The 110,480-nt window shown below is 70.6% G+C and carries 109 protein-coding genes, 2 pseudogenes and 1 riboswitch (1 of these 112 running past the window's edge); of the genes and pseudogenes, 52 read left to right on the top strand and 59 right to left on the bottom strand.

Annotation, left to right across the window (positions count from 1 at the left end; all coding sequences use genetic code 11):
* Window positions 1-282 carry the end of a helix-turn-helix domain-containing protein gene (locus ABIA35_RS31225; RefSeq protein WP_370360251.1) on the top strand. The gene continues 336 nt to the left of window position 1, outside the view, so 282 of the gene's 618 nt are visible here — the last part of the coding sequence; the start codon falls outside the window, past its left edge; its stop codon occupies window positions 280-282.
* Between the two features lie 4 nt (window positions 283-286).
* Here the strand turns inward: ABIA35_RS31225 and ABIA35_RS31220 are convergent, their stop codons facing one another.
* On the bottom strand, window positions 287-1,258 hold the full coding sequence (locus tag ABIA35_RS31220) for a DUF2690 domain-containing protein (RefSeq protein ID WP_370360250.1): 972 nt from the start codon (window positions 1,256-1,258) through the stop codon (window positions 287-289).
* Window positions 1,255-1,983, bottom strand: a complete 729-nt coding sequence (locus ABIA35_RS31215) for a peptidoglycan-binding protein (protein ID WP_370360249.1) — start codon at window positions 1,981-1,983, stop codon at window positions 1,255-1,257. The genes ABIA35_RS31220 and ABIA35_RS31215 overlap by 4 nt, the downstream gene beginning before the upstream one ends.
* A 186-nt stretch (window positions 1,984-2,169) precedes the next feature.
* Here ABIA35_RS31215 and ABIA35_RS31210 point away from each other — a divergent pair, with 186 nt between their 5' ends.
* The gene (locus ABIA35_RS31210) at window positions 2,170-2,751 is read left to right on the top strand and encodes a hypothetical protein (RefSeq protein WP_370360248.1); all 582 of its coding nucleotides are present in this window, start codon (window positions 2,170-2,172) and stop codon (window positions 2,749-2,751) included.
* A gap of 71 nt (window positions 2,752-2,822) precedes the next feature.
* On the opposite strand, the gene ABIA35_RS31205 is transcribed toward ABIA35_RS31210, so the two are convergent.
* Window positions 2,823-4,124, bottom strand: a complete 1,302-nt coding sequence (locus ABIA35_RS31205) for a cation:proton antiporter (protein WP_370360247.1) — start codon at window positions 4,122-4,124, stop codon at window positions 2,823-2,825.
* Between the two features lie 183 nt (window positions 4,125-4,307).
* On the opposite strand from ABIA35_RS31205, the gene ABIA35_RS31200 reads away from it, so the two are divergent.
* The gene (locus ABIA35_RS31200) at window positions 4,308-4,808 is read left to right on the top strand and encodes a hypothetical protein (RefSeq protein WP_370360246.1); all 501 of its coding nucleotides are present in this window, start codon (window positions 4,308-4,310) and stop codon (window positions 4,806-4,808) included.
* A gap of 40 nt (window positions 4,809-4,848) precedes the next feature.
* On the opposite strand, the gene ABIA35_RS31195 is transcribed toward ABIA35_RS31200, so the two are convergent.
* Window positions 4,849-5,433, bottom strand: coding sequence for a M23 family metallopeptidase (locus ABIA35_RS31195; protein WP_370360245.1), 585 nt, complete (start codon window positions 5,431-5,433; stop codon window positions 4,849-4,851).
* 4 nt (window positions 5,434-5,437) lie between these two features.
* A riboswitch (cyclic di-AMP (ydaO/yuaA leader) is annotated at window positions 5,438-5,623 on the bottom strand.
* Window positions 5,624-5,977: 354 nt separating this feature from the next.
* Here ABIA35_RS31195 and ABIA35_RS31190 point away from each other — a divergent pair.
* Entirely contained in the window at window positions 5,978-6,676 is a 699-nt protein-coding gene (locus tag ABIA35_RS31190) for a FadR/GntR family transcriptional regulator (RefSeq protein ID WP_370360244.1), read from the top strand.
* Window positions 6,673-7,350 carry a sterol desaturase family protein gene (locus ABIA35_RS31185; RefSeq protein WP_370360243.1) on the top strand — a complete coding sequence of 226 codons (678 nt, stop codon included), beginning with the start codon at window positions 6,673-6,675 and terminating at the stop codon, window positions 7,348-7,350. Before ABIA35_RS31190 ends, ABIA35_RS31185 begins: the two co-directional genes overlap by 4 nt.
* 26 nt (window positions 7,351-7,376) lie before the next feature.
* Here the strand turns inward: ABIA35_RS31185 and ABIA35_RS31180 are convergent, their stop codons facing one another.
* Window positions 7,377-9,332, bottom strand: coding sequence for a hypothetical protein (locus ABIA35_RS31180; RefSeq protein ID WP_370360242.1), 1,956 nt, complete (start codon window positions 9,330-9,332; stop codon window positions 7,377-7,379).
* A 195-nt stretch (window positions 9,333-9,527) separates the two neighbouring features.
* Between ABIA35_RS31180 and ABIA35_RS31175 the strand changes: the two genes are divergently transcribed.
* The gene (locus ABIA35_RS31175; protein ID WP_370346628.1) at window positions 9,528-9,809 is read left to right on the top strand and encodes a hypothetical protein; all 282 of its coding nucleotides are present in this window, start codon (window positions 9,528-9,530) and stop codon (window positions 9,807-9,809) included.
* 61 nt (window positions 9,810-9,870) lie between these two features.
* On the opposite strand, the gene ABIA35_RS31170 is transcribed toward ABIA35_RS31175, so the two are convergent.
* The 5 genes from ABIA35_RS31170 to ABIA35_RS31150 all read right to left on the bottom strand — a co-directional run bounded on the left by ABIA35_RS31170 (window position 9,871) and on the right by ABIA35_RS31150 (window position 17,681).
* Window positions 9,871-10,266: a nuclear transport factor 2 family protein gene (locus tag ABIA35_RS31170; protein ID WP_370360241.1), complete on the bottom strand. Its 396-nt coding sequence runs from the start codon at window positions 10,264-10,266 to the stop codon at window positions 9,871-9,873.
* 134 nt (window positions 10,267-10,400) lie between these two features.
* A complete protein-coding gene (locus ABIA35_RS31165) occupies window positions 10,401-13,547 on the bottom strand; it encodes an efflux RND transporter permease subunit (protein WP_370360239.1) in 3,147 nt (1,048 codons plus the stop codon).
* A 5-nt stretch (window positions 13,548-13,552) separates the two neighbouring features.
* Entirely contained in the window at window positions 13,553-14,014 is a 462-nt protein-coding gene (locus tag ABIA35_RS31160) for a hypothetical protein (protein ID WP_370346622.1), read from the bottom strand.
* Window positions 14,011-17,139 carry an efflux RND transporter permease subunit gene (locus ABIA35_RS31155; RefSeq protein WP_370360238.1) on the bottom strand — a complete coding sequence of 1,043 codons (3,129 nt, stop codon included), beginning with the start codon at window positions 17,137-17,139 and terminating at the stop codon, window positions 14,011-14,013. Before ABIA35_RS31155 ends, ABIA35_RS31160 begins: the two co-directional genes overlap by 4 nt.
* Window positions 17,140-17,210: 71 nt before the next feature.
* A complete protein-coding gene (locus ABIA35_RS31150) occupies window positions 17,211-17,681 on the bottom strand; it encodes a L,D-transpeptidase (RefSeq protein ID WP_370360236.1) in 471 nt (156 codons plus the stop codon).
* 275 nt (window positions 17,682-17,956) lie between these two features.
* Between ABIA35_RS31150 and ABIA35_RS31145 the strand changes: the two genes are divergently transcribed.
* Together ABIA35_RS31145 and ABIA35_RS31140 are read left to right on the top strand one after the other, a co-directional pair.
* Window positions 17,957-18,862 carry a D-alanyl-D-alanine carboxypeptidase family protein gene (locus tag ABIA35_RS31145; protein WP_370360235.1) on the top strand — a complete coding sequence of 302 codons (906 nt, stop codon included), beginning with the start codon at window positions 17,957-17,959 and terminating at the stop codon, window positions 18,860-18,862.
* Between the two features lie 354 nt (window positions 18,863-19,216).
* Window positions 19,217-19,633 carry a hypothetical protein gene (locus ABIA35_RS31140; protein ID WP_370346614.1) on the top strand — a complete coding sequence of 139 codons (417 nt, stop codon included), beginning with the start codon at window positions 19,217-19,219 and terminating at the stop codon, window positions 19,631-19,633.
* A 150-nt stretch (window positions 19,634-19,783) separates the two neighbouring features.
* On the opposite strand, the gene ABIA35_RS31135 is transcribed toward ABIA35_RS31140, so the two are convergent.
* Complete coding sequence (locus tag ABIA35_RS31135; RefSeq protein ID WP_370346612.1) at window positions 19,784-20,740, bottom strand: D-alanyl-D-alanine carboxypeptidase family protein; 957 nt, start codon at window positions 20,738-20,740, stop codon at window positions 19,784-19,786.
* Between the two features lie 268 nt (window positions 20,741-21,008).
* On the opposite strand from ABIA35_RS31135, the gene ABIA35_RS31130 reads away from it, so the two are divergent.
* Complete coding sequence (locus tag ABIA35_RS31130; protein WP_370346610.1) at window positions 21,009-21,470, top strand: Ig-like domain-containing protein; 462 nt, start codon at window positions 21,009-21,011, stop codon at window positions 21,468-21,470.
* A 62-nt stretch (window positions 21,471-21,532) separates the two neighbouring features.
* Here ABIA35_RS31130 and ABIA35_RS31125 read toward each other — a convergent pair whose 3' ends face one another.
* Window positions 21,533-22,276: an IPT/TIG domain-containing protein gene (locus tag ABIA35_RS31125; RefSeq protein ID WP_370360233.1), complete on the bottom strand. Its 744-nt coding sequence runs from the start codon at window positions 22,274-22,276 to the stop codon at window positions 21,533-21,535.
* A 339-nt stretch (window positions 22,277-22,615) separates the two neighbouring features.
* Between ABIA35_RS31125 and ABIA35_RS31120 the strand changes: the two genes are divergently transcribed.
* Together ABIA35_RS31120 and ABIA35_RS31115 are read left to right on the top strand one after the other, a co-directional pair.
* Entirely contained in the window at window positions 22,616-23,869 is a 1,254-nt protein-coding gene (locus tag ABIA35_RS31120; RefSeq protein ID WP_370360232.1) for an IPT/TIG domain-containing protein, read from the top strand.
* A gap of 78 nt (window positions 23,870-23,947) precedes the next feature.
* Entirely contained in the window at window positions 23,948-24,547 is a 600-nt protein-coding gene (locus ABIA35_RS31115; protein WP_370360230.1) for a hypothetical protein, read from the top strand.
* 77 nt (window positions 24,548-24,624) lie between these two features.
* On the opposite strand, the gene ABIA35_RS31110 is transcribed toward ABIA35_RS31115, so the two are convergent.
* The 7 genes from ABIA35_RS31110 to ABIA35_RS31080 are packed head-to-tail and all read right to left on the bottom strand — an operon-like array spanning window position 24,625 to window position 31,909.
* Entirely contained in the window at window positions 24,625-25,524 is a 900-nt protein-coding gene (locus ABIA35_RS31110; RefSeq protein WP_370360229.1) for a 3-hydroxybutyryl-CoA dehydrogenase, read from the bottom strand.
* A 32-nt stretch (window positions 25,525-25,556) separates the two neighbouring features.
* Window positions 25,557-26,723: an acyl-CoA dehydrogenase family protein gene (locus tag ABIA35_RS31105; RefSeq protein WP_370360228.1), complete on the bottom strand. Its 1,167-nt coding sequence runs from the start codon at window positions 26,721-26,723 to the stop codon at window positions 25,557-25,559.
* Between the two features lies 1 nt (window position 26,724).
* On the bottom strand, window positions 26,725-27,957 hold the full coding sequence (locus ABIA35_RS31100) for an acyl-CoA dehydrogenase family protein (RefSeq protein ID WP_370360226.1): 1,233 nt from the start codon (window positions 27,955-27,957) through the stop codon (window positions 26,725-26,727).
* 11 nt (window positions 27,958-27,968) lie between these two features.
* Window positions 27,969-30,113, bottom strand: coding sequence for an acetate--CoA ligase family protein (locus tag ABIA35_RS31095; protein ID WP_370360224.1), 2,145 nt, complete (start codon window positions 30,111-30,113; stop codon window positions 27,969-27,971).
* Window positions 30,110-30,307 carry a ferredoxin gene (locus ABIA35_RS31090; RefSeq protein WP_370346312.1) on the bottom strand — a complete coding sequence of 66 codons (198 nt, stop codon included), beginning with the start codon at window positions 30,305-30,307 and terminating at the stop codon, window positions 30,110-30,112. Before ABIA35_RS31090 ends, ABIA35_RS31095 begins: the two co-directional genes overlap by 4 nt.
* A gap of 7 nt (window positions 30,308-30,314) precedes the next feature.
* Complete coding sequence (locus ABIA35_RS31085) at window positions 30,315-31,583, bottom strand: NADH-ubiquinone oxidoreductase-F iron-sulfur binding region domain-containing protein (RefSeq protein ID WP_370360223.1); 1,269 nt, start codon at window positions 31,581-31,583, stop codon at window positions 30,315-30,317.
* A complete protein-coding gene (locus tag ABIA35_RS31080; RefSeq protein ID WP_370360221.1) occupies window positions 31,580-31,909 on the bottom strand; it encodes a hypothetical protein in 330 nt (109 codons plus the stop codon). Before ABIA35_RS31080 ends, ABIA35_RS31085 begins: the two co-directional genes overlap by 4 nt.
* 262 nt (window positions 31,910-32,171) lie before the next feature.
* On the opposite strand from ABIA35_RS31080, the gene ABIA35_RS31075 reads away from it, so the two are divergent.
* The 8 genes from ABIA35_RS31075 (at window position 32,172) to ABIA35_RS31040 (ending at window position 41,258) form a co-directional block, all read left to right on the top strand.
* Window positions 32,172-33,443 (top strand): aromatic ring-hydroxylating dioxygenase subunit alpha, encoded by a 1,272-nt coding sequence (locus tag ABIA35_RS31075; protein WP_370360220.1) that lies wholly within the window; start codon window positions 32,172-32,174, stop codon window positions 33,441-33,443.
* Window positions 33,440-34,078: a TetR/AcrR family transcriptional regulator gene (locus tag ABIA35_RS31070; protein ID WP_370346320.1), complete on the top strand. Its 639-nt coding sequence runs from the start codon at window positions 33,440-33,442 to the stop codon at window positions 34,076-34,078. Before ABIA35_RS31075 ends, ABIA35_RS31070 begins: the two co-directional genes overlap by 4 nt.
* 247 nt (window positions 34,079-34,325) lie before the next feature.
* Window positions 34,326-35,507, top strand: coding sequence for a spermidine/putrescine ABC transporter substrate-binding protein (locus ABIA35_RS31065; RefSeq protein ID WP_370360219.1), 1,182 nt, complete (start codon window positions 34,326-34,328; stop codon window positions 35,505-35,507).
* A 3-nt stretch (window positions 35,508-35,510) separates the two neighbouring features.
* On the top strand, window positions 35,511-36,470 hold the full coding sequence (locus tag ABIA35_RS31060; RefSeq protein WP_370346324.1) for an ABC transporter permease: 960 nt from the start codon (window positions 35,511-35,513) through the stop codon (window positions 36,468-36,470).
* On the top strand, window positions 36,467-37,306 hold the full coding sequence (locus tag ABIA35_RS31055; RefSeq protein WP_370346326.1) for an ABC transporter permease: 840 nt from the start codon (window positions 36,467-36,469) through the stop codon (window positions 37,304-37,306). The genes ABIA35_RS31060 and ABIA35_RS31055 overlap by 4 nt, the downstream gene beginning before the upstream one ends.
* Before the next feature lie 5 nt (window positions 37,307-37,311).
* Window positions 37,312-38,448: an ABC transporter ATP-binding protein gene (locus tag ABIA35_RS31050; protein WP_370360218.1), complete on the top strand. Its 1,137-nt coding sequence runs from the start codon at window positions 37,312-37,314 to the stop codon at window positions 38,446-38,448.
* Window positions 38,449-38,470: 22 nt separating this feature from the next.
* Window positions 38,471-39,835: a flavin monoamine oxidase family protein gene (locus tag ABIA35_RS31045; protein WP_370360217.1), complete on the top strand. Its 1,365-nt coding sequence runs from the start codon at window positions 38,471-38,473 to the stop codon at window positions 39,833-39,835.
* Complete coding sequence (locus ABIA35_RS31040) at window positions 39,828-41,258, top strand: aldehyde dehydrogenase family protein (RefSeq protein ID WP_370360216.1); 1,431 nt, start codon at window positions 39,828-39,830, stop codon at window positions 41,256-41,258. The genes ABIA35_RS31045 and ABIA35_RS31040 overlap by 8 nt, the downstream gene beginning before the upstream one ends.
* A 14-nt stretch (window positions 41,259-41,272) precedes the next feature.
* Here ABIA35_RS31040 and ABIA35_RS31035 read toward each other — a convergent pair whose 3' ends face one another.
* The 6 genes from ABIA35_RS31035 to ABIA35_RS31010 form a co-directional block, all read right to left on the bottom strand.
* A complete protein-coding gene (locus ABIA35_RS31035; protein WP_370360215.1) occupies window positions 41,273-41,995 on the bottom strand; it encodes an HAD family hydrolase in 723 nt (240 codons plus the stop codon).
* A gap of 9 nt (window positions 41,996-42,004) precedes the next feature.
* Complete coding sequence (locus tag ABIA35_RS31030) at window positions 42,005-42,538, bottom strand: SRPBCC family protein (protein ID WP_370360213.1); 534 nt, start codon at window positions 42,536-42,538, stop codon at window positions 42,005-42,007.
* 6 nt (window positions 42,539-42,544) lie between these two features.
* A complete protein-coding gene (locus ABIA35_RS31025; RefSeq protein WP_370346339.1) occupies window positions 42,545-42,895 on the bottom strand; it encodes a VOC family protein in 351 nt (116 codons plus the stop codon).
* Window positions 42,892-43,239, bottom strand: coding sequence for an ArsR/SmtB family transcription factor (locus tag ABIA35_RS31020; protein ID WP_370360211.1), 348 nt, complete (start codon window positions 43,237-43,239; stop codon window positions 42,892-42,894). The genes ABIA35_RS31025 and ABIA35_RS31020 overlap by 4 nt, the downstream gene beginning before the upstream one ends.
* Window positions 43,240-43,290: 51 nt before the next feature.
* Window positions 43,291-43,983, bottom strand: coding sequence for an aspartate/glutamate racemase family protein (locus ABIA35_RS31015; RefSeq protein ID WP_370360209.1), 693 nt, complete (start codon window positions 43,981-43,983; stop codon window positions 43,291-43,293).
* Between the two features lie 1,227 nt (window positions 43,984-45,210).
* Window positions 45,211-45,726, bottom strand: a complete 516-nt coding sequence (locus ABIA35_RS31010) for a MarR family winged helix-turn-helix transcriptional regulator (protein WP_370360208.1) — start codon at window positions 45,724-45,726, stop codon at window positions 45,211-45,213.
* Between the two features lie 20 nt (window positions 45,727-45,746).
* On the opposite strand from ABIA35_RS31010, the gene ABIA35_RS31005 reads away from it, so the two are divergent.
* The gene (locus tag ABIA35_RS31005) at window positions 45,747-47,336 is read left to right on the top strand and encodes a DHA2 family efflux MFS transporter permease subunit (protein WP_370360207.1); all 1,590 of its coding nucleotides are present in this window, start codon (window positions 45,747-45,749) and stop codon (window positions 47,334-47,336) included.
* Here ABIA35_RS31005 and ABIA35_RS31000 read toward each other — a convergent pair.
* From ABIA35_RS31000 to ABIA35_RS30970, 7 genes are all read right to left on the bottom strand, one after another.
* Window positions 47,246-48,952 (bottom strand): right-handed parallel beta-helix repeat-containing protein, encoded by a 1,707-nt coding sequence (locus tag ABIA35_RS31000; RefSeq protein WP_370360205.1) that lies wholly within the window; start codon window positions 48,950-48,952, stop codon window positions 47,246-47,248. The two genes, ABIA35_RS31005 and ABIA35_RS31000, sit on opposite strands and share 91 nt — an antisense overlap.
* Window positions 48,953-48,957: 5 nt before the next feature.
* On the bottom strand, window positions 48,958-49,938 hold the full coding sequence (locus ABIA35_RS30995; RefSeq protein ID WP_370360204.1) for a UDP-glucuronic acid decarboxylase family protein: 981 nt from the start codon (window positions 49,936-49,938) through the stop codon (window positions 48,958-48,960).
* Window positions 49,923-51,329: a UDP-glucose/GDP-mannose dehydrogenase family protein gene (locus ABIA35_RS30990; RefSeq protein WP_370360202.1), complete on the bottom strand. Its 1,407-nt coding sequence runs from the start codon at window positions 51,327-51,329 to the stop codon at window positions 49,923-49,925. Before ABIA35_RS30990 ends, ABIA35_RS30995 begins: the two co-directional genes overlap by 16 nt.
* Complete coding sequence (gene galE / locus ABIA35_RS30985; protein ID WP_370360200.1) at window positions 51,326-52,408, bottom strand: UDP-glucose 4-epimerase GalE; 1,083 nt, start codon at window positions 52,406-52,408, stop codon at window positions 51,326-51,328. Before galE ends, ABIA35_RS30990 begins: the two co-directional genes overlap by 4 nt.
* Before the next feature lie 5 nt (window positions 52,409-52,413).
* A complete protein-coding gene (locus tag ABIA35_RS30980) occupies window positions 52,414-54,291 on the bottom strand; it encodes a glycosyltransferase family 2 protein (RefSeq protein ID WP_370360199.1) in 1,878 nt (625 codons plus the stop codon).
* 300 nt (window positions 54,292-54,591) lie between these two features.
* Window positions 54,592-55,125, bottom strand: coding sequence for an ArsR/SmtB family transcription factor (locus ABIA35_RS30975; RefSeq protein WP_370360198.1), 534 nt, complete (start codon window positions 55,123-55,125; stop codon window positions 54,592-54,594).
* Window positions 55,126-55,200: 75 nt separating this feature from the next.
* Entirely contained in the window at window positions 55,201-56,211 is a 1,011-nt protein-coding gene (locus ABIA35_RS30970) for an ABC transporter permease (protein WP_370346347.1), read from the bottom strand.
* Between the two features lie 208 nt (window positions 56,212-56,419).
* Here ABIA35_RS30970 and ABIA35_RS30965 point away from each other — a divergent pair, with 208 nt between their 5' ends.
* Window positions 56,420-57,550, top strand: coding sequence for a PP2C family protein-serine/threonine phosphatase (locus tag ABIA35_RS30965; protein ID WP_370346349.1), 1,131 nt, complete (start codon window positions 56,420-56,422; stop codon window positions 57,548-57,550).
* A gap of 30 nt (window positions 57,551-57,580) precedes the next feature.
* Here the strand turns inward: ABIA35_RS30965 and ABIA35_RS30960 are convergent, their stop codons facing one another.
* Complete coding sequence (locus tag ABIA35_RS30960; RefSeq protein WP_370360197.1) at window positions 57,581-59,827, bottom strand: ATP-dependent RecD-like DNA helicase; 2,247 nt, start codon at window positions 59,825-59,827, stop codon at window positions 57,581-57,583.
* Between ABIA35_RS30960 and ABIA35_RS30955 the strand changes: the two genes are divergently transcribed.
* Window positions 59,736-60,737, top strand: a complete 1,002-nt coding sequence (locus tag ABIA35_RS30955) for a DUF4184 family protein (RefSeq protein WP_370360196.1) — start codon at window positions 59,736-59,738, stop codon at window positions 60,735-60,737. The genes ABIA35_RS30960 and ABIA35_RS30955 overlap by 92 nt on opposite strands.
* Before the next feature lie 103 nt (window positions 60,738-60,840).
* On the opposite strand, the gene ABIA35_RS30950 is transcribed toward ABIA35_RS30955, so the two are convergent.
* Entirely contained in the window at window positions 60,841-61,230 is a 390-nt protein-coding gene (locus tag ABIA35_RS30950) for a hypothetical protein (RefSeq protein ID WP_370346355.1), read from the bottom strand.
* Window positions 61,231-61,246: 16 nt separating this feature from the next.
* Window positions 61,247-61,981, bottom strand: coding sequence for a hypothetical protein (locus tag ABIA35_RS30945; protein WP_370346357.1), 735 nt, complete (start codon window positions 61,979-61,981; stop codon window positions 61,247-61,249).
* A 757-nt stretch (window positions 61,982-62,738) separates the two neighbouring features.
* On the opposite strand from ABIA35_RS30945, the gene ABIA35_RS30940 reads away from it, so the two are divergent.
* From ABIA35_RS30940 to ABIA35_RS30900, 9 genes are all read left to right on the top strand, one after another.
* Complete coding sequence (locus ABIA35_RS30940) at window positions 62,739-63,563, top strand: alpha/beta fold hydrolase (RefSeq protein ID WP_370360195.1); 825 nt, start codon at window positions 62,739-62,741, stop codon at window positions 63,561-63,563.
* A gap of 104 nt (window positions 63,564-63,667) precedes the next feature.
* Complete coding sequence (locus ABIA35_RS30935) at window positions 63,668-65,359, top strand: cation:proton antiporter (protein WP_370346363.1); 1,692 nt, start codon at window positions 63,668-63,670, stop codon at window positions 65,357-65,359.
* Between the two features lie 99 nt (window positions 65,360-65,458).
* A complete protein-coding gene (locus ABIA35_RS30930; RefSeq protein ID WP_370360194.1) occupies window positions 65,459-67,177 on the top strand; it encodes a protein kinase in 1,719 nt (572 codons plus the stop codon).
* A 101-nt stretch (window positions 67,178-67,278) separates the two neighbouring features.
* Window positions 67,279-67,818, top strand: coding sequence for an EF-hand domain-containing protein (locus ABIA35_RS30925; RefSeq protein ID WP_370346367.1), 540 nt, complete (start codon window positions 67,279-67,281; stop codon window positions 67,816-67,818).
* Between the two features lie 23 nt (window positions 67,819-67,841).
* Window positions 67,842-68,630, top strand: coding sequence for a (5-formylfuran-3-yl)methyl phosphate synthase (locus tag ABIA35_RS30920; protein ID WP_370360193.1), 789 nt, complete (start codon window positions 67,842-67,844; stop codon window positions 68,628-68,630).
* A gap of 9 nt (window positions 68,631-68,639) precedes the next feature.
* Window positions 68,640-70,055 carry an aldehyde dehydrogenase family protein gene (locus tag ABIA35_RS30915; RefSeq protein ID WP_370360192.1) on the top strand — a complete coding sequence of 472 codons (1,416 nt, stop codon included), beginning with the start codon at window positions 68,640-68,642 and terminating at the stop codon, window positions 70,053-70,055.
* A 7-nt stretch (window positions 70,056-70,062) separates the two neighbouring features.
* On the top strand, window positions 70,063-71,154 hold the full coding sequence (locus ABIA35_RS30910; protein ID WP_370360297.1) for an NAD(P)-dependent alcohol dehydrogenase: 1,092 nt from the start codon (window positions 70,063-70,065) through the stop codon (window positions 71,152-71,154).
* A gap of 41 nt (window positions 71,155-71,195) precedes the next feature.
* Window positions 71,196-72,104: a class I SAM-dependent methyltransferase gene (locus ABIA35_RS30905; protein WP_370360191.1), complete on the top strand. Its 909-nt coding sequence runs from the start codon at window positions 71,196-71,198 to the stop codon at window positions 72,102-72,104.
* A gap of 162 nt (window positions 72,105-72,266) precedes the next feature.
* Window positions 72,267-73,289: an alpha/beta hydrolase gene (locus ABIA35_RS30900; RefSeq protein ID WP_370360296.1), complete on the top strand. Its 1,023-nt coding sequence runs from the start codon at window positions 72,267-72,269 to the stop codon at window positions 73,287-73,289.
* 73 nt (window positions 73,290-73,362) lie between these two features.
* Here ABIA35_RS30900 and ABIA35_RS30895 read toward each other — a convergent pair whose 3' ends face one another.
* From ABIA35_RS30895 to ABIA35_RS30885, 3 genes are all read right to left on the bottom strand, one after another.
* Entirely contained in the window at window positions 73,363-73,809 is a 447-nt protein-coding gene (locus ABIA35_RS30895; protein WP_370346375.1) for a pyridoxamine 5'-phosphate oxidase family protein, read from the bottom strand.
* 26 nt (window positions 73,810-73,835) lie between these two features.
* Window positions 73,836-75,011: a PP2C family protein-serine/threonine phosphatase gene (locus tag ABIA35_RS30890; protein ID WP_370360190.1), complete on the bottom strand. Its 1,176-nt coding sequence runs from the start codon at window positions 75,009-75,011 to the stop codon at window positions 73,836-73,838.
* A 103-nt stretch (window positions 75,012-75,114) separates the two neighbouring features.
* On the bottom strand, window positions 75,115-75,567 hold the full coding sequence (locus ABIA35_RS30885) for a MarR family winged helix-turn-helix transcriptional regulator (RefSeq protein WP_370346379.1): 453 nt from the start codon (window positions 75,565-75,567) through the stop codon (window positions 75,115-75,117).
* A 117-nt stretch (window positions 75,568-75,684) separates the two neighbouring features.
* Between ABIA35_RS30885 and ABIA35_RS30880 the strand changes: the two genes are divergently transcribed.
* Both ABIA35_RS30880 and ABIA35_RS30875 read left to right on the top strand, forming a co-directional pair.
* Window positions 75,685-76,077: a nuclear transport factor 2 family protein gene (locus ABIA35_RS30880; protein ID WP_370346381.1), complete on the top strand. Its 393-nt coding sequence runs from the start codon at window positions 75,685-75,687 to the stop codon at window positions 76,075-76,077.
* A gap of 137 nt (window positions 76,078-76,214) precedes the next feature.
* Window positions 76,215-76,685, top strand: a complete 471-nt coding sequence (locus tag ABIA35_RS30875; RefSeq protein WP_370346383.1) for a DUF5324 family protein — start codon at window positions 76,215-76,217, stop codon at window positions 76,683-76,685.
* Between the two features lie 126 nt (window positions 76,686-76,811).
* Here the strand turns inward: ABIA35_RS30875 and ABIA35_RS30870 are convergent, their stop codons facing one another.
* Window positions 76,812-77,786: a LysR family transcriptional regulator gene (locus ABIA35_RS30870; protein WP_370346385.1), complete on the bottom strand. Its 975-nt coding sequence runs from the start codon at window positions 77,784-77,786 to the stop codon at window positions 76,812-76,814.
* Between the two features lie 103 nt (window positions 77,787-77,889).
* Here ABIA35_RS30870 and ABIA35_RS30865 point away from each other — a divergent pair, with 103 nt between their 5' ends.
* The 3 genes from ABIA35_RS30865 to ABIA35_RS30855 all read left to right on the top strand — a co-directional run bounded on the left by ABIA35_RS30865 (window position 77,890) and on the right by ABIA35_RS30855 (window position 79,497).
* Window positions 77,890-78,360 (top strand): cupin domain-containing protein, encoded by a 471-nt coding sequence (locus ABIA35_RS30865; protein ID WP_370360189.1) that lies wholly within the window; start codon window positions 77,890-77,892, stop codon window positions 78,358-78,360.
* A gap of 267 nt (window positions 78,361-78,627) precedes the next feature.
* Window positions 78,628-78,900: a hypothetical protein gene (locus ABIA35_RS30860; protein ID WP_370360188.1), complete on the top strand. Its 273-nt coding sequence runs from the start codon at window positions 78,628-78,630 to the stop codon at window positions 78,898-78,900.
* A 93-nt stretch (window positions 78,901-78,993) separates the two neighbouring features.
* Entirely contained in the window at window positions 78,994-79,497 is a 504-nt protein-coding gene (locus ABIA35_RS30855; RefSeq protein WP_370360187.1) for a hypothetical protein, read from the top strand.
* Window positions 79,498-79,532: 35 nt separating this feature from the next.
* Here the strand turns inward: ABIA35_RS30855 and ABIA35_RS30850 are convergent, their stop codons facing one another.
* Window positions 79,533-80,348 carry a ferritin-like domain-containing protein gene (locus tag ABIA35_RS30850; protein WP_370346393.1) on the bottom strand — a complete coding sequence of 272 codons (816 nt, stop codon included), beginning with the start codon at window positions 80,346-80,348 and terminating at the stop codon, window positions 79,533-79,535.
* Between the two features lie 144 nt (window positions 80,349-80,492).
* Here ABIA35_RS30850 and ABIA35_RS30845 point away from each other — a divergent pair, with 144 nt between their 5' ends.
* Entirely contained in the window at window positions 80,493-80,999 is a 507-nt protein-coding gene (locus ABIA35_RS30845; RefSeq protein WP_370346395.1) for a cupin domain-containing protein, read from the top strand.
* Window positions 81,000-81,065: 66 nt separating this feature from the next.
* On the opposite strand, the gene ABIA35_RS30840 is transcribed toward ABIA35_RS30845, so the two are convergent.
* Both ABIA35_RS30840 and ABIA35_RS30835 read right to left on the bottom strand, forming a co-directional pair.
* Window positions 81,066-81,575, bottom strand: a complete 510-nt coding sequence (locus ABIA35_RS30840; RefSeq protein ID WP_370360186.1) for a hypothetical protein — start codon at window positions 81,573-81,575, stop codon at window positions 81,066-81,068.
* Between the two features lie 9 nt (window positions 81,576-81,584).
* Window positions 81,585-82,436 (bottom strand): LysR family transcriptional regulator, encoded by an 852-nt coding sequence (locus tag ABIA35_RS30835; protein ID WP_370360185.1) that lies wholly within the window; start codon window positions 82,434-82,436, stop codon window positions 81,585-81,587.
* Window positions 82,437-82,542: 106 nt separating this feature from the next.
* On the opposite strand from ABIA35_RS30835, the gene ABIA35_RS30830 reads away from it, so the two are divergent.
* On the top strand, window positions 82,543-83,268 hold the full coding sequence (locus ABIA35_RS30830) for an SDR family NAD(P)-dependent oxidoreductase (protein WP_370360184.1): 726 nt from the start codon (window positions 82,543-82,545) through the stop codon (window positions 83,266-83,268).
* A 134-nt stretch (window positions 83,269-83,402) separates the two neighbouring features.
* Here the strand turns inward: ABIA35_RS30830 and ABIA35_RS30825 are convergent, their stop codons facing one another.
* Window positions 83,403-84,137, bottom strand: a complete 735-nt coding sequence (locus ABIA35_RS30825; protein ID WP_370360295.1) for a DUF6008 family protein — start codon at window positions 84,135-84,137, stop codon at window positions 83,403-83,405.
* A 120-nt stretch (window positions 84,138-84,257) separates the two neighbouring features.
* Window positions 84,258-85,160, bottom strand: a complete 903-nt coding sequence (locus tag ABIA35_RS30820) for a sigma-70 family RNA polymerase sigma factor (RefSeq protein ID WP_370360183.1) — start codon at window positions 85,158-85,160, stop codon at window positions 84,258-84,260.
* A 92-nt stretch (window positions 85,161-85,252) separates the two neighbouring features.
* On the opposite strand from ABIA35_RS30820, the gene ABIA35_RS30815 reads away from it, so the two are divergent.
* Complete coding sequence (locus ABIA35_RS30815) at window positions 85,253-85,963, top strand: flavodoxin family protein (protein ID WP_370360181.1); 711 nt, start codon at window positions 85,253-85,255, stop codon at window positions 85,961-85,963.
* A 110-nt stretch (window positions 85,964-86,073) separates the two neighbouring features.
* Window positions 86,074-86,784 (top strand): hypothetical protein, encoded by a 711-nt coding sequence (locus tag ABIA35_RS30810; RefSeq protein ID WP_370360180.1) that lies wholly within the window; start codon window positions 86,074-86,076, stop codon window positions 86,782-86,784.
* Between the two features lie 7 nt (window positions 86,785-86,791).
* Here ABIA35_RS30810 and ABIA35_RS30805 read toward each other — a convergent pair whose 3' ends face one another.
* Complete coding sequence (locus ABIA35_RS30805) at window positions 86,792-87,034, bottom strand: hypothetical protein (RefSeq protein ID WP_370360179.1); 243 nt, start codon at window positions 87,032-87,034, stop codon at window positions 86,792-86,794.
* Between the two features lie 167 nt (window positions 87,035-87,201).
* Here ABIA35_RS30805 and ABIA35_RS30800 point away from each other — a divergent pair, with 167 nt between their 5' ends.
* Entirely contained in the window at window positions 87,202-87,819 is a 618-nt protein-coding gene (locus ABIA35_RS30800; protein WP_370360178.1) for a hypothetical protein, read from the top strand.
* Between the two features lie 24 nt (window positions 87,820-87,843).
* Here the strand turns inward: ABIA35_RS30800 and ABIA35_RS30795 are convergent, their stop codons facing one another.
* On the bottom strand, window positions 87,844-88,461 hold the full coding sequence (locus ABIA35_RS30795) for a GyrI-like domain-containing protein (RefSeq protein ID WP_370360176.1): 618 nt from the start codon (window positions 88,459-88,461) through the stop codon (window positions 87,844-87,846).
* 58 nt (window positions 88,462-88,519) lie between these two features.
* Between ABIA35_RS30795 and ABIA35_RS30790 the strand changes: the two genes are divergently transcribed.
* Complete coding sequence (locus ABIA35_RS30790; protein WP_370360175.1) at window positions 88,520-89,233, top strand: hypothetical protein; 714 nt, start codon at window positions 88,520-88,522, stop codon at window positions 89,231-89,233.
* A 105-nt stretch (window positions 89,234-89,338) separates the two neighbouring features.
* Here the strand turns inward: ABIA35_RS30790 and ABIA35_RS30785 are convergent, their stop codons facing one another.
* The 7 genes and pseudogenes from ABIA35_RS30785 to ABIA35_RS30755 form a co-directional block, all read right to left on the bottom strand.
* The gene (locus tag ABIA35_RS30785) at window positions 89,339-90,598 is read right to left on the bottom strand and encodes a hypothetical protein (RefSeq protein ID WP_370360173.1); all 1,260 of its coding nucleotides are present in this window, start codon (window positions 90,596-90,598) and stop codon (window positions 89,339-89,341) included.
* Window positions 90,598-91,128 (bottom strand): SigE family RNA polymerase sigma factor, encoded by a 531-nt coding sequence (locus ABIA35_RS30780; RefSeq protein WP_370346418.1) that lies wholly within the window; start codon window positions 91,126-91,128, stop codon window positions 90,598-90,600. The genes ABIA35_RS30785 and ABIA35_RS30780 overlap by 1 nt, the downstream gene beginning before the upstream one ends.
* A 213-nt stretch (window positions 91,129-91,341) precedes the next feature.
* Window positions 91,342-91,614, bottom strand: a pseudogene (locus tag ABIA35_RS30775) (PEP/pyruvate-binding domain-containing protein); the annotation flags it as partial.
* Window positions 91,615-91,635: 21 nt separating this feature from the next.
* The gene (locus tag ABIA35_RS30770; RefSeq protein WP_370360172.1) at window positions 91,636-93,318 is read right to left on the bottom strand and encodes a putative PEP-binding protein; all 1,683 of its coding nucleotides are present in this window, start codon (window positions 93,316-93,318) and stop codon (window positions 91,636-91,638) included.
* Entirely contained in the window at window positions 93,315-93,923 is a 609-nt protein-coding gene (gene dhaL, locus ABIA35_RS30765) for a dihydroxyacetone kinase subunit DhaL (protein ID WP_370360170.1), read from the bottom strand. The genes ABIA35_RS30770 and dhaL overlap by 4 nt, the downstream gene beginning before the upstream one ends.
* Window positions 93,924-93,941: 18 nt before the next feature.
* Window positions 93,942-94,931, bottom strand: coding sequence for a dihydroxyacetone kinase subunit DhaK (gene dhaK, locus ABIA35_RS30760; protein ID WP_370360169.1), 990 nt, complete (start codon window positions 94,929-94,931; stop codon window positions 93,942-93,944).
* Entirely contained in the window at window positions 94,928-95,692 is a 765-nt protein-coding gene (locus tag ABIA35_RS30755) for an MIP/aquaporin family protein (protein WP_370360168.1), read from the bottom strand. Before ABIA35_RS30755 ends, dhaK begins: the two co-directional genes overlap by 4 nt.
* Before the next feature lie 233 nt (window positions 95,693-95,925).
* Between ABIA35_RS30755 and ABIA35_RS30750 the strand changes: the two genes are divergently transcribed.
* The 3 genes from ABIA35_RS30750 (at window position 95,926) to ABIA35_RS30740 (ending at window position 97,166) form a co-directional block, all read left to right on the top strand.
* Window positions 95,926-96,138 carry a hypothetical protein gene (locus ABIA35_RS30750; protein WP_370360167.1) on the top strand — a complete coding sequence of 71 codons (213 nt, stop codon included), beginning with the start codon at window positions 95,926-95,928 and terminating at the stop codon, window positions 96,136-96,138.
* Window positions 96,135-96,824, top strand: coding sequence for a dihydroxyacetone kinase phosphoryl donor subunit DhaM (gene dhaM, locus ABIA35_RS30745; protein WP_370360165.1), 690 nt, complete (start codon window positions 96,135-96,137; stop codon window positions 96,822-96,824). The genes ABIA35_RS30750 and dhaM overlap by 4 nt, the downstream gene beginning before the upstream one ends.
* Window positions 96,825-96,905: 81 nt before the next feature.
* A complete protein-coding gene (locus tag ABIA35_RS30740) occupies window positions 96,906-97,166 on the top strand; it encodes a DUF5999 family protein (protein WP_370360164.1) in 261 nt (86 codons plus the stop codon).
* 11 nt (window positions 97,167-97,177) lie between these two features.
* Here the strand turns inward: ABIA35_RS30740 and ABIA35_RS30735 are convergent, their stop codons facing one another.
* Window positions 97,178-98,083: a helix-turn-helix domain-containing protein gene (locus tag ABIA35_RS30735; RefSeq protein WP_370360163.1), complete on the bottom strand. Its 906-nt coding sequence runs from the start codon at window positions 98,081-98,083 to the stop codon at window positions 97,178-97,180.
* A 274-nt stretch (window positions 98,084-98,357) separates the two neighbouring features.
* Between ABIA35_RS30735 and ABIA35_RS30730 the strand changes: the two genes are divergently transcribed.
* Window positions 98,358-99,179: an SAM-dependent methyltransferase gene (locus tag ABIA35_RS30730; protein ID WP_370360162.1), complete on the top strand. Its 822-nt coding sequence runs from the start codon at window positions 98,358-98,360 to the stop codon at window positions 99,177-99,179.
* On the opposite strand, the gene ABIA35_RS30725 is transcribed toward ABIA35_RS30730, so the two are convergent.
* The gene (locus ABIA35_RS30725) at window positions 99,098-101,146 is read right to left on the bottom strand and encodes a hypothetical protein (RefSeq protein WP_370360294.1); all 2,049 of its coding nucleotides are present in this window, start codon (window positions 101,144-101,146) and stop codon (window positions 99,098-99,100) included. The genes ABIA35_RS30730 and ABIA35_RS30725 overlap by 82 nt on opposite strands.
* A 228-nt stretch (window positions 101,147-101,374) precedes the next feature.
* Between ABIA35_RS30725 and ABIA35_RS30720 the strand changes: the two genes are divergently transcribed.
* Together ABIA35_RS30720 and ABIA35_RS30715 are read left to right on the top strand one after the other, a co-directional pair.
* Window positions 101,375-102,937 carry a DUF1254 domain-containing protein gene (locus ABIA35_RS30720; protein WP_370360161.1) on the top strand — a complete coding sequence of 521 codons (1,563 nt, stop codon included), beginning with the start codon at window positions 101,375-101,377 and terminating at the stop codon, window positions 102,935-102,937.
* Window positions 102,938-103,008: 71 nt separating this feature from the next.
* Window positions 103,009-103,380: pseudogene (locus ABIA35_RS30715) on the top strand (methylmalonyl Co-A mutase-associated GTPase MeaB); the annotation flags it as partial.
* Here the strand turns inward: ABIA35_RS30715 and ABIA35_RS30710 are convergent.
* Window positions 103,367-103,939 carry a hypothetical protein gene (locus ABIA35_RS30710; protein WP_370360160.1) on the bottom strand — a complete coding sequence of 191 codons (573 nt, stop codon included), beginning with the start codon at window positions 103,937-103,939 and terminating at the stop codon, window positions 103,367-103,369. The pseudogene ABIA35_RS30715 and the gene ABIA35_RS30710 sit on opposite strands and share 14 nt — an antisense overlap.
* A 204-nt stretch (window positions 103,940-104,143) precedes the next feature.
* On the opposite strand from ABIA35_RS30710, the gene ABIA35_RS30705 reads away from it, so the two are divergent.
* Both ABIA35_RS30705 and ABIA35_RS30700 read left to right on the top strand, forming a co-directional pair.
* Window positions 104,144-104,737 carry a TetR/AcrR family transcriptional regulator gene (locus ABIA35_RS30705; protein WP_370346437.1) on the top strand — a complete coding sequence of 198 codons (594 nt, stop codon included), beginning with the start codon at window positions 104,144-104,146 and terminating at the stop codon, window positions 104,735-104,737.
* A gap of 31 nt (window positions 104,738-104,768) precedes the next feature.
* Complete coding sequence (locus tag ABIA35_RS30700) at window positions 104,769-105,635, top strand: D-hexose-6-phosphate mutarotase (RefSeq protein WP_370360159.1); 867 nt, start codon at window positions 104,769-104,771, stop codon at window positions 105,633-105,635.
* 55 nt (window positions 105,636-105,690) lie between these two features.
* On the opposite strand, the gene ABIA35_RS30695 is transcribed toward ABIA35_RS30700, so the two are convergent.
* The 3 genes from ABIA35_RS30695 to ABIA35_RS30685 all read right to left on the bottom strand — a co-directional run bounded on the left by ABIA35_RS30695 (window position 105,691) and on the right by ABIA35_RS30685 (window position 108,434).
* Window positions 105,691-106,785: a glycoside hydrolase family 172 protein gene (locus ABIA35_RS30695; protein ID WP_370360158.1), complete on the bottom strand. Its 1,095-nt coding sequence runs from the start codon at window positions 106,783-106,785 to the stop codon at window positions 105,691-105,693.
* 75 nt (window positions 106,786-106,860) lie between these two features.
* Window positions 106,861-107,325 carry a DUF4265 domain-containing protein gene (locus ABIA35_RS30690; protein ID WP_370360157.1) on the bottom strand — a complete coding sequence of 155 codons (465 nt, stop codon included), beginning with the start codon at window positions 107,323-107,325 and terminating at the stop codon, window positions 106,861-106,863.
* Window positions 107,325-108,434 carry an ROK family protein gene (locus tag ABIA35_RS30685; protein WP_370360156.1) on the bottom strand — a complete coding sequence of 370 codons (1,110 nt, stop codon included), beginning with the start codon at window positions 108,432-108,434 and terminating at the stop codon, window positions 107,325-107,327. Before ABIA35_RS30685 ends, ABIA35_RS30690 begins: the two co-directional genes overlap by 1 nt.
* Before the next feature lie 45 nt (window positions 108,435-108,479).
* On the opposite strand from ABIA35_RS30685, the gene ABIA35_RS30680 reads away from it, so the two are divergent.
* Together ABIA35_RS30680 and ABIA35_RS30675 are read left to right on the top strand one after the other, a co-directional pair.
* Complete coding sequence (locus tag ABIA35_RS30680; RefSeq protein WP_370360155.1) at window positions 108,480-109,742, top strand: MFS transporter; 1,263 nt, start codon at window positions 108,480-108,482, stop codon at window positions 109,740-109,742.
* An 83-nt stretch (window positions 109,743-109,825) separates the two neighbouring features.
* Window positions 109,826-110,278: a hypothetical protein gene (locus ABIA35_RS30675; RefSeq protein WP_370346449.1), complete on the top strand. Its 453-nt coding sequence runs from the start codon at window positions 109,826-109,828 to the stop codon at window positions 110,276-110,278.
* Window positions 110,279-110,480 lie beyond the last annotated feature (202 nt).

The raw sequence follows: 110,480 nt of genomic DNA, 5'->3' as shown, positions 1-110,480 counted from the left end.
GACCTGACGCCGTCCGCGATCGCCGGGCACTGCCACATCTCTCTGGGCCATCTGCACCGGTTGTTCCACAGCAGGGAGCTGGCGATCGCGGCGTGGATCCGGCATCGGCGGTTGGAATGCTGTCGCGCCGACTTGGCGGATCCGAGCCTTCGCCTGTGGCCGGTCCACGCGATCGGCGCGCGCTGGGGATTCACCGGCGCTGCCGAGTTCAGCCGGGCCTTCCGCGCTGCCTATGGTTCAGCACCAGGCCGATACCGGCGCCAGGCGCTGAATGAGGATTGATCTATCAGGACACTGTGTCGGTGTAGCAGACAGGCGCTCCTCCGGCAGGGGTGATGCACGCTCGCAACGTGACGCCGGGGCCGGCCACGAAGAGCATCGGTGTGTAGGAGAAGTCGTCGGCTTCCTTCGGATCGGCGATGCGGACAGACTGCGCGGGTCCGCCGGATGCTGTGATGGTCAGGGAATCGCCCACGTGGGTGTTCCAGAAGCGGGCCCAAGCGGTCTGACACACAGGGTTGTAGCGGATGTCCAGGCCGATGCCGGTCGGGGTCTCCTGTTGTTGCAGGGGTTGCGCTTGGATTCCGCACAGGGTCAGCCCCGGGTCCCGGCCGACGCAGGCAGCGCCGTGGCAGGTGGGCGTGCATGATCCGCTCGTGCAGGTCACGGTGAAGGCACCGGCGACGGTGCGGCTCGGCGTGCTGCCGGTGCCGGTGCTGCGCAGCACGGAGACGCCCGCGGCGGCGATGGCGACTGCCGCGATCAGCGCCACGGCCAGGCCGACACGGACGCGGCGTCTGCGCCACGGCGGGGCGACCGGCTCGCGATCGGGCTCGGGCTCGGCCTTGGGCTGGAGCTTGGCCTGGGACTTGGGCTCGGCCTTGGGCTGGAGCTTGGCCTGGGACTTGGGCTCGGCCTTGGGCTGGAACTGGGGCCCGGGCCTGGAGTCGGAGTCGGACTCGGACTCGGCCTTCGGCGGCTCGGCCATGACCGCGCCGCGTCCCCGGTCGGCCGATTCCGCGAGTTCCCACAGGGCTCGCAGCCTCGGCTCCGGTTCCCCGGCCAGACGGCACAGATCGCGCACCGCCGACCACGGCGGCAGGACCTTCGCCGTCAGGTAGCGCTGCCATGCCGATCTGCTGTACGGCGTCTGCTCGCCGAGCGCCGCGAAGCTCAGGCCGGCCCGTTCGCGCAGGCGGCGCAGTTCGGCGGCCAGTGTCGTGACCTCGGCGCGGGTGTCGGTCCGGGGAGCACTCATCCGCGCAGGGCCGCCCAGGTCTGCGGTCCGACCTGGCCGTCGACGTCCAGATGGTGTGCCTTCTGCGCGTCGATCACGGCGGTCTCGGTCAGCGGGCCGAAGTTGCCGTCGGCGGCTCCCGGCGAGAATCCGGCGTGCTGCAACAGGCACTGGAGCTCGGCGACCTCCGGGCCCCACATGTCGACCTCGAGGATGTCGCTGGTCGTCGTGCTGTTGCCGGCGTACCACCGGCCGTCGCGTTGGGTGTACGTGCAGGTGTAGACGGTTCGCGGCTTGACCACCAAGGCTTGCGGCTTGGCGTTGGCGGGCTCCGGGCTCAGCACCAGCAGCGTGATCGCCGCGCCGACGACGGCACCCGCGCCGGCGGTCAGGGCCGTCCGGCCGAGACGCCGGGTCCGGGACGAAGCGGCAGGGCGAGGCTCCGCCGGTTCATCGGCGGCCTGCTCATCAGGCTGCTGATCCACCGGCGCCCGGGACGCGGCTTCGCGGAGCACCTCGATGCGCACCGGATCGGCGCCGACGAGCGCGGCCAGGGCTTCGACCGCCGCCGCGGGAGGCAGCGTCTTGCCCACGAAGTACCGTTCCCAGGACGAGGCGCTGTAGCCGGTTTTGGCGGCCAGGCGCGGCAGACTCAGCCCGCTGTCGTCCTTGAGCTTGCGCAACTGCACGACGAACCTGACCACCGCCGGATCCAGGCCCGCGGGGAGCGGCCTCCATCGCGCCATAGCGTCCCTTTCATCGCCGCAGCACAGATGAGGCCTGTGCGAAGCCATTATGAACGACGTCGCCATGGGGCAAAGGGGTGGTCCGGCAGCGGGTGTCGTGACCGAACTGTTATCAGGGCCGTGACAACCGGTCGCCGTGTGACCCGTCATGTCGGTGTAAGCATGTTCCACCAGAAAGGGAATGTCATGGCACGAGTGCGTTTCGCCGAGATCGTCGTGGTCGCCGCAATGGCCGGCAGCCTTGCCGCATGTGGCAGCAGCAGCACCAAGTCGGCGACGGCACCTGTCACGGTGACATCGACAGTGCAGGCCGCGCCGACTTCGCCGGCCACGACGGCGGCGGGCGGCGGTTCCACCACGACGGCTGCGAGCTCCACGACCGCCTCTTCCGCCCCGTCGAGCTCTCGGCCGGCCGGCGGGAGCAGCTCGACCGGCTCCGCCGGAGGAGGCGTCGCCAACGCCGGGAACCTTGTCGCGATCGTCGGCACGCTGCAGTACCTCGCCCCCGGAAAATTCATCGTGCATCCCGACGACGGCAGCACGGACCAGGCGTTCTATGTCGCGGACGACACCAAGATCCTTGGCGCGGCCGCGATCTGCGGGGGCCCCGACGGCAGCGTGACCATCGGCGGGGACGGCTACGGCAGCACGAAGTGCACCGAGGCCCAACTGGAGACCGCCTCGAAGACCGACGCCGTGAAGATCCGGGTCACCATGGATCGCAAGACCGGCAACGTGCAGACGGTCGAGGAGAAGTACCACCCGTAACCCCACAACCCCGCGCATACACGCCGGATCGCCAGCTCGCCGGATCGCCGGCTCCCGGTCCGCGAGGCGTGTCAGCCGGCTTCGCCCGCGCCCAGTCTGCCGCGTCGCGGTGTGACGGGCGTGGTGGCGCTCTCGCGCAGGTTCGGCGTGGCCGCGGATGTCCGCCGGTACCAGCGCCCGTAGCGGGCGGCGAGCGCCGCGGCGGATGCCCCGTGGAGCAGCACACTGAGTCCGACGGTGATGGCGACGACGTGGCCGATGAGGTCGGCGCCGTGGAGGTTCTCCTCGGCGACCAGGAGCCCGAACACGACAGAGGCCAGTCCGCGCGGGCCGAACCAGCCGATGTAGGCCACGGTGGGTGCCTTCAGTCTGCTCGCGGCCAGAGCGAGCGCGACGGGGAGCATGCGGATCACGGTCAGGCTCAGGACGGCGTATCCGGCGATGCGCCAGCTGAGGTGCTCCAGGGCGGGACCGAGCAGGACCGCGCCGAACAGCAGCAGGCTGAGCATGGCCAGCAGCCCGCCGAGGTCTTCGGCCAGTTCGGTGGTGCGGGCCACCTCGGCTTCCGGCCGCTTGCCGCGGCGCAGGGGGCGGGCGAAGGCGAACCCGGCCACCCACGCGCCGATGAAGCCGCTTCCGTGGGTGAGCGTGGCCAGGGTGTAGGCGCCGGCGGCCGCGGCGAGCACGCAGACGGGCCGCCAGTCCGATGCCACCCAGCCGTGGTCGAGCGAGACGTGCAGGAGTCGGCCGGTGATCCCGCCGACGGCCAGGCCGATCGCCGGGCTGAGCAGCAGGGCGCGCCAGAAGGTGTCGGCGACGCCCTGATGCGCGTAGGAGGTGCCGGGGATGGCGGCGAGGAAGAGCACGAAGAAGGGCAGTACCAGGCCGTCGTTCAGTCCGCTCTCCACGTTGAGCGTCTGACGGATCAGGCTCGGTACCCGCGGGTCGGAGATGGCGCTCTTGCCCAGTGCCGCGTCGGTGGGGGCCAGGATCGCGGCGACCAGGGCCAGCTCCCAAACGGTCAGGCCCGGTAGCAGCGGCCAGGCCAGCAGCCATCCGGCGCCGATGGTGAGCACCAGGCCGACCGAAAGCAGCCGCCCGGAGAGGGCACCGCCGCTGCGCAGATCCGCCGGGCGCACGGTCGTGGCGTCGGTGAACAGCACCAGGGTCAGGGCCGCTTCCACCAGGGTGCGCAGGGGCTCGGTGTCGGTCTGCACGCTGACCAGGTTCAGGCCGACGGGACCGATCGCGATGCCGGAGCCGACGAAGACCATGGCCGCGGACACCGGTGTCGTGGACAGCCGCCGGGAGGTGAGGGCGTAGGCGGCGGCGATCCCGGACACGGCGGCGGCTGTCCAGGTGCCGCTACTCACTGCCGTCCGCCGGGCGGTGACCTTCGGCCGGGGCTGCCGATCGAGATGGGTTGATCAAGTTCACGGGCGCCGTTTCCCAGGTTGCACTGCGTTGATCCGGTCCGCTCACTGTGCAGTACGTCGGGAAGCTTTGGCGGGAGCGACACGTGCGCAGTACAGATGGTGAGTGGGATCATTCGCGGTATGGCTCTATGGCGGATTCGCGCGGCACTGGAGGACGAGCCAGGCCGCCTGGCCGCGATCACCGCGGCGATCGCGGCCTGTGGCTGCAACGTGTTCGGCTTCAGCGTCCAGACGCATGAGGGCGGGCCGGTCGACGAGTTCTTCGTCAGCACCCCCGAGGAGATCGGCCGCTTCCGGCTGATCGAGACGGTCAGCAGGGCCGGCGGCACGCAGGTCACCGCCGTCCCGGCCGATCCGCACGACCTGGTCGACGCCCCGACCAAGGCGCTTCAGCTGGCCGCTGCCCTACTGGCCGCCCCGGACACCCTCCCCGAAATCATGGCCGACCTCCTCGGCGCCGATGACGCCTGGTGGGACGAGGGCACCGAAGGCGTCGCGGACTCGACGGTGCTCATCGTCCCGGTCCCCGACGGCCGCCGGGTCGCGGTGGTCCGGCAGGGCCTGCCGTTCACCATGACCGAGGCCGCGCGCGCCGGCGCCCTGGCGGCGCTCGGCCGCTGACGGGAGGAGACGCGCGCCGCGAGCGGCCGAGCCGGTGCGATCAGAGGGTGACGCCGTGCTCCCGCAGGTAGGTGACCGGGTTGATGTCAGAGCCGTAATACGGCGTCGTCCGCACCTCGAAGTGCAGGTGCGGGCCGGTGACGTGACCGGTCGCCCCGGACAGCCCGATCTGCTGGCCGGCCCGCACACCGGCGCCCGCGAAGACAGAGGCCTGTGACAGGTGGCCGTAGAGTGCGTACTTGCCGTCGTCGAGCTTGACCAGGACGTCGATGCCGTACGCCCCGTCCCAGCCGCTGCGCACGACGGTGCCGGCGCCGACCGAGCGGACGCCCGTGCCGACGGCCGCGGCCAGATCGACGCCGGTGTGGTGTCCGGCGGCCCAGGGGCCGGGGACTCCGTACGGCTCGGTGATCCGCAGAACGGCCAGCGGGGCGACGTCGCCGGAGGAGACCGGTGCCATGGTCGTGGCGGCGGCCGCCATGGCGGGCGTGGCGGCCGCGTACGCCGCGGCGTGTGCGCCGCTCGCCCCGACCACCGGCACAGCGATGGCGGCGACCCCGGCGACCAGACCGAACGTGGCACGGCGAGAAAGGCGTCGCCGCGGGGTGTGTCCGAGGGCAGACATGGGTTGTTCCTCTCTGACGCCTGCGAGGTGAGCTGTCGGGTTCGGGCGAGAGAGCCCGGCCGCCCGCGGCGGCTTCACCCCGAGCCGTTCCGGCGGAGCGGAACGGCGCCTTACCTGGGTCCCCCGCTCCTGCCGTTCCGTGAACTCGAAGGTGACCTCGGAGCCCGGCAGGATTCGGCGTTGGCGTCCGAGACGGCCGCCGGGCGATGGGCCGAGCGGTTGCTGAAGCAAAGCCCGGAATTGCCTGGCTGGCAAGCGTGACCGGAGCCGAACCCGCGGTATCGCCTCGGCGCACCACCATGTCGAACACCGTGCGCAATCAGAGGAACACGCAACACAACCGGTTCGACAACAGGGCACGCACGGCCACTCACCGGGCGGCGACCTTCTCGCGGGTCGTGCGGGCGCCGTGACAATGAGCGACCAAACGTGTCGAAGTCGGTGACATCCATCACAGAGGGGTCTGATCCGGTCAGGCAGTCCCGCGAAACTCAACTGGTCTGACCACTTGACCACTACACCAGAAGTCTGCGACGCTCGCGGAGTGAGCTCCTTCGCCCCGGTGGATCGCCGGTCCTTCTCCTCCGCCGTCTTCGAGCAGATCATCGGCCAGATCTTGGACGGCACGCTGGACCCGGGCTCGCCCCTGCCGTCCGAGCGCGTACTGACCTCGCAGCTCGGCGTCACCCGCCAAGTGGTCCGTGAGGCCCTGCAGCGGCTGGACCAGCTCGGGCTGGTGGAGATCCGGCACGGCGGCAGCACCCGGGTCCGGGACTACCGGTCCCACTCGGGCCTGGACCTGCTGCCCCGGCTGTTCCAGCGTCCCGACGGCGCGCTGGACCCGGAGGTCGTCCGCTCGGTGATGGAGATGCGGCAAGCCGTGGGCGCCGACGCCGCGGCCCTGTGCGCGACGCGGCTGGACGACACGTCCGAGCTGCGTCAGGCCGTCGCCGAGCTCGGCGACACCGACGGGGGCCGGGCTCTGGACACCCGGTTCTGGGACCTGGTCGTCGACGGGTCGGGCAACATCTGCTACCGGCTCTCTCTCAACGCCCTGCGTCAGGCCTACCAACCCGCCGCGGCGGTGGTGGCCCGCCTCCTGGCCGACGAACTGGCCGCGGTCCCCCGCTACCTGGCGGTGATCGCCGCGATCGACGACCGCGACCCGGAGCGCGCCCGCGCGGCCGCCTCGGAGCTGCTGGCGGTCGGAACCACCGCGATATCCCTGTTCCTGGAGGCATGATGTTCGACGCGACGACGCCCACCCGGACCGAGTTCACCGGCGCCGGCCTGACCCTGCGCCAGGCCGCCGGCCAGTTCGCCCGGCACCGCAACGCGCGCGTGCTGGGCGCCGGGACCGCCGCGGCCCTGGCCTCACGGCTGGCGCTGGGCCGCTGGACCCGGCGCGACGCCACCGCGGCGGCGGTGATCATCGGCGTCGAACCGTTCGTCGAGTGGATGGTCCACGTCCATGTCCTGCACCAGCGCCCGCGAGAGGTCGCCGGACGCACCGTCGACAGCCTTCTGGCACGCTCCCACCGCGAGCACCACCGCGACCCCCGCGACCCGGAGCTGGTGTTCATCCCCCGGCAGACGCTGATCCCGGCGATCGCCGCACTGGCCGCCGCCAACCTCGCCGGGGCGCGTGCCGTCCGGCCCGCGCTCACCGGGTTCGCGACCGCCGTGGCCTCGCTCGGCGCCTACGAGTGGACCCACTTCCTGATCCACTCCGCGTACCGCCCGAAGACCGCGCTGTACCGGACGATCCGCAGGACTCACCAGCTGCACCACTTCCGGAACGAGAAGTACTGGTTCGGGATCATCACCCCGGTCTCGGACAAGGTGCTGAACACCTATCCGGACAAGGACGAGGTGCCCGCGTCGAAGACGGCCAAGACGTTGGGTGTGAGCGCTTAGCGGCGGGGACCGCACACCACGCGCGCTCAGCGGACCAGCTCGCTCAGCAGGCCTGTCAGGATCCTGATTCCGTGCTCGAGCCGCCGGAAGTACGTCGCCCGGCTGAGGTGCACTTGGCGCGCGATCGCGTCGTGGCCGTTGTTCCGGCGCAGGTAGTACGCGGCCAGGACGCGGCCGGCCTCGGCGTCGGGCGTCGACTCGGCGGCGGCCAGCTGCTCGATCGTGGTGCGCAGGAAGGCGGACAGCGCCTGCGGGGTGTCCAGGCCGGGCAGGGCAAGCAGCGCGCTGCCGGCCAGTGCGGCCGGTGAGCGGACCGAGGCCAGGGCGCGCCGGACCGCTGTGGTGAACGGGTCGTCGGTGCGGGCGGCGGCGCCGCGCTGCATGGTGCGCAGCCAGCGGTCCAGGCGCGCGCCGGTGAGATCGAGGTCGAACACGGCGTTGCGGCGGCCGCAGCCGAGCAGGTCGTCGCGGGTCTCGCCGAGGCGCGGAAGCCCGAGGGTGGCGCTGAGGTGCTGGTAGGGAGGCCAGGCGGTGGAGACGATGATGCGGCGGCGGGCCACTCCGGCGGCCAGGATGTGGCGGAACATCGCCGCCTCGGCGGCCGGGCGCGGATCGACCGTCACGAGCATGCCGACGAGCAGGCCCGGGGCCTTGCCCGCCGAGGAACCCGCTGCCGGGACGGCTACCGGATCGGCGTACTGCTGAAGCAGCCGGTCGGTCAGCGGGGCGGCCTCCGGGGTGATGGGGGCGAGGTTGGCCAGGCTCAGCGGACGCTCGTCGGCGTCGAGGAGAAGGTGGAACGAGCCGGCCGAGGCCGTCATCCAGAGCTCGAGAACCCGCTGCGCGCGCCGGCGGTCGAGCCCTTCGACCCGGGCCCATTCGGCGACGAGGCGGACGATGACGTCCTCGTCGTCGGGCATCGCCGGACGCACCCGGAACGCCGCGGCACCGGGCGGGTGGAGGATGTCGCGGACGTGGGGATTGGCCGACAGGCGCAGGGTCTCGGTGGCGAGCAGGCCGCGCAGCGCGGGGTCCTCGGTGGCGGCGATCTGGCGGCGGCGGTAGGCGGTGCCGAGGGCGACGGTGCGCGCCGCAGTGCGGGGGGCGCGCCAGCGGTGCGCGACGTCGAGGAGGGTGCGGTAGGGCTCGAGGACGGTGAGGCCGAGGAGGCCCGGTTCGACGATGCTCAGGGTGCTGAGGAAGTTGAAGATGTGGGCGGCTGGGGCGGTGGAGGTTGCGGGTGCGGGCGCAAATGCAGATGTGGGCGCGGGCGCACCGTGCCGGTCACAGGTGCAGGCGGCGGCAGTGAGGTCGGCGAGCAGGTCTGCGTCGGCGCTGCCGAGCGTGGCCACGTCTCGCAGGGCGGGGTCGGCATCTCGCAGGGCGGGGTCGGCGTTGTCGAGCGCAGTGCGTTCCTGCGGCCCAGTCGGCGGTGCGTCGCCAATTTCGGATCGCAGGCGTCTGACAACCTGCTGCGCCGCCTCGTCCGCAACACCGCCCCAGCCCTCGCGCCCTATGCCTGAGCGGCGGCGTCGGGACAACAGGTCGGCGACCAGGGGTAGGCCGCCGGCGAAAGCCGTGGCATCGGCATCTGCGTCGGCGCCGGCATCCAGGACCAGGGTCCGCAGATCCGCGTCCAGCCACAGGCCGAGCCGGATCTCGACCAGCTCGACAGCCGGCCAGCTCGGCCAGCTCGGCCAGGACGCCAACGGTCGGCGGCCGACCACGAGGACCACAGTGTCCGGCAGCAGAGCACCGAGCGTCTGAGCAACCGAACGCGCGGCGGCATCGCTGTCGACGCCGTCCACGATCCGGATCGCGAGGTCGGCGGCGTCGCGACAGACGGCTCGCGCCAGCCGGGTCTTGCCGACACCGAGCGGCCCGTACAGGTTCACCACCCGCGCCGAACGGCCGGTCGTGGACGCGGCGGCCCGGAGCGCGTCGGCGAGGCTCCGCCGCACGTCATCGTAGGTGGCCGACACAATCCGGACCGTAGCAGAGGAAGGTGCGGCCGGATAGCGGGACAAGTCAGGGCTATGAATCACCGGCTTTTGAGACTCCTGACTTTGGAGACTCCCGGCTTTTGAGACTCCTGTGAGACTTCGCAGCCGCCCTCCGGTGCCGTAATGGAGGCAGGCCCCCGCGACCGCGCGGCGGGCCCGGAATGGAGGATCCCCATGCGCATCAAGAAGGCACTGGTCGGCGCGGCCGTGCTCGCGGCCGTGGCCGTCACCCCGGTGCTGGCGGCGTCGACGGCGGACGCGGCGGCGCCCGCCTACACGCACGGCTGGGCCTGCTACGGCTACGGCACCGGCGCCACGCACAACGACGCCTACATCGCGGCGCGCGAGGACATGGTCGGCAACGTGACCGTGGGCCAGTGGGTCTACACCTACGGCCAGTTCCCCGACGGCTCGTGGTGGGAGCAGATCGCCGCCGACTGCGTGGAAGTCCGGTGATCGCCGGCCGGCGTCCGGGTCCCGCCCCTGGACGCCGGCCGCTTGGCGACCGGTGCGGCGCTCAGCTCCAGAACCGGTCGGACTCCTCGAGGTCCACGTCACACTGCAGCAGGTCGACGGCCTTGTCGCCGGTGATCTGGAAGAGCAGCGCGCCCCGCTGGTCGAGCGACTTGTCGCCGCGGGTGGCGGTGAGGTGGTGGACGACGATGACGTGTCCGTTTCCGTCCGTGGAGTACAGCTCCGGCTCGGCGCGGAAGGTGCCGCCGGTGAGTTCGGCCAGCTGCCCGTAGTAGGCGAGCATGGCGTCGATGCCCTTGAACTCGCCGGAGACCTGGCTGTCCCCGCCGACGTGCTGGACGCAATCATTGGCGATGATCTGTCTCAGGGTGTCCACGTCGCCCTTGTTGAAGGCCTCGTAGCCGCGGCGGACGAGAGCGATGTGCGGGTGTTCGGTCATGGCCTGCTCCATCTCTACGCATAGATGTTCGATCATCACTTGACATAGAAGAATTTAGGCCTTTTCGGAGGCCACAGACACAGGTGGGCCCACGATGTCCGCCATTCAGGTGCCTTCTCTGTCAAGCCGGCGCCTCACGACCGCTCACGCCGCCGGTGCCCGTGCCCGTGCCCGTGCCCGAACCGCAGATACAGCGAGGGCACGACGAACAACGTCAGCAGCGTCGAGGTGGCCAGACCGCCCAGGATCACCACCGCCAACGGGTACTCGATCTCGTGGCCCGGCAGGTTGCCGCGGACCACCAGCGGGACCAGGGCCAGGCCGGTGGCCAGCGAGGTCATCAAGATGGGTGAGAGCCGCTCGCGCGCGCCGCGGACCACCAGCTCCGGGCCGAAGTCCATGCCCTCGCGGTGTTCGAGGTGCTGGCAGTGGTTGATCAGCAGGATGCCGTTGCGGGCGGCGATGCCGAACACCGTGAAGAAGCCGACCAGGGCGCCGATGGTGATGACGGCGCCGCCCATGGCGATCGCGATGATGCCGCCCACCAGGGCCATCGGGAGGGTCACGAACAGCAGCGCGGCCAGGCGCCAGGAGTTGAAAGAGAGCTGGAGCAGCAGCAGGATCGCGATGCCGGCCGCGATCGCCGCGGTGAGCAGTGTGCGTTGGGCGCTCTGCCGCTCCTTGTACTCGCCGAGGAGTGCGTAGTGCATTCCGGCCGGCATCGCCACGGTGCCCAGCCGTTTGCGGATGTCGTTGGCGACGGCTCCGAGGTCGCGTCCCTTCACGTCTGTGCTCACGTCCAGATAGCGGGAGTTCCCGTCGCGCGTCACGCGGTAGGGGTCGCTGCGCATGCTGACCGCGGCGATGTCGCCGAGCCGGACCTGGTTGCCGGCGGGGGTGCTCAGGGGCATGTCCGCGATCGCGCTCGTGCTGCCGCGGGCCGCCGGGACGCTCCAGACGTAGACGCCGTAGACCTCGCTGTTCATGAAGATGTTGCCCATCTCCTGGCCGGCCACCACCGCCGCGGCCTGCCGCCGCACGTCGCCCGGTTTCAGTCCCACCGCGGCGGCCTTGGCCAGGTCCACCTCGATCTGGATCTGCGGGGTGTCCACGGAGATGTCCATGTGCGGGTCCTGCACGCCGCGCACCTGCGTCACCTGGTTCAGGACGTCGGTCGCCGTGGTGCGCATCCGGTCGAGATCCTGTCCGTAGACACGGACGGTCACCGCCTGCCGGGACCCGGACAAGACCTCCTCGATGCGTTCGTTGAGATACGTCTCCACGTCCCGGTACATCCCGGGATAGGTGTTCACGACGTCGCGCACCTGCCCGACCACCTTGTCGTAGTCCGCCTTGGGATCGGTGCTGATCCAGGCCTCTGCGGCATCGATGCCGACCACCTCCTCGCCGCCGCGGGCCCGGCCGATGTGCGCGCCGAAACTGCGCACGCCGGGGATGGCCTGGAGCCGCTGGGACAGCATCGTGGTGGCGCGGACCATCTCGGTGTCCGAGGTGCCGGGAATGGCGTCGAAGTGGATGAGCAGGTCCCGCTGTTTGAAGGTGGGGAACAGCGACTGGCCCAGCTGCGGGACGATCAGGGCGCCGGCGACGACGGCGAGGGCGAACATCGAGTAGGCGGCGGCCGGGCGGTGCACGATGCGGGCCAGCAGGCCCGTGTAGCCGCGCTGGAGCCACCGGACCAGCGGCGAGGGTCCGCGCCGCAGCGGGGCGCGGCGCAGCATGATCAGGGTCAGGGCCGGGGTCAGGGTCAGCGCGACGCACAGCGACGCCACGATCGCCAGGGTGTAGGCCAGCGCCAGCGGCCGGAAGAACGCCGCGGTCAGTCCGTGCAGCAGGAACACCGGAACGGCGGCCGCCACGATGATCAGCGTCGCGTAGACGATCGGCGAGCGGACCTCCAGCGAGGCCTCCAGGATGATCCGGGCGGCCGGCGTCGGGCTGCCGGCCGCCCGGGCCTCGCGCAGTCGGCGCAGGATGTTCTCGACGTCGATGATCGCGTCGTCGACGACCGCGCCGAGGGCGATGATCAGCCCGGCCAGGATCATGGTGTTGATGGTGGCGCCGGCGAGGTGCAGCACCACCAGGGCCGCCACCAGCGACATCGGGATCGTCAGCAGGCTGATCAGGGCCACCCGCCACTCGAACAGGAACAGCACCAGGATCACGGTGACCAGCGCGAAGCCGATCAGCAGCGAGGTGCGCAGGCCGTCGATCGAGGAGTCGATGAACGTCGCCGGCCGGAAGATGGTGCTGTCGAAGCCGATGCCCGGCAGGCCCGGCCGCAACTGGTCCAGCGCCGCCTGCACGCCCGAGGTGATCTTCAGGGTGTCGCCCCACGGCAGCTTCTCGACCACCAGCAGCAGCCCCGGTTTGCCGTTGATGACGGCGTCGCCGATCGGCGGCAGGCTGTCGCGCACGACCGGACCGACCGTGCTCAGCGGCACCAGGGAGCCGGCTGCGGCATGGTCTTCCAGCGGGACCTTGGCCAGTTCGGCCGGACTGGACACCGACAGCTGGTGGCCGATCTGCAACCGCTGGGCCCCGGCGTCCAGGAAGCCGCCGGCGCCGACGACGCTGCCGTTGGAGAACGTGAGGGCCCCGGAGTCCAGCGCGTCGGAGGTGGTGCGTTCGACCTCGTCCAGACTCGCGTGCGCGGCGGCCAGCTTGGCCGGGTCCACCTGGACCTGGAAGGTCGGCTGCTGTTCGTTCCAGATCGACACGTCGGCCACGCCGGCCACGGCCATCAGCCGCGTCTTGACCCGCCACAGCGCCAGCCGGGACAGGTCCTGGATGGAGTATCCGGGCCCGACCATGCCGATCTGCACGACCCGCGCGGTCGCCGACACCGGCGGCAGCATGACCGGCGGCGAGGCCCACTTGGGCAGCGTCGGGCGCACCGTGGCCAGCCGCTCCTGCACCAGCTGCCGGGCGTGCAGCAGGTCGGTCGAGGGCTTGAAGACCATGACGATGGACGACAGCGTCGGCACCGAGGTCGAGCGCAGCTGGTCCAGCCCGGGCATGCCGTTCATCGCCAGCTCCAGCGGGACCGTCACCAGCGACTCGACGTCGGAGGTGGACAGGCCCAGGCTCTCGGTCTGGATCTCCACCTGCGGGGGTGCGAACTCCGGGAAGACATCGACGGCGCTGGAGCGGATCGCGCTCGCCCCGAAGGCCATCAGCGCGACCGCCGCCGCCACGACCAGGAACCGGTAGGTCAGGCTCCATGAGACGATCGCGCGCATGACCGTGGGACGGGTCAAGGTCCTCACTCCTCTCCCACGCCGTACTCGGTGCCGAGCAGTTCGGGCGCGCCGATGGCCACCACCGGCGTGCCCACCGCCGGGCCGGAGCTGAGGAAGGCCTCGGTCCCGGTGATGTGGTCGATGACGATGGCGCGCCGCACATAGGACCGCGGTGTGAGGCGCACGTAGGTCCAGGCCGCGCCGTCCGGGCTGTAGATGACGGCCGTCGTCGGGATCACCATGCCGGCCGAGGCGGCATCGACGGTCACGGTCTGGACCCGCACAGCCTGGAAAGCCGCCTCGCTCAGCTTCACAACGGGCCGCGCGGATCCGGGCACCGGGACCAGGATCGCCGCGGGCGCGGGCGTGGCGGCCTCGCTCTGGCGCGAGCATCCGGCGCCGGCCACGACGGTCGCGAGGAGTGCGCCCAGGCGCGCCGCCGACGCCGCGACGGCGGACCGGCGCCCGGTGCCGGCGGTGGTCACGGCACCGCCGGCCCGCCGGCCGGCCGGGCTGCGTCATCCACGACGTCGCCGGCGAACCACCGGAGGTACGCCGCCGGCAGCAGAACCAGGGTCACCAGCAGGGTGGTCACCATGCCGCCCAGCACGACCAGGGCCAGCGGCCGCACCACCTCCATCCCGGCGATGTCGCCGACGACCACGAACGGCAGGGACACCAGCGCCCACCCCGCGGCGCTCACCACGGTCGGGAAGACAGACTTCCGCGCAGCACCCGTTGCCTGCATCTCACGCATCACCACCAGGCCCGCCCGGACCGCGAAACCGAACACCGCCAGGAAGCCGACCAGCGACCCGACGGTCAGCGGGCCGCCCGCGATCGGCGCGGTCACCGCACCGCCGGAAAGGGCGAGCGGGAGCGCGCAGAACAGCAGCAGGGCCCGCCGCCAGCCGCGCAGCGCCGCTTGGAGCAGAAGGAAGACGCCGACGGCGACGAAGGCCACGTAAATCAAGGTTCTGCGATCATTGTTCTGGTTCAGCACCACGTCGCTGGACACCTCGACGTGGTATCCGACCGGCAGGGCGAGGTTCTTGACGGCGCCCCGGACCCGGTCCACGGTCCCCCGCACGTCCCCGCCGGGCACGTCCGCCGTGACGTCGATGAAGCGGGAGGCCTGGTCGTGGTCGATCTCGGCGGGGGCGGGCTGCATCGACACGGTCGCGACGTCCTTCAGCGGGACCTGGCCGCCGCCGGGCGTGTCCAGCGGCAGGTTCCCGATCGCCGACAGATCGCCGCGCATCCCCGGCTCGCTCCACACGGCGACGTCGAAGATCTGCTGCTGCTGGTAGTAGCTGCCGACGGGGATGCCGGCGATCAGGACGGCCGTGGCGCGCCGGACGTCGCCGGGTTTGAGCCCCTGTGCCGCGGCGGCGTCGACGTTCGTCGCGATCTGGATCGAGGGTTCCGTCGCCGGTGTCCGGACCGCCGCGTCCGCCGCCCCGCGTACGCCGGACACCGTCTGCCGCAGCGTCTCGGCCGTCGTGGCCAGGGCTGCCGGATCGGTGCCGTACAGCCGGACCCGCACCGGCGGGCCGTTCCGGGTGCGGTTGTCCGCCAGCGCGGCCTCGGTGAAGGTGAGCAGCGTGTGCCCGACACCGGGATAGCCGTCGAGGACCCGGGCGACCGCCGACTTGGCCGCGCCGTAATCAGCCTTCGAAGACACCGTGATCCAGGTCTGTGCGGAGTCCACATCGACGGGGCGGTCGCCGAGCAGGGCCTGGCCGATGTCGCTGGCCACGTCGGTCACGCCCGGCACGGCGAGCAGCGATCGGCCGGCCGAGGCCGCGGTCTGCTGCATCGCGGTCAGCGAGGTCCCGGCCGGCGCCTGCCAGCGCACCAGCAGGCTGCGCTCCTGCATCGCCGGGATCAGCGGCCGGCTCCCGAACTGCGGGATGACCAGGACACAGCCCACGAGCAGAACCGCGGCCGTGCCGAACAGCGCGGCGGCGTTCTTCGTGAACACGGCCAGGACCGAGTCATAGGCATGCCGCAGCCGAGGCACCCGGCGACGCGGAACCGCGCGCCGGAGAACCAAATGCGCCAGCGCCGGGATCAGCGTGATCGCGACCAGCGCCGCGGCCACCACCGCGGACAGGTAGGCGCCGATCATCGGCCGGGCCAGCCCGCCGGCCTGGTCGGTCAACGCCAGGATCGGGATCGTCGCCAGGACGATCGCGACGAGCGCGAAGCCCAGCGGGCGGCGCACGGCGACGACGGCATCGATCGCGTCGGCGGCGTTGGCTGCACCGGCCGCGCTGGCGGCACCAGCAGCGTTGGTTGCACCGGCCGCGTCGCCCGCGTCATCCGCCTCCTCGCGGCCGGCGCTCCGCAAGGCCTCGGTGGTGCGGACCGCGTCGTCCACCACCACGCCGAGCGCCGCCGCCAAGCCGGCGAGCGTCATCACCGTGAACGTGGCGCCCAGGAGGTAGAGCACGTACACCGCGGCGGCCAGTGGCAGAACGGTCCCGGCCAGCGCGACGAGCAGCACCCGCCAGGAACGCCAGCAGAGACCGAACCACAGCGCCAGCAGCACCGCGGCGGCCAGCGCGGTCCAGCCGAGGTGCACCAGCGCGCTGTGCAGATAGGTGGCGGGTTCGAAGACGCCGGTGTCCGCGGTGATCCCCGGGAGCCCGGGCGCGAGCTCGGCCAGGGCGGCCTTGATGCCGTTGGCGACCTTGACCGGATCGGCGCCCGGCAGCTTCTCCACGACGAGCAGGAAACCGGGGCCGTCCTTCAGGACCGCGTCCCCGCGCAGCGGCGGGTGGTCCGCGATCACCGTGGCCACGTCCCGCAGCATGACCGGCTGCCCCTTGGTGTCCTCGATCGGGACCGCGGCCAGGTCGGCGGGGGTCTTGATGGGCAGCAGATGCTGGATCGTGAGCCGCTGGTTGGGAGCGTCGATGAAACCGTCCGCTCCCGGCGAGGCCGCCTCGACGAAGGTCAGCGGCGAGGTCCACATGGCGTCGCCGGCGGTGTTGATCACCTGGTTCAGGGTCACGCCCCGGCCGTTCATCCGCGCCGGATCGACCAGCACCTGCAACTGCTGGTCCCGCTGGCCCCAGAGCACGACGTTGGCCACCCCGGGCACGGCCAGCAGCCGCGGCCGGATCCGCCAGCGCGCCACCGTCGACAGATCGGTGGGCGCCATCGTGGCCGAGGACAGCGACACCGCCGTGGCCCGGGCCTGCACCGACAGCGGCTGGATCATCACCGGCGGGGTTCCGACCGCGACCAGCGCGGGGCCCTGGGACACGCGCTCGGTGAGCAGCTGGCGCGCGCGGTAGACGTCGGTCCCGGGTTTGAAGGAGAGGTCGATGACGCTCAGCCCGGGCAGCGAGGCCGACTGGATGCGGTCCAGGAAGGCCAGGCCGTTGAACTCGTCCTCCAACGGCACCGTGATCAGCTGCTCGACCTCGCCGACCGACAGGCCCAGCGCCTCGGTCTGCACCTGGACCCGCGGCGGCGTGAACTCCGGCAGCACGTCGACCGGCGCGTGGCGCAGCCCGACGACGGCGACCACGAGCAGGACGGCCGCGGCGGCCGCCAGGACCGCCGCGAGCCGGACGCTTGAGGCGATGATCCAGCGCATCGGTGCCTCGTATCAGTAGCTGGTCATGGGTGCCGGTCTCCTTCTGCTGCTTCCTTCTGCCGCTCGGCCCCTCACCGGGGCTTGTGGCCCCAGACGTAGACCGCGTCGCCGAGGCCCAGCATCGAGAAGATCTTCTTGGAGTCGGCGACCGTCAGGTTCACGCAGCCGTTGGACCCGCCCTTGCGCACGTCCGCGTAGGTCCCGTGCAGAGCGAAGTCGCGGTGGAAGAAGAGGCTGAAGGGCATGGGCTCGTGGAACAGGTACGAGTACTGGTGCTGGTTGCGCAGCCAGATGTGGAACAGCCCGTCCGGGGTCCGGCGGCCGGGCATGCCGGTCCGGATCCGCACCGCCGGGAAGATGATCTTCTTGCCCTGCTGCACCCACAGCTGCTGGTGGTCCTGGTCGACGCACACGACCTTGCGGGCCAGCTGCGGGCAGTGGGGAGAGACCCTCGTCCCGGCAGCCGCAGCGGCCTCGGCGGCCTGGGCGGGGGCCGGTGCCGCGACGGCGACCAGAGCCGTGCACACGGCCAGACACGCCATGAGGCGGCGCGCCCCGGCCGGGCGCCGGAGCCGCTGTGACCGACAGAGCCGTTGTAGCCCTCGCGCCGGAACCGAAGTGGCGGAACCTGAAGTTTCGAGCATGTGTGGTTGATGGACTGCCCGAACCCTGATCTATCTGCGGCGCCCGGGGCACCACCCGTTTGCCACCGAGTATCACCTGTTTGTCGCACTGTGATGTTTCAGGTACTGCGACACTATTCCGCGCGCAGCTCAGGATCGCACCCATTTATTGCGAATCGGGATAACTTCCGAGGATGCACACCTCGACTCTCCGGCGCCGCGCCGCACGCTGGGGCACCGCCGCGCTGCTGGCCGCCGTTCCCGCCGTCCTCGCCGTGCCGGTCCACGCCACCGCCGGCAGGGCCGGCAGCAACGGCAACGGCAACGGCATCCCCTTTCCGCCGAACGGCCAGGCCGCGCTGGCCGTCGACGGCCACCGCGCGGCGAGCGGCCCGGTGGGCACGCCGCAGCCCATCGCCAGCGTCACCAAGATCATGACCGCCTACCAGGTCCTGCTGGACCATCCGCTGCGCCCCGGCGATCAAGGCCCGACGATCACGGTCTCGGCCTCGGAGGCCGCCGCCTACCGGGCGGCGCGGCGCGGCGGCGAGTCCGTGATCCCGGTGGCCGCCGGCGAGCGGATCACCGAGCACAAGGCGCTGGAGGCGATGCTGCTGCCCTCGGCGAACGACATCGCCCGGCTGCTGGCCCGCTGGGACGCGGGCAGCGTCGGCGGCTTCGCGGCCCGGATGAACGCCACCGCGGCGGGCCTGGGCATGAGCCGGACGCACTACGCCGATCCGGCCGGCGTCGACACCGGGACCGTCTCCACGGCCCCCGACCAGCTGCTGCTGGACCAGGCCGCGATGGCGAACCCGGTGCTGGCGGGCGTCGTCGGCGAGAGGTCGGCCACGGTGCCGGCGGCCGGCACGGTCCACACCTCGAACCCCCTGGTCGGCACCGGCGGCTTCATCGGCACCAAGACCGGCTGGACCACCCCGGCCGGCCAGTGCCTGATGTTCACCGCCCGCGAGACGGACCGGCGCGGCGACGTGCACATGGTCTACGGAGTGCTGCTCGGCCAGCCCGGCGGGCCGAAATCCGGGGCGGTCTTCACCACCGCCGCCCGGATGGTGAGAGCGGCCCGCGCGAGGTTGTAGTCAGGCAAACGGGTGATCGTGCTACGGCGAGCGAGTGACTTCGCCGTGACGGACGCGAGAGCGGCCCCGCGACGGAGCATGGATGGACCGAGCACGGACGGACCGAGCTTGGTGGACCGAGCGTGGATGGGACCGAGCGGACATGAGCGTCGCGGAAGCACGGCGGCTGTGGGGACACACGCCCTGTACGTGAGATTCCGCGTCCTGTCATGCCGCAAGGTCTCAACCGGCGAATTCGCTGATCCAAACGGGCGCTAAGTATGAAGAGCGGGTGTCGCACGGACACCGACGGCGGAATGGGGCGGTATGTGCGCAGAGACCGGCTCTGCCACCCCACCGTCAGGAGGAACCCGCATGCGCGTACAGCGCATCGCCGCCGTCACCATCATGGGAGCGGCAGCCCTCGGAGTGTCCGCGACGTCGGCTTATGCCGGCGAGGGCAGGACCGGCCGGATCGAGGCCTCGCCGCACGCGGTGACGCCCGGGCACGTCGTGCGTCTGAGCACGGAGTCCTGCCACAGCTGCGGACCGGTGAAGGTGCACGTCAACATCGACGGCGCCCGCCACTGGGTCAAGCTCGCCAAGTGGACCCGCGAGGGGAAGACCGGCTGGTTCAAGGTCCCGCGGGACACCGACCCGGGCCGGTACGAGGTCGAAGGCCACTGCAAGAACGGTCGCGCGATCGAGGGCGCCTTCTGGGTCAAGAAGGAGCACCACAAGAAGCACCACAGCGTGCACCACCACGCGATGCACCACCATCACCACTGCTAGATCCAAAGTCAGATCCAAAGTCAGAGCCAGAGCCAGAGCCAGAGCCCGAAGCCGGGTGCCCGAAGCCGGGTGCCGGCGCCGGGCGTTGAATCGCCGCGATGATCCGTCCGGATCGCCGCGGCGATTCAACGCCCCCGTGAGACCTCGGCCCTACAAGTTGGCACGCGCCCCGGCGATCAGCCGGACCGCCGCGTCGAAGGCCCGGCCGGCCGGCGGCGGACCGGACTGGCCCAGCACCACCCCGTACACCATGTGATACGTGTGCGACCTGGCGCCCTGCACCCTGGCGGCGAACATCAGGCACCCGCCGGCGGCACCGGTCCAACCGGTCTTCACACCGAGCATGCCGTCCCGCCCGAGCAGGCGGTTGTGGTTGTGCACGACTCCGGCGACCGGCACCCGCGCCGAGGTCTCGCCGACGACCTGCGCGAAGGTGGGCACCGCCATCGCGGCCTCGTCCAGCCGGATCAGGTCCGGGGCGGTGGAGACGGTCCGGGAGTCCACGCCGGCCGGGTCGGTGAAATGCGTCCGCCGCATCCCCAGCCGGGCCGCGGTCGCGTTCTCCCGCGCCAGGAACCGGCTGATGCTGCCGGCATCCCAGCGGGCCAGGATCCTTGCCATGTTGTTCCCGGACGGCAGGAGCATCGCCTCCAGAGCCTTGCGCTCGCTGATCCGTTCGCCGCTCGCGACCGCGACAAGCGTCTGCCCGCTGTGGATCGCCGCACGGTAGGCGGCGGCCTCGTAGGGCAGAACGGTGATCGTCGGGCCGGCGTCGCGCACGCCGATCGGGTGGTCGAGCAGGACCTGGTAGGCGTCCATCACCTTGGCCACGCTGGCGGTCGGGTGCGGCCGGGTCACCGCGCCGGAGATGCCGAGCAGGCCGTGGCCGTCGACGGCGACCGCGGACTGCCCGGAACCGGGCCACTGGATGCGCACGGCGGAAGCGGGGGCGGAGGCGGAGGCCGGAGCCCTGGTGCCGACCACGGAAGCCGAGGCGAAGGCCGTGGCGCTGACGCCGACGGCGGCCGCGAGGAGCAGCGGAGCGACACCCCACCGGGCGACGCGGCGCGCGGTGGGGTGTCGGTCCTCGGGGAAAGCGAATCTCATGGTTGAAGTTATGGGCAGAGTGCGGCCCGACTTATCCAAAGCTAGGGCTAACGGGTGAAGCCGCGCGGGAGCCCCTAAGGCCGTTCGAGTGAATTCTGTGACCCGGCCGCGTTGCGCATCAACGGCTTTCCGGGATCGGCGCCGCGTCGTCGTACATTGAAGCGCGCTGATCGCGCCGAAGAATCCCGCAAACCAAGGAGCTCGTGTGTTGCGAAGCCGGCAAAGACGGGGTGTCGGGACAACCCTCGCCCTCACCGTATCGGCATGGGTGGCCTTCGCCGCACCGGCCGTCGCCCAGGTGCTCTCCTCGACGTCGGTCCAGGCGGTGCCCTCGTCGGCGGCCAGCGGGCAGGCCGTGGCTCTGGACGCGACGGTGACCTGCGCCGGGGACCCGAGCGGCGGCCTGGGCATGACGTTCTTCGACGGCGCGAACCTGCTGGCCACGGTGCCCGTGGCGGCGGACGGGACGGCGACGTACCCGACCAGCTTCACCACGACCGGGACGCACACGATCACGGCCGCGTACAACGGGAACGGCAACTGCGACGCGTCGAACAGCACGACCACGGTCGATGTGACGGCGGCGCCGTCGTCCGGGGTGCCCGGGCTGTGCCTGTTGGCGTGCGGCGGTCTGGTGAACGTGAACGTCGAAGACCACTACATCTACAATATCCACAACACGTACAACGTCTACAACATCTACAATTCCGGCCCGCATCACGGGTCGTAGAACGATCCCGCCGGGGCGGGGATTTCCCCCGCCCCGGCAAGACCGGCCAGATTCCGGACAGATCAGATTCCGGGGCCTGCCACGTAGGTGTAGCCGCCCACCAAGGTGGCGGTGCCGCCGGAGGTGGTGACCACCACGTCTGCGGCCCCGGCGGAGCCGGGCGGGGTGACGATGGAGACTTCGGAACTGTTGACGACCGTGAACGGCGCCGTGCTTCCGCCGACGGTGACCGACTGGGTGGTGGCGAGGTCGGTGCCGGTGACCGTCACCGCCGTGCCCCCGGAGGTCGGACCCTCGGTCGGGCTGATGCTGGAGACCGTGGGGGCGTCCACATACGTGTACGACAGCCCGTTGCTGCTCCCGCCGGCGGTGGTGACCGTGATGCCGACCGACCCCGCCGAGGTGCCCGCGGGCACAACCACGTCGATCTGGCTGTCGGAGACGATGGTCGGCGTCGCACTGTTGGCGCCGAAGGCGACATCGGAGGCGGTCGCGAGCCCGATTCCGGTGATGGCGACGGTGTTCCCGCCGGCCGTCGGCCCGGAGGTCTCACTCACAGCGGCCTTGAACGGCGCTCCCACGTAGAAGAACGGGAGCGGGTTGCTGGTGCCGCCCGCCGTGGTCACGGTCACCGAGACTTCTCCGGCGCCGGACGGCGAGACGACGGTGACCGCGGTGGGCGTGTTCGCGGTGATGGTGGCCGGCTTGGTGCCGAACTTCACGGCGGTGGCACCGGCGAGATTGACGCCGGTGATGGTGACAATGGTCCCGCCACCGGTGGATCCCTGGTTCGGAGAGATCGGCATGGATGTTGCTCCCTCGCAGTTGGCTGATGCGCGGCTCGGATCGACGGCGGACTGGCTGCCGCCGACGGCCGCTGTGTCGCAGGGCGACTGGGAAACTGATCAGTTACTTTCAGTAGTCCTCGCAGGTCAGCAGGCCGCAAGAGTCCGGACCCGAAATCACCCCCACGAGCGACCGTCGGGCTTGTCAGGGCTGGCATCCGACCCACGAAAGGGTGATTTCGGGCGGACCCTCTTGCTGCCCGGTGACCTGCGAGGACTACTGAAAGTAGCTAGATCCACAAGCCGTCCTCCCCCGCCCCGCGGCACGCCTGACGTCGGCTCTCACGAAGGAATCGCACCATGGCGCCAGTCATCAGCAGCATCAGCCCCGTCCAAGGCCCGACCGCCGGAGGCACGGCCGTCACCCTCACCGGGACCGGCTTCACCGGCGCGACGGCGGTGAAGTTCGGTTCGGCCTCGGCGTCCTTCGTCGTCGCCGGCTCGACGACGATCAACGCCACGGCACCCGCCGGCTCCGGAGCGGTGTCGGTGACCGTCACGGCGCCGAGCGGGACCAGCAACGGAGTGGCCTACACCTACGTCCCGGCACCGGTCATCAGCGGCATCAGCCCCACGAACGGACCGGCCGCGGGCGGGAACACCGTCACCATCACAGGGACCGGATTCACCGGCGCCACCACCGTTTCGTTCGGTTCGGCATCGGCGTCGTTCACGGTGAACAGCGCCACCCAGATCACCGCCACGGCCCCCGCGGGCACCGGCGCGGTAGCGGTGACGGTGACGACGCCGGGCGGGACGAGCAGCGGCGCCTCCTACACCTACGTGTCGGCACCGGTGATCAGCAGTCTCAGCCCGACGCAGGGTCCGAGCATCGGAGGGAACACGGTCACGCTCACGGGGACCGGGTTCACAGGGGCGACCAGCGTGTTCTTCGGTACGGTGGCAGCGTCCTTCACAGTGGTCAGCTCGACCCAGATCACCGCCACCGCACCGCCGGCTCCCGTGGCGCCGGTCGCCGTCACGGTGGTCACCACCGGAGGCACCAGCAACGGGGCGTTCTACTTCTACGTCCCGCCGCCGACCGTCGCCGGCCTTTCCCCCACTAAGGGACCGGTCGCCGGCGGCAACACCGTCACCATCACCGGCACCAACCTGACGCTCACCACGGCCGTCCACTTCGGCACCGCCGCCGCCACCGCGCTCGCGGTCGTCTCGGACAACCAGATCACGGTCAAGGCCCCCAGCGGCTCCGGGACCGTGGCCGTCACGGTGACCGCACCGGGCGGCACCAGCCTGCCGGGCGTGGGCAGCCCGTACTACACGTACGTCGCGGCCCCGGTCATCAGTGCCCTGATCCCCACGCAAGGTCCGGCGAGCGGCGGGAACGCGATCACCATCAGCGGGAGCAACCTCGGCTTGGCCGACTCCGTCCTGATCGGCGGCATCGAAGTACCCTTCGTCGCCCTGTCGGACACAGAGCTCGTCGCCACCAGCCCCGGCGGCACCCCCGGCTCCGTCGCGGTGACGGTGACCACGCCGGGCGGCGTCAGCAGCCCCGCCACGTACCAACTGATCGCCGGTCCCAGCGTGTAACCGACTGCTTCTCCGCTCAGTGTCCCGCGGCAGCCGGGAATTCACCGAGCGCTTGCCCCGCCTCATCAGGGTTGGGTTATGGCGCGACTGTTCCGCCCGGCGCGGATCGAGTACGACATCCTCACCGCGCATCCCCATAGCGCGGAGGCCACAGACGCCTCGCCTTACTGGACCACGGCGGCGGTCGATGCTGTGGCACCGAATCCGCTGTCCGGGCTGGACTTACTCAGGGAATACGCACTCGGCGTGGTACCGAGGCTTCAGGACTTCGCCGAGCACTTCTCCCCGGTCGGCCAGAGCCGGTCGCCGGCCTTGCTCTACGACGCCTACCTCCGAGTCCGTTCGATGATCCGCGACAAGGACGGCAACGCCCTGGCCAAAGTCCACGCGACCGGCTGGGTCCTGCTCCCCGGTGAATTCGAACCCGAAGTCAGCAGGGGCATCATCGGGCTGGTCAACTTCGGACTGCCCATGATTCTGCGCTCGGTAGACCGGGGCGAATATGAGACGGCCCTGGCCTCGCTGATGAAGGCGCGCAGCATTATCAATACAGCGCTTCAGGAAGTCCTGAACATAGCGGTCTCCGCGCCGGAGCCGCCGTCCCGCGACAAGCTCGCGGCAGCCCTGCACGTAGCACCGGCGGATCTCGACGACTGGTACAACGGCCGTCACTCCTAGGCCAGGTCTGAGAACCAGGGCGCCGGTGCTCGCTCGCCTCAGGCCGCGGCGTGCCGACCTGAGGCGAGCAAGACCTCTCAGCCGTAGCTGTGGAAACCGCGCCCCGTCTTGCGACCGAGGTGCCCGGCTTCGACCATGCGGGCCAGGAGCGGAGGCGGCGAGTGCTGCGGGTCCCTGAACTCCGCGTACATCGATTCCGCGATGGCTTTCACGGTGTCGAGTCCGATGAGGTCGGCCAGGGCCAGCGGGCCGAGCGGGTACGCGCAGCCCAGGACCATGCCGCGGTCGATGTCCTGGACCGTGGCCAGGCCGGATTCCAGCATTCTGGTCGCGCTCAGGAGGTAGGGGATCAGCAGGGCGTTGACGATGAAACCGGCCCGGTCTCTGGCCCGGATCACCTCCTTGCCCAGGGCCCCGGTCGCGAAGCGGGTGGCGCGGGCCTCCGTCTCCGGGTCTGTAGCCAGCGAGGGCACAAGTTCGACCAGGCTCAGGACCGGGACCGGGTTGAAGAAGTGCAGGCCGATCACGTGGTCCGGACGGGAGGTCGCTGTCGCCAGGCGGATCACCGGGATGCTGGAGGTGTTCGTCGCCAGGATCGCGTCGCGGCGGCGGACCGTCGCATCCAGGCGCGTGAAGACCGCCAGCTTGTGCGCCTCGTCCTCGGCCACCGCCTCGATCACCAGATCGCGGTCGGCCAGGCGGTCGAAGTCGGCGGTGACCGTGATCAGGCTCAGGGCCTTGTCGCGCTCCTGATCGGTGATCTTGCCCCGGTCCCGGGCGCGGCCCAGCGAGGCCTGGATGCGGGCCCGGCCGGCCTCGGCGGCCGCGGGGCCGGTCTCGGTGACGACCACCTCGAAGCCGGCGCGGGCGCAGACCTCTGCGATGCCCGAGCCCATCTGGCCGCAGCCGACGACGCCGATCAGGTGCACGTCGTCGGGCCCGGCGTCAGTCACGGCGTCAGTCACGGTGTCAGTCATGGCGTCAATCACAGCCGCAGCCACGCCCCCGCTCACGACGGCAGCCGCAGGACGCCGGTCCCGCGCTTGATCAGCTCGCCGGCGATGACCAGGCGCTGGATCTCCGAGGTGCCCTCCCAGATCCGGTCCACACGCAGCTCCCGGTATAGACGCTCGACCGCGTAGGACCTGTCGTAGCCCCGGCCCCCGAAGATCTGGACGCAGCGGTCGATCACGCGGTTGGACGCCTCGCTCGCCGCCAGCTTCGCGATCGCGGCCTTGGCGTGCAAGGTCTTGCGGTCCGCGTCAGGCTGCGTGAGCTCCCAGGCGACCTGGAGGAAGTACGCACGGTTGACCGCGATGTCGACCGCGCAGTCGGCGAGCATGCCCTGGATCAGCTGGAAGTTCGCGATCGGCTGCCCGAACTGCTCGCGGGTCACGGCCCAGTCGCGCGCCAGCTCCAGCGCCCGCTCGGCGGCCCCGATCGTGCGCGCGGCGATCATCAGGCGCTCCTCGGTGAACCAGGCGCGCGTGATGTCGTAGCCCTCGCCGATCCCCCCGAGCACCTGGTCCTCGGCCACGAAGACGTCGGTGAGGGTGAACTCCGGGTGCTCGTAGACGAAGGTGTGCATGAAACGCGGCGTGCGCTGTACCGCCACACCCTCGGTGGCCTTGTCCACCAGGAACAGCGTCGGCGCGGCGGCCTCGCCGGCGGCGGCCAGCACGATGAGGAAGTCCGCGTGGTCGCCGACCGTCACGAACCACTTCTCGCCGTTGAGCAGCCAGCCGCCGTCGGTCTTCGTCGCGGTCGTCGTCAGGTTCTGCGGGTCGGATCCGGCGTTCGGCTCGGTGACGGCGTAGCAGTCGCGGCGCTCGCCGCGGATCACCGGCTCCAGGAAGCGCTCCCGCTGCTCGGGCGTGCAGAAGCGCAGCGCGTTGGCCGGGCGCCACACCATGTCCCACAGCGCGCCGGTCAGGCGGCCCAGCTGCTCCTGCACCACGGCCTGCTCGAAGATGGTCAGGCCGGCGCCGCCCCATTCGGCCGGCATGTTGATCGCCTGCAGGCCGGCGGCCAGCACCGCGTCGCGGACCTCGGCGTGCGCCGCCGGGGGCAAGCCGTTGTCCTCCTCGCAGGCCTGCTCGTACTTGGTCATGAAGTCGGCCAGTCCACGAGCCGCGGTCTGGAGGTCGAGCTGGCGCTGGGTGAGACGGAAGTCCATATCAGTTCTCTTTCGTGGAGTTCGTGGAGTTCGTGGCGGCGGGCCGGGGCAGGGCGAGCGAACGCGTACCGCGCTTGATCAGCTCGTTGGCGATGATCACGCGCTGGATCTCGGAGGTCCCCTCCCAGATCCGGTCCACGCGCAGCTCGCGGAAGATGCGCTCGACGGCGTAGGCGCTGTCGTAGCCGCGCCCGCCGAAGATCTGCACGCACCGGTCGGCGACCCGGCCGGCCGCCTCGCTGGCGGCGAGCTTGGCGGTCGAGGCCTTGGCGTGCAGGGTCTTGCGGTCGGTGTCCGGCTGATCGGCCTCCCACGCGACCTGGTGGGTGTAGGCGCGGTTCACCGCGATGTCCACGGCGCAGTCGGCGAGCATGCCCTGGATCAGCTGGAACTCGCCGATCGGCCTGCCGAACGCCTGGCGCTCGGCGGCCCAGTCGCGCGCCTCGGTCAACGCGCGCTCCGCGGCGCCGACGGTGCGCGCCGCGATCATCAGGCGCTCGTCGGTGAACCACTCCTTGGTCAGCTCGTAGCCCTGGCCGACCTCGCCGAGCACGTCCTCGTCGGCGACGAAGACGTCGGTGAGCGTGAACTCGGGGTGCCCGTTGACCGCGTGGTGCATGAAGTGCGGGACGCGCGTCATCTCCAGGCCCGGCGCGCTCTTGTCGACGAAGAACAGCGTCGCGAGCTTCACCGGGCCGGAGCCGTCCGCGGCCTCCACCAGCGCGTCGGCCTGCACCAGCAGGAAGTCCGCGATGTCGCCGCAGGTGACGAACCACTTCTCGCCGTTGAGCAGCCAGCCGCCCTCGGTCCGGGTGGCGACCGTGACGCCGCTGCTCGGGTCCGATCCGGCCTCCGGTTCGGTGACCGCGAAGGCGTCGAACTTCTCGCCCCGGATGATCGGCAGCAGGTACTTCTCCCGCTGCTCGGCCGTGCCGTAGGCCAGGACGTTCGACGGCCGCCAGGGGATGTCCCACAGGCAGTTCGTCGCCTTGCCGAACTCCTCCTCGACGATCACCTGCTCCAGCAGCGACAGTCCCGGGCCGCCCCACTGGACCGGCATGTTGATCGCGTAGACGCCGGCGTCCATCGCGGCGCGGGTCAGCTCCCTGACGGTCTCCTTCGGGAGCGCGCCACGGGCCTGCTCGGCCTGGTCCTCGTACTGCATGAGGAGCTTGACGTAGTCGGCGGCGCGCTGTTTGAGGTCCTGCTGCGCGGGCGTGTATCGGAAGTCCATGTCGGGGCTCCTCAGTAGTCGGAATGGGAGGGGGGAACCAGCGGGACAGCTCGGGCGTCCAGGGCGAGCGCCCCGGACGGCAGGGCCAGCAGCGGGTTGACTTCGCATTCGGCGAGGTCGTGCTGGGCGGCGGCGACCCGGGTGATCTGCTCGATCGCCTTCGCGGCGGCGGCCACGTCGACGGCCGGCCGGCCGCGCACCCCGTTCAGGAGGGCGGCGCAGCGCAGTCCGCGCAGCATCGCCTCGGCGCGGGCGGCGGAGACCGGGGCGAGGGCGAACGCGACGTCACCGAGGACTTCGGTGAACACCCCGCCCAAACCGACCATCGCGATGGGACCGAAGCGCGGGTCGCGGTTCACGCCGACGATCAGCTCCACGCCCGCTGCCAGATCCGCCATCTGCTCCACGGAGTACGACGGGGCGGACAGCCGCGCATGCATCTCCCGGTGCGCCGCGACCAGCGCTTCCTCGTCGGCGAGGTTCAGGACGACGCCCCCGGCATCGGACTTGTGCAGCAGATGCAGAGCCTTGAGAACGAAGGGGCCTGATGCACCGCGCGCGAACTCCCGCACCTCGGCCTCGCTGCTGATCTCGGCCGAGGCCGGGAACCGCACGCCCGCCTCGGCCAGCAGGACACGCGTGGCGTAGTAGCCGGTGTCGGTCATCGGCGGGGCGGCGTCGGGCAGCGATTCCATCGCCGCCGCGCCGCCGCCATCGCCGCCCTCCGAATTCTCCGGAACCACGACGGCCGCCAGCGCGCGCGCCGCGTCCTCGATCGCCGCGAACACCGGGATGCCGGCCGCCTGCAAGTTCTGGCAGCTCGGCGCGTCCGGATACATCGACTGCGCCACGACCGGCTTCGCGGACGCCCGCACCGCCCGGGCTATGGAGTCGGCGGCCTCGAGTTCGGTCGCGCCGAGTGTCCCCGCCGCACCGCCGAGACCTCCCGAGTCGGCGGAGTACCCGCCGAAGTAGCCGGTCATCAGGACGGCGTCGACCTCGTCGGAGTCCAGCAGCGTGCGCACCACGGCCGCGTACGACATCGGGTCCTGCTCCCCCATGCCCGCCAGATCGACCGGGTTGCCGAGCGCCGAGGGACCCCACAACTGTCCGGCCAGCTTCTCCTGGACTCCCGGACCGAGCTCGGGGACCGCGAATCCGGCGGCCTCGGCGGCGTCAGCGGCGATGACGCCGTGTCCGCCGCCGTCGGTGAACACCGCGACCCGGCGGCCGTGCGCCCGGCGGCCGCCGGCGAGCGCCGCGAGGACGGCGGTCATCTCGCGCGGCGTGCGCACCAGTTCCACGCCGGCGTCCCGGCACGCGGCCGCGACGATGTCGGAGGACGTCGTCAGCGCCCCGGTGTGCGACGCCGCGCTGCGGGCCGCCGCCGCTCCGCGTCCGGCGCTGAGCAGCACCACCGGCTTGCCGGCCGTGGCCGCCGCCTGCGCGAAGGCCCGGCCGTCGCCGAAGTCCTCGGCGTACACCGCGATCGCCTTGGTGGCGTCGTGGCGCGCGCAGTCCCGGACCAGGTCCACGAGCGTGACGTCGGACTGGTTGCCGAGCGAGACGAACCGCGAGAAGCCCAGGCCGTGCGGGGCGAACGCGAGCTGGAGTTCCAGCGCGAGGTTGCCGCTCTGGCTCAGCAGCGCGACGCCGCCCAGGTCGAAGGCGTCAGAGGCCAGATACAGCTCGGTGGTGTTGTCGGCGATGCCCAGGCAGTTGGGTCCGACCAGGACCGCGCCGGCGGCCCGCACCTTCTCGGCGACGGCCCGCTGCCGCGCGAGCCCCTCGGCGCCGGTCTCGGCGAAGCCCGCGGTGACCGCCACGATCGCTTTGGCACCGCAGGCCAGGGCTTCGTCGACGGTCTGCTCGTACACCGGCGCCGGGACCGAGACCACGACCAGCCCGACCGGCTCGCCGAGCGCGCTCAGGCTGGGTGCCGCGCTCTGGCCGAGCACGGTGCCCGCGCGCCGGTTCACCAGGTGGATCGGCCGGCGGTGCGGCGCGCGCAGGGCCTGCGCGGCGATGGCGTGCCCGTACTTCGCCGGGTCGTCGCTCGCGCCGACCACGGCCACCGACACCGGATCGAACAGCGGCGCCAGGTCGCGGCTCAGCGGCACCAGTTCGCGGCTCAGCGGGGCCAGACCGCGGCTCATCGCTGCGACTCCAGGCGCAGCGCGCGGTTGGGGCAGGCCGCGACGGCAGCCTGGGCGGCCGTCTCACCGTCGGCGGGGACCTCGGCCGCCCGGATCGCGGCGTAGCCGAAGTCGTCGAGTTCGATCTGGGCGGGGGCCTGTTCCTGGCACACGCCGTAGCCCTCGCACAAGGTGGCGTCCAACAGCAGTTTCATGGTTCCTCTATCGCGGTGCTGATACGGGGTGAGTGGTGGTTCGGACGGTCGGGGGCTCGGCCAGGAACCGGTCGGGGTCCGGCGCACGGTCGGCGGAGCAGTCGGTGCAGCGGGCTCCGAGGTGGGCTCCGAGGTGGGCTTCGGTGAGCGGGCCGAAGGAGCGCAGAAGCGAGGAGGCGAGGTTCGCCGCCGCGTCGAGCAGCCCGCACGCGCCGCGCCGCAGCAGGCTCTGCGACCACCGGGTGAGGCTGGCCAGGTCCTCCTGCCCGGCGGTGCCGTGGACGACGGACGCCATCGTGCGCGCCAGCGCGGCGGTGCCGGACACGCAGACCCCGCACTGGCGGCTGCTCTCGGCGGCGAGGCGGGCCAGACCGTCGGCGGCGAGCCCGACCGGGCACTCGCCGGCCGTCAGGAAGTGCACGGCCCCGCAGCCGAGCGCCGACCCCGCCGCGGCCAGTGCCGACGGTTCGAGCGTGGTCTTCAGACAGCCGGGGCCGAGAATTCCCCCGAACATCCCGCCCATGAGGACGCCGGGCGTGTCGAGGCGGTCCACGCGGTAGGCCAGAGCCTGCAGCGACGTGCCGACGGGCGCTTCGACCAATTCCGGTTTCAACCCCCGGCCGGAGACCGTCAGCAACAGCGAGTCGGGGGTTCCCGGCCGGGCCGCCAGCAGTGCGATCCGGGCCAGGGTCTCGACGTTCGCGACGAGCGTGGGGACGCCGTCGACGCCGGCTTCGAAGGGCCGCGGGGGTTTCGCGGCCGGCAGCGCGGGCCCGCCGTTGATCCGGCGGATCGCGGACGTCTCCTCGCCGGCGACGTAGGTGTGCTCAGGCCGCACGATCCACGTGGGAACGACAGGTTCGCGTTCGGCCAGCGCGCGGCGCATGCTGTCGGCGGCTTCGTCGTCGGCCACGTAGACGTAGCAGCGCGCGGCGCGGGTCATGTCGGCGGCCCGCAGCATGCCGTCCAGGACGAGGTGCGGCCGTGCCCGCATCAGCCAGCGGTCCTTGACCGATCCCGGTTCTCCTTCGGCGCCGTTGGCGACGACCACCGGAACCGAGCCGGAGGCCCGCACGGCCTGCACCTTCGTGGCCGCCGGGAAACCGGCACCGCCGCGCCCGCGCAGCCCGGCGGCTTTGATCCGGTTGAACAACAGGTCGGGCGACAGATCGCGGTATCCGCCGGCCTGCCAGTAGGCGTCCCGGGTCTCCCGCCTGTAGGGATTCTCGCCGAGCAGCGGTGCGAGTCCGCGCATCAGGGAATGGATCTGGGTCATCTTCTGTCTCGTCCGTTCGGGAGTCGCTGCAGGACTCGCACTGCTTCGGCCAGAGCCGCACGCTGGGCCGCGGCCCGGCGGTAGGCGGGGCCGGGCAGGCCGATGAGCATCGTGTGATGGTCGAGGAGGACCTCGGCGGCGAGCAGCGCCCGGTCGGCGTCGACTGACGCGCCGGACAAGGCTGACGCTGCCGACGCGTCGGCCGCGGCCGCGCGCACCAGATCGGCGACCTCGTCCAGGTACCGCGACCACGACCGCTGAGTGCCGCGGACCAGGAGCTCGCCGATGCGGCGGCGCTCGCGTTCCAGCAGTCTCATCGGATCCATGGGTTCTTCATCGGGTCGCGAGCGCATCCGCAGCGCGGCGACCGCCTCCGGCAGTTCGCGCTCGGGCTCCGCGGTGAGGCCGAGCCAGACCGGTCGGCGACGTGGGAAACGTTCTGACACCCTCCACCTCCGGGGAGTGTTGCGGTGGCCGGGAGCGTAACTGACTAATTGATTAGTCAGCAACCCTTGACAGCAAGGAAACATGGGTGGAACCTGACTGACCAATCGGTCAGCTACCCCAGCGACCGCTGAAGGAGGACCGGTGTCGATCACCGAACCGCTCGCGACGAGCGCCGCGCCCGGCCCGCACCCGGCCGAACCGCCCCCGCCGCCGGCCCTGGCCGCGCGCTACTACACCGATCCGGCCTTGGCCGAGGCCGAGCAGAACGCGGTCTTCGCCAAGAGCTGGCAGCTGGTCTGCCACGAATCCGACCTGCCGAACCCCGGCTCCCGGCTCACCGCCTGGGCCGCCGGCCGCGAGGTGCTCGTGGTCCGCGACGGCGAGGGCGGCCTGGCCGCGTTCCTCAACGTCTGCCGGCACCGCGGGACCCGCCTGGTCGACGCCCCGGAGCCCGATCCCAAGACCGCCGGGGCGATCCGCTGCCCCTATCACGGCTGGACCTACAAGCTCGACGGCTCGCTGGTCGGGGCGCCTGAGGGCCGCCAGATCCCCTGCCTGGACAAGCCGAAGCTCGGGCTGTTCACCGTCGCCGTGGAGTCCTTTCTGGGCTTCGTGTTCGTCAACGTCGACGGCACGGCCGCGCCACTGGCCCAGACCTGCGCGGGCCTGGCCGACCACGTGGGCCACTACGCCGGGGGCGAACTGGTGCCGGTGGGCAAGGACCGGATCCACGATCTGGCCGGGGCCGAGGTCCAGGGCGCCAACTGGAAGGTCGCCGTCGACAACTACCTGGAGGGCTACCACGTGCCGGTCGCCCACCCCGGGCTGATGCGGCTGCTGGACTACCAGAACTACCGGGTCACCGAGGTGGCCGAGGACTACGTCCTGTTCCAGACGCCGCTGCGCGACAAGCCGTCGTCCAACTGGCGCGAACGCCTCTACCAGCGGCTGGCCTCGACGATGCCGGGTCTGCGGGAGGAAGACCACCGGATGTGGCGCTACGCCGTCATCTATCCGAACACGCTGCTCGACTTCTACCCCGACCACGTACTCGCCTGGACCGCCATCCCCGCGGGCCAGGACCGCGTCGCCGTCCCCGGCGGCTTCTACACCCGCCGGGGCTCCAGCCAGCGGACCCGCCTGGCGCGCCGGCTCAACATCGCCATCGGCTGGATCACCAGCGACGAGGACGCCGAACTGCTGCGCCGGGTCCAGGCCGGCATCCGCACGCCCGGCTTCGAACCCGGGCCGCTGTCGCGTCGCGAAGCCGGAGTCGGCTGGTTCGCCGATAGGATCCGAGCCGATCTGGGTTCGCAGGGTTCGCAGGGCTCGCAGGGCTCGCAGGGCTCGCAAGGATCACAGGGTTCGCGAGGATCACAGAGATCATCCGAAGGGAGCGACGGGCGGCGATGAGCGCTGAGACCAGGACCGAGCAGACGCGCGCGGTGATCCTGCGGGCGGCGTGCGAGGTGATCGCCGAGTCCGGGTTCGAGAAGGTCAGGATGCGGATGGTGGCCGAGCGGGCCGGCGTGTCCACGGCCGCGCTGCACTATCACTTCGACACCCGCGAGAAGCTCTTCCTGGAAGCGCTGCGCTACTCCTACGACACCACGGGCTCTGAGAACACCGCGAGCGCGCCGCCGTCGGAGACCCCGCACTCCTGGCTCCTGGCCCGGGCCATCGACGACTGCCTGCCCGGCGACACCGAACTGCGGCGCGACTTCCTGCTGTGGCAGGAACTGCATCTGCGCGCCGTCCGGGATCCCGACTCGCGGTCCGTCGCCCGCGACCTGTACGCGAACCTGCGGGACTGGATCGCCGGCATCGTCCGCGACGGCCAGGGCGCCGGCGAGTTCGGGGCCTGCGACGTCGGGCGGCTGGCCGACCTGATCATCGCCCTCACCGACGGCTACGGCGCGCGGATCCTGCTCGGCGCCTCGGCGATGACGCTGGACGACGCGCGCGACCAGATCTGGGCCGTCGTCGCCCCGCAGCTCGGGGTGCACACGCCGATTCCGGCCACCGGTCCGCGGATCGCCGCCGGGTAGGACCCGGCGAAGCCGGAGCCGACGACCCACATCTCCATAACCGTGCCGCGCCACCGCGGCAGTGCAGTGTGCAGAGCCCGCGTCGCAGCCACCGGCGCGCGGTGAAAAACAGGTCCCGCGTACCGCTTCGGGCCGGTGACTCCCCCTCATAACGCTCGACCCCGCCACCGGCGGTCCTGGGTACCGCCTTGCCGCGAACCGGACGCCCGGTGCCGGGCCCCTCCCACCCACGACGAAAGGACAAGCCGTGTCCCGCCAGTCTTCCGAGGAGTCCTTCGAGCCATCCCGCGAGCCATCCCGCCGATCGCTGCTGCGCGCCGGGGCGGCCGGGGCTGTGGCCCTGACCGCGGCCGGGTGCGGCTTCACCGGGTCGAACTCGGCCGCCGGAGCCGCAGGGTCCCCGGGCTCGGCGGCCGCCGCGTCGACCGAGCCGCCCATCGACGTCAAGGTGGACGGCGACCTGGTGTACTTCAACTGGGCCGACTACGTCGACCCGTCGGTCTTCGACGGGTTCCAGAAGGAGTACGGCGTCAAGGTCGTCCAGTCCAACTTCGACTCGATGGAGTCGATGGGCGCCAAGCTGGCCGCCGGGAACAAGTACGACATCGTCTTCCCCTCGGCCAAGTGGACCCAGCGCCTGGCCGCCGGCGGGAAGCTGCACCGCATCGACCACACGGCGCTGAAGAACGCCCCGGCGATCTTCGACCACTACGACTACTTCCAGGACCCCTGGTACGACGACGCCTCCTCGCACAGCGTCCCGTTCACCATGTACAAGACCGGGATCGGCTGGCGTAAGGACAAGCTCGGGGACCTGACCGGTTCCTGGCAGGACCTGTGGTCCCCGGCCGCCAACGGCGACGTCTTCCTGCTGGACGACGAGGACGAGGTGCTGGGCATGGCCGCGCTGAAGCTCGGCCTGGCGATCAACACCGCCGACGCCGGCGACCTGGCGAAGATCGACGCGGAGCTGAAGAATCTGCGCCCGCGGCTGCGCGGCTTCTCCAGCGACGACTACAACAACCTACTCAACGGCAACGCCCTGATGACCCAGGCCTGGAGCGGCGACATGGTCTCCGTGCTCAACCAGGCCAAGGACGCCTCGGTCTACGGGTTCCAGACGGCCAGGGAGGGCTCGCCGGTCAACACCGACTGCTACGTGATCCCGGCCAACGCCGAACACCCCGGCACGGCGATGCTCTTCATCGACTACATGCTGCGGCCGGAGAACGTCACCAAGAACATCGAATACATCGGCTACCCGATGCCCGTGAACGGCACCGAGGACGCCTACGCGAAGCTCGTCGCGCAGTTCCCCCAATGCGTCATCAAGACCGAGGACCTGGTGACGAACCGCATGTTCCAGAACGGCACGGCTGCCCAGGGGCACGCCCGCGACGCCGTGTGGACCGACGTGAAAGCCGGCTGAGGCGTGCTCGACATCGTCCCCGAACCCACGACCGGCCCGAGCGGCCGGACCGATCCCGGCGGCCGGACCCGCCCGCGGCGCCCGCGCCGGACCCCGCGAAAGCGGCCGGCCGCGGCCGACACCCGGGTCTGGAACCGCCTGGCGCTGCCCGGCACGCTGTGGATGTCAGTGTTCTTCATCTCCTCGCTGCTGCTCGTCGCGGCGCTGTCCTTCGGGACCACCGACGATCTGGGCAACCCGCGCTTCGGCACCACGCTGGACAACATCCGGCGACTCGGGGCTCCGGCCTACCGGACCGTGATGTTCCGCTCGCTGGAGTACGCGGCCCTGACGTCCCTGCTGTGCCTGCTGATCGCCTATCCGGTCGCCTACGCGATCGCGCTGCACGCCGGCAGGTTCAAGAACGCGCTGATCGCCGCGATCGTCGTGCCGTTCTTCGCCAACTACCTGGTCCGGATGTACGGCTGGTCGGTGGTGCTGTCCGACGACGGCCCCGTCCTGCGCTTCCTGCGCGCGATCGGCCTCGCCGACTCGCACACGAAGATCCTCAACACCGGGCCCGGCGTCATCGCCGGCCTGGTCTACGGATTCGTGGTGTTCATGATCATCCCGTTGTACGCGGCGCTGGAGCGCCTGGACACGTCGCTGATCGAGGCCGGGCGCGACCTGTACGGCGGCCCGCTGCGCACGTTCCTGTTCGTCACGGTCCCCGCGACACGCCAGGGCGCGGCGGCCGGAATGGTGTTGGTGTTCCTGCCGGCCATGGGCGACTTCGTGTCCGCGCAGTTCCTCGGCGGCCCGAACCAGATCATGATCGGCAACCTGATCCAGGACAAGTTCTTCGAGGGCCAGGACTGGCCGCTGGGCTCGGCGCTGACGATGCTGCTGATGGCCGTGCTCCTGGTCGGCATGTTCGGCTACCTGCGGCGGGCCCGCAAGGACGAGGCGGAGGCGACCCGATGAGCGCTGCGATCTTCCGGAACCGGCGCCGCGTGGAGGCCAAGCCCCGCTTCGCCTTCGTGGTCACCGTGCTCTTCTTCATCCTGCTCTACCTGCCGATCGGCATGGTGGTGCTGTTCTCCTTCAACTCCCAGAAGTCGCTGACCGTCTTCAAGCACTTCAGCACCCGGTGGTACTCGGCCTTCTTCCACGACCACGTCCTGCTGTCCTCGCTCGGCATGAGCCTGAAGATCTCGCTGGTGGCGATGATCGGCTCGGTGGCCCTGGGCGTGGCGCTGGCCCTGGGCCTGGTGCGGGCACGCGGCCGGCTGGGCTCCTACTCCGCCCTGATCATGCTGGTCCCGCTCATCACCCCGGAGATCGTCACCGGCGTGGCGTCGCTGATGCTCTACAAGGGTCTGAACATCACGCTGTCCACCGGCACGGTGATGATCTCCGAGATCACCTTCTCCATCTCCTACGTGACGGTGATCCTGCGCTCGCGGGTCGCCGCGCTCAACCCGGAGGTCGAGGAGGCCGCCATGGACCTGGGCGCGACGCGGTGGCAGGCGCTGCGCCTGGTGACGCTGCCCGCGCTGCTGCCGGCCATCCTGGCCAGCGCGGTCCTGATCTTCGCCCTGGTCTTCGACGACTTCGTCCTGGCCTACTTCACCACCGGGGTGGACCCGCAGCCGCTGGCCGTCCGCATCTACTCCGCCATCCGCTTCGGCGTCGAGCCGACCATCAACGCCGTCGGCACGCTGATGCTGGCCGGCTCCATCACCCTCATCGCCGCCGCTCTGTCCATCCCGCGCCTGTTCGGCCGCTCCGGCGGCCTCGACCTCCTGTCCGGGGACTGATACCCATGAGCACCACCACTTCGGCCGCCTCTCCCGCCTCTCCCGCGGATCCCGCGGCGCCCGCCACCCCCGCCGTCCGGCTGGACCGGATCACCAAGAAGTTCGGCGGCGACGCCCTGGCCGCCGCCGTCGACGACCTGAGCCTGGACATCGCGCCCGGCGAGTTCTTCTCCCTGCTCGGGCCCTCCGGCTGCGGCAAGACCACGACCCTGCGGATGATCGGCGGCTTCGCCGATCCGACGGACGGGACGATCCTGCTCGCCGGGCAGGACGTGACCCGCCTGCCGCCGAACAAGCGCAACGTGAACACCGTGTTCCAGAGCTACGCGCTGTTCGACCACCTGTCGGTGGCCGACAACGTCGCCTTCGGCCTCAAGCGGGCCGGCGTCGCCCGGCCGGAGATCCGCCGCCGGGTCGGGGAGATGCTGGAGTTGGTACAGCTCGGCACGTTCGCCGACCGCAAGCCCCGCACCCTGTCCGGCGGCCAGCGCCAGCGCGTCGCGCTGGCCCGCGCCCTGGTCAACCAGCCGGCCGTGCTGCTGCTGGACGAGCCGCTGGCCGCCCTGGACCTGAAGCTGCGGCGGCAGATGCAGATCGAGCTCAAGCAGATCCAGCGCGAGGTCGGCATCACCTTCGTGTTCGTCACCCACGACCAGGACGAGGCGCTGACCATGTCCGACCGGGTGGCCGTGATGAACGCCGGGCACGTGGAGCACTGCGGCACGCCCGAGGACGTCTACGAGCGCCCCGAGACGAAGTTCGTCGCGTCCTTCATGGGGACCTCGAACCTCATGACCGGCGTCTACCGGTCCGGTGCCGGTGAGGTCCAGATCAGCGGCGGCCCGGCGATCGCCGTGGGGACCTGCCCGGAGATCGCCGACGGCACGGAGGTCAGCGTCTCGATCCGGCCGGAGAAGATCTGGCTGTCGGACTTCGAGGCGGACATGCCGCGAGCCCGCGGCGTCATCAAGGACACCGTGTACTCGGGCCCGACCACGACCTACCTGATCGAGCTGGCACCCGGCGTGACCGTCGCGGCGCTGGAACAGAACACCGCGCGGTCCCGGAACGAGGACCGCTGGGAAGGCGGCGAATCGGTCGAGATCGCGTGGAAGACAGAACACTGTCTGGTCCTGGCCTGACCCCGTCTTGGAAGGAGCGTTCATGCACAACTACGACGTGATCGTCCTCGGCGCGGGCCTGGCCGGACTGTCCGCCGCGCGGGATCTGGCCGCCGGCGGCGCGGACGTCCTGGTCCTGGAAGCCCGGGACCGGGTCGGCGGCCGGGTCGAGCAGGCGGTGCTCGACGACGGCCGGATCGTGCAGCTCGGCGGCGAGGTGGTCGGACGCGCGCACACCGCGTATCTGGGCCTGGTCGCCGAACTGGGCCTGACGCTGGTCCCCAGCTACGTCGCCGAGCCCGGCATCATCGCCCGCGCGACGCCCGAGGGCGTCTCGGCCGGGGATCCGCCGCACTGGTTCGGTCCGCACGACGAGGACTGCCAGCATCGGGTGACGCAGGAGTTCGTGGACCTCGCCCGGACCGTCGACCCGGACGACCCGTGGTCGCATCCCGACGCCGCGGCGCTCGACGCGCTGTCGGTGGGACAGTGGCTGCGGTCCGTCGGCGCGACGCCCGAGGTCGTACGGCTGTGGGAGATCGGGCAGCTCAGCCTGGCCAGCGGCTCGGTCGAGCGGACGTCGCTGCTCGGCGCGCTGCGCAAGAACGCGGCGGTGCCGAGCGCGGGGCACTACGACTACGAGGACTGGGAAGGGCTGCGCGTCGCCGAGGGTTCGGCGACGGTGGCGCTGACCATGACCGTCGAGCTGGGGCACCGGGTGCGGACCGGTGCCGCGGTGGCGGCTGTGGATGTGCGGGCTGGGTCGTCTGGGTCAGCCGGGTCCGCCGGGTCCGCCGCGTCCGGGCCGGGGCGCTGCACGGTCCGCCTTGTCGGCGGCGAGACGCTGACCGCCGACGCGGTGGTCAGCGCGCTGCCGGTGGGGCCGCTGCGGTCGGTCGCCGTGACCGGGGTGTCGGAGGCGCGGCTCGCCTCGCTGCACGCGCAGCGCCAGGCGTGCGCGGCGAAGTTGGCGGTGGCGTACGAGCGGCCGTTCTGGCGCGAGCAGGGGATGAACGGCCTGTCCGAGTGCGAGGACGTGCTCGGCAGCACCTGGCCGCAGGGGGTCGGGCTGCTCTCGGCGCTGATCCCGCCCGAGCGGTACGGCGTGATGCTGGGGATGCCTCCGCAGGCACGTATGCGGGAGCTGATATCGGACATCGCGCGGCTCTACGGTCCCGAGGCCGAGCAGCCCACCGCCGCCTACTTGCGGATGTGGGGAACCGATCCGTGGACGCAGGGATACGTGACGCAGTGGGCTCCGGGAGACGTGATGCGGGTCGGGCCGCTGCACGGCACGCATGAGCCGCCGTTCTACGTGTGCGGCTCGGATCAGTGGGTCGCCGGATACATGGAGGGCGCGGTCCGGACTGGCCGCGCGACGGCCACGGAGGTGCTGCGGCATGGCTGAGATCCCCGCTGAGATCCCCACCGTCCTCAACGTCATCGGCGGACGGGAGTCCGCGGCGGCCTCCGGCGCGCTCCTGGATCTCGTCGATCCCTCGACCGGCCGGGTCGCAGGCCGCTCGGCCTTGTCCGACGCCGCCGACGTCCACACGGCCTGCGCCGCGGCATCCTCCGCCTCCGACACCTGGTCGGTGACCACTCCCGCCGAACGCCAGCGGGCCTTGCTGCGCATCGCCGACGACGTCGAGGCGCGGGCCGGGGCGCTCGCCGACGCGGAGGTCCGGGAGACGGGCAAGCCCCGGGCCCTGTTCCTGCGGGACGAGTTCCCGGCGATCGTCGACGTGCTGCGGTTCTTCGCCGGGGCGGCCCGGAACCTGCCGGGCGCGGCGGCGGCCGAGTACATCGAGGGCCGGACGTCGATGCTGCGGCACGAGCCGGTCGGGGTGTGCGCGCAGATCACGCCGTGGAACTACCCGCTGATGATGGCGGTGTGGAAGCTCGCGCCGGCGGTGGCCGCGGGCAACACCACGGTGCTGAAACCCGCCGACAGCACACCCTCCACGACGGCGCTGCTCGGCCGCATCGCCGCGGAGCACCTGCCCCCGGGCGTCGTCAACGTCGTGTGCGGCGACCGCGAGACCGGGCGCGCGCTGGTGGCGCATCCGGCGGTCGCGCTCGTCGCGGTGACCGGGAGCGTGCGCGCCGGCCGCCAGATCGCGGCCGCGTGCGCCGCCGACCTCAAGCGCGTCCATCTGGAGCTCGGCGGCAACGCCCCGGTCGTCGTGCACGGCGACGTGGACGTGGAGGCGACGGCCGCCGCGCTGGCCGGCGTCGCGTTCTACAACGCGGGGCAGGACTGCACGGCGGCGACGCGGCTGCTGGTCGACCGATCGATCCACGACGCGTTCGTGGCGGCGTTCACCGACCAGGTCAAGGCACTGCGCACCGGCCCCTCCCCCGACGCCGACTTCGGCCCCCTCAACAACGCCGCACAGCTGGCCGCGGTACGCGGCGTCCTGGAACGCCTGCCGCCGCACGCGGAAGTGACGATCGGCGGCCGCGCCCTCGACGTCCCCGGCTGGTACCACGAACCGACGGTGGTCGTGCACGCCGCCCAGGAGGACGAGATCGTCCAGGAGGAGACCTTCGGCCCGGTCGTGACCGTGCAGTCGTTCGCCACCGAGGCCGAGGCCATGACGCTGGCCAACGGCGTCCGCCACGGACTGGCCGCGAGCGTGTGGACCCGCGACCACGACCGCGCGATGCGAGCCGTCCGCGGCTTCCGCTCCGGAATCGCCTGGGTGAACACGCACGGCACCACGGTGTCGGAGATGCCGCACGGCGGCATCGGGCACTCCGGCTACGGCAGCGATCTGTCGATGGCCGGGTTGCTGGACTACACGCAGGTCAAGCACGTCATGGTGTGAGGGGGTTCGCGGCCTCACCCCGCCGCCGAAAGGCTTGCGGGGATGGACATGAGGTCCGAGCAGATCTCGACTCCCTCAAGGCGAACCCGAACGTCCTCCGGGAGGGTGGAGCGCCTGTCGGTGCGGTCCAGCCATATCGACCGCAGGCCGGCCTCACGAGCCGCGGCCGCGTCGGTGATCGGCTCGTCACCGACGTAGAGCGCCTCGTGGGGCTCGACGCCTATCACCGAGCAGGCGGTGAGGAACGCGTCGGGGTGCGGCTTGGCGGCCGGGAGCTCCTCCAGGCCCAGGAAGCACGCGAAGCGGCCCGGGTCGATGCGGCACCGCTGGAGCTTCTCCAGTTGGAACGTGGAGAACATGTTGGTGACGATGCCCAGCGTCATCCCCGCCCCGGCGAGCGCGTCGAGCGTCGGTTCGACGTCGGCGAAGGCCGTCAGGGCAGCGGTCATGAGGGAGTAGAACCCGTTGAACCAGAGGTCCGCCTCGGCGTCGGAGAAGTCCGCCCTGCGGCTCATCGCCCGGGCCCGGCCACGGCGCTGCTCCTGGAAGCCGAGCTCGCCCGCCATGAACCGGCCGATGTAGACGTCCTCGTATTCCTTCCAGCGAAGGTATTCGTCTTCACCGGCGGGAAGGCCGAGCGCACCAAGGTGGGCCTGGATGCCATGCCGCGTGGCACCTTCCAGGTCCACCAGGGTGCGGTCGAGGTCGAACAGGACGGCACGGATCGGCGTGTGCATGATCCGAGCCTAACCAGCGGCGGGCGTCCCAAGCGCCGCGCGATCCTCGCCGAAGTGCTTGGCGAGTGCTCGCAGAGTCCGCTCCAGGGTGGCGCCGTGGCCGATGATGTGGCGGGACACGAAGCGGAACAGCGGGCTGTGGATCTCGCCGCACTCGACGACGGTGACACGGCAGCCCTGCGCCGTGGGTTCGATCGTCCACGTCCACGTCCCGCCGAAGGGCAACCCGGTGTCGGCGATGCGTGTGACGTACCGCCTCGGCACGTCGGCCTCCACCACCTCGTAGGTGATCTTCCCGTGGCGGTCGTGTTCGCACCACCGGGTCCGGCCGTCCACCTCCGGCAGCGCTTCGGCCCGTTTCAGGCCGGGGCGCCACGCGCTCAGGCCGTCGATGTCGGTGACGGCCCGCCACACCTCCTGCGGCTGCCTGCCCAAGCCCAGGCTCCGGGCGGCTTCATGCTCGACCGGCAGCCCGCGACCGATCAGCAGGACGGCCGCGGCCGCGGCGACCAGCACTCCGACGGCGATCAGCAGCACCCACATCGCTTGTCACGCCTGAATCAGGGTGAGCACGTTCCCGGAAGGGTCGGTGACCTGGGCCTTGACCACCCAGCCGTTGTCCGTCGGGGGCATCACGACCGCGCCGCCGAGCTCCGTGGCACGCCGCACAGCCTGCTCGAGGTCCGGAACCGCCACACCGAGCGTGACAGCGGGCCGCTCCGCCTCGACGATCCCGCCGCGCAGCCCGCCGGGGGTCTGCACCAGCGCGTAGCCCGGGCCCTTGGACACGATCTCCCAGTCCAGCAGGTCCCCGTAGAAGTGGCGCAGACGCTCGTCGTCCGGGCCGCTGATGTCGAAGTGCACCACCGCGTTCGCGGCGTGCACGGTCTGGTCACTCATCCGCCTACCTCCTGTGAATGTCCGCCTTCGCCGGCCGGCTCGATACCCGGGAACACCCGGGTGAGCAGCTCGACCAGGTGGCCGAGCCGCTCCGGCACCGCCCGATAGAGCCGGAAGGTGCCGTCCACCCTCATGGCCACCAGGCCGTGCTTGCGCAGCACCCTGAGATGCTCGGACACACTGGCCGGGGCCAGCTCGAGCAGCTCGGCCAGGTCCCCGGCACTGCGTTCCCGATCCCACACCCGGACCAGGATGTGCCGACGGTGCCCGCTGGCCACGGCCCGCAGGAGGTCGTCGAGGTCATCGAGGTCATCAAGGTCGTCGAGATCTTCCGGCTCAACCATGACGGCAATGCTACTTCGGATCAAAACGAAATAGCAAGGTCAAGCAGATGATCACGGCGCGAGCGCAGCATCGAGGGCCGCCTGGCAATGCAACGCGGTGGTCGGAAAGACCGGAACCGCGAGGTCGCCGATCCGGACACTGAGCTCGAGCTCGGTACACCCGAGGACGATCCCACGCGCTCCCCGGTCCACCAGCCGCTGCCCGATCGCGATGAGCAGCTCACGCGATTCCTCGGTCACGACCCCGACGCAGAGCTCGTCGTAGATGATCCGCTGCACCTGCTCCCGATCCGCCTCGTCCGGGATCAGCGACTCCACTCCCCCGTCCGCGAGGCGCTGCCGATAGAAGTCCTGCTCCATGGTGTAGCGGGTGGCCAGCAGACCGATGCGCTCCAGCCCGGCGGCACGCACCGCGCGCGCCGTGACGTCGCCCAGGTGCAGCACCGGACAGTCGACCGCCGCCGCAACCTGGTCGTAGACCTTGTGCATCGTGTTGGTGCCGATCATGATCAGCTCGGCCCCCGCAGCCCGCAACGCCCGAGCCTCGCCAGCCAGCACCTCACCCGAAGCCTCCCAGTCACCGCTCTGCTGCATCCGCTCGATCGGCGCGAAGTCCACCGACGCCACGAGCACCCAGGCCGAATGCAGGCCGCCCAGACGATCCCGGACCCCCTGATTCAGCAGCCGATAGTATTCGGCAGTTGATTCCCAGCTCATCCCGCCGATCAAGCCGATTCTTCGCATGCCCCAACGGTGGCCCGCCCCGGGATCTGGCCGCAAATCGATGTGGGCCGGCAGGTGCGGCGGTGCCGACGGTCTTGCTCGCGCGGCCTCGGGTGCCGGTGCTGGTGCTGGGAATTGGGCGCCTCTGACTTATGGTGGGTGAGTTTCTCGTGCGGGTGCAGCTGGGGTGGGGGCTTGCAGGCGTTTCTTGACGGCTTCGCGCATGGTTTACGGGATCCGCTGGTGGCGCGGGTCGGGGGCGGCGCTGGTTTCGCGGGGCGGCGGTGGTGTGGGTAGGTGGTTGGCTCTACTGCGAAAACCAAGGGCAACTGCGACAGCCCAAGGGCAAGGTCAAAGACTTACAAGCGCCTCCGGCGGCGCCTGCGCGGCGAGCGGCCTCGCTCCGGGGAGTGGGGGTTGCGCTGCCCGGCGGCGGACGTTGCTTGTGGTCGCCTTCGTCCCGGATTCCCCGTCGCATCGTCGCCTTACGGAAGCAGACCGGGCCGGTGGTATCAAGCCGGATCGCAGAGCTGTGGGTCCAGTATCAGCGGCTTGACACCACCGGCCCGGCCTGCTTGGCTACGCCCGCCGAAGCGACGGGGAATCCGGGACAAACCCGCCTGTGGTGTGGACGGGGTCCACTCGGCGAGGTACAGCGGCGGCCGGGTGGTGTGTGCGTAAGGTGCGGGAACCGTTCCCACAGGCGGGGGTTGTCCCGGATTCCCCGTCGCTTCGGCGGTGCTTGCACAACCATCCCGGACTGGGCGGTGTCCAGCCGAACCAAACCGGTGGCCAGCAACAGCGATCCGGCTTGACACCGCCCAGGCCGGGATGGTTCCCTCCGGGCGACGAAGCGACGGGGAAGCCGGGACAGAGGCGACCACAAGCAGCGACCGGCAGCCAGCAGCGCGACCCCCACTCCCCGGAGCGAGGCCGCTCGCCGCGCAGGCGCCGCCGGAGGCGCCTTTAGCCCTTGACCTTGACTTTCGCAGTTCGCCTTCGCCTTGGCCTTCGCAGTTGACCTTGACTGTCGCAGTAGACCCGACCACCTGCCCACACCACCACCGCCCCCCGAAACCAGCGCCACCCCCAACCCGCGCCACCAACGATCCCGCCAACCATGCGCGAAGCCGTCAAGAAACGCCTGCGCCTGTCAACCCACAAACAAACCGCAACCAGCCACACCCACGCACCCACAAATTCAGAGGCTCCGAAAATCGCCACCGCTACCGCTACCGCTACCGCCACCTATTCCTGGTGCACTTCCTGGTGCACTTCCTGGTGCACTTCCTGGTGCACCGCCTCCCGAACCTTGCCCAGCAGCACACGCAGCTGCTCCCGCTCTTCAGCGCTGAGCGTGCCCGTGGCGTCGGCGAGCGCCTGGGTGTCCACGGCCTCCGCCTGGTCATAGTGGGCGCGGCCGGCGGTGGTCAGGGAGATCAGGAAGGCCCGGCGGTCGTCGGAGTGCCGGACGCGCTCGACCAGGCCGTCGTGCTCCAGGCTGTCCACGATCGTCGTGGTGGTGCGGGCCGCGACGCCCAGTAGCTCGCTGAGGTCGCGCATGCGCAGCGGGACGCCCTCGCGGGCGAGCATGCGCAGTGCGCGGAGGCGGGCCACCGAGGAGCTCAGGGGACGCAGTCTGCTCTCCACGAAGGAGCGCAACACCACCGTGGTGTCGAAGAGCTCGTCCACCAGGACGTCGCTGCTCCCGTGATGTTGCCGCGCCATGTCCGCACCGCTCCCGTCTATCCTGAGTACGCTCATAGTGAGTATGCTCAGTAATCATGCCCGTCCGCGACACCCTGTCCCGCCGCACGCCTGCGCCCCTGCGCAACCAGCGCGTCATCGTACCGGTCATGTCGGTCTTCACCGTCTTCATCGTGATCGTCGACGGTTCGATCACCACGGTGGCGCTTCCCTCGCTCGCGCGTCAGTTCCACCTGTCCCCCGCCGGCCTGGACGGCGTCGTCGTGGTCTATCCCGTGTGCCTGGGCATGGTCATCCCCGCCTCCGCCTGGCTGCTCGAACGCTACGACGCGCGCCGCGTGCTCCTGACCGGCCTGGCCCTGTTCACCCTGGCCTCCGGGCTGTGCGGCGCCGCCGCGAATCTTCCCGAGCTGGTCGCCTTCCGCGCCCTGCAGGGCCTGTCCGCCGGGGCCTTGATGCCGGTCTCGCAGGGGCTGGTGTTCAGGACCTTCACGCACCACGAACAGATACGGCTGTCCCGGATCACGATCATCCCCCAGCAGCTGGCTCCGGCGATCGCGCCGTTGCTCGGCGGCTCGCTGGTGGTGTCGTTCGGATGGCGCTGGGTCTTCTACGTGAACGTGCCGGTCGGTCTGGCGGCCGTCGTGTTCGGGCTGCTCTTCCTCGGAGAGCACCGCGACCACCGCGCCGCCCGGCTGGACCTGGCCGGTCTGCTGCTCAGCGCGGCCGCGATGGGTGCCCTGATGTACGGGGTCTGCGCCGGGCCGGATCACGGGTGGGCCACACCTGGCGTCCTGCTCCCGTTGGTGGCCGGCGCGGCCCTGCTCGGCATAGCCGTGCGCCACCAGTTGCGCACCGACCAGCCCGCGCTGCGGCTGCGCTTGTTCACCGACCGGTTCTTCCGCAAGGCCTGCCTGGTCAGCCTCGTCGGACTCATTCCGACGATGGGCACGATGTTCCTGGTCCCGCTGTTCCTTCAGCAGGCGCAGGGACGCGACGCCTTCGCCTCCGGCAGCGCCACGTTCACCGAGGCCTTCGGCGTGTTGCTGACCATGCAGCTGGTCGGCGTCCTCTATCAGCGCGTCGGCCCCGGCCCGATCATCGGCGGCGGCCTGCTCGGCGTGGCCGGCGTCGAGCTGCTGTTCGCGACCTGCGACCTGCACACCGGGCTGGGGACGCTGCGGCTCTACATGTTCCTGCTCGGCGTGATGATGGGCGCCTTCTTCATCCCGGTCACCCTGGCCTCGCTCACCACCGTCGACCGGGCCGACTCGGCCCAGGCCGCGACCCTGGGCACGGTCGTCCGGCAGTTCGGGATGGCACTGGCGCCGACGGTCGTCACCGCCGCTCTCGTCCTCGGTTCCGGCCACGGGCACGACCACGGCCACCCGGCCGCCGCCGGTCCATCGCCGTCGGTGGCGGGGTACCACAGGGCGTTTCTCGTCCTCGCCGGGACCGCGCTGCTCGCCGGGCTTTACGCCTTCAGCCTGGGTCGCCGCCGTCGGAGCGGAAGTACGGCCGAGCCCGGCGCACCCCGGCTTGGTCCGCACCGCCGGGTACCACGACAACGGTCCGGTCAGGGAGCGCTCCCGCCAGGCTTCGAACCCGGGACCACCGGAACAGCGGCTCCGACCGGTGGCGGCGTGCTCAGGGCGCGCCCGAAGTAGTCAGTCGTTCCCGTGTTCGTCTGGAACAGCTTCTGCAGGTCGAGACCCTTGCCAGCGAGGTTCGTGCAGGCGGGGACGATCGCTTGCGCCTCGGCGGTGGTCCGGATCTCGGGAAGCCGGCCGCCGCTGAAGCAGGGGTCGACGGTCAGCCCCGTGGGCTGGCCGGAGAGCTTCTCCGCGCCAGTCGCCGCGCGCCAGTCGGCCAGGGTGGTGTACGTCTTGGTGGACCAGATGACGTACCACAGCCCGGACGGCGCGTAGTAGTCGTTGCCTTGCAGGACGACGTGCGAGGCGGTGACTCCGAGCACGGTGGCCAGCGGCGATCCGTCGGTGGCCAGGACGTTGTTGCGGATGGTGATGCCGTTCTGGCTCCCGCTCACGAGCAGTGCCGGCGCCTGTCCCCCGGTCCCGGCCATGACCACCGTGTTCTGGTAGACGTCCAGGCCGCTGATATACGTCCCGTAGACGGTCAGGCCGCCGTTCTGCGGCATCTTGCGGCCGTCGTCGTTGCTGATGTTGTAGCGGATCGTGTCGCCGGTGTAGAGGCTGCTGGGCTCGTCGGTGTAGACGTAGATGCCGGGTCCGTCATTGTGGAAGGCCAGGTTGTACTGGATCGTCGAGTTCGAGACGTTGTCGTCCATGCCGAACCCGGCGCCGTCGGCGAGGGAGGCGGTGTGGTTGGCGTAGGCGGTGTTGTGCTCGATGACCACGCCGGTGGAGTTGTACGTCCAGATCCCCACAGGTCCGTCATGGGCCAGGGCCGCCGATGCGAAGCCGTTGTTGTACGCGGTGGATCCGCTCACCTTGGCGCCGCTGACGCTGCCCAGGCTGATGCCGTTTCCGGTGCTGTGGGCGAGCACTGCGGGGTCGCCGGCATTGTCGTATGCCTGCACTGCTTCGATGTCGATGTTCTGGTTCGCGTACGCGGGGTGGGCCACCTCGAAGTCCGGACCGTAGGTCTTCAGCCCGGAATCCTCGTTGCCGTGCAACCGCGCCTGATGGACCGCCACCTCCGCGAAGCCGGTGTAGGAGGCGGAGCCGATCCCGATACCCGTCTGGAAACCGGAGACGTCGACACCGGAGATGGTGACGTGGTTGGGCTTCGCACCGCTGTGCAGGTCGCTGTAGAGGTTGATGCCGGTACCGTGCGCGTAGGGCGCGCCGACCCCGGTGATGGTGAGATCCCGGATGGCCACACCGCCGGTGTTGTGCACGTCGATGCCGTCGCCGGACGACGCCAGGACGGCGTTTCCGCTGCCGTACGAGCCGATCACCACTGGTTGTCCGGCGTTGCCCGCGTCGCCGGCGGCCACCGTGAGGGTGCCGGAGTATCGGGCTCCGCCCTGGAGCAGGATCTGGTCTCCGGGCCGCAGCTGCTGCTGTTGGACGCGTGCCAGGGACTGCCACGCCGCGCCGGCCGAGGTGCCGGAGTCGCCGTCGTGGCCGCTCGGGCTGACGTAGTACGTGTGCGCCGACGGCCCGTAGTGGGGAAGATCGGCGCACCCGCTTGCGGCGACCGCCAGGCCCACGGCGGCCACGGTGGCCACAGCCCACGGCACGACGCGGGCAACCCTGGCGAACCGGGCGAGCCCGGTGGCGGCCGTCGACGGGAGCATGGCGATCAGGCTCCCGCGAGGACGGGACGGACGCGATGTCCGGCCCGGTCCGGTTGCCGGCGCTGGTCTTCGAACCACGCGATGGTGCGCTCCAGGCCCTCCTCGATGGAGATCACCGGAGACCAGCCGAGTTGTTCGCGGGCCCGGGCTATCACCGGCTGCCGGTGGGTCGGGTCGTCGGTGGGCAGCGGACGGTACTCGATCCGCGAGCGTGAACCGGTGGCTCGCAGCACCAGATCCGCCAGTTCCCGGACGGTGTACTCGCTGGGGTTGCCGAGGTTGACCGGGCCGGCGCAGCCGCTGTCGGCCATCGCCGTGATGCCCCGGATGAGGTCGTCGACGTAGCAGAAGCTGCGCGTCTGGGTGCCGTCGCCGTGGATCGTCAGGGGGCTGCCTTCCAGCGCCTGCCGGATGAAGGTGGACACCACTCGTCCGTCGTAGGGCCGCATCCGCGGGCCGTAGGTGTTGAAGATCCGGACGATGCCGACGTTCAGGCCGCGGCTGCGCCGGTAGGCCGACGCCAGCGCCTCGGCGTAGCGCTTGGCCTCGTCGTAGACGCTGCGCGGGCCGATCGGATTGACGTTGCCCCAGTACTCCTCGGGCTGGGGGTGGATCGCGGGATCTCCGTAGACCTCGCTGGTCGAGGCGAGCAGGAAGCGCGCGCCGTGTCGCAGCGCCAGGCGGAGGGCGTTCTCGGTCCCCCGGCTGCCGACGGCCAGCGTCTCCAGCGGCAGCCGGTCGTAGTCGGGAGGTGAGGCGGGACTGGCGAGATGGGCCACGACGTGCACCGGCGCCGGGACGTCGAAGGGCGCTGTGACGTCGGTGCGTACGGGCCGGAAGCCGGGATGGCCGCGAAGGCGGGCGATGTTCTCCGGGCTGCTCGTGGAGAAGTTGTCCAGGCACCAGACCGTGTCTCCTCTGCGCAGCAGGGCTTCGCAGAGGTGGGTGCCCAGGAATCCACCTCCTCCGGTCACGACGACATGCATTGGTCTCCTCCTCGATCGGGTGACGCCGACGTGGTCGACGGCACCGATGTAAATGCCGATGTGGTTGCCGGCGCCGACGCGGACAGCAACGGCCGTCCCGGCACGCACACGCTCCAGCCGGCCGACCACCAGGGCTCGGGGTCCAGGCTGTTGCGGGCGTCCAGGAGCACGGGCACACGCACCACCTCGGCGAGCGCCGCGGGATCGAGCTCGCGGTACTCCTGCCAGGGGGTCAGGTGCAGCACCAGGTCGGCGTCTTCACAGACCTTGGGGACGTCCGGGGCGTAGCTCAGTTCGGGGGAGACGGCCCGCGCGTTGTCCAGCGCCTGCGGGTCGTGGACCCGGACTTCGGCTCCCAGCCGGTGGACGATGTCGGCGACGGCCAGGGCGGGCGAGTCGCGCACGTCGTCGCTGTCGGGCTTGAAGGCCGCTCCGAGGACCGCGACGCGGCGGCCGGCGAACCTCCCGCCGAGCAGCTCCCGTGCGCGCTCGACGGTGCGCTGCCGCTGCCTGAGGTTGATCCGGTCGACCTCGTGCAGGATCTCCACCGACTCGGCGGCTCCGATCTCCGCGGCGCGGGCCGCGAAGGCCCGGATGTCCTTCGGGAAGCAGCTGCCGCCGAATCCCAGTCCGCTCTGCAGGAAGCGGGGGCCGATCCGCGGGTCGGCGCCGAGCGCCGCGGACAGGACCGACACGTCCGCGCCGGCCGCGTCGCAGACCTCTGCCATGGCGTTGATGAAGGAGATCTTGGTCGCCAGGAAGGCGTTCGCCGCCACCTTCACCAGCTCGGCGGTGGCCGGGTCGGTGCAGAAGAACGGGACCTCCGCCCGCAGCATGGGCGCGTAGACGGCCCGCAGGACCGCCTCGGCGTGCGCGGAGGCCACGCCCACGACGAGCCGGGCCGGCCGCAGGGTGTCGTCGACGGCTGAGCCCTCGCGCAGGAACTCGGGGTTCCAGGCGACCTCGGTGCCCGGGGACGCCGCGGCCAGCCGCGCGTTGAGCCGGGCCGCGGTGCCGACCGGCACGGTGGACTTGCCCACCACCAGGCTGCCGGGACGCAGGTGCGGGGCCAGGCCGTCCACGACGGCGTCGACGTACCGCAGGTCGGCGGCCTTGCCGTCGGGGCGTTGCGGGGTGCCGACGCAGATGAAGTGCGTGCTGGCGGCTCTGGCGGCCTCGGTCAGGGAGGTCGACAGGCGCAACCTGCCCGATGCCAGGGTCCGGGCGAGGATCTCGTTGAGGCCCGGCTCGTGGACCGGCGCCCGGCCCGAGGCCAGGGCGGCGATCCGTTCGGCGTCGATGTCGACGGCGAGGACCTCGTGCCCGATGTCGGCCATGCACGCGGCGTGGACGGCGCCGACGTATCCGGTCCCGATTACTGTGATCTTCATGTCACTGCTCCTATCCGGCTGTCGTTGGCCTTCGCGTTCGCGTTCGCCTTAACCGGCTGTCGCCGGGCATAGCCGTCGGGGTTGAGCCGCTGGAACCGCCAGGCGTCCTGGCACATGTCGGCGAGGTCGCGCGTTGGATGCCAGCCCCAGGCGCGCGCCGCGGCGGTCGCGTCGGCGACCAGTTCGGGGACGTCGCCCGGGCGGCGCGAGACGATCCGGTACGGGATCGGCCGACCGCAGGCGGCGCCGAAGGCCTCTATGACCTCCAGGACCGAACGGCCCCTTCCGACGCCGAGGTTGTAGACGCGCATGCCCGGTGCGTCGGCGATCCGGTCCAGCGCGATCCGGTGGGCCCGGGCCGTGTCCATGACGTGGATGTAGTCCCGCACGGCGGTACCGTCCGCGGTGGCGTAGTCGTCGCCGAACACGTCGATCCGTGCGAGCCGGCCGACGGCCACCTGAGCCAGGTACGGCATCAGGTTCGCCGGAACGCCGCGGGCATCCTCGCCCAGCAGTCCGCTCGGGTGGGCCCCGACCGGGTTGAAGTACCGCAAGGCCACCACCATGAACTCCGGGCACCGGCGGCACACGTCGGCGAGGATCTGCTCGCAGGCCCACTTCGAGGCCGCGTACGGATTGGTCGGCCGGGCCGGGGTGGCTTCGTCCAGCGGGCCGCCTCCGGCGTCGCCGTAGATCGAGCAGGACGAGGAGTACACCAGCCGGTGCACCCCGTGCTCCTGCATGGTGCGCAGCAGGTTCGTCGTGCCGCCGACGTTGGTGTCGTAGTACTCCACCGGCATCCGGGTCGATTCGCCGACGGCCTTGCGGGCGGCGAAGTGCACGACGGCGTCGACCTGGTGCCGTTCGAAGACGGCTGTCAGGGCCCGCCGGTCGCAGATGTCCACCCCGTACACGGCGCCGACGCGGCGGCCGGTGAGTTCCTGGATGCGCCCGAAGACCTGCGGCGTGCTGTTGGAGAAGTCGTCGGCGACGATGACGTCGTAGCCGTGGCTGAGCAGCTCGGCACACGTATGGCTGCCGATGAATCCCGCGCCTCCGGTGATGAGGACCGTTGTCATCGCGATCACCCGTGCAGAACGGCGATCGCGTACGCCGGGTAGAGGGCGATGGACGCGGCCAGGGGCAGCAGCGGCAGAGCGGAAATCATCAAAGGAGTTCGCGCGGTGGCGAAAGCGCTGCGCGGACGCGTGCCTGCGGCTCTGGCGGCCTCGCTGACGTGCAAGGTGGCGACCAGGATGCTGACCGCGGTGTACGCGCAGGAACCGAGGATGCACAGGAAGACGTATCCCACGGCGGGCCCGGTCAGCTCCCCGACGATCGCGGCGCCCGAAAGGCCGACGGCGATCACGACGAACGGCAGAACGAGGCCTTTGGGCAGCGTCTCATGTCCCGTACGGTCCTTGGGCGTGACCTTGAAGTAGATGGGCCGGCGCAGTGTCTCCTGCACGATCGCCCCGATCACGCCCCAGGCGACGTACGGCCAGCGCGCGAGCATGAACAGCCACAGCTCCCAGCTCAGGACCGGCGCGGTGCGCGGACGTAACAGCCCTCTGCCGCGCAGCAGGAGCAGCAGCGCGAGCAGCCAGATCGTCATCGCCCACATGTGGCCCAGGAACGCGGCGTAGTTGACGCTCACCCAGACCCGGCCGGTCACCGCGGCGACGGCGGGCAGCGCGATGCCGGCCATGGCTCCGAGCGCCAGCAGCGGGTAGTAGATCAGGACGATCGCGAACCGCAGCTGCTTACGCAGCGGCAGCCGGTGCATATGCCGCGGGATCATCCCGAACATCATGGCCACCAGGCTGCGCGACCACTGGTACTCCTGGGTGACCATGTCCGTGAAGGTCATGGGGCCCAGTCCGTGGGCCTCGGCGTCGATGGCGAACGCGCCCTGCCAGCCGGCCGAGTTGAGCAGGAACGTGGTGGTGAAGTCCTCGGCCAGGTCGGGCCCGAGGCCGCCGATCTCGCGCAGCGCTTGGGTGCGGACCCCGTAGTGGGAGCCGATGCACACCGGGGCGAGCCGGTCGACGTGCCCGAGCTGGAACGGACCGTGGAACGGGGCCTCCCGGTACAGCCGGCCCCGGGCGGCCCAGGAGTCCGCGGCGTTGGCGTCGCAGATGCTGGGGGCGGCGACGTAGCCGATGGCCGCGTCGGCGAAGGGCCGGACGACCTCGGCGAGGTAGCCGGGGCCCGGCTCGTGGTCGCAGTCGAGCTGGACGACGACGTCGTAATCCCGGTAGCCCCACCGGTCGTAGAAGTAGGCGAGGTTGCCTTCCTTGCACTTGGTGCGCCGGGGCCACGTGGTCCGGTTGTACGCCTCGACCCCGCGCCGCGTGGACACGTGAATGTCCTGCGAGCGGCACCACTGCTCGATCTCCTCGGACGGATCCTCGTCACAGAGCCAGACGTCGTAGGCATAGGGGAAGTCCTGCGCGAGCATGGCCTCCAGCGTGTGGCGCGCCATGGACCACGGCTCCGAGGGCGCCCGGGTCACCGCGATGGCCAGCCGCAGCCGCGGGATCACGGTCGCCGGATCGACCTTGGGCAGCCGCGAGACCGCGAGCAGGAAGTAGCTGGCCTGGCAGGTGAGGTAGAGCAACAACAGGCTGGTCAGCACCAGCCCGGCCCACGTCACCAGGTGCCCCGGCTCCAACCACCACTGCCAGAACACCACGAAGCAGACCGCCCAGCCCGCCGCCAGCACGGCGACGGCGACCCGGTAGCCGCGCGTGAGCGTCGGAACCAGCGTCGACCGGTCGATCCTGAACTTGTGCGCCGGCCGCGCGAAGAGCGGCCCATGCGGCGTGATACGAGCGACGCGCCCACCGGAGAGCTCCACGATCTGCGCTTGCAGCGACGCGTACGCGGCGGGATCCGGCGCGCGGCGACGGGTCGCGGCCAGGCGCTGCTTCCACTTCGTGACGCGGTGGGCGGACCTCATGCTTTCACCTGGTTCTTGGCGGAGCTTCTACGTTGTCCTTGGCCCCAGGCTCGACCGGTGACGTCCACCGCTTATAAAGATGCTGTCAATTTCTCCTCAAGAGGATCGTCATCGTCTCCTCAAGAAGCCCCCTCAATTCCCCGTCAAGACATCACTCCCCGCGCAGGTGAACGAGACAGCTGGGAATCGGAGCCGGTTCACCGGCGCTCGCACCGTCTTGCCGGAAAACGGACCCGCACACGACGTCGCCATGCCGCGCCGCCAAGCTCCTTGACGACTTCTTGAGCATCAGGATCTTGATCACTGAGCACTGTCGTCCAGCTCGAACATGAACGCCGTCATGCTGACATGCACCCTTCCCTCGGCCCGCGGCTGACCCGCCTTGTCGTGGATGAGCTGTATGGCCTGGAAGACCAGGTCGCACGCCTCATCCCAGACCTCGCGGCCCACCCACACCTCGGCGTCGGTGGTCGACCGCTGCCTGGTCATCACCTGCATGCGGCGGCGGAGGTCGGTGAACGTCGCCTCATACAGCAGCTCCCGACCGCTGGAGGTGTCCAGGCGATGGGCGCTGGCCGGGTCGTATCGATAGAGCACCGGTGCCCGCCCGCGGCCGACCGGGGTGTCCGGGTCCTTGACCTCCTCGACCCGCTGCAGGAACCCGGCCGCGGCGAGCTGTCGCAGGTGGTAGCTCGCCGACGCGTGCGCGATGCCGAGCTCCTGCGCCACCTCGGTCGCCGACATCGCCGCGCCTATCAGCAACGACACGATGCGCAGGCGCAACGGGTTGGCCAGGGCTCGGAGCGGAACCAGCCCGGTATTATCCAAAGACATGTTGGGATGCTACGCATCGCTTGGTTAGCGCACAACATGTGCGGCATGCCCGGCTTCGCAAGACGAATCCCTTGCTCATGAGCCCCTCACCCGGGGGTCGACGACGCCGTACAGCAGGTCGACGACCAGGTTCCCCAGCACGATGAAGGCGGTGGCCACGATCGTGACACCCATGAGGACGGGCAGATCGGACTGGCCCACCGCGTCGACCGCCTCGCGGCCGATGCCCGGCAGGTTGAAGACCTGCTCGGCCAGCGCGACGCCGCCGAGGGCGAAGCCGAGGTCCATCCCGAAGATCGTGACGATCGGGGTCAGGGCGGCGCGCAGCGCGTGCTTGAAGACGACCGTCCGCTCCGGCAGGCCCTTGGCCCGCGCCGTGCGGATGAAGTCCTCGTTCATGGTGTCCAGCATGCCGACCCGGGTGAGGCGGGCGTACAGGGCCGCCAGGCCGAAGGCCACGGCGATCCAGGGCAGCAGCAGGTGCGTGAACCAGTTCCACGGATCCTGGCTGATCGGAACGTAGCCCGGGTCCGGGAAGATGTGCCAGTTGACCACGAACACCAGCGCCAGCAGCGGGCCGACGAAGTACACCGGCAGGGACACCCCGACCAGCGCGGTGATCATGCCGGCCCGGTCGATGAACGAGCCCTTCTTCAGGGCCGAGGCGACGCCCACGGCGACACCGAAGACCAGCCACAGGATCGAGGAGCCGATCGCCAGCGAGATCGTGACCGGGAGCCACTGGCTGATGCTGTGGGTCACCAGTTCGTTGGTCTTGAAGGAGTAGCCCAGGCACGGGGCCGGGCAGTGCGACATCTGCGTACCGGTGTCGTAGTCGTACCCGACGAAGATGCCCTTGATGAAACGGCCGTACTGAGTCCAGACCGACTGGTCGAACCCGAAGCGGTGGATGACCGCCTGGATCGCGGCGGGGTTCTGGGTCTTGCCGACGTACTGTTCCGCCATCGACTCCGCAGTCTGCCCGCCCAGGCGCGGGAAGACGTAGAAGATGAAGAACGTGATCAGAGAGATCACGAACAGCAGCACGACTGCTGAGAACAGACGCCTGATGATGTAGGTGATCATGGAGTGCGGCGGCGGTCGGCATTATCCAAAGGCATGTTGGGATAATAGGCACTGCCCATGGGACAGGCAAGACGCGCTGGCTCCTCGGCCGATCAGTCGTGATGGCATGCACGGGCATCGACGGGCCCTGTCGTGTTTGCACGCACGTCGGTCAGCCCCCCGCCCCCTCGTGTCGCCGGAGTGTGCGAAAGGTACGAGAGTTGGAGATGTGGCCCACGACCGAGGAGTCAGCGCGCCCGAGGGTGCTGTGGCGGAGGCCGCGCCGGCGGGTGCGGCCAGGCCCGCCGCGCTGCCCGGGCGGTCGCGCTGGCTGCTGACCGGGGCGTACGTCCTGATCGCCGTGGCCATCCTCTTGGACCTGCTCACCGGGCCCAAGACCACCTTCTCCTCGATACTCGCCGCGGTCCCGGCGCTGGCGGCGGCGGGGGCCAGGTCCGCCCGGGTGCCCCTGGCCGCCGGAGCGCTCGCGGCCATCGCCGTCGGGCTGCTCGCCCTGGCCAACCAGGACGTGGCGGCCGCCGTGCACCTCGAGGCGGTGGCCGCCGTGGTGGCCGTGACCTTGGCCAGCGCCGCCGGCGTCGTCCTGGTCAAGACGCGGGAGCGGGAGCTCCAGCAGGTCCGCACGGTCGCCGAGGCGGCCCAGCGTGCCCTGCTGCGTCCCGTCCCGGGCAGGATCGGCCGGCTGCGGGTCGGCGTGCGGTACCTGGCCGCCGCGGCGGAGGCCAGGATCGGCGGGGATCTCTACGAGGTCCTGGAGACCGGGTACGGCACCCGGGTGCTGCTCGGCGACGTGCAGGGCAAGGGCCTGGCCGCGGTCGACACCGCCGCGGACGTCCTCGGCGTCTTCCGAGCGGAAGCCCGGATCGAACCGGACCTCGCCCGGCTCGCGGAGCGCCTGGACAGCGCACTCGCACAGAACCGGCAGAACGAGCGGTTCGTCACCGCGGTGCTGCTCGCGATCCCGCCGACGCAGGACCTCGTCGAGGTCGTCAACTGCGGCCACCCGCCCCCGCTCCTGCGGCGCCGTTCCGGGACCGTGAGCGAGGTCGAGCCGCCCGCCTACGCACCGCCCCTGGGGCTGCGAGCGCTCACCGGCGCCCCTCTCCGCGGCAGGACGGTCGACCTCGAGCCCGGCGACCTGCTTCTGCTGCACACCGACGGCGTATCGGAAACACGCGACAGCCATGACCGGTTCTACCCGCTTGCCACCAGGCTGGCGACCTTCCGCGCGCAGGAACCCGGCGCGCTCCTCGACGAGCTGCTCGCGGACGTGGTGGCCTACTCCGCCGACGGGATGACCGACGACGCGGCGGTGCTCGCGGTCCGCCGCGAGGCTTGAACCCTGTTCAGCTCAGGAAACCCTGTTCGCTCAGGAAACCCTGTCCAGCTCTGCCTCGAACCGCCGGGCCAGGGCGGTGTTGCGGTCTCGGCTCGCGCTGTGGACGGCGATCTCCAGGGCGCGGCGCTGGCCGACCAGGACAACGAGCTTCCTGGCCCGGGTGACCAAGGTGTAGAGCAGGTTCCGGTACAGCATCAAGGGCCCCGTCTCCGTGGTCAGCGGAGCGACGACATACGGGTACTCGCTGCCTTGAGAGCGGTGGACGCTGATGGCGTAGGCATGCAGGAGGTCGTCGAGTTCGTCGAAGTCGTAGACCGCGATGTCGCCGTCGTCGGTGCGCAGCTGCACGGTCCGCGACTGCGTGTCGAGGCCGGAGACGACGGCGGTGGTGCCGTTGAAGATGCCGGAGCTGCCCTTGTTCGGGTCGTTGCGGATCGGCATCACCTTGTCCCCGATCCGGAACACCGAGGTGCCGGCCCAGTACTCGGCCTTGTCCGGGTCGGCGGGATTGAGGCGTTCCTGGAGACGACGGCCCAGCTCCACGGTACCGGTCACGCCGCGCCGGCTCGGGGCCAGGACCTGGACGTCGGACGGCGGGACGCCGTGCGAGGTCGGGATCCGGACCGTGGCGATGTCCAGGATCCGCTCGGCGGCCTGCGCCGAGTCCTCGGCCTCCTCGAACCAGAACTCGCTGGTGCGCGGGTTCGGCATCCGTCCGGCCCGGATCAGGTGGGCGTTGACGGTGATGGAGGAGCCCTCGCCCTGGCGGAACACGTGAGTCAGTTCGGTGCGCGCGATCTCGGGCACCCGCAGCAGGTCTTCCAGGACGCTGCCCGGACCGATGGACGGCAGCTGGTCGACATCCCCGACGAGCAGCAGGTGCGTACCCGGCGGAACCTGGCGGGCGAGTTTGAGGCCGAGGAACACGTCCAGCATGGACGCCTCGTCGACGACGATCAGGTCGGCCATCAGGGGACTGTCGTCGAACAACGCGTCCGGATCAGCGTCGGGGAGATCGGCCACCAGCCTGTGCACCGTCATCGCCGGCATGCCGACCAGCTCCGAGAGCCGCTTGGCGGCCTTGCCCGTGGGAGCCGCCAGCGTCACCCGGCCGCCGCCGGCCTTCACGATCTGCGCGATCGTCTTCACCGTGTGGCTCTTGCCACACCCCGGACCGCCGGTGAGCACCGACACGGTGTGGGTCAGTGCCATCCGCACCGCCGCGCGCTGGCCGTCGTGCAGGCCGGGATGGTCGACGTCGAGCGTCTCGGCACGCCGCCGGGCCGCGGCGGGGACATCGGAGTCGGCGCGCAGCAAGGTGGTGATCGCGGCGGCAAGGGCCCGCTCGGTGTGGTGCAGCACCTTGGCGAAGACGACCGTCGCCGACGAGCCGGCGTCCGCCGAATCAGAGTTCGTATCAGGATACAGATCAGGGTTCGGATCAGGCTCGACGACCACCGCCCGCAGCGCGGCCAACTGGTCCAGCTCGATGCGCACCAGCTCCCGATCCTGCCCCACCAGCCGGGCCGCCTCCAGGAGCAGGCGGGTGCGGTTCACATAGCAATGGCCGTCGCGCCGGGCGGCATCCAGCCGGTCGGCCAACGCCGCCCGCAGGCGCTTCGGATCCTGCTCGGCAACGCCGGAAGCCAGCGCGATCTTGTCGGCGACCGCGAAGCCGATGCCGCGGACCTTCTCGATGAGCAGGTACGGGTCCTTGCGCACCACCGCCGGCGAGTCCGCCCCGAACTCGGCGTAGATCTTCGCGGCCATCAGCGGCGAGATCCCGAACCCCTGCAGCACGACCATCAGATCCCGGATCACCTTCTGCCCGACCCAGGAGGACACGATCCGGTCCTTGCGGACCGCGCCGATCCCGTTCACCTCGGTGAGCCGCGCCGGATCGGCGTCGATGACCTTCAGCGTGTCCTCACCGAAGCGCTCGACGATCGCGGCGGCCAGTCCCGGTCCGATGCCGCGGATCAGACCCGAGCCCAGGTACATGCGGATGCCGCGGATGTGCGACGGCAACACGCATTCGCACGCACGCACCGACAACTGCGCCCCGAACCGGGAGTGCTGCGTCCAACGTCCGTCCACCAGCACGACGGAACCGGGCTGTACACCCGCCAACGCCGCACCGGCAGCGGTGAACTCCCCCTGCTCCTCGGACAGGAGGCGAGCCACGGTGTATTCGTCGGCGCGCACAAAGATCAGGCGCTCCACCGCGGCCTCAAGCCGGACCTCGCCGACCGGGTCGGACTCACTCACGGCCGACACGCACTTCCCCTCGGCACTGGGTACGAGCGGGGAATCCAGCCCTCAGCGGTCGGCATTGCATGGCTTCGCCAGTGTAATCGCGGCCACCACCAGACGTGCTGCTCCCTTGCGTAGGGTGGCCCTCGTGCCGTTCACCCTTGCCCATCCCGCAGCTGTCCTCCCGCTGATGCACCGTGGCCAGGCGCGAGGAGGGCTGATCGGCTCCGCACTGGTCTTCGGCGCCATGGCGCCCGACGTCCCCTACTTCGCCGGAGCGTTCGCGCTCGGCGATCTCGCGCACACGTGGGCGGCCGTGCCCACACTCGACGTGGCGATCACCGTCGCACTCGCCGCCGCCTGGCACCTGCTGCTGCGCGCGCCGCTGGTGCGCCTGCTGCCGGCACGCTGGGCCGCGGCCGCGGAGGAGCTGACGGCGCCCCGGGAAAGAAGGATCCAGCTCTTCCGGCTCTCCCGGCTCTCCCGGCTCTCCTTAGTGCCGTGGTTCGTTCTGTCCGCCGTCATCGGCGCGGTGACCCACGTGGCATGGGACGACTTCACCCACCCCGGCCGCATCGGGGTCAGGCTCTTCCCGGTGCTGCAGAACGCCCGCATCTTCGGCGAACCGCCGTACGTCCTGCTCCAGTACGGGTGCTCGGTGCTGGGCGTCGGGGCACTCGGGTACTGGACCGCGCAGGAGATGCGCCGCGCCGCACAATCGGGCACGAACACCGCACCCCCGGCAGGCAACCGCCGCCTGGCCTTCGGCCTGATCGCCGGTTTCGCAGCCCTGGGCACCGCCTACCGCGCCACCGAGTGGGCCCATCCGGGCATGCCGTGGACCTCGCTGGTTCCCGTCCTCGCCTTCGGCGCGGTCGCCGGCGCCACGATCGCGGTGTTCCTCTACGCGCTGCTGGCCCTGCGCCGCGTCTAGAACGACCGTCTCTGGAAGGTGGCAGACCGTCTTCCTTCCGGACCGTCACGGGACTTGTCGGCCCCGCCGCCCGGAGCGGGCGGCGGGGCCGACAAGCTGCCGCCTACGCCAAGTACTCGGCGAGCGGCACGTAGCCATCGTTCGCCGGCGTGGCGATCCGGATGTCGGCGCACCGGGCCTCGGCCCAGGCAACGGCTTCGTCCGGGCGCTCGGACTCGATATCGCCGCTCTGCTCGATGATCATGTCCTTGCCTTCGAAACCGAGGCCCGTCGCGTGCCACCACACCGCGGTCCAATAAGTGGGATGGTGGCTTGCCCGCGGATAGCACGTGATCGTGACGTGCTCTGGAACGTCGTGTCGGACATCCGGCCCATGGGGCCCGGCATCTGTGGACGTTCCCGCCTCGATCGACGCGGGATCGTGCGCGTCCCGGTCACCCGGCATGTTGCCGGCCGCCAGGTAGTCCTCGAGTCGTCGTTCGGACGGGGTCATCCTCAACCTCAGGCTTCTAGTCGTGCCAGCCACCGCCGTGGGACTGCGCCGGCTCCCTGCTCGCGTCGATGCCCAGGAAGTGGAACCCCCCGTACGGCTTGGTCGACCACGCCGTGGTGGCAATCGGGCTCTTGACGAAGAAGTACCAGTACCCAGGGTACCCGGCCAGGCTCCAGGCCTCCTCCTGCACCGAGGTCCTGTTGAAGTTCTGGTTGTCCGAAGCCTGGTATCCGGGCGGAGGCCAGGCGGCCGAGAACACCAGGCCCGGGAAGCTGTGCTGTTCGTAGGTGCCGCCGATGACGCTGCCCACCTGCCCGGGCGGCGGGTTCATCAGCTGGCCGGACATGGTGACGGTGTTGGTGTCCTCCGAGTTGCTGTACGTGAACGGCTTGCAGGTCATGAGGGTTCCGTTCAAAGTCCACTCGAAGACGCCCGACATGGTGCCGAGCGTCGTCGAACCGTAGCCCCAGTTGCTGCTGTCGCTGTCGAACTGGACGTCGTACTGGCTGTTCTCGTAATAACAGCCTGCAGCGTCACACCAGCCCGTGGCCGGCTTCAGCCGCGGGGCGCTGGTCGGGCACGACCAACCGCCGACGCGCTGGGCGATCGGCTTGGCGCACTGGTCACTCGACGCGGCCGTCGCGGTGACTGATCCCGTGAGGTAGTCCTGGTACTTGTGCTGACTCGGTGTCGGCGTTGTGTTGCCCGCGTCCTTCGCCGCCGCCGACGTCGTGAACACGGCTGCCAGCATGATCACAAAGCTTGTCACGCCGACAAGCGCTCGACGTCGTGGAGCAATGGGTATTCGACGCGCCACTGGATTCTCCCCGGTTTGTTGGTGGCAGTCGGCCGATATGGGCCGACAGTCAATCAGAACACTGAGTCTCTGACGAGCGCGCGCCGCACGAGTAAAAGCCGCGTAAAACCACGCAGCGTGACAGCCGCTCCGCGGCGGCTTCAGCAACCAGCTGACCAGGCTCGCACCTGTGGGCCGGGTGAACGAGCAGCGCATCGGACAAGCCGCGGTTCGCATCAGATGCCGCATTCAGGTGGTTTACTTGCATGGAAGACCGCAGAGCGCGGTGAACGCCACGTGCCGGGGAGGCCGTCCAGTGACCAACCACCCCATCGCCGCGCGGCGTCGTGCAACGATCGTCAGCTCGGCAGCCCTGCTTCTCGGCATGGCCGCCGCGGTCACCGCGACCGCCGCATCGTCTGGAGGCGCCGACAGGCCCGCGGGACCCCCATCCCGGTACCAGGACTACATCGGCGGCCAGCCCAACGAACAGTGCTCCGTGCCGCCCGCACAGCGCAACGGCGGGTGGGTGTGCCCACCGGCGGACGGTCGGCGCTAGCACCAGCCTGACTCGACGTGCGGACGAAGCCAGGGTGCTGCCGTTGTCAGCTGCTGTGCTGATCTGCTGGATGTAGTGGACCCCTCGCTGTGCCTCGGGACCACCGGTATGTTCCCTGTGGTGACCTTGACGGAGACGCGGGGCCTGGCTCCGATGACCGACGGGGCGCAGATTGGTTGGATCGCGCTCGGAGACAAGGCACGAACGCCGCCTGTCGTCATGCTCCACGGCGGGCCGGGGCTGCCGGACTACCTGGGCGAGGTCGCCGCCATGGTCGCCGATCTGGTGCCGGTGTACCGGTACGACCAGCGTGGCACGGGTCGCTCCCGGTGGCGGGGCCGTCATTGCTTCGCCCGGCACGTGGACGATCTCGCCGAGCTGCTCGATGCCTGGGATGTGCCCGAGGCGGTGCTGATCGGGCACTCCTACGGCACCGATCTGGCGAGCCGCTTCTGTCTGCGGCACCCTGACCGCGTGGCCGCGATGGTGCTGCTGTGCGGACCGTTTGTCGGTGACTGGCGGGCCGGCTATCGAGCCGAACGCGACCGTCGCATGTCCGCCGCTCAGCAAATGCGGCTTCGCGAACTGGAAGAGCTGACCCCGCGGACGAACGAGCAGGAGGTCGAGCTCCTCGCGCTGGCCTGGTTCACCGACCATGCCGATCCTGAACGCGGTTGGCGCTGGGCCATGCGGGGAGCTTCGCAGCGTCGGCCCGTCAACTGGGCCATGAACAGCGAGTTGGGCGACGAGGGACGTTCGGACCCGCTGGAGCGGCACGTGGACCGGCTGCGCGCGTGTCTTCCCGCACGAACCGAGGTCCTCGGCGGAGCCGACGACCCCCGCCCCCTGTCGGCGCTGGAGGCGCTGGCGCTGCGGCTCGACGTTCCGCTGACGCGGATCGAGGGCGCCGGGCACGAGCCTTGGCTGGAGCAGTTCGACGTGGTGCGCGCCCACCTGCGGAGGTTCCTGCTGGCGTGACGCCCGGGTGTCCTTGCCTACCGGGTGTCCCTGCGGACCGGGGGTCCCGCGAACCAGGTGTCCCCGCGAACCGCGCGGAAACGGCCACGGCAAGATGACCGTCAATGGAACTGACACTCATCGCCGTCGCCGGCGTCATCAGCATCGTGGCCGTGGCCGCGTTCTCGGAGAAGCTCGGGCTGGCCGCGCCGCTGAGTCTGGTGATCGTCGGGATCGCGCTCAGCTACGTCCCCGGCGTTCCGCGGATCCGCGTCGATCCCGAGGTGGTGCTCACCGGGGTGCTGCCGCCGCTGCTGTATGCGGCGGCGGTCAATATGCCGGCCACCGATTTCCGGCGGAACCTGAAGTCGATCAGTGGTCTGGCCGTGCTGCTGGTCGCGGCGACGACGCTGGGGACCGGCTGGCTTTTTCACGCGCTGCTGCCGGGGATCGGGTGGCCGGCGGCGTTCGCGCTCGGGGCGGTGGTCAGTCCGACCGACGCGGTGGCGGCCAGCTCGATCGGGCACAAGCTGGGGTTGCCGTCGCGGCTGCTGGCGGTGCTGGAGGGCGAGGGCCTGGTCAACGACGCTTCCGCGCTGGTGCTGCTGCGGTCGGCGGTGGCGGCGATCGCCAGTTCGGTGTCGATGGGGGGTCTGGCCTGGGACTTCGTCAAGGCGGTCGTGATCGCCGCGGTGATCGGGCTGGTCGTCGGGTATGTCAACGTCCGCATCCGGGGGCTGCTGCACGACGGCGTGCTCAACACCGCGATCTCGTTCGTGGTGCCGTTCCTGGCCTTCGTGCCCGCCGAGGAGCTGCGCGCGTCCGGGGTGCTGGCCGTGGTGGTCGCCGGCCTGGTCAGCGGGGAGATGAGTCCGCGCTATGTGCGCGCGGCCGACCGGATGACCGAGCGGATGAACTGGCGGACCCTGGCCTTCCTGCTGGAGAGCGGCATCTTCCTGCTGATGGGCCTGGGACTGCGTTCCCTGATCGACGACGTCGGCGGCGAACACCTCTCGGCCTGGACCGGGCTGTGGGTGGGCCTGGCCGCCTCGGCGGCGGTGATCCTGCTGCGGATCGGCTTCGTGGCCCCGCTGGTGGCGGTGCTGCGCAGGGATCGCCGGCGCGCCGAGGAGGCCAAGCCGCGCCTGGAGCGGATGAAGACCCGGATCGACGAACACGACCTCACCGAGCGCTTCAGCCCGCGGCAGGCCGAGCGCATCACGCACCGCGTGGTCCGCGTGGCCGCCGACATCGAATTCCAGCTCAACGAGGACCTGGGCTGGCGCGGCGGCGTGGTCCTGGCCTGGTCCGGCATGCGCGGCGCGATCACCGTGGCCGCCGCCGAGACGCTGCCGGCGGACCTCACCAGGCGCCCGCAGATGATCCTGATCGCCACCGTGGTCGCGCTGACGACCCTGCTGGTGAACGGCCTGACCCTGCCGGCGGTGATCCGCGCGGTCCGGATCCCGGGCGACGACGAGGGACGTATCCGCGCTGAGTACGCCGACCTGATGGCCACGCTGACGGCCGCGGGGCGGGAGTACCTCGCCGATCCCGGACCGGACGTGGACCCGCAGGTCGTCGCCGAGGTGCGCGAAAGGCTGGAGCAGCCGCTGCGGAACGTGGAGCAGGAGGCACGGCGCGATCTGCGGGACGAGTACCTGCGGGTGACCCTCGGCGTGTTGGAGGCGGAGCAGGCGCGGCTGCTGCGCGCCCGATCCGAGGGGGTCTACAGCTCGCGGACACTGACCCAGATTCAGCGCAGGCTGGACATCCAGACCGCGACGATGCAGCGGATCGGGGACGAGGAAGGCTAGCGCCACCCGACGAGGAGAGGTAGCGCCACCCTGAGACACCAGTTCGATCAGTGCTCGACTGATCGCTATCCTGACTCCGCCACAAACGGAGGAGGGGTCTTGGAACCGCTGCTGTCTGCCGATCCGCGCACGATCGCCCGGTTCCAGCTGCTGGCCCGGCTCGGCTCGGGGGGCATGGGCGAGGTCTTCCTGGCGCTGACCCCCGACGGCCGGCAGGTCGCGGTCAAGGTCGTGCGGGGCGGCTTCGAGAGCACCGAGGCGATGGCCCGGTTCCGGCACGAGGTGGAGGCCGTCGGAAGGCTGCGCAGCCGGTGGACCGCCGCGCTGGAGGACGCCGACCTGACCGGCAGGCCCATCTGGCTGGCCACGGAGTACGTGCCCGGCCCGACGCTGGCCGCTGCGGTCGCGCGGTTCGGCGCGATGCCGCCGAGCGTGGTGCGGCACCTGGCCGCGGGGCTCGCCGAAGCGGTCGCCGACGTGCACGCCCACGGCGTCCTGCACCGCGACCTGAAGCCGAACAACGTCATCATGTCGCCGTCGGGCCCGCGGCTGATCGACTTCGGGATCGCCCGGACCGGCGACCAGACGGCGCTGACCCACACCGGCAGTGCGGTCGGCACGCCCGGGTACCTGGCGCCGGAGGTCGTGCGCGGCGGCGCGCCGAGCCCGGCGGCCGACATCTTCGCCGTCGGCGCGATGCTCGCCTACGCCGCGACCGGCCGTCCGCCGTTCGGGGTCGGCGACCCGCACGCGATCATGTTCCGCAGCGTCGAGAACCCGGCGGACACCGACGGCGTCGAGCCGGCCCTGGCCGCCCTGATCGCCGAGTACACGGCCAAGGACCCGGCGGCCCGGCCGGCCGCCGCCGATCTGCTCGCCGCGGTCGCGGGCCGGGCGACGGCCGACGACGCGCGGGCCGTCGCGGCGTTCTACGACGCTCTGTCCACGATCGCCGACACCGCGCCGCAGGACGTGCAGACCGCCACCGGGATGGGCCTTCTTCCCCCGAGCACGTCCGACGCCGAAGCGGTGCCGCGAAGGACCCGCCGGCTCGCGGTGGCTCTCGTCTCGGCCGTCGCGGTCATCGCGATCGCGCTGGCGGTGGAGTTCTTCCCGGGCACCACCGATCACACGCAGCACGGCGCGAGCGGCGGCCTGGCGCCGACGTCCACGCCGACGCCGTCGGCCGACGGGTCGCTCGCGGCGAAGGCCATCAGCGGCACGAACGCCGCCACGACTACGACCACGGCCACGACCACAGCCACGGGCGGCGCAGGCGGCACCACGACCGGCACGACCTCCCCGGCGACCCCGTCGTCGGCGAGCACCGCTCCCCCGACCACGTTCCTGCGCGACCGCCCGGGCACCCAGGCCGTCGAGAACACGACCCAGTGGAATCCGCAGACGTTCCAGTGCGAGAACAGCCCGACTCGCGAGGAAACCCTGCCGAACACCTTCGGATTCCAGAGCTCCGTCGCCCGCGACCCGGTCGCGAAGGGCACGCCGGTCACCATCGGCTTCCGCAGCAAGGAGCCGAATCCGGGAGCCCCGTACTACATGGCCGCCGAAGTCGTTCCCCCGGCGGACTTCGGCGGCAACGCCGTGGTCTTCCGGTGGAACGACAAGCCCCAGCCGTTGGGCGTCGACTGGACGAACGCCACCTTCCCCAAGGACTTCACCTCCACGCTCAGTGCGCCCGGCGCCGAAAGTTCTCCGGCCGCGACCGACTTCCCCGGGAACTACGTCGTCCTGTGGTTCCACGTCCACAGCGACGGCGAGGCCTACTACGTGTCCTGCGACGGTTTCACCGTCCACTGATCGGGTGAATACGAGCCCTCACCGGGGACGAAATCCGGCCTTGAGAGGACAATCTGACATGTAGGTCGCTCAGGCCACTGTCAACGGGAGGCCGGAACCCCATGAACCCCCACCCCCAGGCCGCCGCGCGGGTCGAGCACGTCTTCGACCTCTTCGACACCGACGGCAACGGCTTCATCGAGGCCGCCGACATCGCGCTCATGACGAACCGGGTGGTCGCGGCCGCGACCGGATCGGACCGGGCCGCCAAGGACGCGATGCGCGCCGCCTTCGACCGCTACTGGACCACGATGGCCGACGAGCTCGACCGGAACGGCGACGGGCGGATCAGCGCCGAGGAGTTCCGGGCCTTCGTGCTCAGCCCGGAGCGTTTCGGCGCGGCCGTCGAGCAGTTCGCCGAGGCGCTGTCCGCACTCGGCGACCCCGACGGCGACGGGCTCATCGAGCGCCCGGTCTTCGAGGCGCTGATGACGGCGATCGGCTTCGGGCACGAGAACCTGCACGCGCTCTTCGACTCCTTCGGCCCCACCGCGCAGGACCAGGTCGAGGCGGAGGTGTGGCGGGCCGCGATCGTGGAGTTCTACGACCCGGGCGACGGCGACACCCGCGGCAACCACCTGATCCCCGCGCAACAGCGCTGAGCCCCCGCGGAAAGGAGAAGGCGTTGCTGCTGCTCATATCCCCGGCCGACGTCGAAGAAGCCCGCGAGTGCGCGAAGGCGTCGCAGTACCTGGACATCGTCGACGTCAAGAAGCCGGACGAGGGCTCGCTCGGCGCGAACTTCCCGTGGGTGATCCGGGAGATCCGCGACGCCGTGCCGGCGGACAAGCCGGTGTCCGCGACCGTGGGGGACGTGCCCTACAAACCCGGCACGGTCGCCCAGGCGGCCCTGGGCGCGGCCGTCTCGGGCGCCACGTACATCAAGGTCGGCCTCTTCGGCTGCTCGACGCCCGACCAGGCCGTCACCGTCATGCGCGCCGTCGTGCGGGCGGTGAAGGACTACCGGCCGGACGCGCTCGTCGTCGCCTCGGGCTATGCCGACGCCCACCGCATCGGCTGCGTCAACCCGCTCGCGCTGCCCGACATCGCCGGCCGCTCCGGCTGCGACGCGGCCATGCTCGACACCGCCGTCAAGGACGGGACCCGGCTGTTCGACCACGTGCCGCCCGAGCTGTGCGCGGAGTTCGTCCGGCGGGCCCACGACTCCGGCCTGTTCGCGGCGCTCGCGGGCAGCGTCAAGGCGGACGACCTGGGCACGCTCACCGCCATCGGCACGGACATCGTGGGCGTGCGCGGGGCGGTGTGCGAGCGCGGCGACCGCACCACCGGACGGATCCAACCGCATCTGGTGGCGGCGTTCCGGGCCGAGATGGACCGGCACAGGGACCTGCACAGCCAGGAACAGAACCGGGAACAGAACCGGGAACAGAGCACCGTCCCCACCGGGAACTGACCCATCGGCATGCCGACGCCCCAGCCCCGCCGCCCGCACCAGACCCGCAGCGGCCGCGGCAGCTTCGCGGTCCTGGACCCCGCGACCGGCGAACCCTTCGACGAGGCGCCCGACCAACGCCCCGAGGAACTGGACGCGATCGTCGACCGGGCCCACGCGGCCTGGCTCCACTGGCGCGCCGACACCAACGCCGACGCCCGCGCCGCCGCACTGCTCGCGGCGGCCGACGCGGTGGAGCAGGCCGGGCCGGACCTGGCCCCCCTGCTCACCCGCGAGCAGGGCAAGCCGCTGCCGGAGTCCTACGCGGAGGTGGCCCGCACCGCGGCCCGCCTGCGCTACTTCGCCACGCTCGCCCCGCAGACCCAGCCGATCCAGGACGGCCGAGCCGTGCGCAGCGAGATCCGCTGGCGGCCGCTGGGTCCGGTCGCCGCGATCGTCCCGTGGAACTTCCCGCTCCAACTCGCCTCCGCGAAGTTCGCTCCGGCGCTGGCCGCGGGCAACACGGTGGTGCTCAAACCCTCCCCCTTCACGCCGCTGGCCACCAGGATGCTGGGATCGGTCCTGGCCGCCGTCCTGCCCGAGGACGTCCTCACGATCGTCACCGGCCGCGAACCCCTCGGCGAGCGCCTCGCCTCCCACCCGGGGATCCGCCACGTCACCTTCACCGGCTCGGTGCCCACCGGCCGCGCCGTGGCGCGGGGCGCGGCGTCCTCACTGGCCAGGGTCACCCTGGAGCTGGGCGGCAACGACGCCGCGATCCTGCTCGACGACGTGGACGTGGAGCAGATCGCGGACCGGCTGTTCTGGGCGGCGTTCCGCAACTGCGGGCAGATCTGCATGGCGGTCAAGCGCGTCTACGCCCCGGTCCGGCTCTACTCCGAGGTCGTCGAAGCCCTCGCGCAGCGCGCGAATCAGACCGTCGTGGGGCCGGGTCTGGAAGCGGGATCGCAACTGGGACCGGTCAACAACGCTCCTCAGCTCGCCCGGATCGAGCGCTACGCGGCCGGGGCCCTGGCAGCCGGCGCCCGCGCGGCGGCCGGCGGAGGCCGGCTCGACAGGCCGGGCTACTTCTTCGCCCCGACGATCCTGGCCGACGTCCCGGCCCAAAGCCCGGTGGTCACTCAGGAGCAGTTCGGCCCGGTACTGCCGGTGCTGCCGTATCAAAGTACTGAGCAGGCCGTCGAAGCGGCCAACGACACCGGCTTCGGCCTCGGCGGCTCGGTGTGGGGAACCGATCTGGACCGGGCCGAGCAGGTGGCCGGACGGCTCGAATGCGGGACGGTCTGGATCAACCACCACGGCGAACTCTCCCTGGCCCAGCCGTTCGCGGGCGCCAAGGAAAGCGGCGTGGGTGTCGCGGGCGGGCCGTGGGGCTTGTCCGGCAACCTGCGACCGTTCGTCGTGCACCGGCCTCTGGAGGCGTGACGTGGGCATCCGGTTCGGCGCGGCGGTACTGCGTTCCCCCGAGGGCCGGTTCGCCGTCGAGCAGGTGGCCTTGGACGCGGGACCGGCGCCGGACGAGGTGCTGGTCAGGATCGCGGGGTGCGGGATGTGCCGCACCGACCTGGCCGTCCGCCGCTCGGCGGGCCGCTCGCCGCTGCCGGCGGTCCTCGGCCACGAGGGCGCCGGGGTCGTCGTGGAGACGGGAGGCCCGGACACCCGGCCGGCCGTCGGCGACCACGTCGTACTGAGCTTCGACTCCTGCGGACACTGCCACGCCTGTCTCGGCGGCGCCCCCGCCTACTGTGATTCCTTCGCCGAGCTCAACCTGTTCGGTGGGCGTACCGAGAACGCAGCGCGGTTCGCCGACGCGGCCGGAATCCCCTTGGCGCCCCGGTGGTTCGGCCAGTCCTCGTTCGCCGAGTACGCGATGGTCCCGGCCCGCAACGCCGTCCGGGTCGATCCCGCGCTGCCCGTGGAACTGCTCGGCCCGCTCGGCTGCGGCTTCCTCACCGGCGCCGGGGCCGTCCTGAACACCTTCGGCGCCGGGCCCGGCGATGCCCTCGCCGTCCTCGGCGCGGGCGCCGTGGGCCTGGCGGCGATCATGGCGGCGGCCGCTGCCGGGGCCGTGGTCGTGGCCGTCGACCGGCACCCCGAGCGCCTGGCGATGGCCGAGCGCTTCGGCGCCGTCCCGCTGTACGGGACCGGCGGCCTCGCCGACCGTATCAGGCGGCTGACGGACGGCGGGGTGCGGTACGCGCTGGACACCACGGCCTCGCCGGAACTGATCAACGAAGCACTCAGGGCTCTGCGACCGACCGGCCATCTCGGCCTGGTGGCACGGCTCCACCAGACGCTGCCGCTGGAGCCCGGTGCTCTGGACCGAGGCCGGAAGCTGTCCCACATCTGCGAGGGCGACGCGGTGCCCGGCCTGCTCATCCCACGGCTGACCAAGCTCTGGCAGGCCGGCCGTTTCCCCTTCGACCAGCTCATTCGCACCTACCCGCTCGACGAGATCAACGAGGCCGAGCACGACTGCGAAACGGGGCGCGTCGTCAAGCCGGTCCTGATACCCGCGTCCTGATATCCCGTCCTGATCCCGCCGCGCAGCAAGAAGGAGCATCCATGACGGCCGACCTGACGCAGCCGAACACCGGCACGGGAGGCGTGGACGGCGGCGTCGGCGTCACCGCCCTCCTGGTCGCCGCGGCCCGCGCGATCGAGACCCACCGCCCCGACAGCCTCGCCCAGGACCTGTTCGCCGAACACTTCGTGCACAGCGCGCCGGCCTCGGCGGGTTGGCCGGTGCGCATCGACCAGGTCCCGGACGGCGACGCGAACCCGTTGTGGGGCCGCTTCGCCCGCTACTTCGGCCTGCGGACCAGGGTCTTCGACGACTTCCTCCTGCAAGCGGTCCACGCCGGCGCACACCAGGTCGTCCTGCTCGGAGCCGGGCTCGACACGCGGGCCTACCGGCTCGACTGGCCCGCCGGCTGCGTGATCTTCGAGCTGGACCGGGAAGGCGTGCTGGCGTTCAAGCACAGGGTGCTCGAGGGCCTGACGGCCACCCCGAAGGCGGCACGTGTCCCGATCCCGACCGACCTGCGCGCCGACTGGGTCAGGGCCCTGACAGACGCCGGCTTCGACCCGGCGGCCCCGAGCGCCTGGCTGGCCGAGGGCCTGCTGTTCTACCTGCCCGGCGCCGCCGAGACGCAGCTCGTCACCGCGGTGGACCGGCTGGCCGCGCCCGGAAGCGAGCTGGCCTTCGAAGTGAAACTCGATGAGGACCTGATGGCACACCGGGACAGCCCCCTCTACACCGAGACCAGGCGACAGATCGGCATCGACCTGCTCGACCTGTTCGCGAAGGAGACGCGACCGGACTCCGCGGGCGACTTGGCGCGCAGAGGCTGGTCCACGTCAGTCGCCACCCCGTACGAATACACCGTCCGCCTCGGCCGCGGTCCGCTGCCCGAGCCGAACGACGCGCTGGGCGGCAACCGGTGGGTGTTCGCCGATCGCCGGGCGCCATGAAAAGATCTTGAGGAGTCACCGTCGGTCGGGCAAGATCTACGCGTGCCCGGCGGCCCCGCGCCGCGCTTCGGGGCAGGTCGCGGATTCTGACGAGGTGGACTGACAGTGGCAATACCCTTGGCAATACCCTTCGACGCCGGGCTGCTGGACGTGTATCGCACGATGCGGGAGACGGCCGGAACACCGATGAGCATGGAGCGGCTCGCGGAGATCCGGGCCGAGGACGCCGCCGAGCTGCCGACGCTCGACGAGCTGTCCCGGGGTGGCCGCTTCGACGTGGCTTCGTACTCGGTGCCGGTATCGGCATCGGTGCCGGCATCGGCATCGGCATCGGCGTCCGCGGCGGCATCGGAATCAGCGTCCGCGACATCCGGCGAACCCGAGGTCACGCTGCTGGTCTGCACGCCGGTGTCGGCCCCGGCCACCGAGCGCCCCGCGATCTACGTCACGCACGGCGGCGGCTACTTCAGCGGCGATCACCGGCACCGGTTCTTCCTCGACCCGCTGCTGGACGACGCCGCGCACTTCGGGGCCTCGGTGGTCTCGGTCGGGTACCGGCTCGCGCCGGAGCATCCATATCCGGCGCAGATCGACGACGTCTACTCCGGACTGCTCTGGACCGCCGGCCACGCGGCCGAACTCGGACTGGACCCGGAGCGGATCGTCGTCGCGGGCACCAGCGCCGGCGGCGGTCTGACGGCGGCGCTGGCCTCGCTGGTGCGCGACCAGGGCGGCCCGCGACTGCTCGGGCAGATGTTGATGTGCCCGATGCTCGACGACCGAAACGACAGCGACTCGGCGTACCAGATGGACGGTGCCGACGTCTGGGACCGGAGCTGGAACGGGTTCGGGTGGCAGGCCATGCTGGGGTCCGCGCGCGGCGGCCCGGACGTGTCGCCGTACGCCGCGCCGGCCCGGGCCACGGACCTGTCCGGTCTGCCGCCGGCGTTCATCGACGTCGGCTCGGCGGAGACGCTGCGCGACGAGGCCCTCGCCCACGCCGACCGCATCTGGCGGGCCGGCGGCTCGGCCGAGCTGCACGTGTGGCCCGGCGGCTTCCACGCGTTCGATCTCGTGGTCCCGGACGCCGCACTCAGCCGGGAGGCTCGGCGGGCGCGTCGTTCGTGGTTGGGGCGGGTCTTGGCCGCTGGAGCGCTTCCGGCTCGGGAACCGGCGCAGTCCTAGCGCCGCGGGGCATGCGCGGCACGCCGGTCACGCAAGGTACGCGTTGGGGGGAGCCTCTCAAGCAGGCGGTTTCTCACCGGGCGTTCGAATAGATCCGCGTCGGGTTGATCAGGACGGCGGCGCGCCGCTCCTCGGCCATGACCCGGTCGTAGGTCGGCCAGTCGTCGTGCGTGCCGCCCGCCGCCGTAAAGATCGCCCTGAGCAGGAGGCGAAGCGCCTCGGCATCGGTCCCGGCGTACTCGTCGTCCGGACCGATGAGCTCCACGTCGCCCTCCACGGCGGCCCAGTCCCACCCGGCGCGCGCCACGAGCGTGGCGTGCGGCCGGGCCCGCAGGTGGGTCAGCTTCCTGGAACCGCCGATGGCCACGAAGGCGGCGACGTCGTGGTCGCCCCCGGGGTGGCGCAGGACGCCGGCGTTGACGACGGAGCTGTGGATCGTGCCATCGGCCCTCAGCGTGGAGGCCACGCACAGGCCGTGGTCGGCGGCGGCGATCCGGGCGAAGTCCGCGAGTTCGGTCATGTCAGTACCTTAATGCGCGGTCGCACTCACCAGCCCAGCGGATCGGCCTCATACAGCCGTCGGGCGTCAGAGTCCTGCTCGATCAGCTTCGCGGCGTCGCGCCGGATGACGACGATCGCCGCGTCATCGGAAGGCCCTTTGCGCCGGTACCGGGTGACGTCCGCGATCAGGGCGTCGCGCAGGCTGTCGGGCCCGGGTCCGCGTCCGGGCTCAAGCTCGAGCCCGTCAACGGCCATGGCCCGCAGTCGATCGATCAGGGGGTAGAAGTCGCCGAGGGAGTCACGGCTCTCGGTGATGCCGTCGGTCACCAGCACCAGCAGGTCACCGGCCTGGAACGGCAAGCGCTTCACAGCCGGTGGCCCGACTGCCAACTCCCCCAGGCCCAGCGGCGGTGCCGAGTCGAACTCGATCTCGGTGAGCGTTCCCTCTCCCGGGTTCAGCACCAACGCCGGCACGTGTCCGAAGTCGATCACATCCATGCAGCCCTCGCTGATGTTCAGCAACAGCGCCGTCGCGAACCCGTCATGGTCGCGCCCCTCCACTGTTCGGGCCCAGATGTTGTGGCGCTGCATGCAGATCTCCAGACGGCGCGCCACTTCCTGGAGGCTGGCCTCGTGATATCCCGCTTCCCGAAACGCGCCCAACAGCGCCGCCGAGGCATCAACGGCGGCAAGCCCTTTTCCGCTGACGTCTCCGATCACCACACGCACGCCGTAGCGGGACGGCTGTACGTCGTACCAGTCGCCGCCGATCAACGCGCCTTCCGCCGCCGGCAGATACGCCTCGGCGACACGCAGATCGGCGATCGTGCTCGGCAGCGGACGCAGCACCGCACGCTGCACAGCTCGCGCGACCTCGTCGGAGACGGCCAACCGGCGCCGCTGCTGCTCACGCACAGCCGCGACGAACAGTGCGGCGACAAGGCAGCCGACCACCAAGATGACGTACCCGCTGGTGAACTCGACTGCCGACCCGGCCCACGCCAGGTAGACGAACGCTCCTATCGCGCCGGCGACCGTCAGCGCGGTGATCAATATCGAGGAGGTCAGGGCCGCGGCGACCGGTACCAGCAAGAGCAGCGAGCGCGCGTGGAACCAGGCAGGTGTGAGCACGTCGGAGAGCACGATGGCGCCCACGGTCATCAGCAGCGCCAGCCCGGTCCAAAGCGGTCTCGGGCCGGACGGCGCCGCACTGAGACTCATTGGCCTTCCCACTGGCTGGCGCCTTTCGCTGGGCCGTGTGCGAATTATTTGCCTATTCTATCCGAATTCATGCCAAATCATTGGAATATTGAAATACCCCCAGTCATTCCCGGTCGGCGGCGAAGGGGCCCTCGTCGAGGAAGCGCCGCAGGAGGCGCGCGAAGGTTTGTGCGTCGCCTTCCGGCCAGGCCGCCAGGGATTCGTCGATCCCCGCGTCCAACCGCTGCCGGCTCACCGCGATGACGGTGCGGCCGTCTTCGGTGAGCGCCAGGAGGGTGGCGCGGCCGTCGGCCGGGTCCGGCCGGCGCTCAAGCAGGCCCGCGCGTTCCAGGCGGTCGGCGCGGCGGGTGACGGTGGTGCGGTCCAGTCCGATCTCGCGGCCCAGGTCGGCGGCGCTGCACGCGCCGGTGCGGGCCAGGCCGCTGAGGACCGGGTAGGTGAGCTCGTCGACGGCTTCCCCCAACCCGTCGGTCAGCCGCGTGTAGAAGTGCTCACGGGTGCCTCGTCGCAGGAGTTGCCCGAGGGATTCGGCGATGTCGTGTCCGGTCGAGTTCACCGCTTCAGATTAGCGTGCGCGACGCACGCTTCTTCTGCTATCGTCAGATGCGTGCCCGAGGCACGCATCTCAGAACGATCCAGGCGGGCACACCCCGCGCGCACCCGGAGGAATCCCATGAACACCACCGACATCCGCACCGCTCTCACCGACCTGCTCCTGACCCCCGGCCTGGACCTGGACGAGGCCGCCGAGCGGCACTTCGCCCCCGACTACCGCCAGCGCACCGACGGCGACTGGGCCGACCGCACCGAGTTCCTCGCCCACATCGCCCACCTGCGCACCATCACCGCCGGCGGCTCGGTCGAGGTCCACGACGAGCTCTCCCGCGACAACCGGTACGCCGACCGCCACACGATGGAGATCGTCAAGACCGACGGATCCACCGTCCGCATGGAGGTCTACCTCTTCGCCGAGTTCGCCCCCGACGGCCGCTTCCGCCGCATCGAGGAGACGACCCTGATGCTCTCCGGCTCCGACAGCGACCGGAACCTCGGCAGCGCCCGCTGAGCTCGCGCGTCACGCCTCACATCGGCGCTCCGTGAAGACCTCACAGAGATCGAAGTGCTCGGGAGCGCATGTTCTGGTCGCGTCTGGGCAGCCGGGTGCTGCAAGTCCACCACCCAGCTGAACCGAGAGGGACCAGCATGAAGCACCTGACGCACAAGGCGCCGGAACGCAGTCGTCTTGGCGAGGTCGGGCACACCGTGTCCGAGCGCACCGCCGAGGCCGGACACAAGCTCCGCGAAGAGTTCGACGAGGTGGCGCCCAAGGTCACCACGGCCGCGTCGAGGGCGGCGCACACGGTCGCGCACACCACGGCCGAACGCACCCGCCCGATCCGGGCCGAGGCCGCCTCCCGGGGTTCGGCGGCACTGTCCGGCCTGCTCGGCGAGGTGAGCCCGGCCCAGATCGAGCGGATCTCGCGGCATGGGACGCGCGGCGGCGGGTCCCGGTCCCGCGGCAGGATCGCGCTGCTGCTGGCCGCGGTGGGCGGCGTGCTGGTCTGGGTGATGTGGTGGAAGCGCTCCGACCCGACCCTGAGCCCGTGGCCGGAGGACGCCTCCGCGCTGGCACCGGAACCGGTCGCGGGTGCGGCTGAGCCGAAGACGCCCTGAGCGGGTATCGGTAGCCGGGTCGCCGGGCTGCCGGGCCGCCGGGTCGCCGGGTTGCCGGACCACCGGGTTGCCAGGCCGCCGAGCCGCCGAGCCGCCGAGCCGCCGAGCCCAACCGTCGCAGACCTCTCAGCCGGCCCACGAGTCGGCACTCGTCCACACGTCCGGGTGCTCGTCGGCCAAGGCGGCAGCCGCGTCCCGGGTCTGGGCGACGAACCTCTGCACGGTGGCCGGCAGCCCGGTCGCGCGCCTGAGCAGGGTCGTGGTGTTGGTCTGGTCGGCGACCGGGATGAAAGCCAGTTCCGGATCGGCAGCCAGGCGGAAGGACCCCGGCACCACCGAGATGCCCAGTCCGCCCCGGACGAGGTTCAGCACTGCTGAGGGTGCGGTCTGGACAGGCCGGATCGACACCCCCGAGGCGTCCGCCGCGGTCCGCAGCAGGTGCCAGCAGTGGCCGCGTTCCTGGACGGGAAACAGCACCGGATAGGAGCTGAGGTCCTTGGGCCCGATGCTGTCCAGTGCGGACAGGGCATGGCCGGCCGGGACGACGGCGTAGCTCTTCTCGGTCAGCAAGGGCTCGGCGAGCAAACCGGGCGTGTCGGGCTCGTCCCGGGAATCCCAGGAATCCCAGGACAGGGCCAGATCGATGTCTCCCCGGGACACGGCGGCGGCCTGCTCCTGGTCGGGCAGTTCCAGAACCTCGACCGGGACTTCGGGATAGTCGCGCCGGAACTCCCGCAACGCCTGGGCGATCAGGCTCTGGGAAGGCAGCGGCATCGGCGCGGCGATGCGGACCGCGGCGACCGGCCCGCCGGCCAGCATCGCAGAGACCTGCAGGATCCAGTCGTTCTGAGCCAGAGCCTGCCTGGCCTCCGGCAGGATCCGGGCACCGGCCGCGGTCAGGGCGGCCCCGCGCGGGGTCCGCGTGAACAGCTCCAATCCCAGCTGCCGTTCGAGCTGCTGGATCTGCCGGCTCAGGGCGGGCTGCGCGATGGCCAGCCGGGACGCCGCGTTCCCGAAGTGGCCCTCCTCCGCGACGGCGACGAAGCCGCGGAGCAAACGGGGATCGAGGTCCGCCCGATCCTGCGGCGCTTGTCTGCCCATCCGCCCCATCATCCCTTCCCCACCTTGCCTCATGCCGCCTCGACATCGGGTGATGCCGGCGATGCCTTGGACGCCCCATCGGGGCGCGAACGACAGTGGAGCCATGACACAGCCTCGGGGCGGGACAAGTACACCCGTCATCACAACTCCCGACGATCAGGCCTCCATTCCGTTCCTCGGCGCACTCCTGCGTCTGCGCGCGGGCTCAGAACACACCGGCGGGACTTTCGCGCTCCTGGAGCACACCGGGGAACGCGGCTACGTGTCCCCGCTGCACCTGCACCGCGACGACGAGGAGACCTTCCTGGTCCTGGAAGGAGAGCTGCGAGTCGAGGTCGGCGACGACCGGCACCAGGTCGGCCCCGGCGGCCTGGCACTGCTCCCCCGCGACCTGCCCCACGGCTTCGTCGTCGTGTCGCCCCAGGCCCGCTTCCTGACCCTGCACACCCCGGGAGGCTTCGAGCGCTTCGTCGCGAAGGCCGCGGCCCACGGCGAGCCGCTCGGACCGGACGAGCTGACCCGCCTGGCCGCCGAGTTCGGCGTCGAGATCGTGGGGCCGCCGTTGCTGCCGTGAGCGGATCAGTCTTCGGATTCGGCGCCGCTGTCACCGGTGTCGCGCAACTCCTCACCGGGAAGTTCTGGATGTCGCCGGCCGAGGTCTCCAAGTGCGGTTCGATGCCGGGTCCGGGGTTGAAGCCGTCGGTGTACTCGACGACGACCGTGCTGTGGTTCAGCAGCTCGCCCGGGCGGAATCCGATCTCCAGGCAGGGCCGGACGGCCTCGGCGTCGATGCGCGCCATGAGGCCGTCCGGAAGGTCTTCGCCATCCGAGGGGTGGTCACATGCCACAGGCGTGGCCGTTCGCGCAGCCGGCGGAGGTGAACGAGCCCGTGATGGTGAGGGTCGCGTGGCCGGTGTCGCCGTCGACCTCGTCGTTCAGCGCCGTCCTGTCGATCGCCGCGTTCGCTGCGATACCCGCCCAGGCGAGCCGTCGATCAAGATTTCAGGACCCGTACATGCGCATCAACCTGCGTGTGATGAACGCGTGGCAAAGCTCTGATGCAGACGGCAAGCGTGGGCGCTGCTACCTCTTCCGCGCCCGTCGACAAATCTAGGTCGGGCCTAAATTTGTGCTTGACATAGAGCTAGGTCGGACCTAAATTCTAGGTCGAACCCAGTGACTTGAACCGCATCCGAGGAGCCCCGCCATGAGCCTGACCGACACCCTCAGCCCCGTCCGTCGCGCCGCTTCGAAGCGCTCCGGGGGCGCCGCGCAGGTCGACGTCTCGCAGGTGCGGCCGCTGCCGACGTGGTTCTTCGCCTTCGAGGGCGTCCTGGCCGGCTCCTACGACCTCGTGAAGATGAACCCGAAGGCGCTGCCGGTCCTCGTCGGGCTGGGCCTGGTCAACGGGCTCGTGTCGGCGACCGTGCTGCGCCGGCGGATCAAGCTGGTCCGCGCCATGCTGCGCGGCAAGCGCACCCGCGCCATCGCCGTCGGCCTGATCGGCCTGCGGATGGGGACGCATCTGCTGCTGGGCGCGGCCGGGGCCGCCATCACCACCGCGACCGGGCACGCGATCATGGCGGTGGTCATGGCCGGGCTGACCGTCGCGCTGCTGCGCTTCGACCAGACCGTCACCTTCCGCGCTCTGGCCACCGATGCCAACGCCAATGCCGCTGCCGATGCCGTCGCCCCGCGCGAAGGCGCGTGACGCTGTACTTCCAGACTTCCAGACTTCCAGGTCGGCTACGTGCTCGCCGACGTCGGCGTGGCAGCACCGCGGTGGTGCTCGGAAGGTCGCTCCCGACCCATCGCGTTGCGCAAGGCGGGCGGCGGCGCCTTGAGCACGATCATCCGGCGGTAGCCGCCCAGCCGCTCATAGCAGTACACGGCATGGGAACCGAGTGCGAGCACCATCTGCTTCCACCGCGGCCACTCCAGAATCCGCCCCATGTGCTTCATCACCGCGAGGCTCACCGCGCGGTAGACGCGGATCTCCGCGAGCGCGGTGGTGCGCAGCAGGCTCTCGATCTCGTCGCGGTGCCCCTGCGCGGACAGCCGGAGCAGCTCCTCGTGGCAGTACGCGAGGTGGTTGTTCTCGTCGGCACAGATCATCCGGACCGCACGCCCGAGCTCCGGGTCGTCGCCGAAGATCTTGCGCAGCAGGCGCATCTGCTCGGCCGCGCGCTGCTCGGTCACCCGGCTGTGTACGAGGTAGACGAGCACGTCGTGCTCGGTCAGCGGCTCGTCGCGGCCCAGCCGCTCATGGGCCAGGCCGATGCCCTGCCGTTCCAGGAGCATCGTGTAGTCGGTCTCGGGCGGCACCTGGACCGGCTCGAGCCCGCGCTTGCGCAGCAGGCTGCGGAAGATGCGGCCGTGCTTGTCCTCGTCCGCGCCGTGCCTGGCCACCTTCGGCGCCAGGACGCGGTCGGGGACCAGCCGGGCGATGCGTCCGTTCTCCCAGCCGCCCTGGCTCTCCCCCTGCATGGCGATGCTGCAGAACAGCCGGTAGGACTGGTCGTCGTCGCGGATCTCGCCGAAAAGGCTCGCGGCCGTCAGCATCCTGCACCGCCTTCCGCGGTAACGCCTCTGTACGTTGCCACAAGTCAAAGCCGCACCACCGCACCCCGCCAGTCCCTCAGCGGCGGCACTAGCCCGAACGATGGACGCCGGGGTCCCGGCGCAGGTGGCGCTAGCCTGGTCCGCATGAGCGATGTCATCGGAGAGGCGCCCCGCGGCTTCGTGCTCGGCCAGGGCGAAGGCGGACGGCTCGACCTCCCGGATTGGGACATGGCGGTCAAGGTCGGGGCCGCGGACACCGGTGGTGCGCTCACCGTCGTCGAGGGCGTCCTCAAACCGGGGCACCCGGGCCCGGCGCCGCATGTGCACCAGGGACACGACGAGTGCTTCGTCCTGCTTGAAGGCCGCATGCGGTTCCGGATCGATGCGGGCTTCCGGACCGCGGCAGCAGGCGACACCGTGTTCGCCGGACGCGGTCTGGCCCACGGCTTCGCCAATCCGTTCGCCGAATCGGCACGCTACATCGTCATGCTCACGCCCAGCGGCTACGAAGACTACTTCGCCGAACTGGCCGCGCGGATCGGCGAGCTCGGGCACGCGCCGGATCCGGAATGGATCGAAGCGCTGATGGCCCGCTACGCGACCCGGCCAGTGCCGGCGGTACCCGACCTGGACCTCCCGGCCACGACGTAGTACGAGACTCGCCGGGCCTTCTGGCGCTCTCGGGCCGCGGCCAGGCCGGTTGCCCGCTCAGCACGATCAGGCGAAGCGCCAGCGGTCGAAGGCGGAGGACGGGTCCTCGGGCGACGACCACCGGATGACGATGCGCCGCTGATCCCAGGTCTTCTCTGCGCCGTTCTTCTCTGCGCCGTCCTCACTGCGATCCATCAGATAGGCGCGGAACAACAGCATTTCGCCACCGCCGACACCGATCGCCGGATGGTCGTCGGGGTCGAGTTCCCATTCCAGGCGGTACTCGCGGGTCACGGCTCCGGGCGAGAGGTCCACGGCGCACTCGATGTGGCGGGGGTCCTCGCCCGGGACGATCACCGCGTCGCGCTCCGGCCCCAGAACGGAGCCGTCCTGCGCGCAGTCGTGGTAGCGCAGCAGGGTCACGTGCGGCAGGTAGCGGCGCAGCCGCAGGATCGTGCCGGCTCCGTCGTCCGTCGGCCGGATCAGGATACGAGCATGGCCGCGAACCGTGCCGACGGGCTGCTCCATGGTGAATTCCGCCGTCAGTTCAGGACTCTCTTGGCTCGATGCCGCCATACGAGCAGCCTAAAGGCGAATCGCGGTGCGAACGAGGTCGGCGACGGCTTGGGATCTGCTGTGCGGCGGCCAGGCGATGACGGTCGTGACCGCCGGCGCGTCCGGCACCGGCACGGTGGCGTGACCGTCGCGCAGCCCGGCTCGCAGCGACTCGGGCACGAGGGCGCAGGCCCGGCCGAGCGCGATCAGTTGGAACAGCTGGGTGTGGTTGCGCACCTGCGGGCCCGGGCCGTCCGGATAGCTGCCGTCGAATCGAGGCCAGCGCGGCCGCGGCAGGTCCGGCAGAGCGGCTATCTCGGCCATCGACACGTGGGAGCGGCCGCTGAGCGGATGGCCTGCGGGCAGGACCACGATCTGCTGCTCGGTGTACAGGTCCTCGGTGTCGAATCCGGCGGTCGTGTCGAAGGGACGTTGGAGCAGGGCGACGTCGGCACGCCCGTCGCGCAGCATCCCCACCTGTTCGCCGGGCCCGCACAGCACCACCTCGACGGCGACGGCGACGGCGTCGGGTTCGGCGGCGTAGGCGTCCAGCAGCTTCGCCAACAGTTCGCCGGCCGCTCCGGCCTTCGCAGCCAGCACCACGCCGGGCCGACCGTCGACGGCGGCGGCGCGGCGTGTGCGGCGCTCGGCGGCCTCGACCGCGGCGAGCGCGGCCCGGGCCTCCCGCAGCAGCACCGATCCGGCCTCGGTCAAGGCGATCGACCGAGGGGTTCGGTGCAGCAGAACGACTCCGAGCCGCCGTTCGAGCTGCCGGATCGCCCGCGACAGCGGCGGCTGGGCCATCGCGAGCCGCTGCGCCGCGCGCCCGAAGTGCAGCTCCTCCGCGACGGCGACGAAGTACCGCAGCTCCCGGGTCTCCACCGCGTCATCGTATCCGGGCGCCGACCACGGCCGATATCCGTGCGGTATCGCCGCCCACCCACTCGGTCTTGGACGCCCCATCGGAGTCCGCACCAGGATCGACGGCATGAGCGAACAGAGGATCGCGCTGGTGACCGGCGCGAACAAGGGAATCGGCTACGAGATCGCCGCGGGCCTGGGCGCCCTCGGCTGGCGCGTCGGCGTGGGCGCACGGGACCAGCAGCGGCGCGACACCGCGGTGGAGAAGCTGCGCGCGGGAGGGGCCGACGCGTTCGGCGTCGCGCTGGACGTGTCCGACGACGCGAGCGTGGCCGCCGCGGCCGAGCTGATCGCCGACCGGGCCGGCGGGCTCGACGTCCTGGTCAACAACGCCGCGATCACCGGGGGCATGCCGCAGACACCCGCCACGGTCGATCCCGCGACGGTACGGGGCGTCGTGGAGACCAACGTGATCGGGGTCATCCGCGTCACCAACGCGATGCTGCCGCTGCTGCGCCCCTCGGCGGCACCGCGGATCGTGAACATGTCCAGCAGCGTCGGCTCGCTGACGCTGCAGACCACGCCCGGCGTCGACATGGGCCCGGTTCCGGCCGTGTACCTGGCGTCGAAGACGTTCCTGAACGCCGTCACCGTCCAATACGCCAAGGAACTGGGCGATACCAGCATCCTGATCAACTGCGGCTGTCCCGGCTTCACCGCCACCGATCTCAACGGCTTCCAGGGCGTCCGCACTCCGCACCAGGGTGCTGCGATCGCGATTCGCCTCGCGACCCTGCCCGACGACGGACCGACCGGCGGGTTCTTCGACGACGCCGGGCCGGTGGCCTGGTAACGAGCTCGGGCCCGGGTCGCGATCGAGTCTAGGCGATCGGGTCGAGGCGGTCAGGTCGAGGCGGTCAGGTCGAGGCGGTCAGGTCGAGGCGGTCAGGTCGAGGCGGTCAGGTCGAGGCGGTCAGGTCGAGGCGGTCAGGTCAGCGCGTCGACCGGCACCGGCGGGTGCACCGGGGCGTCACGGAACGAATCGGCGATCTCGCCCCGTTCCCGGCGCAGATGCCACAGCGCCATGGCAAAGATGAACGAGCCCATGACGTTGGCCCAGAAATGCCACCACACGCGATACGTGACGGCCCCCGGCCCGGGGGTCAGCTGACCGAACCACGTGGACAGCCCGACCGCCTCCTTGGCGCCCAGCCAGATCGACACGGTCAGCGACAGGTGCTCCAGGCCGTGGATGCCCTGCATCCACACGCCCATCCTTCCCCACCACCGGGTGCGGGTGGCCCGGGCACGGCGGGTCAGGACCATGACGGCGGCCAGGCCGGCCAGGAAGATGAAGTTGCCGACCAGATGCAGGATCTCCATACCCAGGGTCTTCCTGCCGGGGTCGATCTGCTGGAACCCGTTGGCCAGACCCGTACCCCACGGCGTCATCCACGACGGCGCCTCCGGATGCCAGATCCAGTAGCCGGCCTGAGCGACGTGCTCGGCCAGGTGCCCGATCTGGCCGATCACGCCGATCACGATGACGGTCAGGCCGGCCTTGTACAGCCAGGCCCGCCTGCCCCGCCGATCGACGAAGGCCAGCACCGCGACCGCCAGCCACATGGCCACGGCCCACGCCAGCAACCCCACCGCACCCACTGTGTCGAGCACCGGCACATGGTGCCCGGTGCCCATGGCCATCCCCGGCATGCCAGGCATGTTCGGCACGACATCCCCTCCGACCTCGTCCGATCTGGACTCCTGTGAGGGAACCTAGGACCGTCGGGCGCGTGGACGCTTCTTCCAAAATGCCGACCGTGACCGGATACCGTACGTTTCTCACCGCGACGGCGGCAGCACCGCCAACTCCAGCCGCTCCAGCCGCTGCGGATCGGCGATCACGGAGTACTCGGCGATCCTGTCGTCCTTCACCGCGAACGCCAGGACCAGCCGCATCCGCCCGCGCGGTGCGACGACCAGGCCGATCGCGCCGTCGACGAGCACGACGTCGGCGAACATCGCGTTGCGGGTGAGCAGCAGCGTCTCCTCCACGATCGCGTCCGCTCCCCTGACCTCCAGCGGTACGCCCGGGGGCAGGCCGGCGGCGTCGGCGTGGCGTACGGCGTCCGGGGCCAGGACCGCCAGCAGGCCGGCGATGTCGCGGCCGCGGGCGGCGGCGAGGAAGGACTCGACGACGCGGCGGTGCCACAGGACGTCGATCTCCCCCGGTTCGGTGGCCGGCGTGCCTTCGATGCGCCGGCGTGCGCGGCTGGCGAGCTTCTTGGCCGCCACCGGGGTCCGGTCCACGATCGCGGCGATCTCGTCAAACGGGGCCGAGAACATGTCGTGCAGGACGAAGGCGACCCGCTCGGCCGGCGAGAGGCGGTCCAGGACGACGAGCATCGCCCGGCCCACCGACTCCACGAGCAGCGTCTCCTGCTCCGGTTCGGCCATGCGGTCCCCTGGCATGGCCGCCACCGCGTCGTCGTCGCCGGCCACTTCGCGGCGGGCTTTGCGGGTGCGGAGCATGTCCAGGCAGATGCGTCCGACGACCGTCGTCAGCCAGCCCGGGAGGTTCTCCACCTGGTGAGCGTCGTGCGCGCCGGCGCGGTCGAGGCGGACCCAGGCTTCCTGGACGGCGTCCTCGGCGTCGGTCAGGGAGCCGAGCATGCGGAAGGCGACGGCCTGCAGGTGGCCGCGGTGGGCATCGAAGCGCTCGGCGAGTCGCTCCCGGTCGTCCATGAGGTCACCTTTCCGCGTGCCGCTCCGTCATACCTGCGCCCGGCCCGGATCCCTCCGCGACGGGCTTCGAGACCTCCATGAAAGAGCATGTCATGACTGAGACAACGCGATCGGACGCCTTCCTGGCCGAGCTGGTCGAGCTGGTCGAGCCGATTGAGCCGGTCGAGCCGATGGAGCCGGTCGAGCCGGTGCGCATAGCCGTCGCCTTCCACAGCGGCTTCGGGCACACCGCCCGGCAGGCCGCGGCCGTGGCCGAAGGTGCCGGGTCGGTCGCCGGGACGGTGGTGGACCTGGTGACCGTCGACGACCCCGACGCCCCCGCCCTGTGGCCCACCCTGGACGCCGCCGACGCGATCGTCTTCGGCACTCCCACCTACATGGGCAGCCCCTCCTCGGTGTTCAAGGCCTTCGCCGAACGGACCAGCAAGGTCCTGGCCGACGACCTGCGCTGGCGCGACAAGATCGCAGCCGGCTTCACCACCAGCGGCGGCAAGAGCGGCGACAAGTTCAACACCCTGGTCGACCTGGCAGTACTGGCCGCCCAGCACGGCATGATCTGGGTCGGCCTGGACCTGCCCGCCGGCTGGACCACCAGCACCGGCACCGAGCACGACCTGAACCGCCTCGGCAGCTGGCTCGGAGCGATGGCGCAAGCCAACGCCGACCAGGGGCCGGACGTCGCACCGCCGGACGCGGACCTACGGACCGCCTTCCGGTTGGGAGAGCGCATCGCGGAGATCACAGGGGTCTACCGGCGGGGAATCCGCGCGCAGCGTTCTGCGGGGCTGTCGACTGTGGGCTGACGGTCCGGCAGTTAGCGTGGCGGCCCGCAAGTACGAAGGCGGGCCGCCACGCCATGCCGCGCCGAAGCGCCTCTATGCGAACTGACCGCACGATCTTGTAGCGTGCCTTCGTGACAGCAAAGGCACGCTTCCTGGTGATCGCGACGGCCGTCGGCGCCCTGGCCGGCTGCGGCACTTCGGGGTCTCATACGACGGAGCGGCCGGCGGGCAAAGCGATCCCCGCCGTCGCGCAGCCCACGCGGTCTTTCTCCTCCGCGGCGTTGTCCGCGCTCCTGCTGAACGCGGACTCCGTCCCGTCCGGATTCACCGCGAAGGCGGCGAGCCAGACCCCGGCGGATCAGGGAGCCCAGCGCCCTCCGGCCGACGCGCCCTGTTCGCAGGCCATCATCCCGCTGCTGTCAGCCACGCAGTTGACCGGGACCGCGAGCGCGAGGGCCTCGAGCACCCTCACCAACGACACCGACCCGGACCGCTTCTGGGTGGGCACCGAAGTACTCTGGAGCTACACCGGCGACGCCGCCGAGCAGGCGATGGCCGAGGTGCGGACGCTGGTCGGCCGGTGCCCGGTCGTCACGACGTCCGATGCGGGCGGCAAAGACGTCTTCCGCTTCGCGGTGGCGTCGGCGCCGAAGCTCGGCAACGACAGCGTGCACATCAGCTGCAGCATGACCGGCGACTCCGATCCGCTGGAGTGCGACAGCCTCCTGGTCAGGATCGGAACCACGGTGCTGGCCGTCAACGAGCAGGGAAACGATCCCGGCGGCGATCGCTACCTGCCCCAGCTCGCCGAGGCCGGGCTGCGCGAGTATCAGGGCCAGTAGCTAGTAGCTAGTAGCCAGTACGACGCAGGCGCTCCTCGGCTTCGACCGGTGTCAGTGTACTGAGGCCGTCCAGCAGGAACTTCTTGGCGTTGAACGCGCGGATCCACAGCCCCGCGGCCCAGGTCTCCTGGATCTGCTCGGCGGAGTACCGTCTGCCGCGCCCCTGCTGGTAGGCGTCGAGGAAGTCCTGGCTTTGGTCGAGACTCGCCCCGGCACATCGGCCGTCGGCCGGCCACATCGCCGCCGCCACGCCGACGATGACCGTCTCGGGGGCGGATACGACGCTGTGCCAGTCGTGGACGGCCCAAACTGGCCACCGTCGCCGACGCCACGCCTCAAGTCGTCTGGGACACGATCGTGCGTCCGGCATGTTCTGGGGTCTACGACGCCGACCGGCGTTCTCGCACGTTCTTCCCCGTGCCGGACGGCGCCGACCAGACGTTGTGGGCGAAAGCGATGAGCCGCATGCACTTCGCCGCGGCCGCCTGCGACACCGCGAAAGACGCCTCTGACGATGTGCCGTTCCTCGCCATCGTCAACGACCTCTTCGACGCCGTCGCCGATGTGACAGCTCTGAACGACCGGATCCTGCCCGCCGGCTCGACATCACCTGACGCGGCGAAACTCCAGCAAGGCCTCTGGCCCTCGGTGGGCACGCAACAGTCCGCGACCGCGGACGGCGGGTCCAGCTATCGGGTCACCGTCCGCGACTACACCACGCGTCCGGACCACACGGCCACGGTCCATGTCCAAACGTGCCTCGACCACGGCCCCGCAGGCGCCACAGAGGCAGTCGACTGGGCGCCGTGGTACGTCATCATGGCGGACGGCACCAAGGCCAAGCCGCTCAAGCAGAAGCCGCGCAACGGTCTGGGTGGACCGCTGTACCCCGATGGCGACGGCAAGCCGCTTTCCGTGGGTTCATGCGTCAGTGGTCTGATTGCGTTCGCTCTCCCCGCCGGCGCCACCGACCAAGCAGTCGAGGTGGTTCGAGACGCGCCGGACTTCGTCTGGTCGGTCCAACAGCCTGGGTAGCGGCAGTGCTACGCCGCCGCAGCTCTACTCCGCCGTGACCGGCTGACGCAGAATGGTCCGCAGCTTCGCCGGCTCGACCTTCCGGAAGTCGCTGAGGTAGATCTCGTGGTGCTTGCCGGTCATCTTCAGGTCTGATGCCGGGATGAACTCGTGGTGCATGCGTTCGAGGGTCTCGGCTTCGTCGTCGAAGGATCCGAGGTGCAGGGTCTGCACGCAGCGTCCCTCGTCCAGGGATTCCAGGCGCACGTCGTCGAGGCGGGGCGGCGGGTTCTTCGCACCGGCCTTGGCCACGGCGGCGTCGGCCATGGCGGTGGTGATCCACTCGGGGACCAGCGTCATCATGGTCCAGTGCCAGGTCGACTTGTCGCGGGCGGTGGTGAACGTCGCCATGTCCTCGGCCCACCACAGGCCTTCCAGGGGCATGACGACGTAGTCGCGCTCCAGCTCCAGTTTGCTGGCGAACTTCAGCTTGTACGCCACCGGATACAGGGCCTGGAGCGCCTCGGCGAACACCGGCGAGGTGTTGGGGTCGCCGTGTCCGTCGATCATCAGGTAGCGCATCGGCGGCATGTCGAGGACGCGGAACTGGCCGCTCTTGGCCTGGTAGGAGTCGAGGGTCTGCTTGAGGTCGATCTTCGTCATGGAGCGTCGGCGCCCTTCGTGAGTAGTACCGTCCCGCGGACTCTGCCAGGATCCTGACGTGGACAGTGTCGTCGAACAAGATCTCCAGCTTCCGCCGGCCGCGGCCGCCTTCACAGCCGCGAATGGTATCGACTGGCCCCATCTCAACGTCGGCCACGTGCGCGAGCTGGCCGCGGCCGTCCGCGACTTCGCCGTCTCGATGCAGGGCACCAACGACGAGATGGGCCTGGTCGTCCACCAGGTCGTCGCCCTGTTCGGCGGCGGCCCCGCTGGCCAGCAGGTCCTGGAGTCCTGGGAGCAGTGGACGGTGGAGCACATCGAGGAGCTGGTCTTCCGCTGCCGCGTGGCCGCGCAGGCGGTCGACGCCTGCGCCGAGTACTACATCGAGCACGCGAGCAGCGCGATCGCCCGCCTGACCACGACGGCCCTCGAACACGCCGCGGCCGACGATCCCGACCGCGCGGCGGAACTGGCCGCCGCCGGCCACCAGGAGGCCGCGGACCTCACGGAAGCTGTCATGTCCTTCATGCGGACCTACCTCATCGGCAAAGCGATCGAGCCCTTGGAGGAGGCCGTCAACAGGCTGGTCGACGGCGCCGGCTGGCACCTCGGGTGGCACGAGATGACAACGAGCGGCGACGCGCACCCCGGTGCCCGCGCCAACACCGCGGAGATCCTGCGCATGGCCGACGTGATGGACGGGCTGGCCGACGCGACACTCCGGCACGCCGCGGAGTTCTCGCGGCGTGCCGGTGCGCTCAGCTTCCAGTAAGCACTCCCGCCGGGATCAGGAGCCCGATACCCTTCGTCCAGGCGCCCTGTGCGCCCATCCTCGCAGCGTCGTCGACATCGACGACGTCGCAAGCCCCGAGCCACCTCACGGCGTGGACGGGGTGGCCGCGGCATCGGGGCCGTGGTCCACATCGCTGACGGCCAGCACCGCGCCCGCCGCGTTGTAGGACACCGCACGCAGCGGCGGCCGGGCCTTGTCCAGGTAGGCCCCAACGAAGCGGTGCCCGCCGATGTCGACCGGTGTGACCACCTGGTGGGTACCGTCTGGGAATTCCAGCACGACATGGTCCACGGCGTCCGTGACCTCGTTGGCCGCCCATTCGGAGCCGTGGGCGATCTTCATCGTGCCGAGGGCGGAGCTGACGTCGAGTCCGTCGGACGGGTGCGACTCCGACGGACCGAACCCGATCGGGCTTTCGTCGATGTAGATACCGAACGGTCCGACATACGCGGTCACGGCGGCTCCCTCCGTGGTTTTGCCGACGCCGGCCCGGGAGGCCACGACGCCAGACGCGGACGGCCCATCGGGAACGGCCGCGGACGGATACCAGACGGCCCAGGCGGAGGACCCGTTGGGGAAGTTCAGCGCGACGGTGGTCTTGTCCCCGGTGGGCAGGTGGGCCACGATGTGGTCGATCGGGTAGCTGTGCGGCAGCCGCAGGACCGCGAGATGGTGCCCTTGATACGGCGTGGGCTGGAGCCGCAGGTCCGTTCCGTCGTCCAGGTAGACGTCCACGCTGGTCACCGCCGGGGCCATGCCGATGAGGTAGGCGTCGACATCGCGCCCGGTCACGCTCTGTTCGATGCCCACCGGTGTGCCGACCTCGTCGTCGGGACGCGCGTCGGTACACGGGTAGCCACCGGTGACGCAGATCAAGGACGTCTCCAGCGCCCCGGCCTGGACCGACCAGCGGACTCCGTCGATGGATCCAGACCAGATCGGTGCGCCGTCCGACGCGGTGCGCGTCGGGTCGACCGTCACCTTGTGCGGGGCGGTCGCCGGGTGGTTGGTCCACGGCGCCAGCGGGGGCTCGACGGGCCGGGAGCGCAGCGCGAAGGGCAGCACCACCCCGGCCACGGCCACGGCCGCCGCCGACAGCACGCCGGCCTGCGTGGCGCGCCGCCGCGTCTTCATCGCCTTGCCCCAGCCCATGGCGGGTCCGATCGGCGCCGCGCCGACGGCGAAGGCGCCGAGGTCCTCGGTCAGGCGCCTGACCAGGTCGGCCTCGGCCTCCGTCCCGACCCCGGTCTCGGCCTCAGTCCCGCCCTCGGTCCCGCCCTCAGTCCCGGTCCCGGTCTCGGCCTCAGCCCCGGCCCCGGTCTCGGCGCTCCAGTCCTCGTTCATCACGCCGGGCTCCCGTCCCGCAGTTGTGCGCTCGTCCGCAGTTTGGCCAGGGCCCGCGACGCCTGACTCTTCACGTTGCCCACCGAGCAGCCCAGGATGGCCGCCGTCTGGGCCTCGGTGAAGCCGTCCCAGTAGCGCAGGACGACCACCTCGCGCTGCTTGGGCGGCAGCTCCATCAGTGCCGCGACCAGCGCCGAGCGCTCGTCCAGGAAGCCGGTCCGGTCGGCGACCGCCAGGTCCGGCACGGCAGCGGTGAAGCGTTCGGGAACGCGCGGGCTGCGGAAGCGGCGATGGTTGGCGTTGATGAGGATCTTGCGGACGTAGGCGTCCGGGTCGTCGGCCGCCCGCACCCGGCCCCACTTGGCGTAGGCCTTGGCCAGAGCGACCTGCGCGAGGTCCTCGGCATGGCCGCGATCGCCGGTCAGCCCGTAGGCGAACCGGACGAGCGTGGGCCAACGGCCGAGCATGAACGCGCGGAACTCCGCGTCATAGTCCGGCGGCTCCCCCGCGGCGGGATCGATCTGGGTCAACGCCGCCTCCCCGTGGTCTCCATACCCCCGGAGAGACCACGCGCCGGACGGATGGTTGCATGCTGATTCCCGTACCCCGCCGATCCCGTCCGGCCTCGCCTCGATGGCGCAGCCGGAGCGGCGCGGGTCGGCGTCGGGGCTTAGAGTCCGAGCGTCGAGCTGTGAGAGCGGGAACGGTCATGTCATCCGGCAGCGGCATCGTACCCGGAGCAGGTAGCAGTCCCAGGCGAAGCGCTCGTCGCCGGACCGTCGCGCGAGCCCGACGACCGTGACGTCGTTCAGCCCCACGTTCAAGACGGTGTCCATCATCCCGGGCATCGAATGCTGTGCTCCGGAACGCACCGACACCAACAGCGGATCCTCGGCGTCTCCGAGCCGCAGCCCGGTGCTGGACTCGAGTCTGTTCAGGTGTTCGTCCACCTGCTCGTGCAGGCCCTGCGGCATGCTGCCCGCAGCGAGAAAAGCGCGGCACGCCTCGTCGTATATATAGGTGCTCATATTCTTCCGTCAGGGCATCGAGGGCCAGCACTGCCGGCGCACTATCTGGTGGACATGGTCGAGACGGTCGCAGTCCAGCGCCTGAGCGGCGGCGTCGGCGCAGGCGCGCGCGTCCAGGCGCCGGATCCGTACGCGCACCTCGTCCAGCGCGGCCGGCGCCACGGACAGCACGTCGCAGCCGAGCCCGATCAGCAGCGGGATGACCAGCGGGTGCGCCGCTGCGTCTCCGCACACTGATACCCGAATGCCTCGCCGGTGCGCGGCCTGCACGGTGCGGGCGACGGCCGCCAGGATTCGGGGGTGCGCGGCCAGCGCGGGGGTCACCGCCGGATCGCGCCGGTCCAGCCCCAGGATCTGGCTGGTCAGGTCGTTGCTGCCGATCGAGAAGAACGCCGCCTCGCGGGCCAGCTCGTCGGCGGCGGCGACAGCCTCGGGGAGCTCGATCATGGCGCCGATCGGCGGCGGTGCGAACCCCAGGTCGTCAGCGGCCGCGGCCAGGATCTCCTTGCAAGCGGCCAGTTCCCCGACGTCGGCCACCATGGGGATCATGACGCGCAGATCGCACGCCGCCCCGGCGGTGAGGATCGCACGGAACTGATGCGCGAAGGCTTTCGGGTCGGCGAGCATGTGCGGCAGGCCCCGGCCCAGGTGCCCGTCCACGGCCTGGTCGGCCAGGAACGGCGGGAACTTGTCGTCGGCGAAGTCCAGCGTGCGCACGGTCACCGGCTGCCCGGCCAGCTTGCCGAGAATGGGCCGCAGAACGGCCGCGTGCTGGTTCTCGGTGGGCCAGCCGCGCGCGTCGAGGAAGGGCAGCTCGGTACGGAGCAAACCCACGCCGCCGGCGTTCGCGGCGTTGGCGGCTTTGGCCTCGACCGGTGTGGCGATGTTCGCCCGCAGGCCGATGTCCACGCCGTCGAGCGTCCGGCTGGGCAGATCGCGCTCGGTCGCGAGGATCTCGCGGCGGCGCCGGGCGGCGTCCATCGTGGTGAGGGCGGTGCCGCGCTCGTCGTCGTCCGGATACAGGGTGATGCTGGAGTACTCGGCGTCGATGAGGGCCTCGGTGCCGTCCGGATGCTCCAGCACGGCCGGGTCGATACCCAGGATCAGCGGGATGCCCAGCGAGCGCGCGATGATCGAGGCGTGCGAGTTCGGCCCGCCGATCACGGAGGCCGCCGCGACCACCGTCTCGCCGTGCTCCAGCAGGTCCGCGGCGCCGACCTCGTGGGCGACCAGCACCAGCGGGCCGTCCGGCGCGGCGGCCCCGGAGCCGGAGAGGTAGGCCAGGACGCGGCGTCCGACCTGGCGGACGTCCGCCGCGCGCTCGGCGAGGGTCGCGTCCTCGAGCGCGGCGAGCATGTCGGCGTATTCGTGGACGGCGTGGGAGACGGCGTGCGTCACCGAATCGCCTTCGCCGATCCGGCGGACAGCGGCTCCACGCAGCTCCTTGTCCAGAGCGATGTAACTGTTGGCCTCGACGATGTCGGCCAGGTCGCTCTGCCCCGAGGCACGCAGGCTCAACGCCAGCTCCTGAAGCTGCCCGGCCACGGCGTCAAAGGACTCTGCGACGGTGTCGGGCGCACCGCTGTCCGCACGGCGCGGCCGGATCTCGGCCGGCGGTGCGTCGATGCGGTGCAGCACGCCCAGAGCGGTGCCCGGCGAGGCCAGCTGGCCGGGGAAGTTCTGTCGGCTCACGGCTGAAGCACCTCCACCAGCGCACGGAAAATCAGCGCGGCGGACGTGGCGCCGGGATCCTGGTGGCCGACGCTGCGGGCTCCGAGGTAGGAGGCACGGCCTTTGCGCGCCTGCATCGGGATGGTCCCGCGCATGCCCGCCTCGGCGGCGTCGGCGGCCTTCGCCGCTGCCGCTGCGGGCGCTTCGGAGTCGAACGCGGCCAGGGCCGGCATCAGGGCGTCGACCATGGTCTTGTCCCCCGGCACGGCGGCACCGAGTTTCTGCAATCCGCGCAGGCCGGCGCCCAGCGCGGACGCGAGCTCGCCGCCGTCGGCGGTCGGGGCGGTCAGCTGCTTGCCCGCGGTACGGAAGAAGGTGCCATACAGCGGGCCGGCGGCGCCGCCGACGCTGGAGATCAGCGTGGTCCCGGTCTTGACGAGTACGTCGCCGACGTTCTCGGCTTCGTAGTCGTCCAGAGCGGCCACGACGGCGGTGAAACCGCGCTGCATGTTCACGCCGTGGTCGGCGTCGCCGATGGCCGAATCCAGCTGGGTCAGGCGATCTTTGTGGAGGTCCATCGCCGTGGCGACGGCCCGCATCCACAGTCGGGTCAGGTGAGTGTCCATCACTCGGCTCCTTCGTCCTCAGGCGCCCCAGCGCAGGGCTGGGGTGTTCACCGGTGCGTCCCAGAGGGCGAGCATCTGCTCGTCGGCCTTGCACACCGTGAGAGAGACGCCTGCCATGTCCAGGCTGGTGATGTAGTTGCCGACGAGGTTCCGGGCGATACGCACACCGCGCTCAGCGAAGTACTTGGCGACTTCGGCGTAGGCCACGTAGAGCTCGATCAGCGGGGTGCCGCCGAGGCCGTTGACCATCACGATGGTCTCGTCACCGGCAGCCAGCGGCTGGTCGGCGAAGATGGCGTCCAGGGAACGGGCCACGATCGCCGAGGCCGGCTCCAGCTTCTCCCGGCTGCGGCCGGGCTCGCCGTGGATACCGACACCGACTTCCATCTCATCCTCGGCCAACTCGAAGCCGGGCTTACCGGCCGCAGGCGTCGTACACGCAGTCAACGCCACCGCGAAACTGCGCGAGGCCGCATTCACCCGACGACCCAACTCGGCCACCTCGCCCAGGCCCGCACCCTGCTCGGCAAAAGCCCCGGCGATCTTCTCCACGAACACCGTCGCACCGGTGCCACGACGACCGGCCGTCCAGGTCGAGTCCTTCACCGCGACATCGTCATCGACCAGAACCGTCGCCACCTCGATACCGTCATCGGCAGCCAACTCCGCAGCCATCTGGAAGTTCATGACATCGCCGGTGTAGTTCTTCACAATGAACACCACCCCGGCACCGCCGTTCACCGCCGCCACCATCTGATCCGGCACCGGCGAGGTGAACACCTCCCCCGGACACGCCGCATGCAACATCCCCGCGCCGACGAACCCACCATGCAGGGGCTCATGACCCGAACCACCACCGGAGATCAGCGCCACCTTGCCCACCGAGGGCCCGCCGGCCCGGGTGATGACGCAAGTCTGCGTATCCACACTCTGATTCGAGTGGGCCGCGGAGATCCCGGCGAGGGCGTCGGCCAGAACGGTGTCGGGGGAATTGATCAGCTTCTTCATGCCGGGACTCCTTCGGCGGACGCCGGGACGGACTGCGCGGCGGGTGCCGTCGCGCGCTTGGGGTTCAGCAGGCTGTACAGGAACCCGGCGGCCACCCCGCCGCAGACCTCTGCGACCAGGTAGACCCAGAGCTGGTTCCAGTGCACGGTTCCGCCGAAGAACTGGCCGATGAGCATCGGGCCGATGGTGCGGGCCGGGTTGATGGAGGCGCCGGTGGCCGGGGCGACGGGGATGATGATCGCGAACACCGCCAGGCCGATCGCCAGGCCCGCGAACGAGCCCTGGGCCCGGGCGTCCACCGCCGCGCCGAACACCACGAACACCAGGATCGCGGTGCCGATGGCCTCGGCCAGGAACGCCCGGCCGGTGCCGACGCCGGAGCCGTAGGAGGCGATGCCCAGCCCGACGTCGACCGCCTTGTGCCCGAGCACGCCGACGATGGCCCAGGCCCCCACGGTGGCCCCGGCGACCTGCGCGGCGAGGTACCCGGGCACGTCGCGCCAGGGCATCTTGCCGGTGGCGGCCAGCGCGAGGGTCACCGCCGGGTTGATCTGGCAGCCGGAGACGTGGCCGAGCGTGTAGACCAGCGCGACCACCGCCAGGGCGAACGCGAAGGAGATCATGCCGAGTTCGGCCATGGTGAACGGGGCCTTGCCGCCCACGATCAGGGTGGCCGGCACGGAGCCGACACCGATGAAGACCAGCACCGCGGTGCCGATCAGCTCCGCCAGGAGCTTCTGGGGGAACGAGTTTTCTGCCATGATCCGCCCGACCGGGAGCCGGCGGGCGTCTCACCTCCTCTGAGGGGACAGGAGCGCGGGGACACTGGATGGCGTGCCGCTGAGCAGGGGCTGGAGGGGGAAGGTCGGGGTCGGACCGGCTCTCCGGCGCATCGCCAGCAGGCGTTAACGTGACTGACATGTGTTCGTCATCACTGAACGATGTTCGGAAGTTAGACCGGGCGGATGGCGCTGTCAAGACATGGCGCACTGTCGTGACCGTCGCGAGACCTCGCAGCGCGGGCCCAGCGTGGCAAACCCGCATCGACCTGCGCTACGCCAAATGGGTGATGCTCTGGCGAGTCCGCCGACTCCCCTCGCGCAGCCGGTCGACCAGCGACGCGGTCGACACCGGCGAAGGCGTTGAATATTTCCGTCTGTTCAGTATTGCTGAACAGCGTTACGGGATCTACGATCACTGTCCATGAACCAGTCCATCGGCATCGTCCTCGTCTCACACAGCGCCCACCTGGCCTCGGGCCTGCGGGAACTGCTCGCACAGATCGGCTCGGACCGGGTCCCGGTGGCCGCGGCGGGCGGCACGCGGGACGGCGGCATCGGCACCAGCTACGACCTGATCCTGGCGGCGATAGCCGAGGCCGACCGCGGCCACGGCGTCGTGATCCTGCCGGACCTGGGCAGCTCGGTGCTGACGGCGCTCGCCGTCCTGGAGGACCACCCGCGCGCCGACGTGCTGCTCGTGGACGCGCCCTTCGTCGAGGGCGCGGTGGCCGCCGCCGTGACCGCCGCCGCCGGCGCGGACCTGGCGGCCGTGGCCGGCGCGGCTCGCCAGGCGCGCGGCGTGGCCAAGTTCGACGACGGCTCGGGGCCCGGATCGGCGCCGGAACCGGAAGTGCCGGTCCACTCCTCCTCGCAGGTGACGCTGCCGGCCAACCTCCACGCCCGGCCCGCGGGCAAGCTCGCGCAGGAGGCCGCGAAGTTCTCCAGCGACATCCGGCTCGAATACGGCGGCCGGTCGATCGACCCCACCGGGGTGCTGGCGGTGATGAGCCTGGGCGCCACGCTCGGCAGCACCGTGACCGTGCACGCCGAGGGGCAGGACGCCGACAGCGCGATCAGGACCCTGACCAGGATCCTGGCGGAGGCCGAGTGATGACGGCCTCCGGAACCAAGACCCGGCTCACGAGGCATCTCGGAGCCAGATCACCGAACACCCAGCAAGGCGGTGACTGTCATGGTGATCACCATCCCCCTGGCCGAGCGACCGACGCTGAGCGCGTTTCCGCGACCGCGCCGATTCTGTCCGCACGACCCGGCCGGTCCGAGCGCCGACGCCCCCGACCGTGACGCGGCACGCTGCGTGGCGCGCCATCCCGAGCAGGGATGGAGCCAGCTGTGCAACGGCGTCGTCTGCTTCGAGGACACCGGGGAACTGCTGCCGGACGGCCGGACCGTCGCCCCGCACCGCCCCACCGACCGGCAGCCCGCCCGATGAAGCTCTCCCGGCTACATCTCCTTGACCATGTCGACGAGGAAGTCAGTGCTGCCGGCCGCCGGAAGCGCGTCCAGGCACAGCTGATCCATGACCTTTGTATACGCGTCCAGGTCATCGGTCTTGTCCAGGAAGGTCGCGCCGGTGAGGTGCTCCAGGTACACGATGTCGCCCAACGCCGCCTCGGCGAAGCGCAGCAGCGTGAAGCGGTGGCTGCCGGCGTCGGCGTAGCCGCCGCGGTGGAACGGCACGACCTGGATGGTCACGTGCGGCAGCCTGGACAGCTCCAGCATGTGCTCGATCTGAGCCTGCATCGTGTCGTGGCTGCCGGGCGGGCGCCGGAGCACGGCCTCGTCGAGGATCACCCACAGCTTGGGCGGATGCGGGCGGTGCAGCAGGCGGGCACGGCGCATGCGCAAAGCGACCCGCCGGTCGATCTCGTCGGCGCGCGCCAGCGGATTCCCGGAGCCGATGACAGCGCGGGCATAGTCCTCGGTCTGCAGCAGGCCCGGGACCAGGCGCGTGTGGTAGCAGCGGATGACCGAGGCGGCGTCCTCCATGCCGAGGTAGGCCTCGAACCAGGGCGGCACCACCTCGGAGAAGGCGTGCCACCAGCTTTGCGCGTTGGCCTGGTCGGCCAGCGCCAGCAGCATCTCGCGGTCGGCGCTCTCGCGCACGCCGTACAGGGTGAGCAGGTCGGCGACGTCGCGGGGCTTGAAGCCGACACGGCCGAGCTCCATGCGGCTGATCTTGCTCTCGGATCCGCGGATCGCGTAGCCCGCGTCCTCCCTGCTGATACCGGCATCCGTGCGCAGGCGCCGCAGCCGGGCGCCGAGCAGGATCCGGGGGATGGTCGGGTTGCCCTTGGCCGAGGCCGGCAGCCCGGTGCGCACAGGTCCCTCGGCGGCAGCCGCGCTCACCGGATCAGGCCTCTGTCACGATCCGACCGCATCGCTTTTCCCCTCCTTGCCATCGTGTTCCGGCCACGCCTGGAGCGGCGACTGCGCTGCCGGTACACGACGCCTGGAAGCATACCGTCAGTTCCCGCTCGAACACATAGTGTGTCCGAATAAGCAGGTTGGCCAGCACTGATTCCGTTGAGCTCAACTCCGGACGGACCGCGATGCCCCGTGCACGCGGGGTACGGCTATCGTGAGTGAGTCAGTTCCCGGATATAAGAAGGCAGCCACCGCGATGAGCGACGATCCCGAGATCCCCGACGCCCACAAGCCCGGCATCGACACGACCGTCCCGCACTCTGCCCGGATCTGGAACTACTGGCTGGGCGGCAAGGACCACTACCCCGTCGACCGCGAGGCCGGCGACCAGTTCGCCGCGGTCTACCCGGGCATCTTCGACCTGGCGCGGCTCTCGCGCTACTTCCTCGGCCGGGTCATCCGGCACCTGGCCGGCGAGGCGGGCATCAGCCAGTTCCTGGACGTCGGCACCGGACTGCCCACCGCCGACAACACCCACGAGGTGGCCCAGCGCGTCAACCCCGCGAGCCGCGTCGTCTACGTCGACAACGACCCGCTGATCCTGGCGCACGCCAACGCGCTGCTGGTCAGCGACCCGCAGGGCACCACCGCCTACATCCAGGCCGACCTGCACGACCCCGAGGCGATCATTGACGAGGCGGGCAAGACCCTGGACTTCGACCGGCCCGTCGCGCTGATCCTGATGCAGGTCCTGGGCCACGTGCCCAACGACGACGGGGACGAGCAGGCCCGCTCGATCATCAGGCGCCTGATGCAGGCCCTGCCGTCGGGCAGCTACCTGGCGCTGAACGAGAGCGTCAACACCAACGAGCTCAACGCCAAGGCCACCGGTCTCTACAACGAGAGCGGCGCGGTCAAGTACTACCTGCGCGACTCCGAGCAGATCGTCGGCCTGTTCGACGGCCTGGAACTGGTGGAGCCCGGCGTCGTGCCGATTCAGGACTGGCGGCCCGACCCGAACCCGTTCGGCGACTCGCCGGACGTCGGGGTGTGGGGCGGCATCGCGCGCAAGCGCTGAGCGGCGTTGCGCAGGTAGCCCAGGTACGCGGCCGGATCCGGGCCGTGGGCCCGGTCCTGGGCCCCGGGCCGGATGTGGGTGAGCCCGCCGTCGTGGGCGATGCGCAGCATCGTGGTGGCGGCGTGCGGGACGGCGGTGTCGCGCAGGCCGTCGCCGTCGACGACAGGGATGTCGGGCCCGAACATCGCCGTGGCGAGGGCCGCGGTGGCCGCGGGCGGCTGCCCGGTGCGGTTGGCGCTGCTGACGTACAGGCGGGGGAAGCCTTCGAGCAGAGGGGCCAGTGGCTGCCAGCGCGCGCCGAAGAGCAGCAGGTGACCGTCGCGCAGAGCGGGTAGCGCCCACTGCGGCGGCACGGCGTCCACACGCACGGGGACCAGGAGCGTGACCAGCTCGACGCGGAGCAGGGCCAGCGCCGTGGCGAGCGCTCCGGGGGCCAGGTCGAAGGTGGTGGAGAGTTCGGTCCAGACCGCTTCGTCGTGGACCCATAAGGCGACCTCCTGGCCTGCGGGCCGCTGTTTGGCCTCGTTGACGAGCCGCGGGCCGGTGGCGGCGACGACGTATGTCAAAGGGCTGGGATTCGGCAGGACGACGGCTCGGCCGGAGGTCAGCGCGGCGGCTGCGGCGTCAGTGTCCAGGGCCGCCGAGGTCAAGGCTTGGTCCTGGGCATGAGGCTGCTCCTGGTCATGAGGCTGCTCTGGGGCTTGCAGCTCCTCCTGGGCATGAGGCTGCTCTGGGGCTTGCGGCTGCTGCTGGGCGGTGAGCCCATCGAGGTACGCGGCGAAGTCAGCGTCGGCGACGACGGCCTGTCCCGACTGGTAAGCCCGGTCCTTGACCCAGGCCAGGGCGGTGCGCGTCTGGAGCGGATCCAGGTCGTGCCCGAGCCGCTCGGCGACCGCGCGCAGCACGCGCCGGCTGGCCAGGTGCGTCAGTACTACAGACGGCGCCAGGCCCAGGTGCTGCTGCGGGTCGTACGGCTGGAAGGTCTGCGGGTGGGTGAAGGGGGTGCCGGTGGAGATCGTCGCGACCCCGGTACCCACGACGGGAGTGGTGACGGTGAGCGGGACGCCGGTCTCCCGCGACACCATCCGCGCGATCCCCGGCAGCCGGGTCAGATCCGGCTGCGTCCACCAGGGCGTGCATCCGGTTCCCAGGACGCGCGCGGCCTTGGCCGGATCGTGGGCGAGCAGGAAGAGCAGCTGCTCGGTGGCGACCATCCCGCTGCGTTCGGCCAGGCCCAGCCAGGAGCAGGCCGCGACGCGCACACCGGTCTCCAGTGCGGCCAGCGTGTTGGCCAAGCCCAGGCCGAGGTCGTTGTGCAGGTGCGACACCAGGACCGCCTCCGGCCCCGCGGCCAGGGCGACCTGCCGGAACAAGGCTCGCGACTGGTCCGGCAGCAGGTCCCCGACGGTGTCGGCCAGCACGACGGTGCCCGCGCCCTGCGCCGTCATCGCCGCCGCGTACTCGGCCACCAGGGCGCGGTCGGCCCGGGGCGCGTCCACCAGGCATACGTCCACTGCGATGCCGTCCGCCAGGCCGACGGCCTCCTTGACCACGTCCAGACCGCCGGCGAGCGCCGTGTGCGCGTCGCCGTGCACCAGGGCGCGGGCCGTGGCCTCCGACGCCGCCACGATCACCATCACCCGCGCGTGCTCCGCACCCCGGACCGCGCTCAGGGCCAGCCGCGCATCCGACACCGTGCCCCGGCAGATCGCCGCCGGACTGACCGAGCCCTGAGCCTCCAGGGCGACCCGGCGAGTGGCTTCGAACTCTTGTCCGCAGACCGAGGGGAACCCCGCCGCGAAGACCACGTGCCGGGGACCGTCGGCGCCGAAGACCGCCCCCTGCTCGCGCGCCAGCCGCACCCGGAAATCGGCGCTCATCAGCGTCTTGGCCTGCGCGCCGTCCCGGGCGGACTCCTCGAAGAACACCATGCGGCCGGCTCGAGCCGATTCCCGGATCACGTCCATCCTCGACACCGATCCACTCCCGTTCCCACACGGACGCCGGCCACCAGGTCCGGCGAGATCACGTTCTCCGCGAGCTTAGGTGTCGGTGCAGGCAGGCGGGGTGTGACAGTGTTCTGAATCACTCGTAAGTGTCAGCCGGATGGGCGTCCACCGGGTGCACGGGCCGGGCTGCCTTGTTTGGCTGCGTCTATCGCCTGCTGCCCGCCGTTTGTCGGAAGGATGCCTCCGATGCCCGTGGACCCCGTGATCCTCGCTGCCCTGACGACGCCGGACGAGGTGGCCGTCGGGGGCCGGAAGGTGGAGTTCGACGACGGCATGCCGACCCGGGAGGGCGCCGACCTCGCCTACGCGGCCATGGACGGCGCGGCCGCCTTCGACGCGTTCGTCCAGGGACTACCTCCGGTGTCGCTATGGGCGATCCACAAGGGGTTCGTGGGGGCCGGGATCCACGACGGCGACGTGGTGCTCACCTCCAGGCTGCTGGACAGCCGGTCGTTGTTCCTCACCGCGAACTGCGACACGGTCTACTTCATCGCGTTCCTCGACCTGTCCGACGGTCCGGTCCTCGTCGATGTACCTCCGGACGTGCTCGGCGCGGCCGACGACATGTGGTGGCGCTGGATCACCGACTTCGGGGTCCCGGGTCCCGACCGGGGTGCCGGCGGCCGCTACCTGTTCACCGGGCCCGGCTACGAAGGCACCCTGCCGGAGGGCGGCGTGTTCGTCGCACGCTCCCGGACCAACCGCGTGGTGCTCTTCGGCCGGGCCTTCCTCGAGAACAACGATCCGGAGCCCGCCGTGGCCCGGATCAAGGCCGGGCTGAAGATCACCCCGTACACGCCGGGCGGCCTCGGCACGTCGATCGCCTCCTTCCTCGACGGCAAGAGCCCGCTCGGCCGGCCGGCCAAGTGGGGAACTCCCCGTTTCGTCGAGGGCACCGGCCTGGCGGTCAACACCTGCCCGCCGTCCGATCCGGACGCCTTCTACCGACTGCTCGACGAGGCCGTGCAGGCCGAGCCGGCTTCCGCCCTCGACCCCGAGGTGGCGGCGCCGATCGCGGCCATCGGCATCGTGAAGGACCGGCCGTTCTCCCCCGACCAGCGGATGGCCGCGATCCTCGCCGAGGCCGGCGCGGCGGCCAACGCCTGTGTCCGGGCCGTGGCGATGCGGCCCCGGCCGGCCGAGGGCTTCCACTTCTACCCCGACACCGACTCCAACTGGACCTCGCCGCTGTTCGCCGGCGGCCACTCGTTCCAGACTCCCCCGCCGTTGGTCACCGAGGAGGGAATCCAGCCGTTCCCCGACCTCGGCGCCAAGAAGACGCTCGCGCGCGCCTCGTTCTTCTACCTGGCGACCGTGATCACGCCGGCGATGTGCATGAACCTGCCGGGCATCGGTTCCCAGTACCTCGGGGTGACGATGGACTCAGACCAGCAGACGCTGCACGGCTGGTCCACGTACCGGCTGCGTCTGCCCGCCGGGATCCCGGCGGGGAAGTTCTGGTCGTTGACCGCGTACGACAACCAGACCCGCTCCATGGTCGTCACCGATCAGCGGTTCCCCCGTGCCGGCTCCCAGGCCTATCCGACACCGGCCGCGGTGCCGGACGCCGACGGTTCGACCACGCTGTGGTTCGGGCCGGTCAGACCCGACAAGGTCCCGGCCGGCAACTGGATCCAGACCGATCCGCAGCGGGCGTGGTTCGCCATCCTGCGGTTCTACAACCCGCTTCCGGCCTTCTTCGACAAGAGCTGGCGGCCCGGGGAGATCGAGCTCGTCGACGGCAGCTGAACGGAGTAGTTCCGTCCGGCCTGCTGACCACTTCCTGCCACCGTCCGCACAGCTTCCTGCTGCTGACCCTGGCCCGCACCGCCGCCCGGGAACTCTCCGGCGCGCTGCGGCTGCTGCGCACCCCGGAGGCGGCCTGGCACCCGCCGGTGCTGACGTGCAGCGCGCGCGAGGACAGCGGGCTGGAGGAGTTGTGGGAGCAGGTAGGACGGCATCGCAAAACCCTGGAGAATCGCGGGGAGCTGGCGGCGCGGCGGCGTGACCAGCAGGTCGCGTGGGTGTGGACCATGGTCGAGGACCGGCTGCTGGCGCGGCTCCGGGAGGACCAGGACGTCCGCACCCTCGCGCCGACGCTGGAGGACCAGGTGCGGGCCGGGACGCTGACGGCCACGAACGCCGCCGAGCAGATCCTGGGGGCCTTCGGCGGCGCGGTCAGGCTTCCTTAGCCGCCGCCGTCGTACGGCCCAGGCGGACAGCCGAGATGAGGAAGAAGACGGCGCCGGGGACGGCGTAGCCGATCGCGCTGGTCAGCGCCGGGTCGTGGCCCGAGGCGGTGGCGATGAACGACCCGCCGGCCAGGACGGAGATGCCGCCGCTGACGATCATCGGCCACTGGCCGCCCATGGTCCGGCGGGTGACGCCCACGATCAGCTGGATCAGACCGGCCACGATCGCCCATATCCCCCACACGCGCAGGACCGCCGGGATGCCGCTGGCGTCGGCGAAGGCCAGGGCGGCCGCGGCGAGCAGGCTGATCGCGATGTTGGCATACAGGAGCTTCGGCGTGCGGCTGCCGTTTCCACTGCTGCTGCCGCCGCTGCCGCGCGAGGTACGGGCGTCGACGACGGCGGCGGCCGCGTCGAAGAGCGGGTAGAGCACCAGGAGCGTGGCGGCCAGGGGGCCGATGTGCTTGGCGGTCGTGAACATCACGAGAGCCCAGACGATCGCGAAGCCGAAGCGGACGAAGTACAGGCGGCGGAGCGCGGAGGCAGGGGCGATGGTCATGGTGATTCCTTCGGCAGGTACGAGAACCGGGAGATAGAACGATCAGTCTTGGCTAACGATGGCGGCCACGCTTCGGGCTGTCAAGACCGAACGTTCTACCCGTTTTCTTGTGGGCATGGAAACAATCGACGCACTTGAGGCCGCTTATCGCGCGACTCACCACACTCTTCACGAGACCGAACGTTCTAGGTCTATGATGAGTCCATGCCCGATACCGAGATCACCACCCGGCCGTCCGAGGCACGAGAGCGCCTCCTCGCCACGGCGACCCGGATCTTCTACTCCGAGGGCATCCACTCGGTCGGCATCGATCGGATCATCGCCGAGGCGAAGGTGACCCGGGCCACGCTCTACCGCCACTTCCCCGGCAAGGAGGACCTGGTCCTCGCCTACCTGCAAGCGGTCGATCAGGCGATCCGGGATCAGGTGGGCACAGCCATCACCGGCGTCCCGGCACCAGAAGCCCTCCGGGCCATCGCGGAGGCGATCGCCAAGGACATCCAGTCCGCCGGCTTCCGCGGCTGCGCGTTCCTGAACGCGGTGGCCGAGTATCCCGATCCGGAGCACCCGGTGCACCGGGCCGTGCTCGCGCATCGGCAGTGGTTCCTCAACACGATCAGCACTTTGATGGTGAGTATCCACAAGGCCGAGGCCGAGCCCGCCGCGCAGCACTACGTCATGCTCCGCGACGGTGCGATGGCGGCCGGATGCCTGTTCAACCCGGTACAGATCTGCGAAACGTTCCTGCGCGGCGTCGAAGGACTGATCCGGACCCACGCCGCGCGCCAGGCTTCCTGAGACTGACGATCGGCCCGATAGGGTCGGGGCTATGAGCGAGGACGTCTTCTCCCTCCCGGTCCAGGAGGAACTGAGCGCGCACGTCAGCCGCCGGCAGATGGGCGGGCTTGCCGTGATCGTGGTCGAGCACCCGCGGTCGCGGGCTGCGGTCGCGCTGCAAGGCGCGCACCTGTTCGCGTGGCAGCCGGCCGGACGCGAGCCGGTGGTGTGGCTGAGCGAGGCCAGTGCGTTCGCGGAGGGTACGGCCATTCGCGGTGGGGTTCCCGTGTGCTGGCCGTGGTTCGGGCCGGCAGGTCAGCCCTCTCATGGCTTCGCGCGGATCAGCGACTTCGAGCTGGTCTCGTCGGAGGAGGACGAGAGTGAGGTGCGGCTGGAGTTCGTGCTGCGTAGCGATGAGCGCACCAAGCAGATCTGGCCCCACGACTTCGTTCTGTTCATCCGCATGCGGCTCGGGGCCACCTGTGAGGTCTCACTGGAGGCTCGGGGCGAGTACGAGAGCACCGGCGCGCTGCACAGCTACTTTCATGTCGGCGACGTCGCGGCCGTACGGGTCCACGGGATCGGGGTTCCGTACCTCGACCAGGTGGAGGACACGGACGGCAAGCAGGACGGGCCGCTGGACTTCCCCGGCCGGATCGACCGGGTGTACACCGCGGCGGAGCCGGTCAGCCGGATCGAGGATCCGGCGCTGGGTCGCGAGATCGAGGTGCGTCATCACGACTACAGCGATGTGGTCACGTGGAACCCCGGGCCGGATCTGTCCAAGAGCATGGCCGACCTTACGGACGAGGGCTATCGGGGCTTCGTGTGTGTCGAGACCGCGCGGATCTCCGATCCGATGATCAGCACGCCGGATCAGGCTGCGACGCTGTCGGTCACGTTCTCTGTGACGCCTTGAGCTCTGCTTCCTGACATCTATCCCCTGATACTCGACTCTCAGTGATACTCGACTCTCAGTCGACTTCCATGCTCAGGAACGTAGGCGCCGGGGGCAGCGAGGCGGCAGCGCTCGGCGCGTCGAGGTAGAAGAAGACCGTGCTCGCGATGTCGTCGCCGTTTGGGCGGTAGCGGTACCCCAGGCCGTTGCCGTCCCCGGGTCCGCTGCCCAGGCACTGGATGGTCGCGCGCATCTCCTGGCGGAAGCGGACGGGGTCCGGGATGTGCCAGCGGTACATGCCGAAGCGCTGCTGGCTGCGGTAGAGGCCGTCGGGCTTGAGGACTTGGTGCAGACCCAGGTACGGAGTGGTGTAGGCGGTGTATCCGGCGCCCGGCACGTCGAAGTTCCAGGCGCCGCCGAAGTAGTCCTCGGTCCCGGTGCCGCAGATGGTGGGGAATTCGGTGTCGCCGTCGAAGTAGAACTTGACCTCACCCTCGCCCCACCACCCGGGGCTGTGGACGCCCCACGCCAGGTAGGTCCCGACGTAGTGCCCGCACCCACGCAGCCCCTCAAGCAGCGTGTGCACCTCCCCGCGCGGAACCGGATTGCTGCGCCGCCACTGCGCGTGGAAGTGGAGCGCATCCTCGGCGATGGCGTCATCGAGTTCGTAGTCGATCTGGTAGTACAGGGTCATGGGATCAGGCGACACATTCTCCACCGTGACCCGCGCCGACCGGTGAAAAGGCATGGGCCAGTAGCAATTGAGCCCACCATGCGGATTCGCCGCCACCGTCGCCGAGGACACCTGCCCAAAGACATTCCAGCCCTGACAAAAGAAGTCCCCCAACGGCACCTCAACCGCCGGATCAGCCTCACCCTCCCAGTAGATCCGCAGAATCGAACCACGCCACACCCGATGCGGCGCCGCAGTGAGCCACACATGCCGGATGGTGCCAGGCCCCTCAATCGCCGCGATCGTGGCGCTGGTGCCGGCAGCGATCTCAATACACGGCGAGATCTTCCACCCCCGCCCCAACGCCCCAGCCGCCCGCGCACCCAGGCCCTCAGTGGCGGCACCCCCGGCGCCACGGCCACCGTTGGGATTCTCGGCGCTGATGGAGCGGGAGAGTGCGCGGGAGGGTCGGGAGAGGCCGTCTAGGTCTGGCGTCATGGTTCGCCCCTACCCCGTCCTCGGCCGGACCAACTCGTGCTCAGGGTCGGCCGCTGTTTCAACAGCGGCTGGCCGCTATGAAGCCTCATAGAAAATCTCGGCGCCGAATGATCCCGGCGAATCGTAAATCTCGCCCAGATCAACGTGCGGTCCGACGTTCGCAGCGACATAGCCGGTAGTGAGCGCCTCCCACTCGAGACCTCTCCGGTCAAGAAACGCAATGATCTCCCGATGCCCATCCACGTCGCCGTCCATCGCCGTGGCGATGCGAAGCGTCCGATTCCCCGACTTCTCAACGACGCCGGTCACCGTGTAGGCATCCGGACCCTGCTCGTCCGCAGCCACGACGTCGCCGAAGGAGATGTCCTCCGCAAAGAACGGTGCGCACGTCACACGGAAGAGCCCCACCTCCACACGCACCGTCCAGAGCTGCTCATACTTCATCGCCCGGCGTCCGTAGGGCTCCAGATCAACGCGGACGATGGTGTTCTTGGCCTCGGCGGCCAGCGGATTCTTGTGCGTGACGATTCGTGAGCTCATTACCGGCTCCCATAGGTGTCGTTCGTGGGCATCCCGAACCGCGCGTTCAGCACCTGCATCGCCGCGCCCGCCGCGATCGCGTCCTCGCCGAGCATGGTCAGCGACACCTCGACCGGGAGCCAGTCGGCGCGGGGGACCTCGGTGCGGACTGCTCGTCGTACCTCGGCGAGGTACTGGTCCGCGTGGGTGAGGAGGTCGGTGCCGGCGAGGACTACGTGGTCCACGTCGACGGTCTGGAGCAGGTTCACGATGCCGACCGACAGGACGCGGATCGCGCGTGGCAGGTCTCCGGCGGCGGCTGCGGTGTCGTGGACGATCTCCAGGCAGCCGTGGCGGCCGCAGACGCACTGGGGGCCGTCGAGGTCGACGACGGTGTGGCCGAACTCGCCCGCGTTGGTGTGGGCGCCGCGGTAGGCCGCTCCGTCGAGCCACAGGCCTGCGCCGATGCCGGACTGGACCATGATCAGGGCTGCGTGGCGGAGGTCGGTGCCGCGGCGCCAGGCTTCGCCGGTGACGGCGGCGGTGACGTCCTTGTCCAGGTGGACGGGCAGTCCGAGCTCTGTTTCGGCCAGTTCGCGCAGTGGGACGTCGTGCCAGTGGCGCAGGCGGTGCGCGTCGCGGACGATGCCGTGGCCGTGGTCCAGGGGGCCGACCATGCCCACGCCGAGGCCGGCGATGCGGGTCGGTGGCAGGCGGTGCTCCTTCACCAAGGCGTCGAGGCCCGCGCGTAGTGCCTGGAGGAGGTCCGCCGGGGTGAAGTCCTGCGGGAGCGCGGTGAGCTCCGAGGCCCGGATGTCGCCGACGAAGTCGGTCAGGACCAGGCGCAGGCTTCCGCGTCCGACGTGGGCGCCGATCGCGTACTGGCCGGTCGGGACGACCTGGTAGGAGATCGGGGGCTTGCCGACGCCGCGGCGCACGGTGCCCGTGGGGGTCACCAGGCCCTGGTCGATCAGGCGGGCCAGCACCTTGGACACGGCCTGCGGCGTCAGGCCGGCGGCGGCTGCGACCTGGGCCCGGTCGAAGTCCGGCAGTCCGCGCACCAGGCCGAGGACCAGCGCTTCGTTGTAGTCCCGTACGTAGTTCACGTCGGCGGCTGCTTTGCCCGTCATGGACGCAGTCTAGAGTTATGCAACGGCGTTGCTATATTGGCCGGCATGCAAGTCACGCACGTGTCCCCCGCCCGCCGCCGGGCCGCCGTGGCCGCGCTCGCCCTCGGCGGCTTCGCCATCGGGCTGACCGAGTTCGTGGCGATGGGCCTGCTCCCGCAGGTCGCACGCAGCCTGCTGGGGAGCCAGTACACCGTGTCCAGCTCGAAAGCCGTCGCGCACGCGGGCTGGATGATCAGCGCGTACGCCCTCGGGGTCGTGGTGGGCGCACCGACGATAGCCGCCGTGACGGCGCGCGTGGCTCGCAAGCAGCTGCTGCTGGGCCTGCTCGCGTTGTTCATCGTCGGCACCGCGGCGTCGGCGGCAGCGCCGAACTTCGAGCTGCTGCTCGTCGCGCGCTTCGTCGCCGCACTTCCTCACGGCGCCTACTTCGGCGCCGCCGGCCTGCTGGCGTCCCAGATCATGGGGCCGGGCAGCCACGGCCGGGGGTTCGCGGCGGTACTGGGCGGACTGACCGTCGCCAACGTGTTCGGCGTTCCGCTGATCACGCTCGTGGGCCAGCACGCCGGTTGGCGCGTGGCGTACCTGGCCATCGCCGGGGTGTTCGGCCTGACGCTGATAGCCGTGCTGGCGCTGGTCCCCGCAATCGCCTCCCCCGTCGAAGGCTCACCCCGCGACGAGCTGAGCGCGTTCCGCTCCGGGCAGGTCTGGCTCGTGGCCACGGTCGCCGCGATCGGCTTCGCCGGCTTCTTCGCCGTGGACAGCTACATCGCCCCGGTGACCACGCACATCGCAGGGCTCTCCGACAGCTGGGTGCCCTGGGTCCTGGCCACGGTGGGCCTGGGCATGACGGCGGGCAACGCCGCGGGCGGATGGGCCAGCGACCGGAACCTGGATCGCAGCCTGCTTTTCGGCTTCGGCGCCCTCATCGCCTCGACCGCGCTGTTCGCCCTGATCGCGCACTCCCCCGCGGGCCTGTTCATCGGCTCGTTCCTGATCGGCGCCTCCAGCCTGTTCCTGGGACCGGCGATGCAGTCGCGCCTGATCAGCGCGGCGCCCAGCGCCCGCCTGATGGGCGCCGCCGTCAACCAGTCGGCGATGAACATCGCCAACAGCCTGGGCGCGGCCCTGGGCAGCCTGGCGATCGCGAACGGACTCGGCTACCTCGCACCCAGCGTGCTCGGCGCGGGACTGGCGATCGTCGGCCTGCTGCTGTGCAGCGTCGACATCACCGCTCGGCGACGGGCACGATCGGGCACGCAGGCCGGGTCGCTTTCCGAGACGACCGCAGCAGCGGTGGGGAACGGATAGGAATGAACAGGTAGCCGGCTCAAGACACAGCACTTTCGCAGACCCCTGTATCGCTGGACCACCTTCCCGCCTACGCTCAGACCATGGATCTGACGACCATGGTGACGCCCGGCGCACAATCGCTGGTCACAGCCGTTCTGACCGATTCCTGGGCCCAGGTGCGCACTGCGCTGTCCCGACTCTGGGCTCATCGCCAGTCCACCTCTCAATCATCCGGGCCGGATGCCGCCGCGCTCGAACAAGCTGTGACCGAACTCGACGTCGCCAGGAAGCAGGCGATCGCGGTCGGTGGGAACGGGCCGGAATCCGAGCGTGCCGTTCGGATGGAGCTCTTCTGGATCGGCTACCTGGCCGGGCAACTCGCAGCGCGCCCCGAGCTTGTGAGGGCCGTCCAGGCGCTACCGGAACTGCTCGACTCCCAACCCGACGTGCCACCCACGATCGTGGAAGTGACTACGAAGACCGTCAGTGGGACTGTGCACGGAAACGCCGTACAAGCCGACGATGTCACCGGCGGAATCAACTTCGGCCGGTAGCGCCGAGCGCGAAAGCGGACGACTGCTTGCTGTCCATGCGCCCTGTCACCAGTCTCAAAGGCTGGTTTCAACGCACCATCACAGCCGATTTCAGCCAAAGCCCGACCCTAGATGATTGAGTCCGATCGTTGGGCTGGTCAGTGGTCGTAAGCGATTAGTGATCGCTTGCTGGGTGCGCCGGTCTTGGTGTTGTGCCAGATCG

The organism is Catenulispora sp. MAP12-49 (assembly GCF_041262705.1).
Lineage (GTDB): Bacteria > Actinomycetota > Actinomycetes > Streptomycetales > Catenulisporaceae > Catenulispora.
Note: the sequence above shows the minus strand (reverse complement) of the source record. Positions and strands in the feature narration are given on the sequence as shown.

Bases quoted from the DNA above. Each gene is read 5' to 3' on its own strand.
- ABIA35_RS31030 (WP_370360213.1), bottom strand. From the start codon at position 42,538: ATGTGGGTGCTGCTGATCGCCGTCGGAGTGCTGGTCGCCGCGGCCGCG.
- ABIA35_RS30725 (WP_370360294.1), bottom strand. From the start codon at position 101,146: ATGGACGTGATCCGGGAATCGGCTCGAGCCGGCCGCATGGTGTTCTTC.
- ABIA35_RS30740 (WP_370360164.1), top strand. From the start codon at position 96,906: ATGGTGATCACCATCCCCCTGGCCGAGCGACCGACGCTGAGCGCGTTT.
- ABIA35_RS30840 (WP_370360186.1), bottom strand. From the start codon at position 81,575: ATGGCGGCATCGAGCCAAGAGAGTCCTGAACTGACGGCGGAATTCACC.
- ABIA35_RS30875 (WP_370346383.1), top strand. From the start codon at position 76,215: ATGAAGCACCTGACGCACAAGGCGCCGGAACGCAGTCGTCTTGGCGAG.
- ABIA35_RS30995 (WP_370360204.1), bottom strand. From the start codon at position 49,938: ATGCATGTCGTCGTGACCGGAGGAGGTGGATTCCTGGGCACCCACCTC.
- ABIA35_RS31035 (WP_370360215.1), bottom strand. From the start codon at position 41,995: ATGCACACGCCGATCCGTGCCGTCCTGTTCGACCTCGACCGCACCCTG.
- ABIA35_RS31135 (WP_370346612.1), bottom strand. From the start codon at position 20,740: ATGAGATTCGCTTTCCCCGAGGACCGACACCCCACCGCGCGCCGCGTC.
- ABIA35_RS31045 (WP_370360217.1), top strand. From the start codon at position 38,471: ATGCACAACTACGACGTGATCGTCCTCGGCGCGGGCCTGGCCGGACTG.
- ABIA35_RS30705 (WP_370346437.1), top strand. From the start codon at position 104,144: ATGCCCGATACCGAGATCACCACCCGGCCGTCCGAGGCACGAGAGCGC.
- ABIA35_RS30940 (WP_370360195.1), top strand. From the start codon at position 62,739: ATGACCGACGGGGCGCAGATTGGTTGGATCGCGCTCGGAGACAAGGCA.
- dhaL (WP_370360170.1), bottom strand. From the start codon at position 93,923: ATGGACACTCACCTGACCCGACTGTGGATGCGGGCCGTCGCCACGGCG.
- ABIA35_RS30890 (WP_370360190.1), bottom strand. From the start codon at position 75,011: ATGAGTCTCAGTGCGGCGCCGTCCGGCCCGAGACCGCTTTGGACCGGG.
- ABIA35_RS31185 (WP_370360243.1), top strand. From the start codon at position 6,673: ATGATGTTCGACGCGACGACGCCCACCCGGACCGAGTTCACCGGCGCC.
- ABIA35_RS31145 (WP_370360235.1), top strand. From the start codon at position 17,957: ATGCACACCTCGACTCTCCGGCGCCGCGCCGCACGCTGGGGCACCGCC.
- ABIA35_RS30850 (WP_370346393.1), bottom strand. From the start codon at position 80,348: ATGCTGACGGCCGCGAGCCTTTTCGGCGAGATCCGCGACGACGACCAG.
- ABIA35_RS30970 (WP_370346347.1), bottom strand. From the start codon at position 56,211: ATGATCACCTACATCATCAGGCGTCTGTTCTCAGCAGTCGTGCTGCTG.
- ABIA35_RS31150 (WP_370360236.1), bottom strand. From the start codon at position 17,681: ATGGCGTGTCTGGCCGTGTGCACGGCTCTGGTCGCCGTCGCGGCACCG.
- ABIA35_RS31100 (WP_370360226.1), bottom strand. From the start codon at position 27,957: ATGGACTTCCGATACACGCCCGCGCAGCAGGACCTCAAACAGCGCGCC.
- ABIA35_RS31095 (WP_370360224.1), bottom strand. From the start codon at position 30,113: ATGAGCCGCGGTCTGGCCCCGCTGAGCCGCGAACTGGTGCCGCTGAGC.
- ABIA35_RS30675 (WP_370346449.1), top strand. From the start codon at position 109,826: ATGGATCTGACGACCATGGTGACGCCCGGCGCACAATCGCTGGTCACA.
- ABIA35_RS30870 (WP_370346385.1), bottom strand. From the start codon at position 77,786: ATGGGCAGACAAGCGCCGCAGGATCGGGCGGACCTCGATCCCCGTTTG.
- ABIA35_RS31050 (WP_370360218.1), top strand. From the start codon at position 37,312: ATGAGCACCACCACTTCGGCCGCCTCTCCCGCCTCTCCCGCGGATCCC.
- ABIA35_RS30865 (WP_370360189.1), top strand. From the start codon at position 77,890: ATGACACAGCCTCGGGGCGGGACAAGTACACCCGTCATCACAACTCCC.
- ABIA35_RS31070 (WP_370346320.1), top strand. From the start codon at position 33,440: ATGAGCGCTGAGACCAGGACCGAGCAGACGCGCGCGGTGATCCTGCGG.
- ABIA35_RS30905 (WP_370360191.1), top strand. From the start codon at position 71,196: ATGACGGCCGACCTGACGCAGCCGAACACCGGCACGGGAGGCGTGGAC.
- ABIA35_RS31020 (WP_370360211.1), bottom strand. From the start codon at position 43,239: ATGGTTGAGCCGGAAGATCTCGACGACCTTGATGACCTCGATGACCTC.
- ABIA35_RS30685 (WP_370360156.1), bottom strand. From the start codon at position 108,434: ATGACGGGCAAAGCAGCCGCCGACGTGAACTACGTACGGGACTACAAC.
- ABIA35_RS30845 (WP_370346395.1), top strand. From the start codon at position 80,493: ATGAGCGATGTCATCGGAGAGGCGCCCCGCGGCTTCGTGCTCGGCCAG.
- galE (WP_370360200.1), bottom strand. From the start codon at position 52,408: ATGACAACGGTCCTCATCACCGGAGGCGCGGGATTCATCGGCAGCCAT.
- ABIA35_RS30925 (WP_370346367.1), top strand. From the start codon at position 67,279: ATGAACCCCCACCCCCAGGCCGCCGCGCGGGTCGAGCACGTCTTCGAC.
- ABIA35_RS31015 (WP_370360209.1), bottom strand. From the start codon at position 43,983: ATGCGAAGAATCGGCTTGATCGGCGGGATGAGCTGGGAATCAACTGCC.
- ABIA35_RS31140 (WP_370346614.1), top strand. From the start codon at position 19,217: ATGCGCGTACAGCGCATCGCCGCCGTCACCATCATGGGAGCGGCAGCC.
- dhaM (WP_370360165.1), top strand. From the start codon at position 96,135: ATGAACCAGTCCATCGGCATCGTCCTCGTCTCACACAGCGCCCACCTG.
- ABIA35_RS30815 (WP_370360181.1), top strand. From the start codon at position 85,253: ATGACTGAGACAACGCGATCGGACGCCTTCCTGGCCGAGCTGGTCGAG.
- ABIA35_RS30730 (WP_370360162.1), top strand. From the start codon at position 98,358: ATGAGCGACGATCCCGAGATCCCCGACGCCCACAAGCCCGGCATCGAC.
- ABIA35_RS30690 (WP_370360157.1), bottom strand. From the start codon at position 107,325: ATGAGCTCACGAATCGTCACGCACAAGAATCCGCTGGCCGCCGAGGCC.
- ABIA35_RS31125 (WP_370360233.1), bottom strand. From the start codon at position 22,276: ATGCCGATCTCTCCGAACCAGGGATCCACCGGTGGCGGGACCATTGTC.
- ABIA35_RS30785 (WP_370360173.1), bottom strand. From the start codon at position 90,598: ATGAACGAGGACTGGAGCGCCGAGACCGGGGCCGGGGCTGAGGCCGAG.
- ABIA35_RS31200 (WP_370360246.1), top strand. From the start codon at position 4,308: ATGGCTCTATGGCGGATTCGCGCGGCACTGGAGGACGAGCCAGGCCGC.
- ABIA35_RS31155 (WP_370360238.1), bottom strand. From the start codon at position 17,139: ATGCGCTGGATCATCGCCTCAAGCGTCCGGCTCGCGGCGGTCCTGGCG.
- ABIA35_RS31005 (WP_370360207.1), top strand. From the start codon at position 45,747: ATGCCCGTCCGCGACACCCTGTCCCGCCGCACGCCTGCGCCCCTGCGC.
- ABIA35_RS30880 (WP_370346381.1), top strand. From the start codon at position 75,685: ATGAACACCACCGACATCCGCACCGCTCTCACCGACCTGCTCCTGACC.
- ABIA35_RS30825 (WP_370360295.1), bottom strand. From the start codon at position 84,137: ATGCCTGGCATGCCGGGGATGGCCATGGGCACCGGGCACCATGTGCCG.
- ABIA35_RS30895 (WP_370346375.1), bottom strand. From the start codon at position 73,809: ATGACCGAACTCGCGGACTTCGCCCGGATCGCCGCCGCCGACCACGGC.
- ABIA35_RS30990 (WP_370360202.1), bottom strand. From the start codon at position 51,329: ATGAAGATCACAGTAATCGGGACCGGATACGTCGGCGCCGTCCACGCC.
- ABIA35_RS31000 (WP_370360205.1), bottom strand. From the start codon at position 48,952: ATGCTCCCGTCGACGGCCGCCACCGGGCTCGCCCGGTTCGCCAGGGTT.
- ABIA35_RS31105 (WP_370360228.1), bottom strand. From the start codon at position 26,723: ATGGACTTCCGTCTCACCCAGCGCCAGCTCGACCTCCAGACCGCGGCT.
- ABIA35_RS31215 (WP_370360249.1), bottom strand. From the start codon at position 1,983: ATGGCGCGATGGAGGCCGCTCCCCGCGGGCCTGGATCCGGCGGTGGTC.
- ABIA35_RS30935 (WP_370346363.1), top strand. From the start codon at position 63,668: ATGGAACTGACACTCATCGCCGTCGCCGGCGTCATCAGCATCGTGGCC.
- ABIA35_RS30945 (WP_370346357.1), bottom strand. From the start codon at position 61,981: ATGCTGGCAGCCGTGTTCACGACGTCGGCGGCGGCGAAGGACGCGGGC.
- ABIA35_RS30900 (WP_370360296.1), top strand. From the start codon at position 72,267: ATGCGGGAGACGGCCGGAACACCGATGAGCATGGAGCGGCTCGCGGAG.
- ABIA35_RS31210 (WP_370360248.1), top strand. From the start codon at position 2,170: ATGGCACGAGTGCGTTTCGCCGAGATCGTCGTGGTCGCCGCAATGGCC.
- ABIA35_RS31040 (WP_370360216.1), top strand. From the start codon at position 39,828: ATGGCTGAGATCCCCGCTGAGATCCCCACCGTCCTCAACGTCATCGGC.
- ABIA35_RS31170 (WP_370360241.1), bottom strand. From the start codon at position 10,266: ATGACCGAACACCCGCACATCGCTCTCGTCCGCCGCGGCTACGAGGCC.
- ABIA35_RS31220 (WP_370360250.1), bottom strand. From the start codon at position 1,258: ATGAGTGCTCCCCGGACCGACACCCGCGCCGAGGTCACGACACTGGCC.
- ABIA35_RS31010 (WP_370360208.1), bottom strand. From the start codon at position 45,726: ATGAGCGTACTCAGGATAGACGGGAGCGGTGCGGACATGGCGCGGCAA.
- ABIA35_RS30755 (WP_370360168.1), bottom strand. From the start codon at position 95,692: ATGGCAGAAAACTCGTTCCCCCAGAAGCTCCTGGCGGAGCTGATCGGC.
- ABIA35_RS30695 (WP_370360158.1), bottom strand. From the start codon at position 106,785: ATGACGCCAGACCTAGACGGCCTCTCCCGACCCTCCCGCGCACTCTCC.
- ABIA35_RS31025 (WP_370346339.1), bottom strand. From the start codon at position 42,895: ATGAGTGACCAGACCGTGCACGCCGCGAACGCGGTGGTGCACTTCGAC.
- ABIA35_RS30830 (WP_370360184.1), top strand. From the start codon at position 82,543: ATGAGCGAACAGAGGATCGCGCTGGTGACCGGCGCGAACAAGGGAATC.
- ABIA35_RS30820 (WP_370360183.1), bottom strand. From the start codon at position 85,160: ATGGACGACCGGGAGCGACTCGCCGAGCGCTTCGATGCCCACCGCGGC.
- ABIA35_RS31195 (WP_370360245.1), bottom strand. From the start codon at position 5,433: ATGTCTGCCCTCGGACACACCCCGCGGCGACGCCTTTCTCGCCGTGCC.
- ABIA35_RS30700 (WP_370360159.1), top strand. From the start codon at position 104,769: ATGAGCGAGGACGTCTTCTCCCTCCCGGTCCAGGAGGAACTGAGCGCG.
- ABIA35_RS30855 (WP_370360187.1), top strand. From the start codon at position 78,994: ATGAGCCTGACCGACACCCTCAGCCCCGTCCGTCGCGCCGCTTCGAAG.
- ABIA35_RS31090 (WP_370346312.1), bottom strand. From the start codon at position 30,307: ATGAAACTGCTGTTGGACGCCACCTTGTGCGAGGGCTACGGCGTGTGC.
- ABIA35_RS30915 (WP_370360192.1), top strand. From the start codon at position 68,640: ATGCCGACGCCCCAGCCCCGCCGCCCGCACCAGACCCGCAGCGGCCGC.
- ABIA35_RS31115 (WP_370360230.1), top strand. From the start codon at position 23,948: ATGGCGCGACTGTTCCGCCCGGCGCGGATCGAGTACGACATCCTCACC.
- ABIA35_RS30720 (WP_370360161.1), top strand. From the start codon at position 101,375: ATGCCCGTGGACCCCGTGATCCTCGCTGCCCTGACGACGCCGGACGAG.
- ABIA35_RS31175 (WP_370346628.1), top strand. From the start codon at position 9,528: ATGCGCATCAAGAAGGCACTGGTCGGCGCGGCCGTGCTCGCGGCCGTG.
- ABIA35_RS30710 (WP_370360160.1), bottom strand. From the start codon at position 103,939: ATGACCATCGCCCCTGCCTCCGCGCTCCGCCGCCTGTACTTCGTCCGC.
- ABIA35_RS31110 (WP_370360229.1), bottom strand. From the start codon at position 25,524: ATGACTGACACCGTGACTGACGCCGTGACTGACGCCGGGCCCGACGAC.
- ABIA35_RS30980 (WP_370360199.1), bottom strand. From the start codon at position 54,291: ATGAGGTCCGCCCACCGCGTCACGAAGTGGAAGCAGCGCCTGGCCGCG.
- ABIA35_RS31120 (WP_370360232.1), top strand. From the start codon at position 22,616: ATGGCGCCAGTCATCAGCAGCATCAGCCCCGTCCAAGGCCCGACCGCC.
- ABIA35_RS30680 (WP_370360155.1), top strand. From the start codon at position 108,480: ATGCAAGTCACGCACGTGTCCCCCGCCCGCCGCCGGGCCGCCGTGGCC.
- ABIA35_RS31055 (WP_370346326.1), top strand. From the start codon at position 36,467: ATGAGCGCTGCGATCTTCCGGAACCGGCGCCGCGTGGAGGCCAAGCCC.
- ABIA35_RS30950 (WP_370346355.1), bottom strand. From the start codon at position 61,230: ATGACCCCGTCCGAACGACGACTCGAGGACTACCTGGCGGCCGGCAAC.
- ABIA35_RS30860 (WP_370360188.1), top strand. From the start codon at position 78,628: ATGCCACAGGCGTGGCCGTTCGCGCAGCCGGCGGAGGTGAACGAGCCC.
- ABIA35_RS31085 (WP_370360223.1), bottom strand. From the start codon at position 31,583: ATGACCCAGATCCATTCCCTGATGCGCGGACTCGCACCGCTGCTCGGC.
- dhaK (WP_370360169.1), bottom strand. From the start codon at position 94,931: ATGAAGAAGCTGATCAATTCCCCCGACACCGTTCTGGCCGACGCCCTC.
- ABIA35_RS31080 (WP_370360221.1), bottom strand. From the start codon at position 31,909: ATGGATCCGATGAGACTGCTGGAACGCGAGCGCCGCCGCATCGGCGAG.
- ABIA35_RS30795 (WP_370360176.1), bottom strand. From the start codon at position 88,461: ATGACGAAGATCGACCTCAAGCAGACCCTCGACTCCTACCAGGCCAAG.
- ABIA35_RS30975 (WP_370360198.1), bottom strand. From the start codon at position 55,125: ATGTCTTTGGATAATACCGGGCTGGTTCCGCTCCGAGCCCTGGCCAAC.